Raw genomic sequence first — 97,768 nt, 5'->3', positions numbered from 1 at the left:
GCATGGGATCTATCGTGGGCGTCATCATCGGCGCTTTCGTTCTGATTTTGTTGCCTGAGTACCTGCGGGCCTTTTCCGAGTATCGCATGCTCGTCTTCGGTGCCTCCATGGTGTTGATCATGGTGTTCCGGCCTCAGGGGATAATCAGCGGCGTCAGGAAGCGCTATGAATTCAAGGACCGGGAGCCCGTGGAGGTTGCTGAGTGAACGCGGCCGACCCTGTTCTCGACGTGAAAAACCTCACCATGGATTTTGGGGGACTGCGCGCGCTCGATACCATCGACATCCAGGTTCGAAAGGGCGAGATTGTCGCGCTGATCGGCCCCAACGGAGCGGGAAAGACCACTTTTTTCAACTGTATCACCGGCATGTACCGTCCCACGGGCGGAGTGATGACCGCTATCCCCCCCGGGAAAGAGCCGGTTAAGCTCAACGGGCTCAAACCCAACATCATCACCGAACGGGGACTGGCTCGTACTTTTCAGAACATACGCCTGTTTCAAAAGATGACCGTCCTGGAAAACGTCATGGTGGCCCGCCACTGTCGAACCAGGTCGGGTATACTGGGCGCTATATTCCGGGGACCGGCCACGGTTGCCGAGGAGAAGGACATAGTGGAAACATCCTACAACCTGCTTCTGAAGGTGGGCCTGGAGTCCTTCGTTAACGAACTCGCCAATGAACTTCCCTACGGAGCGCAGCGCCGCCTCGAGATCGCCCGGGCCCTGGCTACGGAACCCTTTCTGCTGCTGCTGGATGAGCCTGCCGCGGGAATGAACATTCGGGAGACCATGGAACTGGATCGACTCATTGCAAAAATCTGCGAAGAAGAAGAGCTTTCAATCCTGCTCATCGAACATGACATGAAGCTGGTCATGAATATTTCGAGCCGGATATATGTGATGGACTACGGGAAGATGATAGTCCAGGGTACACCCGGTGAAGTCACCCGGAACCCCACGGTGATCAAGGCATACCTGGGGGGAGAGTTCGATGCTTGAAATCAGGAACCTGCACACCTTTTACGGCGGCATTCACGCGCTCAAGGGTGTGTCCATGATGCTGGATGAGGGTGAGATCGTTACGCTCATCGGCGCGAACGGTGCGGGAAAATCGACGACCCTCATGTCCGTCAGCGGCATTGTTCCGCCGCGTTTCGGAGAAATATGGTTCATGGGCCAGCCGGTTCACCGAATGAGTCCGGAAAAAATATTTTCGCTGGGCATTGTTCACGTGCCCGAGGGTAGAAGGATATTCCCCGAATTGACGGTCATGGAAAACCTGGACATGGGGGCCTATCTGCGCCGGGACCGATCCGGGATCAAGAAGGATATAGACTATATCTTCTCGCTTTTTCCGCGCCTGGAAGAACGGCGTCACCAGATGGGTGGAACTCTGAGCGGGGGCGAACAGCAGATGCTTGCCATCTCCCGGGGTCTTATGAGCCGTCCCAGACTTCTCCTGCTCGATGAGCCGTCTCTCGGGCTGGCGCCTGTTCTGGTACAGCTTATCTTCGACACTATCGCGACGATCAACCGCGAGAGCAGAACCACCATCTTTCTCGTGGAGCAGAACGCCTATCTGGCATTGCGTGTAGCCCACCGCGGTTACGTGATGGAGAGCGGCGTGATCACCATGGAGGATTCCTCCGGCAACCTCCTGGCCAGCGACCGCATCAAGGCCGCCTACCTGGGCCTGTAAGAATTGTCTTATAAACGTCCTCTGGTCGCTGTGAATGCGCGCGGTTCCCGTCGTCATGTCCGTCCGGTGTATGTCAGGGTACTCCTCACCGAATCATATTCGATCATGCAAAAATCCCCCGATTGAGAACGGTAGCGCATGCCCGGGGAGCATCACCCGGTCCAGCCGGGCGGGTTTCTCTCTTGATTCGGATAAAGAGCCGGAAATCGTTTCCGGCCTTTCTTTCGACACGGAGAGACCTGAAGCTCTGCCGTTATGCTGACATATGATCACATGTTCGTATACGGCCGGGAGCCCCCTGTCAACCCCATCGTTTCGACCGCCTCCTTCCGTCATTTCGACCGGAGGGAGAAATCTTTCACGGTGATGATGGAAAATGCAGGCTTTCTCGTCGCTTCGCTCCTCGAAATGGCGGAATATAAACGCTGGCGGTTTCGGAGGAGGGCTGGGGCGCTTTTTACGAGTTCGTCAGGAGGTTTGAGAGGATGCTTTTTTAAATGATTGTCAGAACGGGGCTTTACGATGTATATACACCTGTACCCTGCCGGGGTGCGGCCACTGCCGGGACCGATGCACACTGCGCGGGGGAACGTATCGGAAAGGAGCATTATGTGATGAAGTATGAGCCACGGGATATGGATTTCGAAAAAAGGGTTCGCGACAGTTTTGACCGTCAAGGCTTCATGAAGCTCCTGGGTTTGAAGATGGTAACCGTTGAGCCCGGTCATGTGGTTGTCGAGATTCCCTTCCGCGAAGAGCTTACGCAGCAGCAGGGAAACATCCACGCCGGAGTGATATCGACAGCACTGGACGTGGCCTGCGGCTACGCCGCCTACACCCTGATGCCGCGGGACTCCGACGTTGTGAGCGTCGAATTCAAAGTGAACATGCTTGCCCCTGCCGTGGGAGAGCGGTTCCTCGCTTCGGCACGGGTGTTGAAGTCGGGGAGAACACTTACGGTCAGCACAGCTGAACTGACGGCCGAAAGGGACGGGCGGACCATCCTCATCGCGGCCATGCAGGCCACCATGATGAGCGTGTCGTGAGGGACAGGATGCCTTTTTTTACAACCAATGACCATGTCGGCATATTCTACGAGGACCGTGGAACAGGTCGGTCCGTCGTACTCATACACGGTCTGACGGCGAATCACAGCCATTTCCGAAAACAGATTCCCGCATTGAGCCGTCATTTCCGGATTATTGCCTGCGACCTTCGAGGACACGGTGATTCGGGCCGTCCCGCCGACGGCATCACGATTCCGCGGCTTGCCCGGGACCTGAACGAACTCATAACCTTCCTGGATCTGGCGGAAGTCACCCTCGTGGGATGGTCACTGGGAGGACAGGTTATCTTCGAGTACATCAAGCAGTTCGGCTGCGGAAATCTCCATAAAATCACCATCGTCGACATGGCGCCCAGACTGTTGAAGTCGGAAGACTGGAACTTCGGGTTGAGGGGGCTGAACGGAAGATTCGGCGATTTTACCCATGAGGATAATCTGTCGCTCATGTCCCTCATGTGCGAGGACTGGGAACAGTACTGCCGCCTGCTCGTCCCCCGGCTCTTCAACAGGACGGACATGGACCGGGGGACTTCCATTTTCGAGGACCCCGGTTACCCCTGGAAGGATGATCTGGACTGGCTTCTCGAAGAGGCCCGGCGCAACAGTCCCCACGTGATTCTCTTCCTGTGGATTTCCATGATGATGCAGGATTATCGGCCCCAACTCGCCGGGATATCTGTCCCCTGTCTGCTGGTCTGGGGAGGGGAGAGCACCTACTACGGAGAGGGGACATACGCCTTTATGAAAAACGCTCTCGTCAGATCGCCGGAAGTGAGGTCCGTTGCCTTCGAAAACTGCGGCCACGCGCTTCATATCCAGAATCCCGAGCGTTTCAACAGAATCCTTATCGACTTTATCACGGCACCCTGATCGATCAGCAGCCGTTGTCAGGGTATATCGGGAGCGTTCAGTCCATGAGAGTCATGACCTTCAATCTTCTGTTCGATAACGGTGAGGAGGGGCCCGCCGCCTGGAACAGGCGTCGTGATCTCGTAGTGGAGATTATCCGCCGGTACCGGCCCCACATCCTGGGCACGCAGGAGGGAAAACAGTGGCAGCTGGCCTTTATCGAGGAGCGGCTGTCTCCCGAGTATATCATGATCGCGCCGGACCGGTTATGGGATGACGACGGCCAGTACCCGACTCTTTTTTTCAGCACCGATGACATGGATCTTGTCGGGGCCGACGAGTTCTGGCTTTCCAGGACACCGCGCGTTCACAAAAGCAAAGACTGGGAAAGCGCTTTTCCACGGATGATGAATTACGGGTGCTTCCGGGACAGGTTGTCCGGCGACGAATTCGTCGCTCTGGTGACACACCTGGACCACGTGAGTGACGAAGCACGGCTGGAGCAGGCGAGAATAATCGGCCGGTGGATGGCGTCCAGAAGCGAACCCTGTATCATCATGGGAGATTTCAATGACGGACCCGGATCCCCCGTCCATAGGGTTCTCTCCGGCGGATACCGTGAAATGGTGGATACCTGGCAGGCCCTTTCGAAGGAGGAAGGCGAAAAGAGCATGACCCGCCACGATTTCCGGGGAAACCCGAAAAAATTCCGGATGGACTGGATTTTTCATTCACCCGAATTTTCGGTTCGGGATGCGGTTATTCTTCGTGACAACCGGGACGGCCTGTACCCGTCGGATCATTATCCCTACCTGGCGACACTGGCTTGGGCGGAACAGGACAGACCCTGACCGGAACCATGGCGGGGGAGACATTCCTCCCAGTCCTGTTGCCGGTTTGCCGATGACTTCGGGCAAGGAACGTCCGGAAAGGATCGAACGGGCGACCACTGTTTCCGGGTTACCTGCACTTGCTGATGGAGTTTTCGCCACAGACCGAGCCGTCGATCCAGGTGGCCCCCGTCAGGTTGGTCTTACGCAGCCACAGTCCGAGGCGCTTGATTCCGCTCAGATCGGCTCCCCGCAGATCCGCCCTGGTCAGGTCGGTTCCACGCATGTTTGCTCCCACCAGGATCGCGTTTTGCATATTGGCCCTGAGCAGGTACGCCATGGCGAGATTTGCGCCGCTCATGTCGGTGTTGCTCAAATCACCGTCGGGCATATCGATCCAACCTAAATCCGTCCCCCGCAGGTTGGCGCCGCTCATGTTCGCTCCGTGCAATTTGGCTCGCATGAACGTGGCGCCGCTCAGGTTCGCCCCGCTGAAGTTTGCCCCGTTCAATTTTGATTCCGTGAGGTCGGCGCCGCTCAGGTCAGCCCCTTGAAAATCGATTCCATCCAGGTTACACCGCACGCATTCGCCGGTCTCCAGGAGTCGTTCCAGGTCTGATTGTGCTTCCGCTCCGCAAAGACTTGAACCGACCAGCAGGAAGCATGCAATCAGGGCTGTTGTGGTGGCGAGAAATTTTGTCACGATGTTCTCCTTCGGCAGTGGTGCCCCCGGTGTGATTCGAACACACGGCACACGGATTAGGAATCCGTTGCTCTATCCTTCTGAGCTACGGGGGCGTTCGCTTTCCTTTTCGCAGACGTGAACGTGAGGGAATGGCATCTATCACTATTTGTACCGGGTGTCAATACAGCGCGGGCCCGTCCCGCGCCGTCCGCCTCATCAGAGATGACACTCTATGACGCAGTCGTCTCGAAAATTGCATATCTTGAGGTATTCCGCGGTGGTTCCCGCCAGGGCCGATTCGGGCATGAGGCCGATCAACTCGGATTCGATGACGGCAACGCCACGATTCTCAGCCTCTTCCCGTACCTTGTCGTAGACGGTGATCAGGGGGGTTATTTCGCAGTCCATCAGGTTCATTGAGACCTGAACGATGGCCCTGCTTGCCAGCGGGATACCTATGGCCTGAACGTGAGGCAGGCCACCGCTTGAATGCCTGATGGTCCGGGCTATGTCGCGGGCGATGGCCAGATCGTTCGTGTCAAGATTAATATTGAAGGCAACCAGCGGTTTTCGGGCGCCGACCGCTGTGGCGCCCCGTGCCGGGTCGAATCGCGGTGGCCCCTCGTCGGGCTGCCAGGCCTGATCGGCAAGACGCAGGCGCACATGCTCATATCCCCCCCGTCGTATTGTGGCAAGCAGCCTCCGTTCAGGGGTACGGGCGGCTTCGCCGTAAAAATAAACGGGTACGTTGTTTCGCCGGGCGAATTCCCGGCCGAAGCGATGGGCTGCGGTGACGGCCTCCTGCATGGACGCATTCAGGAGCGGGATGAAGGGGACCACGTCCACGGAACCGATACGGGGGTGCACGCCGCGGTGCGTCCTCATGTCGATCAATTCCAGGGCTCGTTCTGATGCCGCCAGAACCGCCGAAACCAGAGGATCGGGTTCGCCGATGAGCGTGAGGACGCTCCGGTTGTGGTCAGGATCCAGGCTGAAGTCCGCGATCCTCACCCCCTGCTCCTTCGAGGCGGCGCCGACGATTTCCTCCAGAATTTCCCGGCGGCGGCCTTCACTGAAATTTGGCACACACTCTATGGTGGGCATGGATCACACCTGGTAGATTTTTCGGGAGGGCAATTCGATACAGGTCAGGTTCCCCCCGTAGACGGCGCCCGTATCTATGCCTATTTTATCGTCTTCCAGCAAGGGAGACGCGAAGGGCGTGTGGCCGAAGACAACTGTTTTTCCGAAATCATAGGAGGAGTGTATGAATTCACCTCGGATCCAGAGGAGGTCACTCCGGTCCTGCCCGGCCGGATCCGTTCCCGGTCTCAGGCCGGCATGGGCGAAGATGTAATCGTCCGTTTCATAGAGGGGGAGGAGCGTTTCAAAAAACTCGAGGTGAGGCGGGGGTACATCGATGATCCTGTCGTTCCCGTCGTCGCGGTAGCCGTAGGAGAGGACCGTTGCCGTTCCGCCGTTGCGTAAAAACACGTACTCAGCCTCCTTGTCTTGTCCTTCGATGTAGTTCATCAGCATTTCCTCATGGTTACCCAGGAGGCAGGTTACACGCTTGCAGCGTTGCTTCAGATCGATGATACAATCAACAACCTCTTTGGAATGCATTCCCCGGTCAATGTAGTCACCGATGAAAAGGAGCCGGTCGGCGTCTTTGTCCAGGGGCAGCAGGGCGACGAGTTCCTCCAGCATGGTGATACAGCCGTGTATGTCTCCTATGGCGAAAATCCGTTCCATCATCCGATCTTGTCACGCTGACGTATCTCCCTCGTACCGCGTCACGCCGTGTCGTTCCTCCGGGCGGTGTGCCCTGGTGCCCACTCGAGGAGTTCTCCTCCGGAATGTGCCGGTATACGGCACTAGTGCGGTGCCATGAGGGCGTTGACGAACTCCCCGGCGTTGAAGGGACGAAGATCATCGACACCTTCACCCACCCCGACGAAACGGATGGGCAGTTTTAACTCCTGTGCTATCCTTACAACGATTCCACCCTTGGCTGTTCCGTCGAGCTTCGTCAGAACGAGACCGGAGACACCGATTTCGGCATTGAACATTTTCGCCTGGGCCAAGGCGTTCTGCCCCGTTACAGCGTCGAGAACCAGAAGCGTTTCGTGGGGTGCTTCCGGTATTTCCCGGGCCATGATCCGCTTGATTTTCTTCAGTTCATCCATGAGGTTGGTTTTCGTGTGAAGTCGTCCCGCCGTGTCGATGAGAAGGACATTGACGTTCCGTGCCCGGGCGGCTCGAATGGCGTCGAAGACTACCGCCGAAGGATCGCTGCCTGCGGAGTGCTTGATCAGCGGCGCTTCCGTCCGCCGGCTCCATGCTTCAAGCTGCTCAACGGCGGCGGCCCTGAAGGTGTCTGCGGCGGCGAGCATGATGCTGTATCCATCCTGTTTCAGATAGGAGGCAACCTTCCCGATAGTCGTTGTCTTGCCCGTTCCGTTTACACCAACCACCATGACGGTATAGAGCCCGTCTTTCGGAATGTGCAGGGGATGGTCACTCGGTGCGAGGATTGAAATCATGTAGTCCTGCATGACGCCTGTGAGTACTTCCGGACTGTCCAGTTCCGTTCTCTTTGTCCGGAATTTCATTTCCTCAATCAGTTCGGCGGCAAAGGCGGGTCCCAGATCCGCGGCGATGAGCAGCTCCTCCAGTTCTTCATAGAACTCCTCGGAGATATAGCGCTCTCCCACGACGATATCTTCAAGGCCCCGGACAAAACTCGTCCGCGTTTTTGAAAGGCCTTCTTTCAGCCGTGAAAAAAATCCTGTTTTCCTGGTATTATCCATTGCGATTCCTTCCGGAAGGCGGCGTCAATCCGATGCGGTGCCCACCCGAAAAAAGGCGAATCCCGTCCAGGGGAACGGGAAATCGCGGTTCAACGGGGATTCTTCAGTTCATGCTTACCGATACTATCGTTGATATTCCACTCTTCTGCATGGTAACGCCGATGAGGTTGTCGGCGGTTTCCATGGTACGCTTGTTGTGTGTTATGTATATGACCTGCGACTCGCGGGCGATTTCACCTACCATACCGACAAAGAGAGATACGTTGCTGTCGTCGAGGGGCGCATCGGCTTCATCGAGGACCAGAAACGGTGTGGGACGGTACATGAGAATCGAGAAGATGAGCGCAACGGCGGCGAGAGCCTTCTCCCCGCCTGAAAGCAGAGACAGGTTCTGGGTTTTTTTGCCGGGGATTTGAATTTCGATATCCACACCCGTCTCGAGCATGTCCCGTTCGTCGGTCAGATGGAGCGATCCCTTCCCGCCCGGGAACAGCCGGGGGAAAACCTGCTTGAAACAGGCATTGACCCCTTCGAAGGTTTCAGCGAAGCGCTTTCTCGATATCTGGTTGATGCGGTATATGGTCTTCCGGAGTGTTTCCAGGGAGGTTTCCAGGTCCGAGACCTGGCCCGTCAGGAAATCGTGACGTTCCTTGAGCTCCTCGTATTCGCTGAGAGCAAGGAGGTTCACGTCCCCGAAGTCGTCCAGGCGCGCCCTGTCGTCGGCGAGCCGCTTCTCTATATCCTTCCTGCGTTCCTCTCCCAGGGGTTCGAAGCCCTCCACCATGTCTTGAAGATCCTGCTGATATCGTTCCCGGACACCCGCTTTCAGCGTGTCGCACTGCATGGTTGCCTGGTGCCGTTCCAGGGTCAGACGGTTCAGTTCCCGCACCGTGCCGTCAAGATTGTTCCGGGCCGCCTGGAGCAGGGCTTCCGCTTCCCGACGGGACGTTTCGATTGCACTGTGTCGATCCCTGATTGACGAAAGTTCCCGTTCCGCCTTTTCGAAATCGTCGTACAGGACGGCGAGACGTTCCTGGAAGGCCGACTCCTCACGGAGGGCGGTCCGTATTTTTTCCCGGCACTGTTGCATTTCGTCGACGGCAGCCGTTATTCTTGTTTCGATGTCGTCGACACTGTTCTGAAGGGTTCTCAGGGAGGTGAGGCCCGCCTCTCTTCGCTCTTCCAGAGAGGATAGCCCGATTTTCCTGTCCGTGAGGGCCTGTTGTTCTTTTTTAAGCCGTGTGCTGATGTCCTTCCACTGTTCCTGAAGCCCGGCGATGCGATCCCGGTCACTGGAGATTCGAGCCTCGTTGCGCGTCATCTCATCCTTGCTTTCAATAATACGCCGTCCGGCTTCTGCTTCCTCCCGTTCCATGCTTTCCCTGTTGAAGGTGAGTACCTTCATCTGTTGCTCGACCCAGGAGATTTCACCCTCGATTCTTTCCACATCTTTTTTCTTTTCACTGACGAGGATTTCTTTTTCATGGAAGACCTTTCGAAGCCGTTCCAGTTCTTCTTCAAGGCTGTCGATGCTCGAGACGATTTCAGCCTTGACGGCATGTTCCTCCTTCAGATGTTCCCGCAACCCGTCGGTGTCACGCTGAAGCTCTGAAATTTCTCTCTTGCTGCGCAGAAGTGACGGGTTGCTTCCACGGTCGCTTCCGCCGGTGAGGATGCCTCTTCCACTGATGATGTCCCCCTCGGGTGTGACAAAGGTTCCCGTGAATCCGTTTTTCTTCCAGAGTTGTGTTCCCATGTGAAGGTCCGGGATGAGAAGTATGTCTCCGAAGAGGCGCTGGATGAATTTTTTCATGTCCTCGCTTCGGGCGCTGACTATGTCGGTGAGGCGAAGCACCGGGCCGAGGTGTTCCGGAATATCCTCCGGCGATTCACACTGCCGTCCGTCTTCAAGAGGGATGAAACTTCCCCGCCCCGACCCGCTGTGTTTCAGGTAGTCAATAGCCCTGATGCCGTTTTCGTGGTCTTCGACGAGAATGGACTGAATTTTTTCGCCCAGGACGGCTTCCACGGCCACTTCGTATTCACGGGGAACATCAAGCTGGTCGGCAACGAGACCGTAAATCCGGCCTGCCTGCCAGGAGTCCTTGCGGGATTCCTTGAGAATAAAGCGTGTACCTTCACTACACCAGTCAAAACGCTCCTGGATTTCCTTAAGCGAGCAAAGACGGGATGTCTTCAGGCCAAGCCGTTCCTTGAGGTCCTCGATAGCGTCGTCGACGGCGGCAAGCTCCCGCCGCTTGCCTTCCAGTTCTTCCCGGCCCGCCTGCCCCTGTTCTTTGAAACGATCAATTGCAGCCATTTCCGATGTCAGGTCGGCCTTCAGTCCCGCCGCACGGTGCCGGAGAGAATTGACCGTCCCCTGATGGGTTTTAATTTCCCGGGATTCCCGCTCTTTTTTCCTCTTCAGGGTTTCAAGGTCTTTCTCCAAAGAGACAAGAAGGTTTTTAAGGCGGCCCTGTTCCGTTATTGTATCGAAGTGACGGCTCTTTTCACGTTCCAGGGTTTCGGCGGTTGCCGTCTCTTCCTCCGCGAGGCGTTCTACGATTCCTTGCAGGCGGTTCATGTCTTCGCGGATTTCGTCCATGGATTCTTCCGAGGCGGAGAGGTGTGTCTCAAGGGCTTTTATTTCCTCTGTCACGGATCGTCTTCGGCTTCTCAGGGCCTCTGCGTTGCTGTTGCCGACGGTCCTGCGATGTTCCAGTTCGTTGCGGGTCTTCCTGGAAAAGACAATGCTCTGTTCGAGGGTGGTAATGTCGTTTCGAATGGTGAAGAACCCTTCCTGTGCCGTGGAGGCGGATGTTTCAGCTTCTACAGCACCGGCATGGATCTCTTCGATGGAAGCTTCAAGTACGGTTCGGCGTGTTTCTTCACCCATCCGCTGTTCTTCCAGGAGGTCGATCTTCCCTTTCAAGGCTTCCTCACGGCTTTTCAAGCCCAGGAGAAGATCAAGAGAGAGGGCTAATTGTGATTCCCTGACCGACTGCTTCAATGTCTTGAAGCGCTCCGCTTTTTTTGCCTGTCGTGAAAGGGCGTTGAGCCGGCTTTTAACCTCGGAGACAATATCGTTCAGGCGCAGAAGGTTCTGACGGGTGGCTTCCATTTTCCGGCTTGCCGATTCTTTTCGTGAACGGTACTTGGCTATGCCGGCTGCTTCTTCAATAAATTCGCGGCGATCCTCAGGTTTTGATTCTATGAGTCGAAATACCCGTTCCTGTTCAACGATGGAATAGGTTCGAGAGCCCACTCCGGCGTCCATGAAAAATTCACGGACGTCGAGGAGGCGGCAGGGGACGTTGTTTATGGAATATTCGCTTTCTCCATCACGGTAGAGCTTTCGCGAGACCGTGACTTCGGCAAACTCCGCATAGGAGCCGTTAAATTGTCTGCCGTTGTTTTCAAAGGTTATGGAGACATGGGCCATGCTGACTGGTTTGGCGTCGTCACTCCCGTTAAAGATGACATCTTCCATCTTTTTGCCGCGGAGCGTCGTTATCCGCTGCTCACCCATGACCCACCGCATGGCATCGACGATATTGCTCTTTCCGCAACCGTTGGGCCCCACGATGGCGCTGATACCCGGAGAGAAAAGAAGACTTGTTTTTTCCCGGAATGATTTAAAACCCAGTATTTCTATCTTCTTAAGTCGCATCCCACCCTGTCCGCAGAAGATATCACAGCGTTCTTCCGCGAAAACATATCAGAACGAGCCGGTCGTGTAAAGAAAAAACACAACGGAAGGTAGTATGACACAAAAAGGATACTATATATTGTGGTGCCCCGCCGTGGGACACATCGGTACTCAGCACTTCCTGCAGACCGGTCATTCTCCTTCAGCTATTTCTTTACCACCAGGACGGGACATGAGGCGTTCCTGACCAGGTTGTACGAAACGGAGCCGAGGAGCATGGAAGGGAAACTGTCGGCCTTTCCCCGGGCCCCGATGACGATAAGTGAAACAGCTTCTTCTTTCTGAACGCGTAATATCTCTTTGAAGGGATCTCCCCGATCAACTCGCAGGGTCACCTTCAAACCAAGATCCTGGAGTTCCCTTTCAATCTTGCGCATTTCCTTCAGGGCCTTGGTTTCCATGTCGTTGATGATGTCGGATAGATCCTTCGTGGCAAAGCGCGACAAATCGCTTATGCCCCGGCGGTCGATTACGTGGAGTACGATAACTTCCTCCGTGCCGGCTTCTTTGAGCTTCATGACGAAATCGCGCGCCCGGATCGCTTCGGTCGAAAAATCAGTAGGATACAATATCTTTGTAAACATCACGTCCCTCCTTGGTCGAAATGACCGTTCAGAAATTTATCCTGTATCCCGCTGTCTCTCGCGATGGCCGGTGCGTGAATCAGTACGTCAGCACCATGCCTCCGTCAAACAGGAGGTCACCGCCCACCAGATAATTCCCGTGACGTGACATGCCGAAAACAAAGAGGTTTGCCACATCAACAGGACTCATCATTTCCTTGACGCGGGATTTTCCCATCATGACATCACGAACAACCTCTTCATGGGTGATGCCTCGCTGCTCGGCCTGAGAGGGTATCTGTCCCAGTGCGAGGGGGGTTTTTACAAAGCCGACACTGACCGTAAAGGCTCTTATTTTTCCTTCGCCCTCGGCGGCCGTTGATTGAGACAGGCCGCGAAGCCCGAACTTCGTAATGTTATAAACAGGCTTGTTCAGCGTACAGATATGGGCGTGAACCGAGGCCATGTTTCCGATAGCTCCCATGCCGTCGGAACTCTTTCTGATATGGGGGATGACAAGCTGAGTGAGAAAGAAGGGAGCCCTCAACATGATGGTCTGCATAAGGTCGTACATTTTCATGGGAAAGCGCTCAATGGGGTCGATATGCTGAAGCCCCGCTATGTTGGCCAGGTACTTGATGTCGCCAAGTTCGGCCGCCCTTTCGACACAGGTGACCATGGAGTCATCACTGGTCAAATCAACGGTTACGAAAACAGCTTTTCCTCCCAGCTTTTCAGCGAGAGCCACTGTTTCCTTTCCGCCGGCTTCGTTGATGTCCGCGCAGACCACGGTAAGGTTATTCGCGGCCATGGCAAGCGCTACCGCCCGCCCGATACCGCTGGACGCGCCGGTGACGATGCAGACGTTGCCGCTGACAAAGTATGGGTCGTTGACATATAGTATATCGTTTTTGGTGATGACGGGTTCCCGGAGATCAATGGTGCTCTTTGACATGGTACAATCCTTTCTTCAGTTCATCGGTACGAAACAGAAACCGGCGGCCCGCGGCCCTGATCCGCGGGGAGGCACCCGCGGCGGGTCGGCTTTTCGTTATTTCGCCATTGTGGACCATGTTTTGAGCATGGTCAAGAAGAAAGCTCGAAAGGGTTGAGAAGATCGTAAATGAAGTAAAAAACGACCGATGCGGGATACACCGTAAATGGTGGCGATGCATGGAGCGATAGGAGTTGACAAAACCCGGAATCGCCTGTAGGTAATGACTACAAACAAAGGGGTGGCAGGTTGAGGTGCCTGTCTGAGAACATACCCGTTGAACCTGATCCGGATAATGCCGGCGTAGGGAGGAATAGCGGCAACGAGGCAACCCTTTCTCCCGGCAGAGACGAAAGGGTTTTTTGTATTGACGCGAAAGGGGAAAATCAGGAAGAGTACGTGGTGGGAAATAATGACATGCTCGAGGCAGGGAGGTTCAAATGATGGTTACACCGAGGGATATCCATGCGTCACTTGAAGCCATACGCGGTTCCGCTCCGCTTATACACAACATAACCAACTACGTGGCAATGAACAACACCGCCAACGCCCTTCTGGCTCTTGGCGCCTCGCCGGTGATGATCCATGCCGAGGAGGAAGTGGAGGTTATGGCCGCCATGGCATCGGCACTGGTGATCAATATCGGGACTCTCAGCGAGTCCTGGGTAAGGGGAATGTTCAAGGCTTTCCGCCGTGCCGTTGAGATGGATGTCCCCGTCATTATCGATCCCGCGGGAGCAGGCGCGACGGCCTACCGAACCGGTACGGTCCGTCAGCTTATCAAGGACTACAGGCCGACGATTATCCGGGCAAACGCATCGGAAGTGATGGCCCTCCTCGATGATGGAACGAGAACGAAGGGAGTGGACAGCACAGTCGGATCCGATGAGGCTCTCGAGGCCGCTCAGCGTGTGAGCCGGTACCACGGATGTACCGTCTGCGCGACCGGAGCCATTGATTATGTTGTGAACGGTTCCAGGGTGGTTAAACTCTTCAACGGTCATCCGATGATGACACGGGTAACGGGTTTCGGCTGTACGGCATCGGCTTTGTGCGCGGCCTTCGCCGCTGTGGAAAAGGATTCCCTGGCCGCTGCCGTCAAGGCCATGGCGGTGATGGGCATTGCCGGTGAGATGGCCGCCGCGAAATCGGCCGGCCCCGGTTCACTGCAGATGCATTTTTATGATGTCCTGTACGATCTCGACGAGAGGGATATCGAACATTGCCTCAGGATGGAAGAGCAGTCATGAAAGGCGTGTACCTGGTAACGGACAGGGGGCTTTGCGGCGGCAGGTCTCTGGCGGATGTGGTACTGGAGGCGGTGCGGGGCGGTGTCTCCTGCGTGCAGCTTCGGGAGAAGACGTTTTCAACGAGAGATTTTGTTGCCGAGGCGCTGGCGGTCAGGGAGCTTCTTCGCCCATTTCCTGTACCGCTCATCATTAACGACCGGATCGACGTTGCTCTTGCCGGCGGCGCCGATGGGGTGCATATCGGCGGGGATGACATGCCCTATGATGTTGCCCGCCGGCTCATGGGAGAGCGGGCCATTATCGGGGTATCGGTGGAAACCTGGGACGATGTCGAATATTTTCAGGGCCGTGATGTTTCCTATATCGCCGCGAGTCCCGTGTTCGCGACGCCCACCAAGACAGATACCGGAAGACCCTGGGGACTGGAAGGCCTTCGAGCGATCAAATCTTTCAGTCGCCACCCCCTGGTAGCCATCGGCGGGATCAATGAATCCAACGCCCGTGAGGTGGTTGAAGCTGGAGCCGACAGCCTTGCCGTTGTTTCCGCCGTCTGTGCCGCCGACGATCCTGAAAAGGCGGCCCGCCGCCTCCGGGACATCGTTGATGCAGCCACGGCGAAGTCGTAAAAAAGGCCCCCGCGATTCCGTGCGGGGGCCTGTCCTGCCGGTCTTTTCAGACGGTCATATTTCCGCGTCGCACCGCAGACATCGGGATGCTTCCCTGATGGCCGTTTCGAGAGAGTAGCCGAGTTCCACCTCGGCGAAATTCACGATTCTCTGGGCCGCCTCCAGTTCGGGCATTGCCGCCTGGGGCTGTTCCTCGGAGTCTTCGTCGATCTCGAAGGGAACGTCGATCACTTCCTCTTCCGGGGCCTCCCAGGCTGGTTCTCCGTTCTTTGCCCTGATTGTCTCGTCTATTTCGATAGCCGCACGATGTCCCGCCTGGATGGCGCCGATCACCGTCCAGGGGCCCGTCACGGCATCGCCCCCGGCGAAGAATTTCGGATTGGTGGTTTGAGCTTTCAGGCCTTCGGCTATATCAAAGCAGGACCATCTGTTGACGGAAATGCCGCTTTCATTGGGGACAAAACCTGGATCCGGCTCCTGCCCGATGGCGGATATAATGGAATCCACGGCAAGGGTGAATTCGGAGCCCTCCACCGGAACGGGCCGTCGACGGCCGCTCCGGTCGAAATCACCGGGCATCATGCGCCGGCAGGTAATACCCCGCGCCGTTCCATCCTCGACCATGATGGAAAGAGGCGCTACGAAATACTCGATCTTGATTCCTTCATGTTCGGCGGCGATGATTTCCTCTTCGGCGGCGGGCATATCCTCCCGCGCCCTCCTGTAGAGAATGGTTACATCGGCACCGAGACGGCGCGCAACCCGCGCCGCATCTATGGCGGAGTTTCCTCCACCGATGACGGCAACTCGTTCGCCGAGGGTCTTTTCACCCTCGATCCAGGAATTTTCATTGAGGTTGAAGTTCCTGAGGAATTCAACACCGCCGTAAACTCCGGAAGAATCGTCTCCCGCGATGCCCAGGGGCTGGCTCGTGTGGGCACCGGGGGCGAGGTAGATATAGTCGAAGGAGTCGTTGAGTTCACCGAATGATATGTCCCGGCCTACCCTGGTGTTGCAGATGATGTCAACGCCCAGCGCCCTGATGTCGTCGATTTCACCGTCCATCACGTCCCGGGGAAGCCTGTAGGAGGGAATCCCGTAGCGCATCATGCCTCCGGCTTGAGGAAGCTCTTCATAGACAGTAACCTTGTAGCCCCGGATCGCGAGGTCCCTGGCAGCCGTCAGGCCGGCGGGGCCGGCTCCGACAACGGCGATTTTTTCCCTTCGAGAGACCGGTACGGCGGCGATTGCCGGCTTGAGTCCATTGTCGGTAATGAAGCGCTTGATGAATTTGATGGCAACGGCCTCGTCTGACTGCGCGCGGCGGCACTTGGCCTGGCACTGATGATCACAGACCCGCCCGCAGATGGCCGGGAAGGGGTTTGTCCTCAGAAGGATCTTGTAGGCATCGTCGAAACGGCCCGCCCGGACCAGTGCGAGATAGGACGGAACATCCATGCCGACGGGGCAGGCGTTCTGACAGGGAGACCTGAACAGTGCGGTACAGACTCCCGCGGGACAGCGCTTGTCGCGGATGTGAGCCTCGTATTCGCTTCTGAAATAGCGTATGGTGCTGAGTACCGGATTAGCCGCTGTCTGACCGAGCCCGCAGAGGGAGGAATCCCTTATTATGGCGGCCATTTCTTCGAGCAGTTCTATGTCGCCCTCTTTTCCACGGCCCTCACATATGTTTGTCAGGATTTCAAGCATCCGCTTTGTGCCTTCCCTGCAGGGGACGCATTTTCCGCAGGATTCGTCCTGGCAGAAATCCATGAAGAACCGGGCCATATCGACACTGCACATATCTTCGTTCATGACGATAAGACCGCCGGACCCCATGATGGCGCCCAGTTCGGCAACAGTCTCGAAGTCCACGGGAGCGTTCAGGTGCCGGATCGGGATCATGCCGCCCGAGGGTCCACCGAGTTGAGCGGCCTTGAACTTCTTGCCCTTGGGGATTCCTCCGCCGATATCGTAGACGATGGTTCCCAGCGGTGTTCCCATGGGAACTTCGACAAGGCCCACGTTGTTGACATCACCGGTGAGGGCAAAAACCTTGGTTCCCTTGCTCTTTTCGGTGCCCACGGAGGCAAACCAGGCACTTCCCCTGTCGATGATCTGTCCAATATTGGCGAGAGTCTCCACGTTGTTGAGGATGCTTGGCTTTTTCCAGAGGCCCTCCGCGGCGGGGAAGGGCGGTCGTGGACGGGGCATGCCCCGTTTGCCTTCGATAGACGTCATAAGTGCCGTCTCTTCTCCGCAGACAAAGGCGCCGGCGCCCCGGTAGATTTCAATGTCGAAGGTAAACCCTGTCCCGAGGATGTTCGTGCCCAGGAGACCGTATTCCTTCGCCTGGTTGATGGCGATGGTGAGGCGCTGAATCGCCAGCGGGTACTCGGCCCGGCAATAAATGTACCCCTTGGAGGAACCGATGGCCCTGGCGGCGATCACCATGCCTTCCAGAACGGCGTGGGGGTCCGCTTCGAGAATGCTGCGATCCATGAATGCTCCCGGATCTCCCTCGTCGGCATTGCAGAGCACGTACTTGACGTCGCCCTTCGATTGGGCGGCGAACTTCCACTTGAGTCCCGTGGGGAACCCTGCTCCACCCCGTCCGCGAAGGCCTGAGTCGAGAACTTCCTGTATGACCTCCTCGGGTGTCATGTCCGAGAGCGCTTTTGCCATCCCCGAATATCCATCGCGGGCGATGTATTCGTCGATGACTTCGGGATCGATGAGCCCCTTGTTTCTCAAAACTCTCAGCTTCTGGTGGGCGAAAAAAGGTATGTCATGCATCAGGGGAATGCGCTCTTCCGTGACGGCTTCTTTGTAGAAGAGCCGTTCCAGCGGCCGTCCCTTGAGGAAATGTTCATCCACGAGTTCGGGGATATCGTCCTTCTTGACCAGGACGTACATGATCCCCTCGGGATAAACCACCATGACAGGACCAAGGGCGCAGAATCCGTTGCATCCGGTTTCCACGATCCTGATTTCGTCAGTCAGATTCCGCCTGGTCAGTTCTGCGGCCAGGGCCTGTTTCACTTCGACACTGCCCGTGGTATGGCAGCCGGTACCACCGCATATCAGTATATGAGATCGAAAAACCTTCATCGGCTGTCAACCTCCTCTCGTAAGATCGTTCTGTGGAGGGTCTTCCTCATCATTATCATTATTGTTCTTTCCCCCGGGCAAGGACAAAAGGGGTCTGAATCTCGCCCTGGAGAACGTGCCTCCTGAATATCTGGCGCATTTTGTTTTTGTCCACGAGCTGATAGACGATAGGTTCCTCACCCAGGATTTCTACGGTTATCTCCGGTTCCCGGCTGCACAGTCCCATGCACCCGGAGGTCGTCACCATGACATCGGAAACCTGAGCTTCCTCGATTTCCCGCATGAGGGTGTCCATGACCGTGCGCGCCCCCGCGGCGATTCCGCAGGTTCCCATGTGAACTGTTATTCGCACCCTTCGACCACCTTCCCTGAGAGCGTTTTCGGCCTGAACCCGCTCCTTGATTTTTTTCAGGTCCTCGATTTTGAGTTTTGCCATGACTTTCCCTCACTGGTAGTTTTCCAGGATTTGTTTTATCCTGTCGGGCTTGACCCGGCCGTGTACGTCGTCGTTGACAACCACCACCGGACCGAGACCACAGGCACCGAGACACCGGACCGATTCGTAGGTAAAACGCCTGTCCGGCGTTGTCTCGCCCTCTTTGATAGCGAGCATGCGTTCGATATTTTCAGCAATTTTTTTCCCTCCCCTTACATAACATGCCGTTCCCAGGCAGATGCGGATCGTGTTTCGTCCCCGGGGAGTCATGGTGAACAGTGAATAAAAGGTCACCACGCCGTATACCTGGCTCAAAGGCAGGTTCAGTCCCCCGGCAATCCGCTGCTGAACGGGAACAGGCAGGAACCCGAGAAGTTCCTGCGCTTTTTCCAGGACCGGTATCAGTCCTCCCGGTTGGCTCTTGTGGGCCTCGATCGTCGCGTCGAGTTCCTGAATCTGCTCCTGAGAGAATTCTTCCAGAAGCATATCGTCATTAGATTTCATAGGTGGTCCTCCATGGGCAAAACAATAATGCTTTTCATTGTGAATGTCCGGAGAGTCGCCTTCAAGCTCAGCGAGGTTCTCCAGGATAGTGCTTCGAATGAAGGCCATTACGGCTGTGTGCGTAAGCGGCACATCTTCCAGCGAGCGGCGCAGCTCTCTCGTGTCCAGGGTGTAGCTTCGTCCGTTCTTGCTGTGGCAATATACAAAATCAACTTCGGGATTGCCCATCATCAGCGTCGTTAGGGTCTGTTCCATTCTGCCCAGGGGTTGACGGTCCACATGGTTCAGTCTGAACAGCGCTCTCACCCGGGTTCCCCTGTCGGCCTCGGATGTTATGGAAAAAGAACCGCCGGTCGTCTCGGCGGCCTGAGCCAGGAGGGGCAGCCCGAGCCCCACCCTGCGAACCTCCTTGGTCGTATAAAAAGGATCGAGGGCACGCCTGAGCGATTCCCCGTCCATTCCCGATCCGTCGTCCTGTATGTCTATGATCAGGCTGTCGTCGACGGTTGATTCGGAAATACCGATAGAGACAAGCCGCGATCCCGCCCGGGTCGAGTTTTCCACGATGTCGAGAATGTGCATGGAAAGTTCTTCCATGGGCTACTCCAGAATTGCCCGCCCCTCCCGTCCTTCGAAGGCCAGTTTACATTCGGCTATGCCGGCTTCCTTGAGTAAGAGCGTGGTCGTCGCCCGTCCGATGTCGGCAAGACAGTGAGCGTCGGAGGACGAAATGAAGCTGAAACGCTCCAGTTCGGGGTGCAGGGCCAGGAAGGTTGCGGCGTCCGTACGAAAGGAAAGTTCAAGGGCGTCAAGGTCGATATTGTCCGGTATAAAACCGAGCTGTCCAATGATTCCGAAACTTTCCCGATCCACGTGGGCGGCGATGACCAGCCCCCCGAGGTGGTGAATGGTTTTCGTAATGTCCTCGATGGAGAGGGTCGTGGAACCGATGAGAAGCCGGTTGTTGAATCCTTCAACGTCTCCAGCCTCATTGACGATGGCCTGGCACCCGAAGGCGGCTTCATCGTTTTCGCCGGGCAATGCCTGGTAGACCACACGCTGAAGGGCGGTCAGGGGACCTATAGTATCAAAGAGCGCGATCAGGTGCACTTCCTCACGGCTGGTCACTTCCATGCCGGGAAACACCTTGATATCTTTTCCCCGGGCGGCGTTCATTATGTATTGAACGTTTTCGGAAGCATTATGGTCACAGACACCTATGATGTCGAGCCGTGCCTCCAGGGATCGACTGACGAGGGCCTGGGGGAACATGTCCAGTTCCGCACAGGGGGACAGGCATGAATGAATATGAAAATCACACCGGAACTCCCTCAAGTGCATGACAGACGGCCCTTCTTCGTATCCCTCCGCGGCATTATCCGGATCGTGACGGGATGAACGGGAGCCGCGCCGGGAGGGCGTGTGGTCATTCCTGCTCCCCGGCGATCATGCCGTACAGTCGGCCCGCGATTTCAAAGCCCGGCAGATCCGTTACCAGGATGGGAATGCCTTCCCGGGTCGCTTTTTCCAGGGTTTCCCGGTCAGGTTCCTTGCCGAGCGTCAGAATGATGCCGGCGTGTTCCCGCAGGGATGCCACGGCGACGATATTCTGATGGGATTGGCGGGTTATCCAAAGGTGGCCTTTCTTGCTGTTGGCGATTACATCGCTGAGGAGGTCGCCCACGTAGCCGCCTTCCACGCCCCGGTCAAGCTTTTCGTCGCAGCATCGAACCCCCAGGTTCAGCTTCCGAATCACCTCTGCAAGAGTCATCGGTCATTACCCCTCGCTATTGATACTTTGAGGTGAGTGCCCTCGTTAACCGTTGACGCTATCTCGAACCGGTCTGAACAGCTCTTGATATTGCACAGTCCCATGCCCGCTCCGAATCCCATCTGCCGGATCTGTTCCGTTGCCGTCGAGTATCCGGGCTGCATGGCCAGTTCGATGTCTTCAATGCCCGGCCCCTCATCCCGGACATCGATGTTAATATCGCTGTCCGTCACGACCAGGTTGATTATGCCTTTCCTTGCGTAGGATATGATGTTGAGTTCCGATTCGTACACGGCAATCGCCGTTTTTCTCAACACGTCATCCTGTATTCCAAGGGCCTTGAGAATCTTTTTGATTTCTATCGATGCAATTCCCGCGTTTTCGAAATTTCCTCCTTCCACGGAGAAGGTTTTCCTGACGATGTCTTTCATGATCCGGCGCTACTCATTCCCCCGATTTTTTCGATACAGCCCACGATGCCGTTCGCGTACAGGCGGCCCGATGTTTCAAAAAGAATGTAGCCCGTCGACAGAACCGGGATATCAAGTTCCTGGGCCAGCTTCAGGGTGTCTGCAGGGGGAATTTTGCCGCGTACGATTATCAGGGCTGTAGCGTCGAGAATGCTCGCCGTTCGAACGACCTGCGGTGTCGTTAAACCGGTAAGGATGAGGCTGCCCGACTTGGCAAAGGCGAGAACGTCGCTCATCAGGTCGGCGCTGAAGGCGGTTTTGACATCAAGGGCGAGGTGCCGTTCAGTGCCGACAAGGAGAGTTGCTTCCAGGATATCGACTACTTCACCAAGTTTCAACGGGTACTCCTTTCAGACAACGCAACCCTCAAGAGGCCGGAGTGTCGGGGGGCGCCCCGACCGACCCGTAATCGATGCCCCTTGATGCCGGACGGTACGCCTCCCGTTCCGACAGTGAGAAACGGCTTCTTGCTACCACAGGGCGTGGGGCATGTCAATTCTTTTCATCCCGCCTTTCCTCAAATAGCCAGTGATACAAAAATCTTAGCTTCCTGGATTTTTTGCTTGCTATTATCCTGCATTTTGCCTACATTGTGCTGACTCATGGTCATAATATGACCTTAATTCATTATCCTTGCCGCCGGAGGAAGTCAGGCGCGGCAGACGTTCATGAGAGGGTATCATGGTTGGTCCTGAAAAACGAAGGAACCGGGAGAAGATTCAGCGAAAGAAAGCCATTATCAGATCGGCGAGAAAACTCTTTGCCGATTATGGATTCAAGCCCGTTACCGTGGCGAGTATAGCGAAAAAGGCGGAATTGAGCAAAGGTGCCATATACCTGTATTTCAGCAGCAAGGAAGAAATTTACACGCAGATCCTTCTTACCGATATCGAATCCTTTCACCGGGAAATGTCTCGAATCTTTCAGCCCGACAAGAGTTCGTCTCAGATACTGCACGATTTCGCCGATGCCTACATCAACATATTCCTGGCGCAGAAGGAGCAGTTCAGGACCCTCATGAACTTCATGCTCAGCGCCGAAAGTCTGAACCTGTCAAAAGAAACACGCAAACAGCTGATATGGGAGACCAACAGGACTGTGTCACTTATCGAAAAAATTCTTCAATTCGGCGTTGCTTCAGGGGAACTGAAAATAAACAGGCAGGACATGCGCAAACTGCGTAATGTTCTGTGGGGGCTCCTGAACGGCGTTATTTCCCTTCATCTCTTTGTGGGCGATGAAATCAAGCGTGAGGAGAGGATCCGGGCCGGCGTCAGGGAAGGCATGGAACGGATAATTCAAACGCTGAAAAGCGACGTTCCCACCGTTGAGTAATTTCCGGGAAAAATTGAGAACCGATAGGAGTAATGTGCCGATAACCACTCGGTATCTGTGACGAACGCGTAAAAAGCCGAAAAACGTCCGATAGGGGGCGGCTTTGTAAGGGCACTCTTGGAACAGCGGAATGTCAGTGCCCGCCCCCCAGGTAGGCCCTTCTCACGTCAGGGTTGGCCAGGAGGGCGGCGGACGAGTCCTCCAGGACGATTCTGCCCACCTCGAGGACGTACCCCCTGTCGGCCAGTTTCAGCGCGAGGCGGGCGTTCTGTTCTACCAGAACGATGGTTACACCGGAACGGTTGATTTCCCGAATAACCGCGAAGATGGATTTCACGAGAATCGGGGAAAGCCCCAGGCTCGGCTCGTCCAGAAGCAGAATGTTCGGGTTCGCCATAAGGCCCCGCCCGATGGCGAGCATCTGCTGTTCCCCCCCGCTGAGGGTTCCCGCCAGTTGATCGCTTCGTTTCTCGAGAATGGGGAACATGTCATATACCCAGGCAAGGGTGCGCTCGATCATTTCTCTGTCAACGGCGGTGTAGGCCCCCAGGCGTAGGTTTTCCAGTACCGTCAAAGTACCGAAAGTCCGTCGCCCTTCCGGAACCTGCGCCAGCCCGAGTTTGACGATCTGGTGGGCCCCCAGTTTGTGGAGAGGGGTCTCATCGAGGAACACGCCCCCGCCGGAGGGTTTTACCAGGCCGCTGATGGTCATGAGTGTCGTGGATTTGCCTGCGCCGTTTGCCCCGAGAATGGTGACGATCTCTCCCCGGTTCACATAAAGATTGATTTTGTTCAGAACCTGGACATTGCCGTAACACACGTCCAGGTTTTCAACTCTCAGGAGCATGATCAGAACCCCTCGTTTTCATTGTTATCGGGAGAACCCAGATAGGCGTCTATGACATTCCGGTCGTTCTGTATTTCCTCCGGGTTCCCTTCGGCTATCATGACCCCGTGATCCAGGACCGTTATTTTCTCACAGATTTTCATCACCAGGTTCATGTCATGCTCGATGAGAAGTACCGTGATCCCCCGATCGCGGATCTGTGAAATAGTGCGTACCAGGAGTTGGGTCTCATAGTCGTTCATACCCCCGGCGGGCTCATCGAGGATGAGGAACCGGGGCCTGGTGGCCAGTGCCCGGGCGATTTCGAGAAGCCGCTGGTTCCCGTAGGAAAAATTCCGGGCCGCGCTATCCAGGTGGCGGCGAAGACCCACGAAATCCAGTTCGGCCGCGGCGATTTCGACGGCTTCCCGTTCTTCCCGTCGCTGTCGGGGAAGACGAAGCATGGCTGCGATGATTCCGGAACGCATCCGACAATGGCAGCCTGCCAGAACGTTCTCCAGGGCGCTCATGTTCTGAAAAAGCCGGATTGTCTGGAAAGTCCTGGCGATGCCGAGGGAAACGATCCGGTTGGTGCGCATACCGGCGATATCCTGCCCGTCGAAACGAATCTGTCCGCTGTCGGGGTGATAATTGCCGGTTATCAGGTTGAAGACGGTGGTCTTGCCCGCGCCGTTGGGGCCGATCAATCCCATGATGGATCCGCGCTCCACGTCGAAAGACACGTCGTTGACCGCCGCGACTCCGCCGAATGACTTGGTCAGGTTCGTCAGGCTCAGCAAGTTCGGGCTCTCCATCAGCCGCCTCTTTTCGATCCGGCCGGCGCGTTCAGTGTATAGGTCCGCTGTGTCGGGGGCAGAATACCCCGGGGCCGGAAGATCATCATCAGAACCATGGCCGCGCCGAACACAAGCATCCGTGCAACGGCGAACTCCCTGAAAACCTCGGGTAGGCCGATGATCAGAAATGAGCCGAGCAGTACACCCCGGATACTTCCCGATCCGCCGAGTATGACGATGGTAAACATCACCACCGATTCCCAGAACGTGAACGATTGGGGTGACACGATGGTCATTTTTGCCGCGAAGATGGTGCCGGCCATGCCCGCCCAGAACGCGCCCAGAATGAAGGCGACAAGCTTGTAGTGTGCCGCGTCGATGCCGCTCCCCTCAGCGGCGGTGTCGTCTTCCCGAATATAATTCAGGGCCCGACCGAAACGGGAATTTTCAAGACGGTAAAAGAGAAGAATCGTAGCGGCGGCAAAGGCAAGGATCAGGTAGTAGAAGGCATGGGGGGTGCGTATCACGTGGCCGAAGAAACTCGGCCTGCCGATTCCGAAGATGCCGTTAGCGCCTCCGGTGATGCCGAATACGTTGTTTACCAGGGCAATGCGAACGATCTCCACGATCCCGATGGTCACGATGAGCAGGTAGTCGCCCCGGAGGTGAATGATGGGTCGTGCGACCATGAGCGCGAAAACCCCCGCCGTTACGCCGCTCAACGGCATAAGCCAGAGGACGGGAATGCCGAACCGGGTGTTCAGAATGGCCGTGGTATAGGCCCCGATGGCGAAAAATGCCGCGTGTCCCATGTGAAAGAGACCTGCGTAGCCAAGAATGATGTTCAGGCTCAACGCAAGAACAGCATAGATCCCGATGGAATTGAGAACGTCCACCCAGTAAGAATTCAACCACCAGGGGGCGGCCAGCAGGACCGCCACGATGAGTACGTTGATGGTAATGCCCCTGTTCATACCTTGTCAGCCACCCGTTCTCCCAGAATGCCCGTGGGGCGGACAATCAGGATCAGAATCAGGACCATGAAAGAAATGGCGTCCTTCCATGCCAGAGAGATGTAGGTGGCTCCCAGGGATTCAATGATGCCCAGAAGGATGCCGCCGAGCATGGCTCCGGGTATGTTTCCGATGCCCCCCAGGATGGCCGCGGTAAAGGCCTTCAGGCCGTAACCCCATCCCATGGTGAAATTGATCTGACCATAGTAGAGTCCGACCATCATCCCCGCAGCGCCCCCGAGAGCCGGGCCGATGAGGAAGACATACATGATGACCCGGTTGACATCGATGCCCATGAGCCTGGCCGCTCCCTGGTCGATGGCGGCGGCTCGAATGGCCGTGCCCGTTCTGGTGCGTTGGACGAACAGGTAGAGTCCGGCCATCATGACCACCGAAGCGGCAAAGAGGATAATCCTCATCACCGGTATCGTCAGGCCGAAAATCGAGACCGCCGTGACAGGCAACAGATCATGGGGATAGACACGGAACCGGGCGCCGTAGATAAGCATAATGGCGTTTTGAAAAAAAATGGACGCGCCGAGGGCCGAGACCACGGCCGACAGCCTGGGGGATGTCCGCAGCGGACGGTAGGCCGTCCGCTCCAGAAGTTCCCCTATGACCGCGACCAGGCCCATGACCATGATCGTCAGCACGAGAATTCCGGCCAGGGGGCCCAGGTGATCGGTCAGGCCCAGGGACAGGAGCAGGGTGAATCCCAGATAGGCGCCGATTGTAAAAAGATCACCATGGGCGAAATTGATCAGCTTGAGCACACCGTATACCATGGTGTAGCCCAGGGCTATCAGGGCGTAGATACCCCCCACGGCCAGGCCGTTTGTGAGTTGTTCGAAAAAGAGCTGCATGTGATACTCCCCGGCCGGTACCTGCTTATTGCATGATAAACCTGCCCTCGCCGTCAACCCTGTATACGCGGTACAGTTCGCCGATTCGGTCTCCCTTGTCATCGAAGGCGATGGCTCCGGTCAGTCCCTGAAAATCCTCGAGACCCGTGCGGAGGAATTGGGCTATCTCTTCGGGATCGGTGGACCCGGAGCCTTCGATGGCGGCGATGATTACCTTGAAGGCGTCTCCCGCCAGAACCGCCCAGACCGATGCGGGATCATCCCGGTACTTTGCCCTGTAGGCTGCCATGAATGATGTTGCCTCTACCGAATCGAGATCCTGGGGAACGGGTGGGCTCAGGAACATGAATCCCTCGGCGGCTTCCTTGCCGGCGATGCTTACCAGATCGGGGTTGTTCGTGGCGTCGCCGCCGATGAAGGGGACATCCCAGCCCATGCTCTTTTTCTGGCGCAGAAGCAGTCCTGCTTCAGGGAAATATCCGGTGAAGAGGACCACATCGGGATTGCGGGACCGCAACTGTGAGAGAATGGTGCTGTAGTCACGTTCTCCCGATGTCAGGGCATCGAAAAGAACGATGTTCACGTTGTCGGCCTTGAGGAGCGCGGCGGCTTCGTCTGCAAGCCCACGGGCATAGGTGGTGTTGTCGTGAAGAATGGCGACCCGTTCGTAGCCGAGAGATTTCAAGGTGTCGGCCGCGACGAGACCCTGTTCGTCATCCCTGGGGGATGTGCGGAAAAAGTACCGGAGCCCCTTCTCGCTCAGGCGGATTGCCGTGGAACCCGTCGCAACCTGGACAATCTTGTTTTCGTCGTAGATATTCTGGGTGGCCTCTGTAATGGATGATCCGTACGTACCAATGACCGCCGCGATGTCCCGGGTGGAGAGACGCTGTGCCGCCAGGGCAGCCGTGCGCGGATCACCGCCGTCATCCTCGGCAATGATTTCGACCTTCCGGCCCAGGACGCCTCCGGCGCCGTTCAGTTCGTCAGCCAGCAGGTCGACGATCTGTTTCATGGCCCGGCCTTCACTGGCCCAGGAGCCGGTCAAGGGCGCCATTACGCCGATCCTGATCTGCGCTTCAGCCTGTCCGAAGAACAGGGGAACCGCCATCAAAACCGCCACCACAGATAACACAAATCGTTTTTTCATGTAACTGCCTCCTGTAATGGTTGTGAACTTCTCGTGGTACATGGGAATAACCGGATATCCGGCAGTCCGGTCGCCGACAGTGCAACTCGCAGCCTTATACGGCTGAAACGCCTTAAAATCAACTGTCTTCTGCGGGTATTTTACGACACTATCGCGAGCCGCTGTCGATGGCGCTCGCCGCCATGTCAGTGCTCACTGCATGGGTATGATTTCGTAGGTATCCTGGAACAGACGGTTGTCTGTCTGAAGAATGATTTTTTTGTTGTACCGCTGTTCCAGTCTGTCCAGGAGCTTCTTCCTGCCTTCCGTAAAAAGTCCCGCCACGTCGGGGTTGAGAAGAACGCAGATGGTCCCGCCGGCGCCGCGAACCGCCGCTCGTTTCAGTTCCCTGAGTATTTCATAGTAGATAGTTGTCTTTGACTTGATCACTCCCCGTCCTGAACAGTAGGGGCATGATTCGCACATGATCCGGGAGAGGCTGCGGCGTTGCCGTTGCCGTGTCATCTCTATAAGGCCCAGCTCGGAGATCTTCTGAATGCTCGTTCTACTTCGATCCCTTTCCAGTTCGGCCGCCAGGGCGCTGTAAACAAGTTCCCGGCTTCGTTCGTCTTCCATGTCGATGAAATCGATAATGATAATGCCCCCTATATTACGAACCCGGAGCTGGTGGGCTATCTGCCGTGCCGCTTCCAGGTTTGTTTTCAAAATCGTCTCCTCGAGGGTACGCTTGCCCACATAGCGTCCGGTATTGACATCGATGGAGCACAGGGCCTCCGTTTCTTCGATGACGATGAACCCGCCTGATTTGAGCCACACCTTCTTATCGAAGAGTTTCTCCACGTCTACCTCGATGCCGAAAAAATCGAAAATGGGCTCTTCGTCTTCGTAGAGTTCAAGGCGGCAGGAAAGAGCGGGCATGAACTCCTTCATGTATTCCTCGATTCTGTCATATTCGCTCTTTGAATCGATGATTATGCGATCCATGTCTTCGGTGTAGAAATCCCGTACGGCCCGAAGCACCATGTTCAGTTCCCTGTGTACCAGTCCGGGGACACCCACGAGGGAGCGTTTGTGCTGGATGGTTTCCCACAGCCTTACGAGATGGCGGATATCACGACGGATTTCATCGGCACCCCGGCCTTCGCTTACCGTTCTGGCGATAAAGCCGAAGTCCGGCGGGCGGGCCTCTTCGATGATCAGGCGAAGCCGCTCCCGTTCGGCCTCATCCTTGATTTTTCTCGATACGCCGACTTGGGAGGCGCCCGGCATGGCGACCAGATTTCTGCCGGCCAGAGATATGTAGGTTGTTACCCGGGCCCCTTTGGTTCCCAGGGGTTCCTTCGATGCCTGGACCAGGATTTCCTGCCCTTCGCGCAGGATGTTTTCAATGGACAACACCGGGCTCGAGCCGCCAAGGTCCTTCAGACCGTTTTCGTCCTCCTCGCCCGGCAGCAGGTATGTATCTTCCGGGTTCTCGATTGACGCGTCAGCCACATAGAGAAAGGCCGTCCTGTCGAGGCCGACGTCCACAAAAGCGGCCTGCATGCCCGGCAGAACCCGGGCGACCCGACCCACGTAAATATTGCCCGCGATAGAGTGTTCATCCCAGCGCTCCACGTAGAGATTGACCAGTCTTCTTGCGTCGAGGATGGCGATCCGGGCTTCACAATCGTTGCAGTTGAAAATCATTTCCTTCGTCATGGCCGATTCATCCGCCGATCAGTACGGTTTGTTTTTTCACGACCCGCACGAGGCGAGCCTGGCTGTCGCTCAGTCCGATGACATGGGTCAGGATTTCGATGGGTTTGACGCCGCCCTGCGGTGTGAAGCTGAATATGCCTCGAAGAGTCCCGGTCTCGTCATCATAGACAAGGGTCTGTACGAAGGGGCGAATGTCCCGCTCCCTGGTGCGCTGACCGCTGCTTCGAACAATGACGTGCCGGTCCGCATTGAGGAATCGTCCTATGGCCCGCAATACCGCGGACTTTTTCAGGCCCGTTCGCTCTCCATCGAGATGCATTTCATAGACGAACCCCGCGATCAGTCCCGATAGGGTTTGGTCGGAACCGGTTATGTCCTCCAGGGCCAGGAGCGTCAATCCCGCGGGCAGTGACCGGTTGATGCCCTCCATCAGACGCCCGCGGTTCCAGTGGGGGGGGGTGAACACTCGTATTTCCGCGTATTCATCTTCACTTTCAACTCCCAGGGGCGTGGCGCAGGGGAAGGAAATTTTCGGGTGGGGGTGAAACCCCCGGGAGTATTCAAACCTGATACCGCTTCGTTTAATCGACCTGATGAGAGCCGATGCCGTGTCCAGGTGGGACAGGAACCTCGCCTTGTCTCCTTTTCTGTAGCGCATTCTCAAGTGCCTGTGTCTCCAGACTTCCTCCCGGGGGGTCTTCGGGGTGCCGTGGTCTCGTGACGGGAGGGGATCTTCCAGGGCCATGCGCAGTTCGATGCCTTCGACACAGACCCCGCAATTGGTGCAGCCTGCGGTCCGGCAGTCTTCCGTTGCCTCACCGGTTCTGGATTTTTCGAGCTCCCGGAGAAGAAACTCTTTTTCCACGCCGCAGTCGATGTGGTCCCAGGGAAGGGCAGAAGCGGGATCGGTCCCGGCCAGGTATAGTTCGGGATCGATTCCGGTATCCTTCAGTGCCCGGTCCCAGAGTTCAAAACGGAACCGGTCACTCCAGCCGTCAAAACGGGCACCCAGTCTGTAGGCCCCTTCAATGACATCAGCCACTCTTCCGTCGCCTCGCGCTATGATGCCCTCGAGAAAGCTCATTCGCCGGTCATGCCACTTGAGCTTCAGGTTGCCTCGGCGAAGGATGTCCTTGAAGTATTCCTGGCGTTCCTCCGTTTCACGAATACTGATTTGGCGTTCCCATTGAAAGGGGGTGTGGGGTTTGGGAACAAAGGTGGACAGGCCCACCGTTACCTGGTGTCCCTTGCCCTCAACCCGCAGAACCTTGTTGACCAGCTCCGCGATGCCCTGGAGGTCTTCCAGCTGTTCCGTGGGAAGACCGATCATGAAATAGAGCTTCAGAGACTTCCAGCCTGCCCTGAAGACGCTTCGTGCCGTTTCGAGAAGATTCTCCTCGCTGTTACCCTTGTTGATAACCTGCCGGAGCCTCCGGGTTCCCGCCTCGGGGGCCAGGGTAAAACTGGTTTTGCGAACCCGTCGGATCTGTTCGATCAATGAATCCGCAAGGGTTTCAGTACGCAGAGAGGGCAGGGCGAGTGCCACGCGCTGTTCGATGTTGCGGTCCATGAGTTCCGTCAGAAGCGGGGCAATGCGGGAATAATCTCCCGCACTCAACGCGAGAAGCGAGATCTCGTCATAGCCGGTGGCGGAGAGAATCCTTTCAGCGGATCCGATGATTGTTTCAAGGTTTCGCTCCCGCAGGGGACGCCACACCATCCCGGCCTGGCAGAACCGGCATCCGCGGGTACATCCTCGGGCGATCTCGAGGGTTATCCTGTCGTGAATGGTTTTGATCAATGGTACGACCGGTTTTTCGGGCAGAAAAGCCGCATCCAGGTCAGCCACCACCCGCTTGCGAATCCGGTGGCCCGTTCCATGAACGGAGGGAACATAGAGCCCCTCGATCCCGGCAAGTTTTTCCAGGACGGTTCGGCGGGGCAGTCCTCTTTTTTTCCCCCTTTCCACGGTTTCGGCGATGTCGATTACCATCTCTTCGCCCTCGCCCAGGGCAAAGGCATCGAAAAAGGGCTCCATGGACGCGGGGTTGAAAACACAGGGTCCTCCCGCGATTACCAGGGGATGGTCTTCACGGCGGTTGACGGCTCGAAGGGGCACCCGTCCCAGGTCGAGCATGGAAAGGACGTTGGTCAGGGAAAGTTCGTACTGAAGAGAAAACCCTATGATATCAAAATGATGGAGGGGCGTTGCCGATTCAAGAGATGAAAGTGCCATTCTGCGCGATGCCATGAGAGAGGCCATGTCGGGCCAGGGCGCATAGACCCGTTCAGCCGTCCAGTCCCTGCGGCGGTTCAGGATTCCATAGAGAATCTGGAGTCCCTGATGGGACATACCCACTTCGTAGACATCGGGAAAGGCCAGAGCGAAGGACAGAGAAGCGGTTTTCCCCGCCGTGTTCGCAGCGTTGGTTTCTCCCCCCGTATAGCGGGCAGGTTTCTGCACAAGGGGAAGTATGGACTCGATTTCATGATCAGTCATGGGGCCCCCGTATCAGTCGATCAACCATGTTACGGGTGATACGGGCGGCTTCTCTCAAGGCCTGGAGGTCCGGTTCGTCAAGAGGAATTTCCAGGATTCTTTCTATCCCCGCCGCTCCCAGCAGGACCGGAACGCCGATGTGAATATGCTCGATACCGTACTGGCCTTCCAGGAGTGCTGAAGCCGAGACCATCCGTTTACTGTCCTTCAAGATCGCTTCCACCATCAGGACCGTTGATGCCGAGGGCGCGTGCCAGGCACTGCCGCTCTCGAGGAGATCCACGATTTCGGCTCCTCCCCGCCGCACGCGCGCGACGATGTCGGCGTATTCCCCGGGAGACAGGAACATACGTACCGGCAGGCCCTTAACCGTTGTGTAGCGTTCCACGGGAACCATTGCTTCTCCGTGGCTGCCCAGAACCAGTGCTTCTATGTCACGGGGGGAAACGCCGAGTTTGCGGGAGAGGAAATAGCTGAACCGCGCTTCATCCAGGGTTCCTCCCATACCGAAAACCCGCTGAGGCGGAAATCCCGAGACTGTCCAGGCCAGGTGGGCCATCACGTCAAGGGGGTTTGTGACTACAATGACAACGGCCCCGGCGGCATGGTGCCGGACGTTATCCATGACCGAGCGTGTAATGGCGGCGTTTTTTTTCGCCAGGTCTTCCCTGGTCATTCCCGGCATCCGGGGGAGTCCCGCCGTGACGACGACGATTGACGCACCGCTTATTTCCGAAAAATCATTTGTTCCGATGACCTGCCCCTCAAATCCTGCGACAGAGGCAGCCTGGGACATATCCAGAGCCTTCCCTTGGGGTATTCCCTCGACGATATCGACGAGAACGACATGGGCCAGGTTTTTTTCGATGATGCGCTGACTCACCATGGTTCCCACGAATCCGGCTCCAATGACGGCTACCTTTTGCTTCATGGACATGTCCTTTCCTGAATGTTCAGCGCCTTATCGAACGATAGCGATGAGGCCGTTTTCGAATGTCTGCCAGCTTCGCCCGGACGAAGCGGGCCGGAAAGTCGGGTCGTTCAAGATAGGGAAGGGAATCCTCCATGAAATCATCAAGCAGTTCGGCAAAAACAGATTCCCGGTTTTCTTTTTTCACAAAGGTCCGTTCTTTTTTTATGATAAAGGAGATGTGGGATCCGAAGATTTTCTTCACGAGTCGATACTCGTCATCGTTATCGAAAAAGCCTTCTCGTACTTCCACCGGCAGGACCAGTTCCACTTCAACCTTCGTCGTGTCGGGCGCGATCGGCCGTGACCGGTCCCGAACCTGGAGAACCAGGCCGTTGGCAAGTTCGATTTCTTCAACCACGCTCATATGCCCGTACCCGTTGTAAGTGATATTGCCCGGTTTTAATGGGCGTCGACTGTGCTGTATATACCACAGGAATCCCTGTGGGCAAGTCCATTGTTCATTCGCGGCATCGTTCCCTTTGACGGCGATGAAACCCGCCATATATGAACACTGACGGTTTCGCAAGGCGTACCTCACAGTACGCCTCATCCCTCAGGATGTGTGCACCGTGCCTCAAGGAACTTTGTACAAAGCCGTCCTCTATCGGACATTTTTCGACATTTTGCGAGGACGTCGACATTCTCTGGAGGGAGGGGTGACAGCCATGGGTAAGCCCGTGGCCATACGTGACGGATGTGTCTGACGGAAATCCCGCCGTTACCGCCCGGGGTGCCATCGAAACCGGCCGCAGGGCTACCGCGGTGCGCAGGGTGTTCAAGGATACGAACATCGGGAGACCGTGCGGATTCAGAGAGAAAACGGGATTCCGGTCGATCGATTTTCACCGGGCCCCGCACAAGGTAACTGAGCCGGACGTCATGAGGGGAGCGAGCCTCAGAGAAGATCCTTCTGACTGAGTTCAACGGCGCGGTCGATTTCCTCTTTCAGAGGTGCCGGCAGGCCGGGGATGTCCACATTGAGAAAGCCCCTGACTATGGTTGCCGTCGCTTCGTCTTCCGTCAGCCCCCGGGACATCAGATACAGGATCTCTTCCTGGGCGATCTTTCCCACGGCGGCTTCGTGTGACATGTCCACGCCGTCAACGAGTCCCGTCAGCTCCGGAATGGCGTGAATCATTCCCTGGTTGAGAATCATTCCCCGGCATTCGAGGTGCCCGCGCACACCCGGGACCTCGCCGACCAGGTCGCCGCGAGCCGTGATCTTGCCGCCGTTGGTGATGGCCCGGGACAATATTTCCGCCCGGGCATCCTCAGCCTTGAGCAGCATTCTTCCTCCCACGTCGAGTTCGCTGCCGGGGCTTCCGACGAGAAGGCTGTAGAATCGGGCCACGGCACCCTTGCCGACCAGCGACGTAGTGGGGTACATCTGCAGGGACTTGACGGGTTTCATGCATATGTAGTTATTGAGAAACAGTCCACCTTCCTCGACGATGCCTGCTGAGCGGGGCCTGACGGCCACGTCCTCCGCCCAGTGGTGAATCATGGTGAAGCTCAGGGTGGCATTTTTCCTGACGTAAAATTCCGAGATGCCCACGTGCAGCCCCCGGGAAATATGCGATGCCGTTGCGCAGCCCGTTATGATATGCAGTTCCGAGCCTTCTTCGGCGATGATGATATTGTGGACGTTCTGGCTGAACCCTTCGGTTTCAAGATACATGCAGGCCTGGGCGGGCCAGGTCACCCGGGCGCCGGGAAGAGCCCTGATGAGATAGCCGTTGTGAAGATCCAGGCGGGCCCGGGCGGTATACTTGTCCGCGTCAACGGCAACCAGGTTGAAGTAATAGTCCTGGAGCCACTCCATGTTCTCCAGGGCTTTCCGTATGGGTACGATTTCAAGGCCGTCCTGGTTGGAGATTGAATAGAGTGAGGTTCCGTCTTTCTGAAAGTATGATCCTGAACGCTCTCCCGGCCGGGTATCGATGCCCGCCAGGATCAAACGCCGCTTGTCGGCTTCGGAGAGCTCGGCAATATCGGAGATCGGTACATGAGGGGGCGAGTCGATGGTAAACGCGTCAAGATCGACATCAGGTCCCAGTGCTGCCTTTTTCTCCCGCGCTGAAAGGGCTTTTTCGTCTAAATCACGCATCCGCATCGCACGCACTCCTCGTAACCGACCCTTCTGATCTGGTTGAATATTTCAATGGGGTTGCTCCTGCAGGCGAGGATTCCGTCATAGAGAACCTGTCCCTGGTCCGCCGTTACGTAGTCCAGGATAAAGCCCGTGTGAGTTATGATCAGGCCCATGCGTGACCGGCCCTCTTTCATTTCCTTGACGGTTTTGCCCATCACCGGCAGGTGATCACGCTGCAGAAGCTCGCTGACCGTGTTCCCGATGAGAGCGATGTTTTCCAGGTCAACACCCGATTCCGGTTCGTCGAAGAGTACAAGATCCGGTTTCTGTGCCATGAGCTGTAACAATTCCGATCGCTTGATCTCCCCTCCGGAAAATCCGACATTGATGTCTCTGTCGAGAAATTCCGTGAAATTGAGCCGGGCGGCCAGGGCGTCCACATCGGCTCCGTTGTTCCCGCAGATGGTAACGATATTCCGGGTGGTGAGTCCCTTGATACTGGGCGGTCTCTGGTAGGACATGCCTATGCCCATACGGGCCCGCTCATGGATTGACCGGTGGGTGATGTCCTCACCTTTGAAATATATTCTGCCCGCCGCTACCTTATACTGAGGGTAACCCATGATGGTCATGAGGAGCGAGGTTTTCCCCGAGCCATTGGGACCGAAAAGAATGTGTGTTTCCCCCGGGTGAATTTCGAGATTGATATGCCTGAGCAGTTCCCTGTCGCCCAGGGTGACCTTGAGATCTTCTAACACCAGCATGATACGCTCCTGTACATTCCTCCCCCGTCTGTCTCACTCAGGCGTCCATATCCCGGAACACACCGACGGCCTCCGTGGGGTCGCGCCGTGTCTCTTCAGGTGCCGCCCGAAAGTGATTCCGAGGTATCATGTACTTTTTCCGGGTGGTTCATCGGGGTCGTTCATCCTTGATTTTGCCCAGCTTTTTCCCCATCCAGTCCTTGATTCTATCCATCGTGCCAGGTCTTCGCACCTGCAGTTCCGTTCCGGCTGACCGGTCGGACAGCATGCTTGTGGCGGTTACTGTGTAGATTCCTTCGGGCAGTGGTGGTTCCGTGATAACAATATACTGTTTGTAGCTGCCGTCCTTGGCGTAGGTCCCGCTTATCGTCGCTCGCAGCATACCGGTGATCTTGCCGAGAGCCCCCGCCGTGGTCCGGAAGGTACCATCATCCAGGACGGGTGCGTCGGCGACGGCAAATTCAGGGATTTCATTCCCCGAGAGGGTTACGAAGACTGAATCACCCGGCTCGAAACCCGATCCCTGGAATTCGATTGTCGTGTCCATGAGCTTTGCCACGCCCAGGCGGACCGAGGCGGGATTTACGATGACCTGGGGATCCGGAGTGTAGGGGTCGAGCGTCTGTATATCCCGTGATGTCGTTCCACAACCCGTGAGGATGAGAATTCCTGCCAGGAGAACGAGACCTGCCGGGACCAGCGCCGTGAGGGAACTCTTTCTGTACCTTCGAGTCATGCTGCATTCCTCCTTTGTGAAAAGTCTGCGACGGTTTAAAAACAGGATAATGATCATTAACGGAAAAAAGTGGCGTAAAAAGCCCCCCCGTCTTTTTCGAACGATCCTTCCCGTAATGCCGCGGGTACGCGGGATAATCAGCGACCCGTGAGGCTGATTGAAACACGGCGCCGGCTGTTTGTCAATGACGAACCATGAGTCCTTTTCAGCGGTCAGCGGGTTTTCCCGAAACGCGGAGGAGGCAAGACCCCGGTAAGAACAAGGACACAAAAATAAATGCCTCCGGCAATGATGATCGTGGTTGCGCCTGCCGGAAGATCGGCGCTGTAGCTTATAACCAGGCCGCCGGTGGTGAAGCAGGCCGTCAGGATACCCGACAGGATCATGAGGCTTCCCAGCCGTCGGACGGCGTTCCCCGCTATGGCAACCGGAATGGTCAGGAGGGCTATCACCATGACTATGCCGACCACCGTCACGAGAAGAACCACCGTAAGTGCCGTCATGCAGAGCAGGAGAAGATAGTAGCGTTCCACCGGAACGCCCTGTAGTCGGGCGAATTCCTCATCGAAGCAGACAGCGAGGAACGTCCTGTAAAACACCAGGGTCAGAGCAACGATCACCAGGTCGAGCATGGCTATCAGCCGGAGGTCATTGGCGGAAACCATGAGGATGTTTCCGAAAAGATAACTCATGAGATCCTGGTCATATCCCGGTGTTTTAAATATGAAAAGAATTCCCGCCGACATTCCGATGGCCCACATGGCTCCGATGACAGTGTCTTCCCGCTCCCGCGCATAGAGACTTACGGCCCCGATGATGACAGCCGCCGCGACGGCCGCGGCGATGGCACCGTACAGGGGATTGAACCAGTGCCACCCGTGAACGACCTGGGCGTACCGGGCTGCGCCGAGTCCGCCGAGAACGGAATGGGCGATGCTTCCGGCGATGTAGGTTATGCGGCGGGTAACCACGTAACTTCCAATGATTCCACAGGCGACGCTGGCCAGGAGGCCCGTCAGAAGGGCATGCTGGAGGAAGCGATAGTCTGCGAGGTCGGTAAAGAATTCAAACACGGCAGCCTCGTTCAGAGCTTGTTTCATCGTGGCGGATCATGCGCACGTCGGCGCCGTAGATTTCACTGATGATTTCTCCCGTTATCTCGCTGGTTGGATGAACGACGACACGGCGATTGACGCAGGCGACGGTTTTTACATAATGAGATACGAAACCGACGTCGTGGCTTACAACGACGATGGTCATGACCCTGTTGAGTTCGTCGAGCATGTCGAACAGTGCCTGTTCGGCAACGATGTCGACGCTTGACGTCGGTTCATCGAGAATAAGCAGTTCCGGATTCTTCACCAGGGCCCGGGCGATAAGTACACGCTGGCGCTGGCCCCCCGACAGCTCTGAGAAGGGGCTGTCTTGAAGAGACTCCACGCCCAGCTTGCCGAGGGCCTCCACAATCCGGTCCCGGCTGCTTCTCTGGGAAAAGCCGAGGGACCGGTGCGTACCCAGCAGTCCCATGGATACCACGTCCGTCACGGTGACAGGGAACCGGGGATCCAGGGACGGCGCCTGGGGCATGTACCCGATAGCATGGCGGATGGTAAGCGGAGACCGGCCGAAGACCCTGACGGTTCCTTCCCGGGGGACAAGAAGTCCCAGTATAAGCTTGATGAGCGTTGTCTTTCCTCCGCCGTTGGGGCCGACGATGGAGACAAAATCCCCTTTCTCGATGCTGAGAGTCACCTTCTCAAGAACAGGAACTCCGTTGTAGTCGAAAAAGACATTGCTGATTTCAATGGCGGGATGACTATTCATGTTCTTTTTCCGTGCCTGCGTCTCTGTCGTTTTCGATGCCCCCTGAGGGCGAACGGGGCATGAGGCCCCGCCTGATTATCTGCGCGCTGCGTTCAAGGTTTTCAAGATAATCCTCGGCGAGAGGGTCAAGGGGAACCACGGAGGCCCCGATTTCCCGGGACAAGGTTTCGGCATAGCCCGCGGCGAACCGGGATTGAATGAAAATGACACGGACTCCGTCCTTCGCGGCTTGTTGAATCAATGCGGCCAACTGTCGGGGACCGGGTTCCTTGCCGTCGCTTTCTATGGCAATCTGCCTGAGCCCGTAGGAATCGGCAAAATAGCCGAAAGCCGGGTGATAAACATACATGGCCTCGCCTTCCAGGGGAGCGAGGAGCCGTGAAATGGTTGCGTCAACGCGACTCAGGTCTTCGAGAAATTCGCCAAGATTTGCTCTGAACAGATCTTCATGGGCCGGCCTGGCTTTTACCAGGGCGTCACAGATGGCAGCCGCCTGGATCTTGACCCGTTTCGGGTCAAGCCAGACATGAGGGTCGACATCGCGATCGGAGTGGTCGTGGCCGTCGGCATCGAAGTAAAGCAGGGGGACCCCCTTTCGCGTGTCCACCACCGCCAGATCCGGGAACAGAGGCCCGATTTTTTCAACCAGTTGCCGTTCGAAGGTTACACCTGTACGAAAATAAATCTCCGCCCTGCCGAGGGCGGCCATCTGCTTTGGTGTCGGTTCATAGGTATGGGGAGAGTGGCCCGGGCTGACGAGAGTGCTGACGTTTACCACGGGTTTCCCGATGCGTTCAACGAAACAGACCTGGGGAGGAATACTGACGAACACCTCCAGCCTGTCCGTCCTTGCCTCGGAGGAGCTCCCCAGAACGAATCCGCAGAGAAGAAATAGTATGGATATGAGCCGGTTAAACCCGATCGAACACACTGTAGCCTGTCCTTTCTTCAGTGTTCACGGGAACAGACCAGATAGTTCTCGTTGCAGTGGCTGCACACTTCAACCGAATGTCCGCCGGAAAAAGTTTCCCAGTGGCTGTATTGGCTGGGCGTGAGCATTCCGTTACCACCGCAGAGAGGGCACACACTTCCGAAGGCCTGAACGAGGGCCTTTCGAATGAACTCGGATCGATTGGGAACGTTCCTGAGCAATCTCATCAGGTCTTCATCCACCTTGAAAGTTATGATGCCTTCTTTTTTTTTCATGGACATGTCCTGCCGACAATTTTTTCGAAGATGTACTACAATGTAATACCTCTGTCAACCCCCTGCCGTCCCACCGATCCTCCCGCTGATAACCGGGTCTTTCTCCGGTGGTGCCGGTACTTGCATCCCTCCGGCGGGACCGGAGAACCTTTTTTCTTTACATGGAACAGTATTTTTCCTACACTTCCAACAATTTTGGGTCCGGTCCGTACCTGTCGAACCGGTTTTTTATTCGGTACCGGCCAAGGACTTTCACAAAGGAACACACCATGATTTCTCCCGATATCAGCAAGAAGGATGTATCAGGCGTTACCGAAGATGTGCTGTCATTCCTCGGGCAGGCCCGTTCCATCCCCGGTCTTTCCTCCGGCCCGCTCCGGGAGTGGGAGCAGATCGTCAAGTCCCTGGCGGAACAGCTCGACGATCAGCTTATTCGGGTGGCCGTGGTGGGAGCCATAAAGTCGGGGAAAAGCACCTTTATAAACGCTCTCGTTGGCCGGGACTATCTCAAGAGAGGGGCGGGGGTCATGACCTCCATCATAACGAGGGTTCGAAAAAGCCCCCGCCTGGAAGCGGTCCTGGACATGAAAAGCTGGGATGAGATCAATGACGAAATAAACAAGGCATTGATTCTCTTTCCCGCTTCCAGCGAAAAGACCCGCACTGCACCCTTTGACATCAGGAACGACCGGGAGCGAAACGAACTTGACCAGGACCTGGCCTCTCTCGACAGGACGCAGGTTTTGGGAACGGAGGCCATGGATTCGAAAATCGCCCTGCTCAGGTCCTATGTGAAGGGCTACGACAGGGTCCGGCACATGCTTGCCGAGGAATCGACGGTTCAAAGATTCGAAGGTGAGACCCGATTTGCCCGGCACCGGAATTTTGCGGGAGAAGACTCGTTGGCTGTCTATCTCAAAGACCTCCTTCTCAAGGTTCCCGTCGGCGGATTTCTTGACGACTACACGGAAATAGGGGACTGCCAGGGAGTTGATTCCATCAACCCGCGCCACCTGGCGATGATACAGGAGTATCTGCTCAGGACCAATCTCATCATATACGTGATCAGCAGCAGAACAGGCGTGCGCCGCGCGGACATCAGCTTTCTGTCCCTCATAAGGGAGATGGGGTTTTCCGACACCCTCCTCTTTGTGCTGAATTCCGATTTCACCGAACACACCGACCTGGAGGACCTGGAAAACGTCGCGGGGCGCGTGAAAGAAGAGCTTTCCATCATCGTGGAAGAGCCGGATGTGTTCGTGTTTTCGGCTCTCTTTACTCTTTTCAGAGCCATCGAGCCCGGTCTTCCGGAGAAGGAGGTCCTCCGTCTGGAACAATGGAAAAGGGACGTGGAGATGGCGGCGTTCTCCGACAGGGAACAGGACCGCTTTCTCTCGGTTCTTGAAACCAGGCTTCAGCGGGACCGGGTTTTCTACCTCCTGAAAAACCACATCGATCGCCTGTCCACGGCGGCGGAAAACCTTCGCGAATGGAGCGCTTTTAACAGAAAGGTTCTTTCCGGGGACCTGGATGAAGCCCGGAGGGCCGTTGAATCCCTTCGGGAGACGCATCGCAGGCTCGAGGAACAGAAGGTTGTCATCAAGGACTCCCTTGACGGCCGGTCTGTCAGGATCAAAGCCGTCATCGACGATGACGTGGAGCGGCTCCTGGACCCGCGATTCGGCGAACTTTCACTGGATATGCGGGATTTTTTGGACCGCTACACGGTGGACCTGCGCGGCAGGGTCAAGAACATGCCCGAAGAAGGCTTTTCAGCGCACCTCTATTCCCTCTTTCAAGCGCACCTCTACTCCCTCTTTCAGGAGTTCCGGGAATCCCTCGAACGGTACATCGTGGAAAAAATCAATCCCCGGCTGGTGTCTTTCATCCGGGAGGAGGAAAAAAAGATCGAGGGTATCTTCGATTCCGTCATAGGTCTTCACGATGAGCTGGTGAAGGAGGCCTGTGACCAGCGCGCGGCAATACTCGGGCAGTTCGGCATCAGTTCGGAGGGGGGAGGAGGCCGCTCAATGGCGATAACGCCGGCGGGCATAAAGAAATCAGCCCATCCGGCTATGCCGTCTTTTCTGACCGCTCTCCACTTCGGCGCCGACATGCGGGCCGGTGCTATCGTCAGGTTCGGTGTGTACAGGGGGATCAGGGCCATCAGGAAAATCTTCAGGAGGCAGGGCGGGGAGAGTGTGAACCAGGACGTACTTTCAGCCCTCGGCGACGCCCTGAACCGGATCAAGAAAGAGACCGGTTCGTCTCTTGCCTTCACCATCGGTGATTACAAGGAACGGCTCAAGTTCCACCACCTCTTCCTGTTTACCGATACCATGGCCGGGGAAATCTACGACACGATTGTCGACCGGTTCAGGGTGTTTTCAGTCGACATGTCGGAACTGGCGTCTCTCGCGGAGCAGAATCAGGATCTCAAGGACAGAACCGTCAGGATGGTGGTCGACCTTGAGACACAGGCAGATCGAGCCCTGGAACGCATCCGGCGGATCGAAGAAATGCTGCGGACTGGCTGAAGACATGCCGGGGGAAACCGTCCCTGCCTGTCTCGCGTTACGGTTTACGGCACGAAGAGGTTCGTAGTCGAAAAGTTCGGATCGCTGGTGAGATTGACTCCCAGCCGCCTCAGGCCCGCGTCATCACCCGGTGTGGGTATGTGGGTTATGTGAACCTCACAACCCTCGAGTTCCTTCAGCCTGTCCAGGGCGAGTTGAGCCGCCGAGTTTGCCGAGGCCCCGATACTCAGTGCGATGAGCACTTCATTCACGTCGAGACTCACCGATTCTTCCTTGAGAACCTGCGTCTTGAGTTTCCTGACGGAATCGGTGATCGCCGGGGTCAGCAGTTTGATTTTCGGTGGTATTTCGGCGAGATGTTTGATGGCGTGCAACACCAGGCTCGAGGCGGCATGGAGCAGGGGTGAGTTGTTGCCCGTTACGATTGTTCCGTCCCGCAGTTCCATGGATGCTCCGCAGAAGATGCCCTTGTTGCCCTTGTTCATGTCACGGGCCTGGTTCGCCGCATTCCGGGCGGGTACGACAACCCTCCGGTACTCCGGATGAATGCCGAAAGCATTCATGAACAGCTCGACCCGCTGTACGGTGTCCTTTTCGAGAAACCCCATGACATATTCGCACCGGTAACGGAAGTAACGCCGTACCAGTTCCTGCTTGGCCGCCTCGATGGTGAGGTCCATATCGGTGATGGCAAAGCCGACCCGGTTTACTCCCATGTCCGTGGGAGACCGGTAAAAGGATTGACCACCGGTGATTTTTTCCAGGATCCGCTTGAGTACGGGAAACACATCGACGTCCCGGTTGTAATTGACGGCCTTCATCTCGTAGGCGTCAAGATGGAAGGGATCGATGAGATTGAAATCCTTCAGGTCGGCTGTCGCCGCTTCGTAGGCGACGTTGACGGCATGCTTGAGAGGCAGATTCCAGACAGGGAATGTTTCAAATTTCGCGTATCCCGATTGGATGCCCCGCCGGTAGTCGTGGTAGAGCTGGGAAAGGCAGGTCGCCAGCTTTCCGCTCCCGGGACCGGGGCCGGTGACGATGACCAGGGGTTTCGTAGTCTCTATGTAGCTGTTTGCTCCATAGCCCCGGTCACTGACTATAAGATCGATGTCCGTTGGGTATCCAGCCGTGTGCCGGTGTGTGTAAACCCGGATGCCCCGTCGTTCGAGCTTGTTCTTGAAAACCACGGCGGCTGGCTGATGGTCGAAGCGGGTTATGACAACGCCCAGAATGTCAAGTCCCCAGGACCGTATGGTATCTATCAGCTTGAGCGTGTCCGAGTCGTAGGTAATGCCGAAATCGGCACGGATTTTCTTGCGTTCTATATCGCCCGCGTAGATGCACAGCAGGATGTCCGCCTTGTCTTTCAGCTGCTGGAGCAGCCTCATCTTCACGTTGGGGTCATATCCGGGCAGAACGCGGGCCGCGTGAAAATCATAGAGAAGCTTGCCGCCGAATTCGAGATAGAGCTTGTTGTTGAAGCGTTCAACCCGCTTCAGGATTTCTGCCTGCTGCTCACTGATGTACTTCTCGTTGTCAAATCCCGTTCTGTCCTTCATGCTGTTCCCCGCGTTCTTTCAGTGGTGAGAGTCCCCCGGTTTGCGTGTCCTGTGCCGGGGACGGTCGGATTATACGGGGCAACGTGTTGAAAAGCAACCATTTCGACAGGGCCGGCCCGGAACCGTCGCGGACGGTTTTTTTTGAAGGACATCACATGAAGTTCAGTGGATCAACATCGCATTTTATATCCGATGCCGCCCGCCCGGCCTCCTCGAGGAGGGCCAGTGCCAGATCGCGAAGCATGGTGCCGTCTGTTCCTTTCAGCAGAAGGTGTCGCCTGTAGATTCCCCGGATACGGGAATGAAGCGGTTCCGCCGGACCGAGAAGCGAGAGTCCTCCCTTTCCCCCCAGGGCGTCAATACGGGTCCGGGCGGACGCGGCCAGGGCTCCGGCCAGCTCTGCCGCCCGTTCTTCCCTTTTCGACACGACGCGCAGGTTTACCAGGCGTGAGAAGGGAGGAAAGCGCAGATCGCGCCGCGTGGCGAGTTCGTCATCGTAGAACCCCCGGTAATCATGGCTTCGAGCTCTGACGAGGGCCGCGTTTCCGGGGTTCAGTGTCTGGATCAGAACCAGGCCCGGAGATTCTCCCCGTCCTCCCCGACCGGACACCTGGACCAGGAGCTGGAAGGTTCTTTCGGCGGCCCTGAAATCGGGAATGTTCAGAGAACTGTCGGCGGACACGACACCCACCAGGGTGACATGGGGGAAATCGTGACCCTTGGCGATCATCTGGGTGCCGATCAGTATGTCTATTTCCCGGCGGTCAAGAGCCGAAAGGACGCGTTCATAGACTCCCCGGCCGGAAGCGATATCGCTGTCGAGCCTGGCGATTCGTGCCTGCGGTACCAGGGATGCCACTTCCTGGTACAGCTTTTCCGTTCCCGCCCCGAAGCTGTGGATCCGGGTACCCCGGCAGTTCGGGCACAATGGAGGCGCTTTCACGGCGTAGTCGCAGTAATGACACTTGAGTCTGTTGAGATTCATGTGGTGGGTCATGGTAACGGAGCAGTTGCGACAGGTGAAGACGTGGCCGCAGTCAAGACAGAAGAGGAAGGTGGCGAATCCCCTACGGTTGAGTAGGAGCATCGACTGTTTTCCCGCTGACAGGGTGTCTTCCAAGGCCTTCAACAACGGTTTCGATATCAGGAGATCCTTCCCCCGTCTGACGTCGGGTTCCCTCATGTCGACGATCTGTATCTCGGGGAGACTCCGGTTTTCCACCCTTCTGGGAAGTTCCAGGTAGCGGAAACCCTTGTGCAGGGTGTTGTGATAGGTCTGAATGTCCGGCGTTGCCGAACCCAGAACGACGACGGCTGAACTCATGCCGGCTCTCACGATCGCCAGGTCCCTCGCGTTGTAGGGCATGCGATCGTCCTGTTTGTATGACGTGTCGTGCTCCTCGTCGACGACGATGAGGCGCAGGTTCTTCATGGGAACGAAAACAGCCGACCGGGTACCCAGGAGAATCCTCGCGTCGCCCCGTCTTACCAGGCGCCACTGGTCATACCGTTCTCCATCGGACAGACCGCTGTGGAATACCGCGAGCAGGCCGCTATCGAAACGTTCCCGGACCCGATTGAGCAGTTGGCCCGTGAGACCGATTTCCGGAACCATGAGAAGAGCGCTGCCTCCCGATTCGAGTGCCTTCGCGATGGCTCGCAGGTATATCTCCGTTTTGCCGCTCCCTGTAACTCCGTGGAGCAGAAAGGGAACGTAACTTCCTCCGTCCATGGCGCCGGTAATTGACCCCAGCGCCGCTTCCTGGTCGTCGTTCAGGATGATCTCCTTTGATGATGAACAATACAGCGGGGGAGGGTCGGGGATGCGCCAGGTTTCCCGTTCTTCCCGGACCAGGAGCCCCTTCTTTTCGAGGGCCCGCACCGTGTCGGCGGCCCGGCCGAAGCGGGTCGCGAGGAAGGAGAGGCTGCAGTCCCGCCGCTCCTGGACCAGATTCATGATGGAGCGCTGCCTGTCTGTGAGCTTCACATTCTGCGGCGGATCGGTCACGGGGCGAAGGATGGTTTCGATCTTCTTGCTCGTTCTCGGAACAGACAACCGATCTTCGATGGTGATACATCCCAGACCGGCGAGATCATTCAGGTTCCGGTCCAGTGAAGACCCTTTCATGACTCTCTTCAGGGACCGGATTGCCCTGCCCCGGGGGAATGTCCGCAGCAGGGCCAGGAGAGTCTGCTGTTCGTCCGTCAGAAGGTCCTCACGGGAAGCGGTTTCTTTGGGCACAACGGTGACCCAGCGTTGGCTTTTGACGTCGATTCCGGGAGGCAGCATGCCGCCGAGTGCTTTGCCCAGCGGCCGGAGGTAATACCGGGAAGCCCAGATGTAAAATGAGAGGTCTTTTTCTTCGAAAAGGGGTTCGCTGTCGAGAATGTCCAGGATGTCCCTGAGGTTTTCCCGGGGGGCCTGATCCAGGACTTCAACAATGTATCCCGTGAGCCGGCGGCTTCCGAAAGGTACGAGAACCCGCTTCCCCAGCGAAACCGGAAGCGTCATGTTCTTCGGAACTGAGTAGGTGAATATTCCGCCCGATCCCGAAGGTATGGCTACGTTTACAAACACATCACAGGACCGGACAGGATGATGACACAAAAAAAGGGAAACAGGAATGGATCTGTTGAGACGCCTGTTCAGTCGCCCCGTTGCTTTTCAAGTTCCTCCTGCCGTTTCTTGCAGTCGATACACAGCGTCGTAACCGGTCGTGCCATGAGCCTCTTTTCAGAAATCTTTTTGCCGCAGGAACATATGCCGAAGGTGCCGTTGTCGATTCGTTCAAGGGCTTCCTTCATTTTCTTTATGAGTTTTCTCTCGCGATCGCGAATCCTCAGTTCGAAGTCCCTGTCAGATTCCTGTGCCGCACGGTCCGTGAGGTCGGGAAAGCTTTCCGACGACCCGGTCATGCCCGAGACTGTTTTTCCGGCTTCTCGCAGCAGTTCCTCGATCTTCTGATTGAACAGTGCCCTGAAATACTCCAGTTGCTCGGCTTTCATTGTGACGACGTTCCCATCCTCTTCTCAAGATTGACGTTCCCGTAAAAAATCGAAAAACGTCTGATTCAGTATGGCTTTGTAAAAAACTTCTTGAGGCGCGGCGTGCACATCCCGAGGAATGAGGCGTACGTTGAGGTACGCCGCAGTGACGGAAGAGCGCGCGCGACGCAGCATCCGGACTTTTTACGAAGCCGTCAAGTCAAGATTAAGAAATGTGCGTCCTTATATACAATGACAGACTTTTTGTAAAGCAAAATTATGATTCATGCCGGAGTCGCTCTCTGATGCGGGCGATAATGTCCGTTGTCGAGACTCCTGGAACGGAGGGAATGATAACCACCCGCTCTACGACATCCCGCCCTGCCACATCCTTTTCCCTCCAGTCACCGCCCTTCACGAGAATGTGGGGCTCCAGGTATTCGATAAGGCGCTGGGGCGTATCTTCATGGAAAAGTGTCACAAAGTCCGCCGATTCAAGGGCCGCAACGACGGCAACGCGTTCCTCCTCCGGAACTATGGGACGGCCCGGACCCTTGAGGGAAGCCACCGAGGCGTCGCTGTTGACGGCAATGACCAGCACGTCACCAAGGGCCTTCGCCTCGCGCAGATAGGTGACATGGCCCCGGTGAATCAGATCAAAGCATCCGTTTGTGAAAACAATCCGGCTGCCTCGTTCTTTCAGCCCGTCAAGAGTTTTCTTGAGCTCATCCCGGCAAAGAATCTTTTGCATCACAGTTCCCCCATGGTTCAGGCAATGTCAGGCAGGCTGTCAGGCGCGGGCAAGGGCGAGCACGGCGACTTCCCGGACACCGCTTTTCATCAGTACGTGGGTGCACTCCCTGACAGTGCTGCCCGTGGTATAGACATCATCCACCAGGAGCACCTTTAATCCTTCAAGTTCCGTTCCACCCCTTAGGGCAAACGTTCCTCGCACGTTTTCCCGCCGCCGGTCACGCCCGAGTCCGACCTGGGGATGTCCCGGCGCGATTTTCTGCAAGCTCAGGGCATCCACGGGAACGGCAGAGAACCGGGCGATTCTTCGGGCCAGGACCAGGGACTGGTTGAATCCGCGCTCCTTCAGTTTAGCCGCGTGAAGCGGCACGGGAATGATCCGGTCGTAGTCGGCTATGGACAGGGTGTCATAGCTCCACCGGGCCATCAGGGAGCCCAGGCGTTCTCCGGCGGGCAGATGGTTGCGATACTTGAAAAGGTGGATCGCCTCGAGAAGGGGACCGTTGAAGGCTCCGATGGTTCTGGCCCGGGAATAGGGGGGAGGTTTCCTGATACATTCGCCGCAGAGACGGCTGGTATGGTCCGTACCGGCAAAGGGAGTGCCGCACAGAGGGCAGAGCGGTTCCCCGGTCAGCGTGATGCGTCGGAAACAGCTCCCACAAAAAGGATCGTCCATCGGTTCCTCGCGAAGGAGCTCGCCGCAGGTGACACACAGCGGTGGAAAACACAACGCCGCCAGCGCGGACAGGACCGATCCGCGCCTGTCAGGGGATAGGGTCGGCAACGGAGATGTTCCGGGCCTCTTCGGCAACTTCCATGGATGGAGCATCGGACCACAGCCCTTCTAAATTATAGAATTCCCGGAGGGGCTCATAAAAAATGTGAACCACCAGATCTCCATAGTCCATCAATATCCACTGGCCTGCCCGTTCTCCCTCGATCCCAAGAGGAAGGATATTGTTTTTCTTCAGGCCGTCCCTGATGGCCTCCGCGATAGCCTGAACCTGCCTGTCCGAATTTCCGCTGCAGACGATGAAATAGTCGGCGAATGACGAAAGCTCGGATATCCTTATGATGGTAAGCTTCTGCGGGTTTCTTGCGAGGGCTGCATTAACGCAGAGAATGACTCTCTCCTTTGTATTTTCCGGTGGTCGTGACGTGTCTATGGAGTCCTCCTTGCCCGTTTGCCCTCATCGAAAAGGGTTCCGAACTATGATGGTTTCATGCCGGCCCGGCCCCACGGAAACGAGGACTACTTCAGTATCACTCATTTCCTCGATTCGATCGATAAACTTCCTGACGGTGTGGGGCAGATCCTCCATGCTGCGGGCTGTACGGATGTTCTCCTCCCACCCCGCAAGCTCCTCGTAAACGGGCGTGCATGTCGTGAGAGACTCCACGTCGGAAGGCAGGTAATCGATGAGTTCCCCCGTTTCCAGGCGGTATGCGGTACATATCCTGATGGTATCCAGGCCTGTCAAAACGTCCAGCTTTGTCAGGGCAATCCCTGTGATTCCCGAGAGCCGGACCGACTGGCGCACCATGACCATGTCAAGCCAGCCGCACCGGCGTTTTCTTCCTGTGGTGGCCCCGAACTCCTTGCCTTTCTCCTGGAGTCGTCTGCCTGTTTTGTCATGGAGTTCCGTGACAAAAGGGCCGCTTCCCACACGGGTTGTATAGGCCTTGCAGATTCCTATGACGGCTGTTATGTCCGTGGGACCTACGCCGGAACCCGAGCAGGCATTCCCCGCGACCGTGCTTGACGAGGTGACGAAAGGGTAGGTTCCGTGATCGATATCGAGGTGTGTCCCCTGGGCTCCCTCGAAAAGGATGTGCTTTCCCGCCTTAATTGACCGGTCAAGGAGCATGGCCGTGTTGGTGCAGTAAGACCTCAAGCGGTCGGCATAGCCCATGTATTCATCGTGAATTTTTTTGAAACTGACAGGTTTTTCTCCGCAGTAGTTGAGCAGGTAATGATTTTTCTCCCTGATGTTGTATCTCAGTTTACGACTGAATACCTTTTCGTTCAGAAGATCGCTGACGCGGATTCCGACCCGGGAAACCTTGTCCTCGTAGGCCGGACCGATCCCTCGTCCCGTTGTCCCGATTTTCATGGTTTTCTTTTTCGACTCCCGGGCCAGGTCAAGACGACTGTGGTAGGGCATTATGACGTGGGCCGCGTCACTTATATGCAGCATCGTATTTGCATGGAGGAGACCCCGCTGTGCGAGGAGGTCCATCTCTTCAAGCAGAACTTTCGGGTTGATGACCATGCCGCTTCCAAGGATGCAGGTTTTGTTGGCATGCAGGATACCTGACGGAATCAGATGCAGGATAGTCTGTTGATCATTGACTACCAGCGTGTGTCCCGCATTGTTACCTCCCTGGAAGCGCACAATAACATCGGCCTCCTGGGAATAGAGATCGACGATCTTGCCTTTTCCTTCGTCACCCCATTGGGTTCCGACAATAACGATGCTAGCCATGAAGTTCTCCAGGTCCGAAAGATTTCCCTACATTTCTATACGGGTAACGGAAATCATGTTAGGCAGTTGCTTGAGCTGTACCAGGACCGCGTCATTGGCGGGACTGTCGGTACTCAAAACAACGAGGGCCTTCTGGTCGATCAACTCCCTGCTCAGGTTCAGCCGGGCGATGTTGATCCCGATGTTGCCGAGAGTAAGGCCGATGTTGCCGATAACGCCCGGCTTGTCATAATTGTACAGAAGAATCATGTGTCCTTCGGGCATGACGTCCAGGGTAAATTCGTTGATACGCACAATGCGGGGATCGCGCCGCCCGAAGATAGAGCCTTCCACGAGCGATTCCTCCGCCGTGGTGATGATCCGGGAGGATATCATGGTGGTGTAATCCCTGATCTCGGTACTTTTTGATTCGATTACCCGGATGCCGCGTTCCCCGGCAATGATGGGCGCGTTGATGAAATTCACAGTCTCCTTCAGGATCGGCGTCAGGAACCCCTTCAGGAAGGCTATGGTGACGGGAGCAACATTATATTCAAGGATTTCGCCACTATACTGAATCTCTATTCTTCGGGTACCCCCGGTGAGGGTCTGGGACTGCAGCCTACCCATTTTTTCAGCCAGGATAAGGTGGGGTCGCAGCAGGGCCAGGGCTTCCGCGCTCAGGGAAGGGAAATTGACGGCGTTTCTGATTTCTCCCTTCGTGAGATAGTCAACGACCTGCTGGGCGATGGCAATGGCAACGTTCCGCTGGGCTTCGTCCGTCGACGCGCCCAGGTGAGGGGTGCAGATGACGGACTCGTGCTTCATGAGCTTATAGTTTTTTGAGGGCTCTTCTTCAAAAACGTCCAGGGCGGCCCCGGCGACCTTTCGGGAAACAAGGGCCTGGTAGAGATCTTCTTCAACCACGATTCCGCCTCTGGCACAATTGATAATGTACACGCCGTTTTTCATTTTTTCGAATGCCGCGGCGTTGATGAGGCCTCTCGTGTCATCCGTAAGGGGCGTGTGGACGGAGATAAAATCAGACGCGGCCAGGACCTCGTCAAGCGTGTGCAGGCGGATTCCCGCCTTTTCAGCCGCTTCGGGAGAAATGAAGGGGTCATAGGCGATAACTTGCATTTTCAGGCCCTGGGCCCGGTTTGCGACGATGGAGCCGACCCGTCCGATGCCGATGATTCCCAGTGTCTTGTTGTTTACCTCGGATCCCATGAAGGCATTTTTCTGCCATTTTTCAGATTTCATGGAAATGGTGGCCTGGGGTATTTTCCGGGCAAGGGAAAGCATCATCGCGATGGCGTGTTCCGCCGTCGTTATGGTGTTGCCTCCCGGCGTGTTCATGACCACGATGCCGCGCTTGCTTGCCGCCTCGGCGTCCACGTTGTCGAGGCCGATGCCGGCCCGTCCGATTACGGCAAGTTTGTCCGCGCGGGCAATGACGTCGGCCGTTATCTTCGAAGCGCTGCGTACGGCAAGGCCGTCGTAATCCTTGATGACCGCCTTGAGTTCATCCGGCGTCAGGTTGGTCATCACATCCACTTCTATTCCGGGAGTGTTTCTGAAGATATCTATTCCTTCCGGTGACAGTGTATCGCTGACAAGTACTCTTTTCATGGACATCCTTTCATGCTTTCAGAACAGGTATTGTTTCAAGACAGGTCTTCCTGAGGCCCTCGAGGGCGCGAACCAGGTCGTCGGATTCGACAGTGGGGCCGCACCAGAAACGAAATCCCGGGGGAGCATCCTTGTAGGATCCCGTGTCGTGGGCGATGGACGATGCGCTCAGGGTATTGACGACGGTCTTGATGTGCGCCGCCTGTTCATCCTTCGGCAGTTCCCTGAACCGGGGATGGGTGATGGTGAGGCAGACCGCTGTGTTTGACCTGATTTCCTTTCGTGCCGCCAGGAAATCGATCCACTCCAAGCTCGCTACCCAGTCTTCAACGATCGCGAGGTTTTTCATGCTTCGTTCAATGAGACCGTCAAGACCCGTATCGGATGCCCAGGCCAGGGCGTCCAGGTAGTCTTCAACACAGATCATTGAAGGCGTGTTGATGGTGTTGCCCTCGAAAATGCCGCGGTTGACGGTCCCCTTTTCTTTCATGCGGAATACCTTCGGTATCGGCCAGGGAGGTTCGTGGGATTCGATGCGTTCCACGGCCCGGGGACTGAGTACGAGGACTCCGTGACCTGCTTCGCCGCCCAGGCATTTCTGCCACGAGTAGGTGAGGACATCTGTTTTCGACCAGTCAACGGGCATGGCGAAGACAGCGCTCGTGGCATCACATATGCTGAGCCCGCGACGTGAGTCCGGGATCCAGTCCCAGTGGGGTATCTTGACGCCGCTGGTTGTTCCGTTGGCCACGAAGACAACGTCGTTCGACCAGTCGACGGCATCCAGATCGGGAATCTCGCCGTACTCGGCTTTCCGAATGACGGGATTGAGCTTCAGCTGTCCGGCCACATCCTTTGCCCAGCCCTCACCGAAGCTTTCCCAGACAAGAACCGTTACCGGCAGGGGTCCGAGAAGAGACCACAGAGCGGCCTCGAAGGCCCCCGTGTCGGAACCCGGGAAAATGCCCAGCAAGTAGTCGTCGGGTATCCCGAGAATCCGTTTGCTTTCACTGATTGCCCGGGCAAGTTTCTTTTTGCCCAAGGCGCTTCTGTGCGACCGTCCAACGGCCGCTTCTTTCAGGCACGACAGGTGCCATCCGGGACGCTTGCTGCAGGGTCCGGAACTGAAGTTGGAGCGGTGATTCATTCGATACTCCCTGTCATCATGGAGTCATAAAACAACCTGAAACGTATATCAGCATCGATACCTTTACTCAAGTATTAATGACGATATCGAACAAAGTCGAAAAACGTCCACTGCGGGACGGCTTTGTAAACAGGTCCCCAAGACGCAGCGAACGCGTCCTGAAGAATGCATCGTATTCCGGAGTAGGCGCCCGATGGCGGAGGCCGGAGCGCGACGAAGCATCCGGTTACGATGCCGGAGGTCGTGCCTCCGGTGCCATTTTTTACGAAGCCGTCACCGGTGTGGTTTGTCCAGGCGGGATTGGGGCGGAGAGAGACCTTTCCTGTTGATGTAGCCGATGGCCAGCCCTATGTAATGAAGCCCTGATACTCCCGTGAAGGCTGCCGTGACCCAGAAGAGGACAGACGTGAGGAGCGGCGCCGTGATGTCCGGCATGCTGAGAAGAACCAGCGCCGCCAGAACGGTCGCGATCTGCAGGAACGTGGTGACTTTGCTCACAAGCGTGGGTTTCATGTCAAAGGGAACTGCCATGAGGAACAGTATGACGATGCCGAAAAAAATGATGCAGTCCCTGCTTATGACGATAACCGTGAGCCAGCCCGGGAGTACTCCCAGCAGGGCAAGGACGACAAAGGATGAAATAAGCAGCGCCTTGTCCGCCAGAGGATCGAGGTAGGATCCCAACTCGGTTCTCTGGTCAAGGTGGCGGGCAAGGAAGCCGTCGAGCCCGTCGGTTATGCCCGCCAGGGCAAACACAACCAATGCCGCCGCAAAGAATCCCTGAATCAGGAGAATAATAACGACAGGGACAAGAATGATCCTGAACAGTGTCAGCGTGTTCGGAATATTCATCGCCGGCGTCCTGCCTCAACGTCATGTCCGTGAGGTCCCCATCACCCGATGCTGACGGATCGACGGCGGCACGCTACCGTCTCAACCAGCGCCGGTACCAGGGCCGCGTGTCCGGCAGAGGGGGGTTCAGAGCTTCGGGACCTTCGGGAAAGGTGGACAGAACGGTCTCGACTGCCTTTCTGAGAACTTCGCCGCAGGACATGTAGGCTTTCCCCTCCACCCGCTTTCCCGTAATGCCCACATGCCGTTCCGTGGCCGCATGGCTTCCACGCCAAAGGGTTTCGCCCGTCCCGGCCTTCTTGAGCTCGAATGAAGCGGCGACCCGCGTTGAACCGTACAGGAGAGTCCGCGATACGCTCCATTCCGTGAGAGTCGTATAGAGAAGTGCGTCAACACCGAGGGAAGCTGCCGCCCACTGTGTTGAAACACTTAAGGCATCAGTATTCCCGGCAATGGTCTCAAGCCGTTCATCGACGAAGGAAAGAGGGACCTTCGGATAGCACTTGAAATAAAGCTGCTGGAGGAGTTCCTCCCTCAGCATTTCAGACGCCTGGGCATCACCGACCCTGTCATCTACGGGCATGACGGCAATCAGCCGTATCTCATCTCCTTCATCCGCCGCCGTTGCGGCCGGGGGGAGGGTTTCGTCATGAGAAGCCCGGGACATGCATCCCGCCATAACCATGAGCACGATACCAACCAGGACAGTTGCCATTATTCCATTGACCCTGCGCATGGGCGATTTCACCTCGATTGCTGTCGAATATCGACGTCTATTCTGGAATCGGTTCGTTTGAGAATTGCCATGGTCATGCCGGGGAGGCGGGCCGATGAGAGATCGTCGGCAAAGGCTCGGGCGCCTCCTTCCGCGTGAATCTGGAATTCCACCGTGCCGTATTGGATCGTCCGTTCGTGGACTGCCTTGACCCGGGGCAGCGTATTTGCGAGAAACATCTTCAGCGACGTATATTGAGCATAGTTTTCCACGCCGCCAACGGAAAGGATAAAGAGGGCACTCGGCGACGGATCGGTTCCTCTGGAAGCGCTTCCCGGATCCGGGAGTTGTGATCGAAGGCCGTCAAGATCGGCCAGTATCCCGGCAACCCACACCGTGGCCGACAGTGTTACACCGTAGGAACCTCCGTCGCGGGTTTCGTCGAGAACCCTGTATTCACCGATGTACTGTCGTGAAGAAGCCGAGAGGATGGCATCCATGTCGTCCTGCCTGGTGACTCTCACGTGAAGCGGGACGGCCAGGTCCACTGCCCGGACCACGGCGTTTCCGAGGGCGGAGTCGATGGCTCGATTCCTGGCTTCCGCGTAGTTGCTGCTTTCGATTGATGCCGTTCCTTCCGCCGTAACGGTCATTGTTTCCGGACCGGATGCGGCGAAGGCGTGGGATATGGAGAGCCACATGATGCACATGACGAACGCAACGAGCGGGGAAAGGCGCTTTTGTATCAACAGAGGCCTCCTTATGGCCGCCATTCCGAGGGGGAACCGTCCCCGTCCAGGAACCCCGGGACGCAATGTCCGGCAACGTATCTAAAGATTCCTTTTGAGCTTTTCAATTTCTTCCCTGATGATGGACGCGGCGATGTCGGGAAACAGTTCCCTGGCGAGGCGCTCCGCCGTCGCGACAACAATGCCGCGCAATGCTTCGTTGTCGAGAACAGCCTGTCCCGGTCGCTCGTCATCGATCACATCCACAAGGTCGACAATTTCTTCCGGATCGGTCGGGTTGTCCTGACCGGTGTTCCGGTGAATATCATCGGCACCCGGGTTCTCCGGCGCCTGTGTATCCCTGTCATATTCCTGTTCCATGAAAACCGGTCCCTCTCATTATCCCGTTAACGCGGAAGGTATAGGAATCACTATCACACACGTGACGCTCTCTTCAAGGATTTTCCCTCTCCGGTTCTTTTGAATCCGACGGTACGGGGGAAACTGAAAGAGGCTGTGATTCCCGGGAATCGCAGCCTCCTGAGTACCCTGCCTGTCGACGTGGCCGGTCAGTGCGCCTCTTCCAGCGCGCCGCCGATGTACATCATTGCCAGGAGCGCGAACACAACGGTCTGGATAATGCCTCCGAATACCTTCAATACGTAAATGGGGAGAGGAACAAACAAAGGTGCCATGATCAGGGCGATGATGAGGACCAGCTCTTTTCCGAACATATTTCCGAAAAGACGGAGGGAGAGTGAAAGGGGGCGTGCCAGGTGGCTGATGACTTCTATGGGAAACATGATGGGCGCCATCCACCAGACGGGACCGATAAAGTGCTTTATGTAGGCGAATCCGTGTTCCTTGACGCCCACGACGTGCGTCATGATAAAGACGATAAGCGACAGGGCGACGGTTGTGTTGAGGTTCGATGTGGGTGGTTCAAAACCGGGAACAATGGCTATCAGGTTGGATACCAGGATGAACAGGGCGAGTGTCGCTATGAGGGGGAAGAACTGCTGCCCCTTGGGACCCATGGTGTCGACGAGAAAGCGGTTGATTCCCTCCAGGACGACTTCCATGAAATTCTGCACCTTTCCCGGGAAAAACTGGAGGTTTCGCGTGGCCAGGAAGCCGACGGCGATAAGAACGATCATGACAAACCACGTGTAGGTCACGTGGGCGGGAACGTAGGAGTTTTCAAGAAACAAGAAGGGATGCATGGTAGTTACTTAACCTCCTGGGAAAAATTTTTTTGATTCTCCAGCAGTACAGTGGGAATGATCGTCAGCATCACCATTGAAAGACCGACTACAAGGGCGATCACGTTTACGGACGTCCTGGTGATGACGACAAACAGGACGACTGCCGTGACAACGAGGCGGAGGTAAAATCGCGCGATTACCCGCCGCGGAGCCTTGTCGACGGATCCCTCGAGGGCCCGTTTCGCGTCCCGGTACATCCACTGAAAATTGAGAGAACAGATGGTGCCGCCGATCAGAATGCCGAAAGCCACCGGCAGAGAGGCGAATATGAAACATATCACCGAAACCGCCGCTACAACGATCCAGCTTCGCAGCTCAATCTTTTTCAAAAGAGGGTCTTTTCCTCGGCCTGACATTTTTCGGTTTTTTAACCTCTTTCGCCTGCTCTGATTCACGCTGCTCCTGGGCAAGGAGCCGCTTGAGGAAAATGTAAATGTTTCTGAACCCGGCGATGATCCCGATAATCAGGAAGAATACGGTGAAAACGTTCGTGGTGGTTTGAAACTTGCGGTCAAGGTAGGCTCCGAGCAGGAGGCAGCCGAATATCGAAAGAACCATGACAATGCCGAGACTGCTCGCATGGGCCATCTCCACGATCGTTCTCTTCGTATTCTTTTCCATTAAGACCTTCGTAGCCATTGGCGGTGACTAACACAAACGGACAGGCCTGTCAATAGACGGGACAGGACTAAAAACATCCAGAAAAAATGCCATGGTCACGAGACCATGGCATTTTTCAGTTCAGTGTGAATCCTCTCGGTCGGGTAACCGATTAACGACCGCTCTTGAAGTCGTCTCTCATCAGTTCCCGGGCAATGATCATTCTGCGGATTTCCGATGTTCCCGCGCCGATATCCCACAGTTTCTGATCCAGGAAGTGGCGGGTGATGCCGTACTCGGTACAGTAGCCGTATCCGCCGTGAATCTGAATGGCATCGAGGGCAATCTTGACGCCCATCTCGCCGCAGTACAGAAGCGCCGCCGCGGCCATGCGGTCAAGGTCCGTACCCTTTCCACCGGTTTTGTCGTCCTGCTCGTCGCAGTAAGCGGCCGCACTGTAGGCCATCCACTTGGAGGACAGGTAGCCCGTGTACATATTGGCGATCTTTTCCTGCATAGCCTGGAAGGAAATGATCGGCTTGCCGAACTGGACACGTTCCTTGGCATACTTGAGGCTTATTTCAAGGCAACTTCTCTGGGAGCCCAGGGTGCAGCCCGAGAGGGTGATTCTCTCGGTGCAGAGGCCGCTCGTCAGGACGGCGACGCCCTTGTTGTAGCCACCGATGAGGTTTTCCTCCGGCAGTTCCATGTCTTCAAAGGTAACGAGGCCCGTGGGGGAGGTGCGCATGCCCCACTTCTTGATCTTGTCGCAGGACCAGCCGTTGTCCTTTACCTTGTCGATTTCGCAGAAGAAAGCTGAAATTCCGCGGGGGCCCTTCTCAGGTTCCGTCTTGGCGTAGAAGACCATGAAATCCGCAACGGGAGCATTGGTGATAAAAATTTTGCTGCCGTTGATTATGTATTTGTCGCCGCTTTTTACGGCCGTGGTCGACAGGCTCATGGCATCCGACCCTGAATTGGGCTCGGTGATGCCGAGGCAGCCGATTGCCTCGCCGGTGCAGGACGGGGGCAGGAATTTTTTCTTCTGCTCATCCGTGGCGTTCCGGCGGAAGTTGTCGTAGCACAGGGTCTCGCTGGCGCCGACAGTCATGGAGAGCGCGTTGCTCACGCGAGCGATGTTTTCATAGGCCAGCAGTGTTTCCACATAGCCCATGGCCGCTCCGCCGTATTCCTCCTCGAAAACGATGCCGTTGATGCCCAGGTTTCCCGTTTCCTTGAAGAGCGCGGGGGGCATTTCATCCACTTCGTAGAGATGCTCCATCTGGGGCTCCAACCAAGTCGATGCCCAGCGGTATACACTGTCTTCAAGCATCCTCTGTTCTTCTGTAAAGTTGAAATTTAACGCCATAATACTTCCTCCCTCTCAATGTAGTGTTGGATATTCACGTTGCCGAAAACAATTCGAACCCGTGCCGATACATACGATGGTGCGGAAGAACTGGTACTGACAAGGTCTGGGACACCGTCCTCGGAAGGGTGTGCGCGATTGGAACGGCTGGCCGGTGGTTTTTTCATTGTGCCCGTATAAGTTAAGCGTGACGCTGTTAACAAACCGTTGCCCATCAACGAAATGGTCCATGTATAGTACAATTCCAAAAGGCTGTCAAGTTTTTTTATGGCACATGTGGCGGCTCAGTGATAGGCCGGATTCCGTGTCGCGCCCTATCCGCCGTCACTGCGAGGCACCATAGGCGGGTCTCATGGCCGCGGGACTTTTTACGAAGCCGTCCTCTATCGGACGTTTTCCGATTGTACCGACCTTTGCCTCATTCGGGGGTGAGACTGCCGGCACCCGTTGCCACGATCAAATCGGCCAGAGCTGCCCCGATTCCAGGTACGCGAGTCAGTTCCTCCCGCGGCGCCCGCCGGATAGCCTCGTAACTTTTGAAGTGATTCAACAGGGCGTTCTTCTTTTTCGGACCTATCCCGGGCACACTGTCCAGGGGTGACAGGAAGTTTTCGCGCTCCCTGAGTTTCCGATGGTAGGCCAGGGCGAACCGGTGGGCCTCATCGCGGGCGGCCTGAAGCAGGCGGAGGAGTTCCGGGGATTGGGAAAGGTACAGGGGATTTTTTCGTTCCCGCAGATAGACCCGGTCCTCGTCGGTCCGAACCGTTCCGGGGGACGGCGATTTGGCGCGGCGGGTCTCCTTGGCAAGTCCCAGCACATCGACGTCCCGAATGTCCAGTTCCTTCAGGACTGAGAGGGCCACGCCAAGCTGTCCCCGGCCGCCGTCGATGACAATGAGATCGGGCAGGTTCTTCCCGTCGGCGTAGCGGCGTTTCAGGACCTCGTACATCATGGCGTAATCGTCGGCGCCGTCTACGGTTCTGATCCGATAACGGCGATAGTGGTTTCTGTCGGGTGCCCCGTCGCTGAAAACCACCATGGATCCCACAGCGCCGCGTCCCTGGAGGGTGGAAATATCGAAGCATTCGATCCGGCGCGGTGCGTTGCGCAGATGAAGTTTTTCCGCCAGTTCGGTCAGGAGCCGGTCCAGTGACGCGTTCTTCCTGATATGGGCGGCAAGGGCCTCATCGGCGTTCTTGGCGGCGAGGTCCAGCAGGTCACGCCGGACGCCCCTCTTCGGGACGATGACCGAAACATTCCGGCCCCGCTTTTCCGTGAGCCATTCCGCGATGAGCCTCTCATCGTCAATGGTGGCGGGAATGATGACTTCCTCAGGCAACAGGGCCGTTCCGTCGTAGTATTGTTTCAGCAGGGCGGCCAGAGCTTCCTCCGGGGATGCCTTTGTTCTCACCGGGGGAAATGTCCGCTGATCCGTAAGGACACCCTTCCTTATATTCATCATGTACACGGCCAGGCAGTCTTCCCGGCGGGCCGTTCCGAAGACGTCCCGGTCCTTGAAAGAGGGTGAAACGGCGTACTGTTTTTCCAGGGTCTGCTCCACGGCGTTCAGGCGATCCCTCAACCGGGCGGCTTCCTCGAAATTGAGGGCGCGGGCGGCGGCGTTCATGCGCTGCTGAATCATCTTCAGCAGATTGCTGCGTTTTCCCTCGATGAAGAGGACCGCCTCCCGCAGGGTGGTCCGGTAGTCGTCCCGGCTGATGTATCCCACACAGGGTGCCGAACATCGTTTGATCTGGTACTCTACACAGGGGCGCCGCCTGCTCGCGAACTCCCGGTCCCGGCAGGTACGCAGAGAGAAGAACCGGTTCAATATCCGCAGCGTTTCCTTGACGGCGGTGCTGGAGGCATAGGGGCCGAAATAGCGGGCACCGTCTTTTTTTATACGGCGAACCAGTTCGAACCGGGGGAAGTCCGCTCTCGTGTCGAGGCGGATACTGAAATAATTTTTATCGTCCCGGAGCATAACGTTGTAGCGGGGACGATGTTTCTTGATGAGGGTGTTTTCGAGGATCAGGGCCTCTTTTTCCGTGGCTGTCAGGATATAGTCGATATCCTTCACCCGGGCCATGAGAAAGGGAACCATGGCCCGGTCGATGCCGGTGCCGAAGTATGACCTGATACGGCTTTTCAGGTTCTTGGCTTTGCCGGCGTAGATGACAGTTCCCTCGCGGTCCTTCATGAGATAGACGCCGGGGACTGCCGGAGCGGCGGCCGCCTTTTCACGGACTCGATCAGGAACGTCTGCCACGGCTGTCTCCCCATTCCCAGACACCCAACTCCGTCTGAAGGCCCTTCAGTTTCCTGATTCTGTCCCTGAGCACGGCGGCCCGTTCGAATTCCAGCTTTGCCGAAGCCTCTTTCATCCCCTTCGTCAGCGCGTCGATGGATGCCAGGATTTCCTCTTCCGAGAAAGGCTCGTCTTCATCCCCGGTCACGGGAACCGTCACGTAATCAGCCTCATAGACGGAGGTGAGTATATCACTGATTGACTTTGTTATGGTTTCCGGCGTTATCCCCATTTTACCATTGTATTTTTTCTGAATTGAGCGGCGCCGTTTCGTCTCGTCCAGGCATTTCTGTATCGACAGGGTTATCTGGTCGGCGTACATGATGACCCGACCGTTGACGTTGCGGGCGGCCCGGCCGCTTGTCTGTATGAGGGACTGTTCGGAACGGAGAAAACCCTCCTTGTCGGCATCGAGAATCGCCACGAGAGAAACCTCCGGAATATCGAGTCCTTCCCGTAGAAGGTTGACGCCTACCAGGACATCGTGGACGCCCCGTCGCAGATCCCGTATCAGAGCCACCCGCTCCAGGGTTTTTACATCCGAATGGAGATAGGCTACCTTGACGCCCAGACCCCGATAATAGTCGGTGAGGTGTTCCGCCATGCGTTTGGTCAGGGTGGTTATCAGGACCCGTTCGCCGGCGTCGACCCGGACGTTGATTTCCTCCAGCAGGTCGTCCACCTGGCGGGCGGCGGGTTTGACGACAATCTCCGGGTCCATGAGACCCGTGGGTCTGATGATCTGTTCAACCACATACCCGCCTGCCCGTTCCAGTTCATAGGCGGCAGGCGTGGCGGAAACGCAAATCCATTGTCGTGGGAAAGCCTCGAATTCCTCGAACGTGAGGGGGCGGTTGTCCAGGGCTGAAGGAAGGCGGAAGCCATATTCAACCAGGGTCTGCTTCCTCGAACGGTCGCCCCGGTACATGCCCCGCAGCTGGGGAATGGTCTGGTGACTTTCGTCTATGACGATGAGGGCGTCGTCGGGAAGATATTCCATGAGTGTCGGCGGTGGTTCGCCGGGGGCCCGGCCTGTCAGGTGGCGCGAGTAGTTTTCGATGCCCTGGCAATAGCCCATTTCTTCAAGCATTTCAAGATCGAAACGGGTCCGTTGTTCCAGCCTCCGGGCCTCGAGGGGCTTGTCCAGGGAACGCAGTTCCTCCAGTCGCTCGACGAGTTCATCACTGATGGTTTCGATGGCCCGCTTCAGGTCCTCCGCGGGGAGTACATAGTGGCTTCCGGGGTGGATTGTTACCGTCCGGCGCCGTTCCAGGATCTGTCCCCTGAGGGGGTCGGCAATGGCGATGGTCTCAAGAGTATCGCCGAAGAATTCAAGACGTATGACCCGGTCCTCGGCGTAGGGTGGAAACAGTTCCACCGTGTCGCCCCGTACCCGGAAAGTCCCCCGGTGGAAATCAGTATCGTTACGGTCGTAGTGCAGTTCAACGAGCCGCGTGATCAGAAGGTCCCGATCGACATCGTCACCCTCGGAGAGAAAGGCCCGCATGCCGCTGTAGCTCTCGGGTGAACCGATACCGTAGATGCATGAAACGCTTGCCACGATGATCACGTCTCTCCGATCCAGGAGTGATCGCGTTGCCGAGTGCCGTAGTTTGTCTATCTCATCGTTGATGGACGCGTCCTTTTCTATGTACGTATCAGTACCGGGGAGGTAGGCCTCGGGCTGGTAATAATCGTAGTAGCTGACAAAGTATTCAACGGCGTTCTCCGGGAAAAAACCCTTGAACTCACCGTAGAGCTGGGCGGCGAGGGTCTTGTTGTGGGCGATCACCAGGGTCGGCCGGTTCATTTTTTCGATGACGTTGGCTATGGTGAAGGTCTTTCCGGAACCGGTGACGCCGAGAAGGACCTGGCAGGGAACGTGTGATGCCGCTCCCCGGGCCAGTTCCTCGATGGCCGTCTTCTGGTCTCCCCGGGGCAGAAAGTCGGTTGTCAGTTTGAAGAGGTCCATGGAATGTACGAAGTCGAATCGGTTGTTTACGTAATTAACCGTACTATATCATGATACAAACGTGAAAGCGACCGGGTCTGTGACGAAGGCGGCACAAAGCTTTTACCGGCACCATGGCCGGACACTCGGCCGGCCCGGCCATGCGGGTAATCGGTATCCGACACCGTGGTCCCTGTGCGCTCCAATCATTTTTCTTCGGCTCTCAATCTCGCATCCGGGCATCGGAAACTCGCCCTTCGGGCTCAGACAGTCCGATATGAAGCCGTTCCGCTGCGATGGGATCCTGTTACGAAAAATGCTTGGATGAGCGCTTCAGGACCATGGTGCCGGCGACTTGTTTCGATGAAGCGGCCAGGCAGTCAGGCTGCGGGAACAGAAAAACGGCATGATGCTGTTTCGTCATCGCAGGGCGTACCGTTCCGTGCAGATCTGCAACCGTCCAATATCTTTCATTTCTTGACAGCGAGGGAGGGCCGGTGGTATTCATGCCGTGTCACAGGGGAACGGAAAGGCCCGCCTGAACACGCTGGTGAGGAACCATATGCGACGATGGAATGGTTGGGGTGACCCGTCGATTACCATGGAACTGGCGGAACCGGGGAGAAACCTCCTCGAAGAGGTACTGGGGAAGGGAACCCCGTGGGAGGACTGTTCCCGCCGGTCATTGCTTGAGCGGGTCCCGAAAAGCAAGTTGTCGGAACATGCCCTTGTCGCGACCGATCCGGAAAGCCGCCTCGATCACGCCCACGGACAAAGCCTTCCCGACTGGATTTCTTTAAGAGGAGGCACGCTGGACCGTTTCCCCGATGGAGTCGCCTTTCCCGCCGATCAGGAAGAGATTCAGGAACTTCTTGATTTTTCCACCTACCAGAAAGCGACGGTCATTCCCTATGGAGGCGGGACCAGCGTGCTGGGCCATCTCACGGTGCCGGACACAGGGAGACCGGTGCTCACCGTATCCCTGAAACGTCTCAACCGGTTCATTCATTTCGATCCTTACAGCCTGCTCGCCGGTTTCGAGACAGGAATCATGGGCCCCGACCTGGAGGCCCATCTCCAGTCCCGGGGGTTCACCCTCGGACACTATCCCCAATCCTTCGAGTACTCCTCCCTGGGCGGATGGTTGGCAACGCGATCCAGCGGCCAATACTCCACACGCTACGGGAGGATTGACGAACTCTTCATGGGCGGGACCGTCACAGGACCCGGCGGGGTCCTGACCATCAAGCCCTATCCGGCGTCGGCCGCCGGTCCCGATCTGCGACATCTGCTCCTCGGTTCCGAGGGGCGGATGGGGATAATCACCGAGGCTGTCCTCAGGATATCGCCGTTACCGGAGCGCGACGACATCGTGGGCCTGTTCTTTCCCTCCTGGGACCGGGCTGTGGAGGGCATCAGGAGTCTTTTCTCCGAGCCGTTTCCGCTGTCCATTGTGCGCCTCAGCAATGCCCTTGAAACAGAGGTTAACCTGGCCCTTTCCGGGCAGGATCGGTCGACGGCTTTGTTGAGACGGCTGCTGCGAGTCCGGGGCATCGGCCGGGGAGAGGGTTGCATGTGCCTCGTGGGTTTTACCGGTACGGCCCGTCGCGTCGCCGCGGCCCGCCGGGCGACGGAATCGGTGCTGAAAAAAGAAAAGGCTTTCTTTCTGGGAAAGGTCATGGGCAGGGCCTGGAAGAGAACCAGATTCAGAATCCCCTATCTCAGAAATTCACTCTGGAGCGCCGGATATGCTGTGGAAACGATCGAAACGGCCGCGCCCTGGAAAAGCGTAACAGAACTGATGGTGGCGCTTGAAACGGCCCTTTCGGAAAGCCTCGTTCCATGGAACGAGAGACTGCTGGTTTTTTCACACCTGTCGAGCCCCTATTCCACGGGGTCCAACGTATACACCACCGCTCTGTTCCGCCTCGCCCCGACACCGGAAGAAACCCTGGAACGCTGGAGGCGGGTGAAAGAAGCTGCCGCCGGGGCCATCGTGGCCTGCGGAGGAACCATAAGTCACCAGCACGGTGTAGGTCTTGACCACAAGCCCTGGCTGGAAGGTGAAAAGGGACGCCTGGGGATGGATATCACGGCGGCGGCGTTTTCGTCCATGGATCCCGACGGGCGCATGAATACGACGAAACTGTTGTGATGACATGATCGCGCGATCTCCCGAAACTCGGCTGAAACGGCTGAACCCCGACATCGACGACATTCCCCGGGATTGGGATGTCATCATAGCCGGCGGCGGCATCACCGGAGCGGGCATCCTCCGCGAGACGGTCCGCCTGGGGCTGAGAGCCATTCTCCTGGAACAGTTCGATTTTGCCTGGGGCACGTCGAGCAGGTCGTCGAAGCTCGTCCACGGCGGACTCCGCTATCTTCGTGAAGGCCGGTTTTCTCTGACCAGGGCCTCCGTGGAGGAGCGCCGGCGTCTTCTTCTCGAGGCGCCGGGTCTTGTGGATCCTCTCGGTTTCCTGATACCGGTCTACAAGCGGGGACATCCGGGAAAGACGATTCTGTCCGCGGGGCTGACACTGTATGATCTCATGGGAGCGGGGAAGCGGCATCGTTTTCTGCAAAGTGCGGCCTTTCTGGCCCGGATGCCCCACATCCGACGTGACGGTCTCACGGGGGGGTTCAGTTTCCATGACGCCCGGGTGGATGATGCCCGTCTGGTACTCCGTCTGGTGAACGAGGCCCTGGACGACGGGGCCTGGGCGGCAAACTACACCGCCGTCAGGCACATTCTCCGTGATGTGCGGGGACGGGTCCGGGGGGTGGCCGTGGAAGGAGAAGACGGCCGGTCCCGGGAACTGGCCGGGAGGGTGGTTGTCAACGCCACGGGCTGGTGGGCCGGCACGTTGCACACCACGCCGGACGCAAAGCGTCATCTCCGCCCGCTCAGGGGAAGCCATATCGTCTATCCATCCTGGGTCCTTCCCATAGCCCAGGCCGTCACCTTCGCGCATCCCGCGGATCGTCGCCCGATTTTCGTCATCCCCTGGGAGGGGGTCGTTCTTGTGGGTACCACCGATCTGGATCACGAAGCCGGTTTCAACGAAGAGCCCGCCATATCGCCGGAAGAAGTGTCCTACCTCAGGCAGGGACTGATCGATTGTTTTCCGTCGCTGGCCCTCGGCCTGGACCGGGGGATCGCGACATTCGCCGGCGTCAGACCCGTCGTATCCGAGGGAAACCGCGCCCCATCGGAGGAAAGCCGCGACCATGTTATCTGGAAGGACCGGGGGCTGATAACGGTGACGGGGGGAAAGCTGACCACCTTTCGAAGGATTGCCTGGGACACGTTGAACGAGGTCTTTGAATACCTGCCGGAAGGCACGACTCCTGACCGTGATGTTCCGGTTTTCGAGCCGCCCCCGGACCGGGCGGCGGTCGGTCCTGATCTGCCGGAGGAGACCTGGAAGCGGCTCGCCGGACGATATGGGAAAAGGGCTTTGCTTATGACCGCTGAGGCCTCACCGGATGATGTAAAGTCCGTCGGCGGTACGCCGACACTCTGGGCCGAGGTAATCGAGGGGGCACGCCGTGAGGGGGTGAAACACCTGGATGACTTGCTCCTGCGGCGTGTCCGCCTGGGACTTCTTCTGATCGACGGAGGAATGGGACTCCTCGACGAGGTTCAGCGCCGCTGCGGCCCCGTTCTTCCATGGAGCGGAAAACGCTGGCGGGAAGAACGGAACCGCTACCGTGACATCCTGGAACGCTCCTACGGCCTCCCGGGAAGAAAACCCCTTCCATCGGCGGAGAAAGAGGGAATCCTGAAAAAAACGGTCCGGAGGGCGCGACAGCGCTTCCGGTTGTGAGGAGGACGATGAACGGCAAAGACCTGCTGCTAGCCATAGACAACGGCACCCAGAGCCTGAAGGCCATTCTCTTCGATTCCTCGGGGGGCATAGCGGCCATGGAGTCTGTCCCTTTCGATCCTCCCTATGTGTCGCCCCAGCCCGCCTGGGCGGAGCAGGACCCCGAGGTATACTGGAAGGCCCTGTGCAGGGGCTGCAGGGGGCTCTGGGACAAGAGCGGTATCGACAAGAACCGTGTGGCCGCCGTCTCCCTGACCACCCAGAGGGGCACCGTCATTCCCGTCGACCGCCGGGGCATGCCGCTTCGCCCGTTCATTCACTGGCTGGACCAGCGCAGAACGGAGCAGATGCGTCCCGTGGGAGGCCTCTGGGGACTCGTCTTCTCGATCATCGGCATGTCCGATACCATCGCCTATTTCCAGAGCCAGGCCGAGGCGAACTGGATCATGACCTATCAGCCCGACATATGGAAACGGACCCATAAATACCTTCTGCTTTCAGGATACCTGACCTTTCGTCTGACCGGTACCTTTGTCGACTCAATCGGGTGCCAGGTGGGTTACATTCCCTTTGACTACAAAAATCTTCGATGGGCGCCGTCCTGGGACTGGAAGTGGCGGGTTCTGCCCATGGATCCGTCCCTTCTTCCCGACCTGGTTCCCCAGAGTGAAACGCTGGGCATCATAACCCGCGAAGCGGCCGAAGCAACGGGTATCCCCGGGGGTATTCCCCTGATCGCCGCCGCCGCCGACAAGGCCTGCGAAGTGATCGGCTGCGGGAGTCTCGAGCCCTCCGTGGGCTGTCTCAGTTACGGGACCACGGCTACCATCAACGTGACGAACAGGAACTACATGGAAGCGATTCCCTTCCTTCCAGCCTATCCCTCGGCGATTCCCGCGCACCACACTATGGAAATACAGATATACCGGGGGTTCTGGATGGTCAGCTGGTTCAAGAAGGAATTCGGGTATCCGGAGCTGGCCGAGGCGGCCGACATGGATGTGGAAGCGGAAGTCCTTCTTGACCGTCTGGTTGACCATATTCCTCCGGGTTCCATGGGTCTCATGCTTCAACCCTACTGGTCGCCGGGCCTGAAACTTCCGGGACCGGAAGCCAAGGGTGCCGTCATAGGTTTCGGAGATGTCCACACCCGGGGGCATCTCTACCGGGCGATCCTGGAGGGACTGGCTTACGCGTTGAGGGAAGGTAAGGAGCGGATAGAAAAGAAGACGCGGATCCCCATAACGGCCCTCCGCGTCTCCGGCGGCGGTTCGCGCAGCCGGAACGCCATGCAGACCACGGCGGACATCTTCGGGCTGCCTACCGCCAAGGCAAGCATCTACGAAACGTCGGGCCTGGGTGCCGCCATAAACGCCGCCGTGGGCATCGGCATCCATCGCGATTTCGAGACGGCCATCAGGGAAATGACCCACACCGGCGAGGTCTACGAACCGAACCTGCAGAACCACAGGCTTTACGACCAGCTCTACGCCCAGGTGTATAAAAAAATGTACCGGCAGCTGAGGCCCTTTTACCGGAAGATACGGGAAATCACGGGGTATCCGGGATGAGTGGGTTTCGTTGACTTTGCCGGTCAATCAGGTTATCCTTTGCACTATCATGCGTTCATCATTATTGAGATGCTGAAGGGGCTCCGCCAGATAATTGGACTACCCGGTAACACTCAATCTTGTATTATTGTTTGCCCTCATCGGCACGTCGGCTCTTCTGTCGGGATCCGAGGCCTCTTTCTTTTCTCTGACACATCTTCACCTTCACAAGATGAAAGAAGACGGGCTTCCCTTCACGGGATTCGTCGAGAGGATCCTTGAGCGGCCCCGCAGGCTCCTGGTTACCATCATGGTCTGCAACGAGTCGGCCAATATCATCATTGCGTCCATTGCCACGTCGCTGTCGATTCTTCTGGTGGGGTCGAAAGGAACCTGGGTGGCCATCGCAGGGGCCACGGCGGTCATCATGACATTCTGCGAGACGATCCCAAAGACCCTGGCCCTCACCTATCCCCGCAGGACCGCCGCGGCAGTGGTCCTTCCCCTGACGCTGCTGTCAAAAGTCGTTTTTCCCGTCGTCTGGTTTCTTGAAAAGTTTTCCGATGTCCTGGTCCGGTTTTCATCGGGGGAAACCCTTGGCAGGTCTCCGACAGTCATGGAAGAGGATTTCAAGACCCTCGTCGATGCCGGCCACAGAGAAGGCGCCATCGATGAGGCGGAAAAGGAACTCATCCATCGGGTTTTCGAACTGGCGGAGACAAGCGTCGCCGATATCATGACGCCCCGGGTGGACATGTTCTGTCTGCCCGTAACGATGAACGTCGATACGATGGAGGAGGCAATCCTGGCGCAGCGGCACACCCGTATACCCCTCTACGGCACTGACAGGGACGACATCCTGGGGATCCTGTACACCAGGAATTTTCTGCTCCGGCGGATGAAAGGGAAAAGCTTCAATGTCAGGTGGCTTGCCAGAAAGCCCTACTTCGTCCCCGAAGAACGGCCGGCCCACAGCATGCTGTCGGACTTCAGGGCCAGGAAGATCCAGATGGCCGTCGTAGTCGATGAATACGGCGGCGTTTCCGGGCTGGTGACCTTGACGGACGTGCTCAACAGCCTCTTCGGGAACATCGACCGGGAACGGGCGCTGCGTGAAAAGATGTTTCACCCCATCGATGACCGGACATTCGGGCTTTCGGGCATGTTGATGATCGAGGATTTTAACGAACTCATGGGATCGGAACTTCCGACGGAGGACTTCGATACGGTAGGCGGCTTTGTGCTTCACCTTTTCGGCCAGCTCCCCGCGGCGGGAGAGGAGGTTTCTTTCAAGAACTTCACCTTCACTGCCGATACCATCAGCCAGACCAGGATATCCTGGCTCACCGTCACGGTGAACGAAGAAGGGAATAGCCATGATAGCTGATCTCGCGGGCGCGGGCCTTCCTTTCCTCATCTTTTTCCTGGCCTTGATTGTTCTGGAGGGACTGTTCTCCGGCGGTGAAATTGCCCTTATATCCTGTGACAACTATCGCATCAGACAGAAGGCTGCGTCGGGTTCATCCTCTGCCCGGGTTGCCCTGGGGCTTCTCGAACGGCCTGAACGGTTTTTAGCGACCACGCTCACGGGAACGGCCCTCTGCCAGGTGAGCAACACGGCCATCGTCACCAGCCTCTTCATAACCTTGTGGGGACCCGAAAAAGGCGCCCTTACGGCGAGCTTCGTCATGGTTCTCACGCTCCTGGTCCTCGGGGAGATACTGCCGAAAAGCCTCTTCCAGCATCATGCCGATACCGTGGCGCCGCGAATCGCCTGGTTTATCTGGTTCGCATCCTGGCTTTTCTATCCCGTAGTGCTCGTCCTCGCCGGAATATCACGGGGCGTTCTGTACGTCATTTCAGAAAAGACAGGGCTGAAGTATTCGCACTACATCACCCGGTCCGGGCTCGAGTCGCTCCTCAAGGCGGAAACGGAGTCAACAGACATCACCCCAACGGAGCGGGATATGATTCAGAAAGTCCTTGATTTTTTCGGGTACACTGCCGAGGAGATCATGGTCCCTCTGTCAAACGTCGCCGTGGTATCCCTGCAAACCACGCTGGGAGAAGCGGCCCGCGTCATTGAGGAGCGAAACTACTCCCGCATACCCGTGTACGATAAGGAAGCCTTCAACATCATCGGCATCATCGACGTCTTCGATCTCATGGGCGAGCTGTCGGGAAAGAGCCCCGAAACGCCTTTGGTGGGCGAGGATTCAGTGGAAAATGTCACCATCCGGCGGCAGATACTGTTTGTTCCGGAAACAAAACGGGCCGATGAACTCTTTTTTGAGTTGCAGGAACACAGTGAACACATGGCTGTGGTGGTCGATGAGTATGGCGGTGCCGTCGGCATCGTGACCCCTGAAGATATTCACGAGGAAATCGTCGGTGACATCAACGACAGTGTTCAGACCGACAGGGATCAGTACATACGGACGGTGGGGCGTGGCCGGTATCTGGTTGACGGTTTGATCAAGACGGACTATTTGCAGGAACAGCTTCCCCTGATCATTCCCGAAGGGGACTACGAAACGCTGGGCGGCTTCCTTCTGGCTGTCATGGGGAGGATTCCGAAACGCAGGGAATCCTTTAAAATGGGCGAAGCCCTTTTTGTTATAGAGGAGGCTGACGCCAGGTCGATCAGAAAAATTCTCATCGTTGTGCCCGCCGAAGCCGGGCCTGTGAAAAAGGAGCAGCCATATCCATGACGAAGCGGCGGAATGAGGGGGGGCTCGCGGCCGTTATTCTTGCCGCCGGCAAGGGCACACGCATGAATTCGGAGACGGCCAAGGTGCTTCACCCTCTCTGCGGGAAGCCCATGGTGCTCTTTCCCCTGCGATTGGCCCGGGAACTGGGGGCTGAAAAGATTGTCCTGGTCATCGGCCACCAGGCTGAGGCTGTCAGGGCCGCCGTCAGCGGCGAACCGGTCAGTTTCGCCCGGCAGCGGGAACAGCGTGGAACGGCTCACGCCGTTCTCCAGGCACAGACCGAACTGGATCGTTTCAGCGGAACCATTCTGATCCTCTGCGGAGATGTGCCGCTGCTTCTTCCGCAGACGGTGAAGGGCCTCGTGGAGTACCACCGGGAGAGCGGCGCTCATGTGACCGTGCTGACGGCTCTTCTTCCCGATGCGACGGGGTACGGCCGGGTCATGAGGGATGATACCGGGCGGGTACTCAAAATTGTAGAGGAGCGGGATGCCGGGGAGAAGGAGAAAGAGGTTCGGGAAATAAACACGGGCATATACTGCGTTGAACGTTCTTTTCTGTTCCAGGCCTTGAACTTCATAGGAACCGACAATGTTCAGCGGGAATACTACCTCACCGACATCGTCGAAACGGCCGCGAGGCGGAACCTGGAGGTCCGGGCCCTGATCCTGGAGGATTACCGTGAAGCCATGGGCATCAACACTCCGGAACAGCTTGCGGAGGCAGAGAGGATAATGCGTTCCCGTTTCCCCCGGGGGCTCTGACGACCCTGTTCAGGGCCCTTCGCGGTTCCGGATTTCAGGTTGACTTAGCAGGGTAATGCTGGTAGGTCTGCAATTTTTGGACAAACCATACGAGGAGGTTCTCCATGGAAGATGACAGGTTGGTCATATGGTTTGATGATGTCCGGCTTGACGATATACCCCAGGTCGGTGGGAAAAATGCTTCTCTCGGCGAGATGAGACGTGAACTTGCCCCCAGGGGAGTGAGCATTCCCGACGGCTTTGCCGTAACGGCCCACGCCTATCGGTATCTTCTCGAATCAGCCGGAATTGTGAAAAAGATTGAAGCGCAGCTTGCCGATCTGGATACCCATGATCTCCAGAGTCTGGTCAGAAGGGGCTCAAAAATACGTTCTCTTATTTATAACGCCCCCCTTCCTGAGGACCTGGCCGACGCGATCAGGGAGGCCTACCGGAAGCTCTGCGATGAATACGGCAAGGACACCGATGTGGCCGTCCGCAGCTCTGCCACAGCAGAGGACCTGCCCGACGCGAGCTTCGCCGGTCAGCAGGAAACCTTCTTGAACATACGGGGGGCAGACGCCGTCATCGATGCCTGCAAAAAATGCTTTGCCTCACTATTTACCAACCGGGCAATATCCTACCGTGTCGACAAGAATTTTGACCATATGTCCGTGGCCCTGTCCATCGGTGTTCAAAAGATGGTCCGGTCCGATATCGGGTCATCGGGCGTCATCTTTTCCATCGACACCGAATCGGGTTTCAAGGATGCCATTCTTATCACCGGATCCTGGGGGCTGGGTGAAACCGTCGTGCAGGGAACAGTCAATCCCGACGAGTTCTATGTTTTCAAACCGACCTTGAAGGAGGGGTACAGACCCATCCTTCAGAAAAAGCTCGGCACCAAGGAACTCAAAATGGTCTATGGGAAGAACGAAGGCCAGTCCACGGAGACCGTCCCCGTGCCGCCCGCCGACCGCAGACGGTTCTGTATTACCGAAGACGAGATCATGAGGCTGGCGGAGTGGACCGTCATCATCGAAGACCACTACTCCCGCCAGGCGGGCTACTTCAAGCCCATGGACATCGAGTGGGGCAAGGACGGCACTACGGGGGAACTCTTCATCCTCCAGGCGAGACCGGAAACGGTGCAGTCCCAGAAAGACGCCAACGTACTTGAGACCTATGAGCTGCTTGAGACAAAACCACCCCTTGTAACGGGTACCGCCGTCGGTGCCAGGATCGGTGCCGGTCCCGCGAATGTAATCCACAATGTGAGTGAAATCAGCAACTTCAAGGAAGGCCAAGTTCTTGTCACCGACATGACCGACCCGGACTGGGAGCCCATCATGAAGATCGCTGCCGCCATCGTCACGAACAAAGGAGGCCGTACCTGTCACGCCGCCATCGTGAGCCGCGAGTTGGGCGTTCCCTGTATCGTAGGGACCTCCAACGGGACGGAAAGACTGGAGGGAGTCAAAGAGGTGACCGTCTCCTGCGCCGAGGGTGAAGTCGGTAAAGTCTACGAGGGCATCCTCAAGTACAACATCGAGCGGATCAGTCTCGAGGAACTGAAGCGCCCGAAAACAAAGATAATGCTCAACATCGGCAACCCCGACATGGCCTTCAACTATGCTTCCATTCCCAATGACGGCGTGGGCCTGGCGAGGCTCGAGTTCATCATCAGCAATATCCAGATTCATCCTATGGCGCTCATCGATTTCGACAAGGTGACAGACGCGAAGGTACGCAGACACATCGAAACCCTCACCAGGGGCTACGAAACAAAGAGTGACTTCTTCGTTGACAGACTCGCCCAGGGCGTTGCCAAGATCGCCGCCGCCTATTTCCCCAACGACGTTATCGTCCGGATGAGCGATTTCAAGAGCAACGAATACGCGAATCTCCTGGGGGGCAGTTTTTTCGAAGCCGATGAGGAAAATCCCATGATCGGTTTCCGGGGGGCCTCACGCTACTATGACGATCGCTACCGGGAAGGTTTTGCCCTTGAATGCAAGGCCATGAAGAAAGTGCGCGATGAGATGGGCCTTTCCAACGTTAAACTCATGATCCCCTTCTGCCGGACCGTGGAGGAGGGCAAACGGGTGATCGAGGTCATGAGCCGAAACGGCCTCAAACAGGGAGAAAACGGGCTGGAATTCTACGTGATGGTGGAGATTCCAAGCAACGTCATTCTCATCGAAGAATTCGGCAAGATATTCGACGGATTCTCCATCGGATCCAATGACTTGACCCAACTGACCCTGGGGTTGGACCGGGATTCCTTCCTGGTGGCCCACATATTCGATGAACGCAACGAGGCGGTTCTGGATCTTATCAGAATCGCCATCGCGAAGGCCAGGGCAATGGGCAAAAAAATCGGCATCTGCGGTCAGGCCCCGAGTGACTATCCCGAGTTTGCCCGGTTCCTGGTGGAGTGCGGCATTGACAGCATCTCCCTCAACGCCGACACGATCATAAAAACAACCGTCGACATTCTCGAAACAGAGAAAAAGCTGAAGGTCTCCTGAAGAGAAGTCGCCGGCATGCCCTGACCCGCCCGGGTGCGCCGGCGCGGACGATTCCTACAGGATGATAAAATACTTCGCGTAGCGTTCCTCCAGGTTTGTCGATTCGACGTGAGCGTACTCCTCCTGGAACTCCTTCCAGATCGCGGCAAGGGCCTTCCGCAGGATCGGGTTCCCCGCCTCTCCCCGGGACGACATGTCCTCGAATTCAGACACAAAAGACGTCTCGTAACAGGGCAAGGCATAGGGAGTTCCGGGTTCCCCCTGACGGATACGATCAAGAAATTTTCTGGCTTCATCCAGCGGGATTCCGTACGAGTCGCCCGCGGTACCCGTAAGCTTTCGGGCGAAGAAGGTGATCAGAAGGGTCTGAACGTTCATGCCCGGGGAATGGAGCAGGTTCCGGTCCGGGGGGTGACGCCCGTCGAGACGGCCTGCCAGTTCATCCAGAACGGCCAGATGTTCAAGGTCCGAGCGGCAGGATTCCAGATCCTGATTGCTCGAGAAGTCACGGTACCCTTCCGGACCGGAATAGTACACGGGCCTTTGCGACAGCAGTCCCTTCAGCAGATGTCCGCTGTTCTCCCCCCAGAATGACAGGGGCAGGCCTTCCCGGTGAAACCAGCTTTCTCGAAGCCATTCCCGTGCACTGCGGGCAACCTCCGCCACCATGCCGAACCCGACGCGAAAGAGAGCATGGAGGTGGTGGGACCGGATCGTTTTTTCGGCCGCTTCAGGACTGTCACCCGCGAGGGCATCGAGGGCCAGGTTGATGTACCCGCCCGATTTTACGGCCGCGGCCGTCATCTCATCCAGTTCCCGGCCCCAGGTTCCCTCTGCCGAGAGGATCTGGTTGCACAGACCGGCAAATTCAAGGCGGAGACGGTCCATGTCCGGCCCGGCTGCCACACGATCAAGTGCCGCCAGGAACAGGGGTGCCGGGCCGGCCTGGGCGAGAGGGAGGCCCGGAATAGCGGTATTTTCCTTATCATTGTCGCTATCGGATACGTCTATGGCACCCGGACCGCTCCAGTTCTCGAGGGAAGCCGGATCAAGAGGGACGTACAGTTCAAGTGCTTCCTCGAAGGGGAGAAATCCCTCATCGGCAAGCCGGGCGTTCCTGAGCCGGTATAGCTCCTCCTCGGTCTCCGCCGTTATCAGTCCGCCTGAGCTCGTGATGATCCAGGTAAACAGGTTGATGTCCGCCTGGGCCATTGTGTCAAGGATGGCCCGAAGCGGGGCCCGGGATTCCTCGCTCCGCGGACGCAGGTACACGATGCCGTCAAAGGTGAAAAACCCGTCGGGGATTTCCACGTCCTCATCGTCGGGGGTAAGGATCAGAACGTCCAGCACCTCAGAAAAATACAGGCAGGCCAGGCCGAGGCCGTCGCGGAACAGCCATTCCACGAACCGTTCCGGGTCGGCGTCACCGAAGCGTTCAATCCAGAGCGTCAGGCGATCCCTGTCGAACCGGTCTTTGTCCCACAGATCTATATCAAGGAGATACGACCACTGCGCCTCCGATCCGAGGGCGAGCAGGGAGAGGCTGTCCCGGTCCGCCTTTTTTACAAGGCGGAAATAATCCTGGTTCGACAGGCTGCGAAGGGTTTCCTGTGTTTCCGGGTATTTCAGGAGGAGCCGGGACAGGTCGCGGCCTTCCGCGCAAAAGAGTTCGTAGGGAACCAGGCCGCTGTTTCTTCCACGTTCCGATGAGGGATACTGTGTCCGCGTGTTTTTTGTCCTCGTCACGGTACTCTCCAGGGGGGTGTTCCAGGACAGGTGCCTTCCCGGTCAGTGTGGTGCATTTTTAGCGGAAGAACAGGAAAAGGCAAGAGAAATCCTCCACGCCGGTTCCATTTCCTCTTCCGTGGCGATATGAACGAACAACCCCGGAGGCCGGGATGCCTCCGGGGTGATTGTCTTCTCATGGGCTGTTCCGAAATGGACCAGCCGCCGTCACTCGGTTTTGATGGATATCTTTTTGCCTGCCGTTTCCGCCTCACCCGTCTTGGGGATGCGGATGGACAGGACGCCTTTTTTAAACGACGCTTCCGCCTTGTCCCTGTCAATGGATTCGGGCAAAGGTATTACCCGCTGAAACGAACCGTATCGCCGCTCGCTGTGCCGGTAGCCCTTTCCTTCCTCTTCCTTTTCTTCTTTCTTTTCTCCTTTGATGACAAGAGCCTCATGTGTTATGGAGACATCGATGTCGTTTTCATCCATTCCGGGAAGTTCAGCAGTAATTTCGATTTCCTTGTCCTCTTCCTTCACATCGATGCTGGGAGCGAACCGGCCCCGCCACTCGTCCATGCCATGGCCTGGAAACCTGGGGAAATCAGCGAAAAATGAATCGAACATGTCATTTATGTTCCTTTGCAGGCTCGTGACGGGATTTTCGTCCTCTCGTCGAGCGGGCACACCGAACCGTCCTCTCCCCCACGTTACAAGATCTCGAATAGTCATGGTACCGCCTCCTTTCTCCGTCTGCACTGCCGGGTCACGACCGTAGGCCGGCAAGCTTTCCACGTCGATGCGCGGCCCGTTTGCAGAATGCAATGTGTTGGTATTGTTATTTAAATGCTTTTTCTCTTTGTATAGTACAAACTAATCACTCTTCTTCACTTGTCAAGTTCCCCGGGGAACCGTTCCGGTTGACGGGCCGTGATCACGAAGGCCGGTTTGTTCTGCAGGATGATGCAAGAGAAATGCTGTATCAGAGCGGATCTGTAAGCCGAGTTCTGTTCCCCCGCCGCGTTTCGCCGCAGGGGCGGTGATCATTCATCTGGGACAGCGGTTGCCCGCCGCCTCGAGCGACACTACCCGAGAGCTTCGGACGGGCCGCCCTCAAACGCTCTCCTATTTGGTCTTGCTCCGGATGGGGTTTACCAAGCTTTCCCGGTCACCCGGGAAACTGGTGAGCTCTTACCTCACCTTTTCACCCTTACCCCGGCAGAGGCTTGAAGCCTCCCCTCGAGGCGGTATATTTTCTGTGGCACTTTCCTTAGGGTCGCCCCCAGTCGCCGTTAGCGACCATCCCGCCCTGCGGAGCTCGGACTTTCCTCCGGCCCGCCACGCGGACCAGCGATCACCCGATCTGCTCTGATACGAAATGTAGTATAGCAGTTAACGGGTGCCGGTTCAACGGAAGAACGGTCTTCTTCTGTCGGGCGTTTCCCGACGTTTAACGGGTTCGTCACGCCCTGCCTCAGCGTTCCGGCTGCGGGTCCTCGCAGTATATAATGCGGGAGCAGTGGGGGCAGAGCATGAGTTCTTCCGATTTGATGAGATCATTGAACATCTGGGGCGGTATATTCATGTGACACCCGTCGCACACTTCGTTTCTTACGGCTACAACGACCCTTCCGTTCCTGCGGCCCCTGATGAGATCGAATTTCTTTATAAAGGGCGACGCTATCCGGGACCGAAGCTCGTTCTGTTCACGGTTCTTGTCCTCGAAGCGTGAATCTATGGAGCCGAGTTCCCCATCGATCTGTTTCGTTTCCCGCCGGAAGATGTTCCGCCGCTCTTCCAGGTCGGCAGTCTCTTCGGCCACGATGCCGACCGTCCTGTCTATTTCATCCAGGAGACCGATAATGACGTCTTCTATCATGCCGTTCGCGTCGGTGATGGAGTCTATTTCTTTCAAGGTCGCTTCATATTCCTTGTTTGTTTTAACCTCGAGCAGCCGGCTTTTTGCCTTCTTGATCCGCTGTGCTCCCGCGGCGAGATCCGTTTCTCTGGCTCGATGGTCGCCGCGTAGCGACTCCAGCCGTTCCCGGGCTGATTTCAGACGGTTTTCATGGGCCGCGAGATTCTCCTCAAGTAACTCCCGCTTCCGTGGAAGTTCGTGCTTTCGAACTTCCAGGCCGGCAAGATCCGATTCGATTCTCTGGAGCTCAATCAATAAAGTAATTTGCTCTTTCAACTGACATCCCCCTTTTCCACTGACGGCGCCATAAAAAAATGCACCAGAAACTGGTGCATTTTTCAGCCATATGAAGCGGAGCATTCGCTTCCTGTGACCGTCGTCCTTCTTTCTTCCATTACACGATTCCCGCGGTTAGTTAAATGGTGGGCCCACCTGGGTTCGAACCAGGGACCTACCGGTTATGAGCCGGTGGCTCTTCCAATTGAGCTATGGGCCCCCTTAAAAAACAACTTTCTATATCTGAAAAAAGTGAAAACTACAACCTTGTTTTTTGCCTGTCAAGTTCTTTTATAGGACCGGCCGTTGAAGTCCCGCCGGGGGGTGGTGTTTTGAATTGACGGCGTCCCGGAATCACCCTATAGTGTGTTCAGTCCGATTCCGTCACAACCGACACCGTCCACCCCATTAAAGGAAATCACGACATGAAGAATGTGAAAACAGTGTTTTACTGCCGGGACTGTGGTCACCAATCCCCGAAATGGCTGGGCAAATGTCCATCCTGTGGCGTGTGGAACCGCTTCTTTGAAGAAGAGGAATCGCGGGGAGACGGCGGTGAGGGAGCATTGGCGCGGGCGTTCGGATCCACGCCGATTTCCATTGACGCCATCGAAGCCGACGGGATGGACCGGCTCGCTACCGGGATCGATGAATTCGACCGTGTTCTGGGTGGGGGGCTGGTGAAGGGGTCGGCGGTTCTCATCGGCGGTGATCCCGGAATAGGAAAATCAACGCTCCTCCTGCAGGTACTGCAGAACATCGCCGCCTCCACCGGGTGCAGGGTCCTCTACATATCGGGAGAAGAGTCCTCGCATCAGATACGGATGAGGGGATCCCGCGTGGGCGCTCTGTCACCCAATCTCATGATCCTGGTGGAGGTGTCTCTCGAAGCGATTCTCAGGCAGATCGACGCGGTACAGCCCACCGTCGTGGTTATCGATTCCATACAGACCATGCATTCCCATGCCTGTTACTCGGCGCCGGGCAGCGTGAGCCAGGTGCGAGAGACGTCTGAAAAACTGATAGTCCGATCGAAGACAACGGGGATACCGCTCTTCCTGGTGGGACACGTGACCAAGGACGGTGCCATAGCGGGGCCGAGGGTACTTGAACACATGGTGGACACGGTCCTGTATTTTGAAGGAGACTCGGGACAGGCCTTTCGTATTATCCGGGCCGTGAAGAACCGCTTCGGCCCCACCAACGAGATCGGCGTCTTCGAGATGCGGGAAGAGGGGCTCCTGGAAGTTGCCAACCCCTCGGCGCTGTTTCTTTCCGAACGGCCCGAAGGCGCCGCGGGGTCGGCTGTAACGGCGTGCATGGAGGGAACCAGGCCGATTCTCCTGGAGGTCCAGTCCCTGGTAAGCGAAAACAGCTTCGGCATTCCCCGCAGGACCACCATCGGCGTTGACCACAACCGGGTGTCCCTGCTGGCGGCTGTCCTCGACCGGGTCTGTGGTTTCCGGCTGGTCGGGTACGACATTTTCATCAACGTCGCGGGGGGCGTCAAAGTCACGGAGCCTGCCGTTGATCTGGCCGTCGTTTCGTCCCTCCTCTCGAGTTATCTCAAGCGTCCCCTGGAACCTCGAACCATCGTTTTCGGGGAGGTAGGCCTTACCGGGGAAATCAGGGGAGTGGGCCAGGTTGCCGAACGGGTACGGGAGGCGGGAAGAATGGGGTTCAGCCGCTGTATCCTTCCGAGGAGCGTTTCAGTGATGAGGCCCGCGGACAGGAAGACCGTTACAACGACGGGCCTGGGAACAATCGAGGAACTCCCGGAGCATCTTTTTGAAAAGGCGCCGTGAGATGGGGCCGCTTCGGTCCCTGTCGGCGGCGTCACAGGGCCTTCTTCCTTGACAGAGCGGCCGGGCTTTGGTAGGTGTGTCGGCTACGTGAATGTTCCCGGCACGAAAGGCGCGTTAAATCCATTGCGCGGGACGGCATGCCGTAGTAGTGTTATTCTCATCTTATCAGTCTCGATCGTCAGGGGCTGAAATGACAACAGGCACCATTCGAAGACAACCCGGGAAGGAGAGGCCATGGCTACGAAACTCTCAAAAAGCGCACGACTGGAAAGCATTCTCGAGGAGCAGGTTCTCAGGTGGCAGAAGCAGAGCGATCGAAGGAAAACCAAAGCAACTCCCAAAAAGCCGGTCATAACCGTATCCCGGCAACCGGGAATTCCGATGGAAAAACTGATGGAGAGGCTTGCGGCCGAACTGGAGCTTGATGTTTTCGACAACGAAATCATCCACGCCGTGGCCAAAAGCGTCAAGATGAGCGAGAAAGTCGTTGCCACGCTCGATGAAAAGACCAGAGGCGTTCTCGACAACTGGATACAAGTCCTCAAGTCCACACGGTATCTCCTGCCCGATACCTATATTACGCACCTGACCAAGGTTATCGGGGCCATCGCCGAACAGGGCGGGGCCATTATCATGGGTCGGGGCGCAAACCTCATACTGCCGCCGGAGAAAACCACGAGAATCCGGTTTGTGGCGCCCATGGGAGTCCGGATGGTGCATCTGTCAAAAGACGTCGAGATCTCATCCATTGACGCGGCACAGCGGATGATAGCCAAAAAGGAGGCTGAGCAGCAGGCCTATATCCGCAAGTACTTCGAAGTTGACATTGATGACCCCGTTCATTACGACCTGATAATCAACACGCACTTCATGGCCGATGAAAAAATTATTGAAATGATCAAGGCGGGCGTGAAAACAGTGGAACCGCCGAGGCGCCGCCGCTCAGACCGAAAGCCTGGAGAGTAACAGGAGAAGAGAGCAGGTTTCGACGTGAACCCCGGCGTCATGGAAAGACCAGATCTTCCATGGCCTCGCGAACGCCTGCCATGGCATTGTGCCGGGTCAGATCGAAATGAATGGGTGTTATAGATATGAATCCCTGCCGCACCGCGCAGGCATCCGACTCCATTTCGTCGGTTTCGGGAAGCAGTGTCTCTCCCGCCAGCCAGTAATATATGTTCGATCGAGGATCGAGACGGCGTTCAAACTCCTCCACCAGCCGGGCGGCACCCTGCCGTGTCACGGCGACACCCTTGATCCGGTCCCACGGAAGATTCGGTACGTTCACGTTCAGGGTGACCTTCTTCAAGAACGGTTTCTCCATTACCAGGGGGACCAGTTTTTTCATGAATCGGGCTGCTGTGGAAAAATCGGCGTGGTGGTCCCGCGTGTCGAGCGAGACGGCGATCGAAGGGATTCCCAAGACGGCTGCCTCCGTGGCGGCCGATACGGTACCTGAATACAGGACGTTAATCCCCACATTGGCGCCCACGTTAATGCCCGAAATGACGAGGTCGACGGGATTGTCGGACAGTTCCTTCACACCTATCTTGACGCAGTCCGCCGGAGTTCCCCTGATGGCATATCCGAGAAAGGAACCGCCCTTCCTGGCCCGCCTGACCATGAGCGGTCGGTATATGGTAATGGCATGTCCCACGGCGCTTTGCTCCGTTTCAGGGGCAACGATCAGGCAATCTCCAATGTCGGACAATTCTCTGCAGAGCGTACTGAGGCCTTCGGCATAAACGCCGTCGTCATTGGTTAAAAGAATTCTCATGGTTCCTCCCGGGGGTGTTTTCGGTCGTAACCGTGGGACAGCCCCGATCCCGCTATTGAATCTGTACGATCCGGCCGTCCTGGATCATCAGAATGTAGATGGTTTTCACAGCGTCACCGTTTTTTGAAAAGGATGTTTCTCCGGTAACGCCGGCGTACGTACCCATGCCGAGCAACCAGTCCCTGAGTTCCTGCCTGGACCGGACGCCGTGGTTCAGCAGGGCGTCTGCGATCATATTCGTCGAGTCGTAGGCAAGTGCCTCGATTCCATCGGCTTCCCGCCCGTAGGCCGCGTAAAAACGGTCCAGAAAATCGATTACTTCGAAAGAATGGCTTTCACGGAACAATGCATCTACAAAGATGCTTCCTTCAAGATAATCCGTTTCGCCCTGGAGCAGTTCCGGTACGTTCCATTCGCTCATGCCCAACAGGCGCACGCCGATGACATCATGGAATGCCAGCTGGGGCGCGATCAGCCGGGCCTTGAGGGATGAATCGGGAACAAAGAGGGCATCAAAATCAACTCGGGGGGGCTGATCACCACCTTTCCGCCGTTCTGAACGGACAAGGCGTCTGATGGGGTCGCTGAAATCAGTCTGCTCGTTTTCATAGGGTTCGATGCCTCCGACGGTTCCCCCCTTTTCCGCCACGCAGTACCAGAAACGGAGCATCATCTCCCGGCCGTAGGAATCATCGGGGTAGAGGATGGCAAAGCGACTGACGCCCAGATTGTTCATGGAGTACGTCACCAGCGCCTCGATCTGCAACCCCGTGGTCAGAAAATTTCTGAACACGTAATCGCCTGTGTCGGCGACGCCGTCCTTCTGTGTCAGCGTTATAATAGGAATCCCGAGCCGCTGGGCTTCCCGGGCTGCCGCGACGGCGGGAGAGCTCTCCAGAGGACCTATGACGGCGACGACTCCTTCCGTGACGGCCAGGTCTTCCACCGCCTGCCGCGTCCGGGCGGGATCACCGCCGGAATCCCTGATGAGCAGGCGTATGGGAGTTCTCCGGTCCGGGTCGAAAATTCCCGTCGCCAGGATTACCGCGTCAAGAATCCTGGTCCCGAAGGGAGCGAAGCGTCCCGTCAGCGGGAGGATGCATCCGATGGTGTAATAGTCGACTTTCATCCGTTCAGCCAGGGAACGACGGAGCGCCCGTGCGTCCTCCACCAGGGGGTGTCGTGGATAGTGTTCCAGGAACTCCTTGAGGAGAGCGTCCGCCCGGTGGGGCCGGCCCGTTTCATCATAGAGCCGGGCAAGGCGGAAGAGGGCGTAACCGGAAGGATACTCCCGTCCGGGGAGGTCCGCCCACTGTTGCAGCCGGGCCTGCTCGAAGCGGTCTTCAATGATGGCTTCGATCCTTGTTCGGGCCAGGGTGGATTCGGCCGGGCCCGGATGCCGCTTCAGCAGGGCGACATAGGTTTCAAAAGCTTCGGACCACCTGTTTTCATTCCAGAAGATATCAGCCATGAGCCGGGTGATCTCCGTCACGTTGCGGGGTTCCGTTTCCCGCGACAGAAGGTCGTCAAGAATGGTCATCGCCCGCTCATTCATTCCGTGTTTTCCGTATACCCGGGCCAGTACAACGAGAACGTCCGTCTCGTGGGGCCGGCCTTTGAAGTACCTTCCGGCCGACTCGAGAAGCTGAACGGACTCGGGCAGGCGGTCCAGTGATTCCAGAATCTCGCCCATCCTGAAATGACTCCAGGAGACGACGATGTCCGGGGGGTTCCGGTCCAGAAGCCGGCCAAAGAGGTCCAGGGCTTCATTGAGCCGACCCTCCCTGAAAGCGTCGTCCGCTTCCCTGGTGGCCCGCTGAAACCCGGAAGGGACCTGTTCAAAAGGGATTTCAGCCCGTACGGGGGGAGGAGGTGAGGGCGGCCGGGCAACGGGCAGCAGGGCGCAGGATGTGAGAAAGCCCGTGAGCAACAGCACCGCGAGCAGGCTCGGGGATATGCGGACAGACCTCATGTACATCGGCACTTACTGCCTTTCTATGCCGTCGATGTAGTGTTCGTTCTGCAGGAACCTCACCTCGACGGACTGCTTCGCGGACGCGGCTGTGCCGCATCCGTCGCCCCGGCGACTATGCCGTTCAAGAGGGCGATTAAGAGTCCCAGGATGACCGGCAGCCTGAAGGCATGGATTCTCATTGAGGACCTTGAAAAAAGTCGAAAAACATCCGATAGCGAACGGTTTTATAAAATGTTCCTCGAAGCACGGCGCGTACGTGCTGAGGAATGAGGGGTACTGTGAGGTACGCCGTACGCCCCTGTAAAACTGACATTTTACACAAAGCGGCAGCCAAAGTCGACAAAAACCCCCAAAAAACCCGAAAGCGCGGCGGCACTCCCGGGTTTTTTGATGTCCTGCGGCCCCGTCCACGGAGATCGGGCCGTCCGCTCTTGTCAATCCGTGGCCTTTACGCCGGTTATTTCACCTCTTCGAAATCGGCATCGACGACATCGTCATCGGTCCTGGCCGATTCCTGCTGCGGGCCGCCTCCGGCAGACGCTTCGGGACCGCCGGTCTGGGCTTTCGCCGAAGCCTTCGCGTACATGGCTTCGGCAAGCTTGTGAGAAGCCTGGGTCAGCTCTTCCTGGGCGGCGTTAATAGCGTCGAGATCGTCCTTTTCCAGGGATTTTTTCAGTGTCTCGATGGCCGTCTCGATGCGGGTCCTGTCAGACCCATCGACTTGGTCTCCCATGTCCTTGAGATTCTTCTCGACGCTGTAGATAAGGGCATCCGCCTGGTTTCTCGCCTCGATAAGCTCCTTTTTCTTCCGGTCTTCTTCGGCATGGGCCTCGGCGTCTTTCACCAGCTTTTCGATTTCCTCTTCAGTCAGCCCGCTCGACGAGGTTATCTTGATGCTCTGTTCCTTGCCGGTGCCGAGATCCTTGGCTGAAACGTGCACGATTCCGTTAGCGTCAATGTCAAAGGCTACCTCGATCTGTGGTATTCCGCGGGGTGCCGGGGGAATACCCGTCAGTTCGAACCTGCCCAGGGTCCTGTTATCGGCGGCCATGGGCCGTTCACCCTGGAGAACGTGAATGCTCACGGCCGGCTGGTTGTCGGCGGCCGTGGAGAATACCTGGCTCTTCTTCGTAGGTATGGTGGTGTTCTTTTCAATAAGTTTGGTCATAACGCCACCCAGGGTTTCAATACCCAGTGACAGAGGCGTTACATCCAGCAGGAGGACGTCCTTCACATCCCCCGAGAGTACCCCTGCCTGGATCGCCGCGCCTACGGCCACGACCTCGTCAGGATTGACTCCACGGTGGGGTTCCTTGCCGAAGATCTCCTTGACCTTCTGTTGAACTTTGGGCATCCGGGTCATGCCGCCCACAAGAATGACCTCATCGATTTCCTTGGCGGAGATGCCCGCGTCTTTCAGGGCCGTTCTGCAGGGTCCATCGACGCGGTCCACGAGATCCGCCACGAGCATTTCAAGTTTCGCCCTGCTGATTTTCATGTTCAGATGCTTCGGGCCCGACGCGTCGGCCGTGATGAAGGGCAGATTGATATCCGTTTCGATAGACGATGAAAGTTCCATCTTGGCCTTTTCCGCCGCTTCCTTGATACGCTGAAGGGCCATTTTATCCTTCTTGAGGTCAATGCCCTGGTCCTTCTTGAACTCGTCGGCTATATAATCGATGAGTCGCTGGTCGAAGTCCTCGCCTCCCAGGTGCGTGTCGCCGTTGGTGGACTTTACCTCGAAGACGCCGTCGCCGAGTTCGAGAATCGAAATATCGAAGGTGCCGCCGCCCAAGTCGAAAACGGCGATCTTTTCGTCTTTTTTCTTGTCCAGTCCGTAGGCGAGAGAGGCCGCGGTGGGCTCGTTTATGATCCGAAGCACATTGAGGCCTGCTATCTTGCCGGCGTCCTTCGTCGCCTGTCGCTGGGAGTCATTGAAATAAGCCGGTACCGTAATGACGGCGTCGGTGACCTTTTCTCCCAGGTAGTCCTCGGCGGTCTGCTTCATTTTCGTCAGCACCATGGATGACATTTCCGCCGGGCTGTAATTCTTCCCCCGTACCGTCAACTGGGCGTCTCCGTTGCTCGCTTCGGTGATTTTGAAGGGGCTGATGGTAATGTCATACTGCACTTCTTTCGACGAGAATTTCCTGCCGATGAGTCGTTTGATGGCGTACACCGTATTTTCGGGGTTTGTGATGGCCTGCCGCCGGGCGATTTGCCCCACGAGACGTTCATTGGTGTCGGTAAAGGCCACCACGGACGGCGTTGTCCGGTTCCCTTCCTGGTTGGTGATGACAACGGGGTCCCCGCCCTCCATGACGGCCACGCAGGAATTCGTTGTTCCCAGGTCAATTCCTATTACTTTTCCCATAATCAGTACTCCTCCTTACGCTTCGCGATGCGTTCATGTCTCTCACGTACTATAATAATTACACCCTCCGTCCGGAGAGGATATGTCTCCCATTCCGTGTCACGCTTTGTTCTTCCTTCGGGTAACACGCTCCGGTACTTCACACCGCGGTTTTGCCCCGAAGGATACATTTTCACACAGGCACTAGCCTGTCGACTTTGCCACGGCCACCTTGGATGGCCTCAAGAGGCGCCCTTTGAGCAGGTACCCCTTTTCAAATTCCTCGACCACCAGGTTGTCCCTGGATTTTTCACTGTCCACCCGCATCATGGCTTCATGGAAATTGGGGTCGAATTCCGAGCCCAGTGCCTCGACAGCCTCGACGCCGTGTTTTGCCAGGGTACTCTTCAGCTTTTCCAGTATCATTTTCAGCCCCTCTACGAAGGACTCGAAGTCACCGGCATTGGATGCGTGGTCCAGGGCTCGTTCGAGGCTGTCCACGATGGGCAGGATGTCCTTTATGATTGCTTCATTCCCGTAGGTAAGCAGGGTCTCCCTGTCTTTCCGGACCCGTTTCTTGTAATTGTCGAAATCGGCGGCCAGGCGAAGATACTTGTCATAATGCTCTGCCGCTTCCTTCCGGGCATTCTCGGTGTCCGGTGAAACAGTATCTTCGACGGGCTGCTGCTCCTGATCCGGTCTGTGTTCTTCCGTCCCCTTCGGGGTTTCTATTGTGTCCATCTTCTCGTCGCGGTGTTCCTTATGTCGTTTTTTTCGTGTCACGGCATCGTTCACGGCGGCTTTACAAAAAGTCCGAATGCTTGATTGCGTTCCGGCCTTCGTCACTGCGGCGCACTTCACGGTACGCATCATTCCCTTTTCATCGCCTTATCCGTTGGGGCGCGTGAAGAGCTTGTAATCCACCATTTCACAGATTACGTGGGCGGCCGTTATGTGAATCTCCTGGACCCGTGGAACGCTGGTGGAAGAGACGTTCAGAGAATGCTCAACCATCCTGGCGACAGCGCCGCCGTCCTTTCCGGTGAATCCTACACATACCATGTCCAGACGTCGGGCCATTTCAAAGGCCTTGACAATGTTGGGGGAGACCCCGCTGGTCGAAAACCCCCAGGCAATATCCCCCGCGTGGCCGACGGCCCGTATCTGTTTGGAAAAAACCTCTGAAAAATCATAGTCGTTGGCAATGCTCGTCAGGATTGACGTATCCGTGCTGAGAGCGATCGCCGGCAGGGGAGGTCGCTCGATAAGAAACCTGTTGACGAATTCCGCCGCGATATGTTGCGCGTCCGCGGCGCTTCCCCCGTTCCCGAAGAGCAGGATCTTGTTGCCCTGTTTCAGCGCGCTGGTGATGACCGTCACGATCTTTACGATGCGCTGAAGGTTTTCATTGATAAAAACTTCCTTCTGATGAATACTCTCCCTGAAGCTTCGAATTATGATGTCTTCGATTTCTTCCATGAGATCCGCCCGGTTTGTTTCCTGCGTAATATATTTATCAATTTCACCATGTCAAGAACGGGGCCCCGTAAAATTCCGCCAAGGGGAGATTGGCATGCTTCACGGCGCGCTTCCCGACGGTGGGAAACCTGTATCTTTGAGGGCGGGCACCGGTTCCCCGGAAGGATTTCTTTTCAGTGGTTCCGGTGAAGGGCTGTCACAAAAAAAGAGGTCAAGAAAACGAAGCGTATCGCCTGTCACGCAACTCGGCGATCTTCCCCCGGTTCAGGCTTGAAACCTTTGAATAGTAGCCCGTGATCCTGGTCATGCCTTCCAGGTCGGCGGACCCGCACAGAGGACACGTATCCATGAGGCCCCGTGAGGTGTTTTTGCAGTCGCGGCAGGTTGAAAAATCAGGGGAGAAGGTGATGTGACGGCTTGTGGTGTTCCGGAACACCGCCGCGATAAAGCTCGCCAGCCTGTCGGCCGCCGGCCGGTTCGCGCCGAGCCACAGGTGGGAAAGGGCCTCGCCCCCGATGCAGGGGTGGAGAACTCCCTCCCGGCTGACCTTTTCAAGGGGGTCGACGGAAGCCGTGATGTCGAAACAGGTTGAATTGGTATAATAGACCTCTCCCCGGGCGATATCACCCCGGACGTATCGGCCCGCTTCGGGGGAAAAATATTTCAGGTCCAGCCGCGCGAAGCGGTGGGGGGTACTCTCCGCCGGGGACTGTTCCAGGATGAAGTTCATACCGTACTCCGACGTGAGTCTGCGGGTGATTTCCCGCATGCGCCCGACGACCTTCAACCCGAAGAGACGCGCGTCGTCTGATTCATGAAGATGGCTTCCCCGCTGGCGCTTCACCATTTCGTTGAGTCCCACGATGCCGATGAGCCAGGAGGCCCGGGGCAGAAGCAGGTAAGGCGTTCCGCCATTATCCAGCGTCAACAGCGACAGCGGGCCCTGGTCGCCATGGGAGAGCAGGCGTTCGATGCAATATTTTTTCTGTTCGTGGGCCCGGGCTGCCAGTTCCATTCGTTCTTCGAGGAGAAAAAAAAGCCGCTCCTCGTCACCGCCGGCCTTATAGGCAAGCCGCGGAAGATTTATGGACACGTTTTGAATGGCGCTGTACCGCATGTTCCAGGGATCGTCCCGGTGATTCCCTTCCAGCAGGCCGCATTCGGACAGATTCAGCGTTCCCTGACGGTCGAAGAGGAAAGAGGGGTTTCCCTTTTCGGCGGCCAGGTCAGAGGCCTGCATCAGAAACGCCTCGTGCTCGGGGCTCGAAAAAAAATCTTCCGTCAGATGGACCATGGGCCGTGGAAAGACAAAGGGCCGTCCCGAGGCGTCTCCGCGCAGGTAGACGTCGAAAAGGGACCGCAGGAACCGTCGGCTTTCGCTGTCGTAGTCTCCGTAGCATTTCCCCGTGCCGGTTCCACCGGGACCGATTGCCTCCCGGTCGCGAAGACGGGCGGGAACCTCCCATTGCAGGTGAATGTCCGTGAATATGGTCTGCCCGCCCCGCCCGACCGCCTGCTGGGCGAACTCGTAGACGAGCATCTGGGCAAGCTGCGTTATCGCGGCATCGGACATGCCCTCGAGATAGGGCGCAAAGAGAATGTTGACATCGAGCCAGCCGATGGCCCCGGAGAAATGACCCTGCAGGGCGGCCGCGAATCGTACCATGTGGGCCAGAAGTACTTCGGCATGCCTTGCCGGCGCGGCTGTCGCCAGAGAGTTGGGGAGGTTGAGGCCGAATTTTTTAATGTACTCCAGCGACTGGCACGAACAGTAAGGGCGGTCGATATAGCCCAGGTGATGGAGATGAATGTCGCCTGTCAGGTGGGCATAGCTGACTTCATCGGAAAAAACCTTCATGAGCGCGTATTCGCGCTTTATCCCCTCGGCGAAAATAAGGTTGGTTCCCTCGGGACTGTGGGGGACGTTCGCGTTTTCCTTGTTCTGATAAAGCATCAGACGGTCAACGTCCCAGAAGGGAAAGCCGAGACGGGCGTGCATTTTCGTCGCTCCCTCGAGGCCCCGTTCGAGAAGCCGGGCGTTCACCATTTCTCTGATGAGGGACGTCGTCAGCAATCCCATGGAGGACGAAGTGATCTGCTGTTCCACTTCCCTGCTTATGGATTCCGCCGTGGCAACGTCGACGTTTGTTTCGCGGATGAGAGCTTCGATTATCCTCTGGCGGTTCCAGACGGCGATATCCTCACTGGAGGTTCTGACGAACAGGGTGAGATCTGTGGTTTCACGGGTGTCCATGGTTTCATCCTCGATAAAACGGGGGCTACCGGGGTTAAATATTCGTTGAAAGGACTTCCCCCGAGGATTCGAACATATCTTCGGCGGCCCGGGACAGCGCCTCATCATAACGGTGATCCAGGGAGAAGATCCTGAAATGAACCACACGGGACGGTATGAATCGGTAGATGTCCCGCAGGGGCTCCCAGGAGGTGCTGTCCGTGGAAGGGTTGAAAATGTTGATGCGCTTGTCCCCTTCCACCATGGGATTGATGGGGCGGGGGTCCTGGGTTGCCAGGTCCACCCGGAAACGGATTTTTTTCAATGAATTCGGCAGATGCTCCCTGATTTTTCTTTCATAATCGCGGGCTCCGGGGAACTCGGCGCCCCGTTGCAGCTGTTCGACGGAAAGGTCGGCAAAAAAGGACATCTTCCATTTGACGCGCCGTGTGTAGAGCTTGTTCCACTCCCTACCGAGTCGTTTCTGTGACCGGTCCCCGGAGGACGCCCATTTCCTGGTATCGTGATACAGGCTCCACTCATCGAGTTCCCGATAACGTCCGAAATCGTCAAGGGGGTTGCAGGGAAACAGCATGTCTATGGTGTCCTTGAATATTTCCTGCAGGTGAAGGTCGAGAGCCCGGGTAGTCCGGTGATAGTACACATTGGAATAGAGGTTGAGCCTGGCCTGCAGGAACCGGCTCAGGGCCGAGGTGCCCGCCTGATGCAGCGTCAGCCCCTCGGAGGTAAAGAATGAATAGAAACAGAGCCGGTCTGTATCCACGATGTCCATGGAAAATCCAGACATGTAGGCGTCGCGGCGTACGTAATCCATATTGTCCACTGTATAAACGCCGGAAAACAGCTGGCGCAGGAGATGGAGCCACCGGGGTTCCCTTCCGTCCTTTCCTTGGGGCTTGCGGATCAGGAAGGCCACCTGCCGGGGACTGATCCTTTCTCCTTCGGCGAAGTTTCCCGCAGGACTCCGTTTGATGTTCTTGATTATTCCGCCCAGTTCCTTTTCAATGATGACCTGGCCGAGTATTTCATGGGTGAGGCCGTACTGAGCCAGAAAGTGTTCATCGAAGAAATGACCATAGGGTCCGTGTCCCACGTCATGGAGAAGACCCGCCACCCGGAGCAACTCTTCCACGCAATTGATCGACGGAACATCGGGGCAGATTTCCTGCAGGCTGGGGTACAGGTGGCGGCCGAACTCCCCGGCCCGGTGCATCGTGCCCAGGACATGCTGAAAGCGGGTGTGTTCCGCGGCGGGGAAGACCCACCGGGCGCTCTGAAGCTGGTAGATGCGACGCAGACGCTGCATCCAGGGGGAGTCGATGAGGTCCTTTTCTGTTTTTTCGGGTGTTCTGTCCGGCGTGGGTACCGTGAACCAGATATAGGTATAGATGGGGTCGGCGATAAGCGCTATTCCCTGGTAGGTTCCGGCGGTCAGGTTTGTGCTCTTCATTCTCCTGAAAAAAAATCGACCTCTCTCCCGGCGGTAGTCAGCCGACAGGATGCTCAGATGATACGTGAAAATAGTTTTTCATGATCCTCACCGGAATACAGTGAGTCGGAGCGGGGCACCATCGGAGAGCGGCAACCGTATCGATCGTGCCGGAACCATGCAGCCTGAAACGGTCCGGAATGATACTATGAATGGTGGAGATGAGGGGGGTCGAACCCCTGACCTCGGCATTGCGAACGCCGCGCTCTCCCGACTGAGCTACATCCCCACGCCGGTATCTACATGGGCGGCTATGTATCCCATAAGCCGTTCAGCTGTCAAGGGGTAGTTGGCCGCTTCCGGGTACGTTATCCCTCATCGGGCAGGACTCCCTCGCGGCGCCCCCTGTCCCGGTAGCGGTCCGCCCGTTCATGTTCTCCAAGCCGATCGCAGCAGGCGATGAGAGTAATGTAATAGAAGGGGTTTCCGGGATCGGCGGCAATGGCTTTTTCGAATTCGTCGGCCGCTTCCGTAACATACCCCTCCCGGAGCATCATGTTGGCAAGTCTGTTGTGAAAGCCGGCCCGGGAAGCGGGGTCTGCCCGGCAGGCATCTTCAAAGGCACCCCGTGCCTCGTCGATCTTGCCCTGCTTCAGCATGATTTCTCCAAGGCCGCAGTGATACAGGGGGTTTCCGGGACAGAGTTCAAGTGCCCTGTTCTGTGCTTTCTCCGCCCGCCCGTACTGCTCCGTGTCTTTATATGACATGGCGAGCCGACCGTAAAAGAGTCTGCCGTCTTCGGGTTCCAGGGCAAAGGCGGCGGCGCAGGACGATTCCGCTTCGTCGTATTGTCCGGCGGCCACGGCGGCGCAGGCTCGGTTCATGTGATAGACAGGGGCCTCGGGATCCATCTCGACGAGTCGTGAGAAAATCGCGAGAGCCCGTTCAGCCCTGCCGCTTTTCAGGCAGGCGCTTCCCAGGGTGTCCAGCAGGGCCGTGTCATCGGGGTAGATCGTCGCCGCCCGTTCGCAGAGAAGCACCAGCCGGTCATACTCACCCATTTCCCGGTACATACGAACCAGTTCGTCATAGGCGAATCCTGTGAATACCTTCCGGGCCAGTTCCTTTTCGAGAACCTGCTGAAGGCAGTGAAGAGCTTTTTCCGTATCACCGCTGTCTTTGTGGACCCAGGCTATCGAGAGAAGCAGTGAATCATCGCCGGGATTTGCGGCCAGAAGCTTTTCATATATCTTCAGGGCTTCCTCATGCCTCCCGTCGCCGGCGCAGGAATCGGCATAATCATAGAGCGTGTTGTATTCGGAGGGATCGCCCATGCTCATCTCATCGTCCATCCTTTCCGGTTTGTGCGCAGCCCGTACCGGTCCCGGCGGAAACCTGCAGGTCATTCACCGGACTGTACAGAACCGCCGACATTCCTGCAACCGAATTGTTCAGACAGAAACGACACCCTCGCGAACGGCATACTTGACCAGTTCGGAGATACTGCTTATGTTCAGTTTTTTCATTATGTTCCGACGATGGGCCTCGACGGTTTTGGGACTGATCTCCAGCCGTTTCCCCACACTGCGTGTTGACATTCCTTCGGCCAGGAGCCGGAACACTTCCCGCTCCCGGGCCGTGAGGGACCCGTAGTCATGGGTACGGGAAACCTGCAGTCCGTCCGAAGACCTGCGTACCGCCATGCCGGCGATTTTTGAACTGAGCCAGGTCCGGCCGTCCATGACCGAGCGGATGGCGCGGACCAGTTCCTCGAAGGCGCAGTCCTTGAGCAGATACCCTGAAGCGCCCGCCTCCAGCATACCGGAAACGAAGAGGGGGTGCGAGTACATCGACAGGGCGATGACTTTCAGAAGGGGGTTGTGTTGCCGGATGAGGCGTGTCGCCTCGACACCGTTCATGTCCGGCATGGATATGTCCATTATGACCACGTCCGGGTGGAGTTCCCGCGAGAGCTTGACGGCGTTCTCACCGTTTTCCGCCTCGGCGACGACCATTATGCCCGGTTCATTTTCAATAAGGGTCCGCAGGCCGTCCCGGACTATCTTGTGATCGTCGACCAACAGAATTCGTATGTCCATGGACTGTGTTCTTTCTTGAACGTCACACGCATGGGAACACGGCAGAAACGGTACGCCCCCGACGGGGCATCGACCGGACAGGCTTCGGATCGTTATCGGGTCCGAGCCTGTGCAGGCTTCATTGATAGGGAATGTATGAGGGGCTTTCAATCAGTCATATGCTGGTTTCTTCGATTTACATTGACCGATAAACCGATCGGGAAATGGATGATACGCCCGGATCAGTCGGAGTTCTCCAGGTCATCGGGGTTGTCGAATATGACCATGCGGGCCCGGGTTCCTCCGCCGGGAACGGGTCCGATGAAAAAACGCCCGCCCATGAAGCTCAATCGTTCTCGAATACTGAACAGACCGAACCCTTTGGTCCAGTCCTTGGGGGCCTTGATTACGCTCGGGTCAATGCCCACGCCGTCGTCCTCCACGACGATTTCCGTTTTGCCGGCATACTGCCGCATCGAGACCTGGACGCTTCTTGCCCCGGCGTGCTTGGTGACGTTCATGAGAAGTTCCTGGGTGCATCGGAACAGGACAAAGGCGCGATCCTTGTCCGGGGCGGCACTGTTTTTACCCTTTTTTTTGAAGGTGACCGGGAGGCCGTATTTTTCCTGGTACTGTTCCGCCAGCCATTCCAGAGCGGCCGCGAGCCCCAGAATATAGAGGATCGGCGGGCTCAGATCAAAGGTCAGTGAACGGGTGTCACGGATGAGCTGGTCCACGATAGCCACGATATTTTCCAGGGAAACGGTGATCTTCGACGACCCGGTTTCTTTCTGAAGCCCTTCCAGCTTCATCTTCGCCACTGCCATGGTCTGGCCGATCCGGTCATGAAGTTCCGTGGCGAGCTGCTGGCGCTCACGCTCCTCCGTGCGCGCCAGCTCGGAGGACATGAGACGCATGCGCCTGTAATTTTCAGACAGTTTCCGTTCAGACTCTTTTGCCTCTGTCACGTCCTGACCGACGGCAAGAGTTCCCACCCGCTCTCCGTGGCTTCCGCGAAGCGCTTTGCTGTTCCAGTTGACGATGCGCCTGGACCCATCCCGGGTAATCACCGTGTTGGTCCCCTCCACCCGTGTTTCGCTGATCATGGCCCGGGCGGTGTCTTTCCTGAAGAGACGATCCTTTTCATCGGTGAAAATCTCGGCCCATTCCTTTCCCCTGACTTCGTCAAGAGTATAGCCCAGCAGGTCTTCCGTGTAGGGGTTGAACCGGACAATTCTTCCCCGGGTGTCGAGAACGAGTACCAGTGCCTGGGCGGTCTCTATGAGACTTTCGGCGAAGTCCCGCTCCCGTACGAGGGCCGCCTCGGCTTTTTTCCGTTCCGTCACGTCCTCGAAAACGACCACGGCCTTGCGGATGTTGTCCGGAGCCGCCATTTTGGACGCCGTGAGGGCACAGATGATTTCCTGCCCGTCAGACCGCCGGCACGGAACTTCATCGAGATGCATCTTGCTCAGTTCGGTGTCACCGTAAAATCTGTTCCCCGTCTCCCTGAAATCACTGTATCGGCGGTAGAGAACCTTGCTGCTCTGTCCGATAAGATCCTGAGGTTCCCAACCGAAGACGTCGTGAACGGCATTGTTGGCGAAAATGATCTTTCGGTTTTCCATGCCGATCACGGCATGGGGGATCGTGTCCAGGATCGACGATTCAAGCGCTTCAAGATTCTCGAGTTTTTCCTGGGCTTCCCGGAGTTCCGTCACGTCCATGCCGCTTCCCATGATGGCCGGACGCTTGTTGAAAAGAATGGGCGTTACCGTCCCCATGACGCGGCGGATATCACCGGACTTCGTGACGACTCTGAACTCATAGGGAGATGCCCGTTCACCCCGGAGCATCCGAACCGCCTGGTCCCTGAGGTTTTTCCTGTCGCGAGGATGAACGACGAACATGCCTTTCTTTCCCAGAAGTTCGCTCCTGTCGTATCCCGTGAACTCCTCGAGCAGCGAGTTCACGAAACACAGGCGGCCATCCTGGACAATATATACGCCGGTTTGAATCTTGTCCGAGATTGTTCGGTAGAGATCATCGGCACGGCTCCGCTCCGCCATATCCCGGAAGGAGGCGACTCTGATTACCCTGCCGTCGACAGTAATGTTTTTGCTTCGAACTTCAAAGGGGTGCCCGGATCCGTCCTTGTGAAGGATCAATACCTCGTAAGGACCTTCATAGCCGCTATTCGTGTGGTCGCGAATCAGGTCGCGTAGCCCGGGCGCCACAAGACTCAGAACGTCGGTTCCCGCGAGTTCGTCCGGACTGTAACCGGTCATTTTTGCGAATGACTGCGTGGCGTCGATGATTTTTCCATCGGAATGCACCAGGATTCCATCAAAGGAAACCATGCTGAGCTGCTCCGGATTGCGCCGTCCGGCATTCCGGCCGTCTTTCCGGAGCTTTTCTTTTTCAGCCATGAACAAGCTCTCCTGTTTTGTCCACAGATCGAATGCGGAGGGGAGTGGTCGTAACGATACTTTTATACACAGAGGACGGTGAAATGGCAAGCCGTTCATGCCCTGTAGTTTTTTTGCCTTTATTCTGTCAGAACAAGAGGGTACAATCATCGAACAGGAAGATGCCTTGACGGCGGAACTATCGTTTTGCGACGCGCCGTGCCAAGGTTCGAGATGTGGACGGATAGCTGAAAAGGGAGGTCTTATGTAATGAACACCGTGCAATCTCTCGATGAAATGTTGGCTTTGGCCTACAACCACGTGGGGGTATGTCTCTCGATTTACATGCCCACCCACAGGAAGGGTCCCGACACGCAACAAAACTCGATTCGTTTCAAGAATCTTCTCCGCGAAGCGGAAAACCAGCTCGTGCAGAGCGATCTGAGGCCCTCTGAAATCAGGGAGCTTCTTGCCCCGGCCCAGGAGCTGCTGAATAATGAGCTTTTCTGGCGGAGTCAGCTGGAAGGGTTTGTACTCTTTCTTTCGCCGGACTCTTTCCATTCCTTCAAAACGCCGGTCACCCTCGAGGAACGGGTAGTGGTTTCCGATCGCTTTCACCTGAAGCCCCTCATCGGAATGATGGCCCGTGACACGAATTTCCTGATTCTCGCCATAAGCCAGAGCAATGTCCGCCTGTTTGAATGCACGTGCTGGAAAAACCGGGAAGTGTCGCTCAACGGCATTCCCCAGAGCCTGACGGAGGCGCTGGATCTGGATGATTTCGAAAAACGGCTTCAGCTTCATACGGGTTCGGAGAACACCAAGATGAAGGTGCTCAAGTTTTTTCAACAGGTTGATCGGGGGCTCCAGGATATACTGAGAGACAGGCGGGATCCTCTTATCTTCGCGGGCGTGGAATACCTGTTTCCCATATATCGCGAGGCGAACACCTACCAGTACCTGCTGGCAGGGCTTATACCCGGGAGCCCTGAGGGGCTGACCGGGGATGACCTCCGCCGGATGGCCCTTCCCCTGATCGGTGACATCCTGAAAGCCAAGGAACGGGAATCGCTGGACTTGTACAGAAAAAGCGCCGGGACGGGCCTGGCGTCCCGGGACATTCGCGAGATTGTCCAGGCGGCCTCGCACGGAAGGGTGGGGACGCTTTTTGCCGCCCGGGACATCGAGCAGTGGGGTGTCTATAACAGCGACACCGGCGACGTCGTCCTTTCCGATCCGCCGGCTCCCTCTTCATGGGATCTTGTGGATCACGCGGCGATCAACGCGTTGTTTAACGGCGGGACCGTCTATGTTCTCGATTCCTCCGAAATACCCGGAGGCGGATCCATGGCCGCCGTGTTCAGATACTAGCGCTAGCGCCCTGTCAAAGCCGTCAATTCCGGAGAGGGGAGCGTTTCCTGCACCAATGTCGATTCGGTCTCCTTCTCCGGTTTTGCCGGCGCGTCCATACTCAACGATGCCCGCTTACGGCACGTTAGTTGTATGATGCAGGCCGCCGGAGGCAGGCCGGGGCGCTTTTCAGGAGGACGTCACGGATCAGAACCTGCCGCCCGGGATACCGGGCCATGCAGTCCGGGGGGACTCAAAAGCCTGATACGGTGCTCGTGCCGAACACCTTTCGGAGAAAAACCCGGTTCGCGCCGGGTTCCCCGTTCGGGGGTTGCATTTCCGCTGTTCTTCGTGATATTCACCATCCCTGCCGCTGCCGCATCGGTGGTTGGTGTTTTTCACGCACCCGGAATCAGACGAGATGGAGAAGTGATACTATGGATGCACGGGAGATACCTTTTCAGGACCTGAACGCTCCGGCGTTCATCGAGCAAAAGGTGGCGGAAATCGCCTCCGCCGTCGGGTCTGGAACGGCCGTCAACGCGCTGTCAGGCGGCGTCGATTCGGCGGTGGTCACCATGCTGGCCCATAAAGCCCTGGGGGATCGCCTCAAGTCCTACTTTATCGACAGCGGGCTCATGCGCAAGGATGAGCCGGAGCTGATCCGCCGATGGTTCGCTGAGCTGGGTATTACCGTTGAAATCGTCGATGCCGCCGAGGCATTCTTCGCGGCCCTCAAGGGTAAGACCGATCCGGAGGAGAAGCGCGAGGCTATAACGGAAATATTCTACAAGCATGTTTTCGGGAAGCTCGTCAGGGAAAGCGGGTCCCGACACCTCCTGCAGGGGACAAATTACACCGACGTGGAGGAGACGGTAGCCGGGATCAAGCGACAGCACAACATCCTGGAACAGCTTGGAATAGATCCGGAAGAACGCTATGGCTACAAAGTTCTTGAACCTCTCATCCAGTTGAGAAAACCGGCCATTCGAATCGTCGGGAAGGCAGCGGGCCTCAACCCCCGGATCTATCTCCGCCCCCCCTTTCCGGGGCCGGCTCTGGCGACGCGGATTATCGGCGAGGTTACGCCCGAACGGGTCGCCATGGTAAGAACCGCCACCGGCATACTTGAAAAACAGCTGGCCTCCACCACGGCCTTTCAGTATCTTGCCGTTCTCCATGAAGACCGTGTGACGGGAGTCCGGAACGGAAAACGCGATTACGGCTGCCAGATCGAACTGCGCTGCTGGGAAAGCGAGGACGCCAAAACCGCCTCGCCCACCAGACTTCCCTACGAAATCCTCGAAGAGATTGCCGAGGAGATAACCTCCACGATACCCGGCGTCGTCAGTGTGACCTACAACATCACGAGAAAGCCGCCATCCACCATCGAGGCACTCTGATTCGCAGGATCCGACGGGAAGCCGGCCCTCCGGCTGAACGAACGTTCCCGCGCTCGGGAGACGTCTCCGGAGTCATCGATCCCTTTTTGAAGCCGACATGAGTGCCATGGTCTACACACAGCAAGACAAGGCATCGGCTGCCCG

Annotated in this window: 83 protein-coding genes, 3 tRNA genes, 1 other RNA gene, 3 pseudogenes and 1 riboswitch; of the genes and pseudogenes, 22 read left to right on the top strand and 68 right to left on the bottom strand. The window is 56.8% G+C overall.

From position 1 onward, the window contains the following. The 6 genes from M0Q23_04275 to M0Q23_04250 form a co-directional block, all read left to right on the top strand. Window positions 1–206 (top strand): branched-chain amino acid ABC transporter permease (locus M0Q23_04275; GenBank protein MCK9527856.1); only part of this gene is annotated, 206 nt, incomplete at its 5' end. Window positions 207–244: 38 nt separating this feature from the next. Further along, window positions 245–1,000, top strand: coding sequence for an ABC transporter ATP-binding protein (locus M0Q23_04270; GenBank protein ID MCK9527855.1), 756 nt, complete (start codon window positions 245–247; stop codon window positions 998–1,000). Beyond that, a complete protein-coding gene (locus M0Q23_04265; protein MCK9527854.1) occupies window positions 993–1,700 on the top strand; it encodes an ABC transporter ATP-binding protein in 708 nt (235 codons plus the stop codon). The genes M0Q23_04270 and M0Q23_04265 overlap by 8 nt, the downstream gene beginning before the upstream one ends. Before the next feature lie 614 nt (window positions 1,701–2,314). Then, window positions 2,315–2,746 carry a PaaI family thioesterase gene (locus M0Q23_04260; GenBank protein ID MCK9527853.1) on the top strand — a complete coding sequence of 144 codons (432 nt, stop codon included), beginning with the start codon at window positions 2,315–2,317 and terminating at the stop codon, window positions 2,744–2,746. Window positions 2,747–2,754: 8 nt separating this feature from the next. Next, window positions 2,755–3,636 carry an alpha/beta hydrolase gene (locus tag M0Q23_04255; protein MCK9527852.1) on the top strand — a complete coding sequence of 294 codons (882 nt, stop codon included), beginning with the start codon at window positions 2,755–2,757 and terminating at the stop codon, window positions 3,634–3,636. 44 nt (window positions 3,637–3,680) lie between these two features. Continuing rightward, complete coding sequence (locus M0Q23_04250; GenBank protein ID MCK9527851.1) at window positions 3,681–4,466, top strand: endonuclease/exonuclease/phosphatase family protein; 786 nt, start codon at window positions 3,681–3,683, stop codon at window positions 4,464–4,466. 109 nt (window positions 4,467–4,575) lie between these two features. On the opposite strand, the gene M0Q23_04245 is transcribed toward M0Q23_04250, so the two are convergent. The 9 genes and pseudogenes from M0Q23_04245 to M0Q23_04205 all read right to left on the bottom strand — a co-directional run bounded on the left by M0Q23_04245 (window position 4,576) and on the right by M0Q23_04205 (window position 13,170). Then, a complete protein-coding gene (locus tag M0Q23_04245; protein MCK9527850.1) occupies window positions 4,576–4,836 on the bottom strand; it encodes a pentapeptide repeat-containing protein in 261 nt (86 codons plus the stop codon). A gap of 27 nt (window positions 4,837–4,863) precedes the next feature. Next, window positions 4,864–5,058 (bottom strand): annotated as a pseudogene (locus tag M0Q23_04240) (pentapeptide repeat-containing protein). A gap of 108 nt (window positions 5,059–5,166) precedes the next feature. Continuing rightward, window positions 5,167–5,243: transfer RNA gene (locus M0Q23_04235), tRNA-Arg, on the bottom strand. A 103-nt stretch (window positions 5,244–5,346) separates the two neighbouring features. Next, window positions 5,347–6,234, bottom strand: coding sequence for a glutamate formimidoyltransferase (ftcD, locus tag M0Q23_04230; protein ID MCK9527849.1), 888 nt, complete (start codon window positions 6,232–6,234; stop codon window positions 5,347–5,349). Between the two features lie 3 nt (window positions 6,235–6,237). Further along, window positions 6,238–6,885, bottom strand: a complete 648-nt coding sequence (locus tag M0Q23_04225; protein MCK9527848.1) for a serine/threonine protein phosphatase — start codon at window positions 6,883–6,885, stop codon at window positions 6,238–6,240. Window positions 6,886–7,007: 122 nt separating this feature from the next. Continuing rightward, window positions 7,008–7,943 (bottom strand): signal recognition particle-docking protein FtsY, encoded by a 936-nt coding sequence (gene ftsY / locus M0Q23_04220; GenBank protein MCK9527847.1) that lies wholly within the window; start codon window positions 7,941–7,943, stop codon window positions 7,008–7,010. Window positions 7,944–8,046: 103 nt separating this feature from the next. Next, window positions 8,047–11,613, bottom strand: a complete 3,567-nt coding sequence (gene smc / locus M0Q23_04215) for a chromosome segregation protein SMC (protein MCK9527846.1) — start codon at window positions 11,611–11,613, stop codon at window positions 8,047–8,049. Window positions 11,614–11,798: 185 nt separating this feature from the next. Then, window positions 11,799–12,236 carry a universal stress protein gene (locus M0Q23_04210; GenBank protein MCK9527845.1) on the bottom strand — a complete coding sequence of 146 codons (438 nt, stop codon included), beginning with the start codon at window positions 12,234–12,236 and terminating at the stop codon, window positions 11,799–11,801. 79 nt (window positions 12,237–12,315) lie between these two features. Then, the gene (locus M0Q23_04205; GenBank protein ID MCK9527844.1) at window positions 12,316–13,170 is read right to left on the bottom strand and encodes an SDR family oxidoreductase; all 855 of its coding nucleotides are present in this window, start codon (window positions 13,168–13,170) and stop codon (window positions 12,316–12,318) included. On the opposite strand from M0Q23_04205, the gene M0Q23_04200 reads away from it, so the two are divergent. From M0Q23_04200 to thiE, 3 genes are all read left to right on the top strand, one after another. Beyond that, the gene (locus M0Q23_04200; GenBank protein MCK9527843.1) at window positions 13,169–13,327 is read left to right on the top strand and encodes a hypothetical protein; all 159 of its coding nucleotides are present in this window, start codon (window positions 13,169–13,171) and stop codon (window positions 13,325–13,327) included. The genes M0Q23_04205 and M0Q23_04200 overlap by 2 nt on opposite strands. 109 nt (window positions 13,328–13,436) lie before the next feature. Next, window positions 13,437–13,536, top strand: a riboswitch (TPP riboswitch). A 113-nt stretch (window positions 13,537–13,649) separates the two neighbouring features. Continuing rightward, window positions 13,650–14,459 (top strand): hydroxyethylthiazole kinase, encoded by an 810-nt coding sequence (thiM, locus tag M0Q23_04195; protein MCK9527842.1) that lies wholly within the window; start codon window positions 13,650–13,652, stop codon window positions 14,457–14,459. Continuing rightward, window positions 14,456–15,085: a thiamine phosphate synthase gene (thiE, locus tag M0Q23_04190; protein ID MCK9527841.1), complete on the top strand. Its 630-nt coding sequence runs from the start codon at window positions 14,456–14,458 to the stop codon at window positions 15,083–15,085. Before thiM ends, thiE begins: the two co-directional genes overlap by 4 nt. Window positions 15,086–15,139: 54 nt before the next feature. Here the strand turns inward: thiE and M0Q23_04185 are convergent. The 8 genes and pseudogenes from M0Q23_04185 to M0Q23_04150 all read right to left on the bottom strand — a co-directional run bounded on the left by M0Q23_04185 (window position 15,140) and on the right by M0Q23_04150 (window position 21,715). Then, window positions 15,140–16,300 (bottom strand): annotated as a pseudogene (locus M0Q23_04185) (FAD-dependent oxidoreductase). A 108-nt stretch (window positions 16,301–16,408) separates the two neighbouring features. Then, window positions 16,409–18,196: pseudogene (gene nuoF / locus M0Q23_04180) on the bottom strand (NADH-quinone oxidoreductase subunit NuoF). Between the two features lie 58 nt (window positions 18,197–18,254). Further along, window positions 18,255–18,632, bottom strand: coding sequence for a (2Fe-2S) ferredoxin domain-containing protein (locus M0Q23_04175; GenBank protein ID MCK9527840.1), 378 nt, complete (start codon window positions 18,630–18,632; stop codon window positions 18,255–18,257). A gap of 9 nt (window positions 18,633–18,641) precedes the next feature. After that, a complete protein-coding gene (locus M0Q23_04170; GenBank protein MCK9527839.1) occupies window positions 18,642–19,733 on the bottom strand; it encodes an NAD(P)H-dependent oxidoreductase subunit E in 1,092 nt (363 codons plus the stop codon). A 3-nt stretch (window positions 19,734–19,736) separates the two neighbouring features. Then, window positions 19,737–20,408 (bottom strand): hypothetical protein, encoded by a 672-nt coding sequence (locus tag M0Q23_04165; GenBank protein ID MCK9527838.1) that lies wholly within the window; start codon window positions 20,406–20,408, stop codon window positions 19,737–19,739. A gap of 154 nt (window positions 20,409–20,562) precedes the next feature. Further along, on the bottom strand, window positions 20,563–20,907 hold the full coding sequence (locus M0Q23_04160; GenBank protein MCK9527837.1) for a DRTGG domain-containing protein: 345 nt from the start codon (window positions 20,905–20,907) through the stop codon (window positions 20,563–20,565). Further along, on the bottom strand, window positions 20,904–21,338 hold the full coding sequence (locus tag M0Q23_04155) for an ATP-binding protein (GenBank protein ID MCK9527836.1): 435 nt from the start codon (window positions 21,336–21,338) through the stop codon (window positions 20,904–20,906). Before M0Q23_04155 ends, M0Q23_04160 begins: the two co-directional genes overlap by 4 nt. Next, a complete protein-coding gene (locus M0Q23_04150; GenBank protein MCK9527835.1) occupies window positions 21,335–21,715 on the bottom strand; it encodes a DRTGG domain-containing protein in 381 nt (126 codons plus the stop codon). Before M0Q23_04150 ends, M0Q23_04155 begins: the two co-directional genes overlap by 4 nt. A gap of 343 nt (window positions 21,716–22,058) precedes the next feature. Here M0Q23_04150 and M0Q23_04145 point away from each other — a divergent pair, with 343 nt between their 5' ends. Continuing rightward, complete coding sequence (locus tag M0Q23_04145; GenBank protein MCK9527834.1) at window positions 22,059–22,712, top strand: TetR/AcrR family transcriptional regulator; 654 nt, start codon at window positions 22,059–22,061, stop codon at window positions 22,710–22,712. Between the two features lie 133 nt (window positions 22,713–22,845). Here M0Q23_04145 and M0Q23_04140 read toward each other — a convergent pair whose 3' ends face one another. The 16 genes from M0Q23_04140 to M0Q23_04065 form a co-directional block, all read right to left on the bottom strand. After that, the gene (locus M0Q23_04140; protein ID MCK9527833.1) at window positions 22,846–23,565 is read right to left on the bottom strand and encodes an ABC transporter ATP-binding protein; all 720 of its coding nucleotides are present in this window, start codon (window positions 23,563–23,565) and stop codon (window positions 22,846–22,848) included. Continuing rightward, complete coding sequence (locus M0Q23_04135) at window positions 23,562–24,353, bottom strand: ABC transporter ATP-binding protein (GenBank protein ID MCK9527832.1); 792 nt, start codon at window positions 24,351–24,353, stop codon at window positions 23,562–23,564. The genes M0Q23_04140 and M0Q23_04135 overlap by 4 nt, the downstream gene beginning before the upstream one ends. Next, window positions 24,353–25,309: a branched-chain amino acid ABC transporter permease gene (locus M0Q23_04130; protein ID MCK9527831.1), complete on the bottom strand. Its 957-nt coding sequence runs from the start codon at window positions 25,307–25,309 to the stop codon at window positions 24,353–24,355. The genes M0Q23_04135 and M0Q23_04130 overlap by 1 nt, the downstream gene beginning before the upstream one ends. Beyond that, a complete protein-coding gene (locus tag M0Q23_04125; protein MCK9527830.1) occupies window positions 25,306–26,211 on the bottom strand; it encodes a branched-chain amino acid ABC transporter permease in 906 nt (301 codons plus the stop codon). The genes M0Q23_04130 and M0Q23_04125 overlap by 4 nt, the downstream gene beginning before the upstream one ends. 25 nt (window positions 26,212–26,236) lie before the next feature. Further along, a complete protein-coding gene (locus M0Q23_04120; protein ID MCK9527829.1) occupies window positions 26,237–27,361 on the bottom strand; it encodes a branched-chain amino acid ABC transporter substrate-binding protein in 1,125 nt (374 codons plus the stop codon). A gap of 192 nt (window positions 27,362–27,553) precedes the next feature. Continuing rightward, window positions 27,554–29,062: an Rne/Rng family ribonuclease gene (locus tag M0Q23_04115; GenBank protein ID MCK9527828.1), complete on the bottom strand. Its 1,509-nt coding sequence runs from the start codon at window positions 29,060–29,062 to the stop codon at window positions 27,554–27,556. 7 nt (window positions 29,063–29,069) lie between these two features. Then, the gene (locus M0Q23_04110; protein MCK9527827.1) at window positions 29,070–31,562 is read right to left on the bottom strand and encodes a TIGR03960 family B12-binding radical SAM protein; all 2,493 of its coding nucleotides are present in this window, start codon (window positions 31,560–31,562) and stop codon (window positions 29,070–29,072) included. Next, complete coding sequence (gene mdh, locus M0Q23_04105) at window positions 31,555–32,493, bottom strand: malate dehydrogenase (protein ID MCK9527826.1); 939 nt, start codon at window positions 32,491–32,493, stop codon at window positions 31,555–31,557. The genes M0Q23_04110 and mdh overlap by 8 nt, the downstream gene beginning before the upstream one ends. Window positions 32,494–32,515: 22 nt before the next feature. Next, complete coding sequence (locus tag M0Q23_04100; protein ID MCK9527825.1) at window positions 32,516–32,899, bottom strand: hypothetical protein; 384 nt, start codon at window positions 32,897–32,899, stop codon at window positions 32,516–32,518. A gap of 531 nt (window positions 32,900–33,430) precedes the next feature. Further along, window positions 33,431–34,642 (bottom strand): SufD family Fe-S cluster assembly protein, encoded by a 1,212-nt coding sequence (locus M0Q23_04095; GenBank protein ID MCK9527824.1) that lies wholly within the window; start codon window positions 34,640–34,642, stop codon window positions 33,431–33,433. Next, entirely contained in the window at window positions 34,630–35,391 is a 762-nt protein-coding gene (locus tag M0Q23_04090; protein MCK9527823.1) for an ABC transporter ATP-binding protein, read from the bottom strand. Before M0Q23_04090 ends, M0Q23_04095 begins: the two co-directional genes overlap by 13 nt. Window positions 35,392–35,539: 148 nt before the next feature. Further along, a complete protein-coding gene (locus M0Q23_04085) occupies window positions 35,540–36,127 on the bottom strand; it encodes a hypothetical protein (protein MCK9527822.1) in 588 nt (195 codons plus the stop codon). Between the two features lie 212 nt (window positions 36,128–36,339). After that, window positions 36,340–37,227, bottom strand: coding sequence for a metal ABC transporter permease (locus M0Q23_04080; protein MCK9527821.1), 888 nt, complete (start codon window positions 37,225–37,227; stop codon window positions 36,340–36,342). Beyond that, entirely contained in the window at window positions 37,193–37,951 is a 759-nt protein-coding gene (locus M0Q23_04075; GenBank protein MCK9527820.1) for an ABC transporter ATP-binding protein, read from the bottom strand. Before M0Q23_04075 ends, M0Q23_04080 begins: the two co-directional genes overlap by 35 nt. Beyond that, entirely contained in the window at window positions 37,944–38,882 is a 939-nt protein-coding gene (locus M0Q23_04070) for a zinc ABC transporter substrate-binding protein (GenBank protein ID MCK9527819.1), read from the bottom strand. The genes M0Q23_04075 and M0Q23_04070 overlap by 8 nt, the downstream gene beginning before the upstream one ends. Window positions 38,883–38,899: 17 nt before the next feature. Beyond that, on the bottom strand, window positions 38,900–39,157 hold the full coding sequence (locus M0Q23_04065) for a YgiT-type zinc finger protein (GenBank protein ID MCK9527818.1): 258 nt from the start codon (window positions 39,155–39,157) through the stop codon (window positions 38,900–38,902). Window positions 39,158–39,426: 269 nt separating this feature from the next. Here M0Q23_04065 and M0Q23_04060 point away from each other — a divergent pair, with 269 nt between their 5' ends. Next, the gene (locus M0Q23_04060) at window positions 39,427–41,694 is read left to right on the top strand and encodes a dynamin family protein (protein MCK9527817.1); all 2,268 of its coding nucleotides are present in this window, start codon (window positions 39,427–39,429) and stop codon (window positions 41,692–41,694) included. Window positions 41,695–41,738: 44 nt separating this feature from the next. Here M0Q23_04060 and M0Q23_04055 read toward each other — a convergent pair whose 3' ends face one another. The 19 genes from M0Q23_04055 to uvrB all read right to left on the bottom strand — a co-directional run bounded on the left by M0Q23_04055 (window position 41,739) and on the right by uvrB (window position 62,047). Beyond that, window positions 41,739–43,256: a DUF1846 domain-containing protein gene (locus M0Q23_04055; protein MCK9527816.1), complete on the bottom strand. Its 1,518-nt coding sequence runs from the start codon at window positions 43,254–43,256 to the stop codon at window positions 41,739–41,741. A 151-nt stretch (window positions 43,257–43,407) separates the two neighbouring features. Then, window positions 43,408–45,768 (bottom strand): primosomal protein N', encoded by a 2,361-nt coding sequence (gene priA, locus M0Q23_04050; protein ID MCK9527815.1) that lies wholly within the window; start codon window positions 45,766–45,768, stop codon window positions 43,408–43,410. A 134-nt stretch (window positions 45,769–45,902) separates the two neighbouring features. After that, window positions 45,903–46,262, bottom strand: a complete 360-nt coding sequence (dksA, locus tag M0Q23_04045; protein MCK9527814.1) for an RNA polymerase-binding protein DksA — start codon at window positions 46,260–46,262, stop codon at window positions 45,903–45,905. Window positions 46,263–46,518: 256 nt separating this feature from the next. Then, window positions 46,519–46,992, bottom strand: a complete 474-nt coding sequence (locus M0Q23_04040; GenBank protein ID MCK9527813.1) for an adenylyltransferase/cytidyltransferase family protein — start codon at window positions 46,990–46,992, stop codon at window positions 46,519–46,521. A 39-nt stretch (window positions 46,993–47,031) separates the two neighbouring features. Continuing rightward, on the bottom strand, window positions 47,032–47,670 hold the full coding sequence (locus M0Q23_04035; GenBank protein ID MCK9527812.1) for a ComF family protein: 639 nt from the start codon (window positions 47,668–47,670) through the stop codon (window positions 47,032–47,034). 88 nt (window positions 47,671–47,758) lie between these two features. Beyond that, window positions 47,759–48,061 carry a ribosome silencing factor gene (gene rsfS / locus M0Q23_04030; GenBank protein ID MCK9527811.1) on the bottom strand — a complete coding sequence of 101 codons (303 nt, stop codon included), beginning with the start codon at window positions 48,059–48,061 and terminating at the stop codon, window positions 47,759–47,761. 123 nt (window positions 48,062–48,184) lie between these two features. Next, a complete protein-coding gene (locus M0Q23_04025; protein MCK9527810.1) occupies window positions 48,185–49,480 on the bottom strand; it encodes an adenylosuccinate synthase in 1,296 nt (431 codons plus the stop codon). A gap of 27 nt (window positions 49,481–49,507) precedes the next feature. Continuing rightward, window positions 49,508–51,091: a phosphoglycerate dehydrogenase gene (gene serA, locus M0Q23_04020; protein MCK9527809.1), complete on the bottom strand. Its 1,584-nt coding sequence runs from the start codon at window positions 51,089–51,091 to the stop codon at window positions 49,508–49,510. Window positions 51,092–51,101: 10 nt separating this feature from the next. After that, window positions 51,102–52,238 (bottom strand): phosphoserine transaminase, encoded by a 1,137-nt coding sequence (locus M0Q23_04015; protein ID MCK9527808.1) that lies wholly within the window; start codon window positions 52,236–52,238, stop codon window positions 51,102–51,104. A gap of 273 nt (window positions 52,239–52,511) precedes the next feature. Further along, window positions 52,512–53,090 carry a CDP-alcohol phosphatidyltransferase family protein gene (locus M0Q23_04010; protein MCK9527807.1) on the bottom strand — a complete coding sequence of 193 codons (579 nt, stop codon included), beginning with the start codon at window positions 53,088–53,090 and terminating at the stop codon, window positions 52,512–52,514. A 73-nt stretch (window positions 53,091–53,163) separates the two neighbouring features. Next, window positions 53,164–53,826 (bottom strand): DUF799 family lipoprotein, encoded by a 663-nt coding sequence (locus M0Q23_04005; GenBank protein ID MCK9527806.1) that lies wholly within the window; start codon window positions 53,824–53,826, stop codon window positions 53,164–53,166. Window positions 53,827–53,834: 8 nt separating this feature from the next. Beyond that, complete coding sequence (locus M0Q23_04000) at window positions 53,835–54,554, bottom strand: hypothetical protein (protein MCK9527805.1); 720 nt, start codon at window positions 54,552–54,554, stop codon at window positions 53,835–53,837. Window positions 54,555–54,635: 81 nt separating this feature from the next. Next, on the bottom strand, window positions 54,636–54,914 hold the full coding sequence (locus M0Q23_03995; protein ID MCK9527804.1) for a hypothetical protein: 279 nt from the start codon (window positions 54,912–54,914) through the stop codon (window positions 54,636–54,638). Between the two features lie 188 nt (window positions 54,915–55,102). Further along, complete coding sequence (atpB, locus tag M0Q23_03990) at window positions 55,103–55,756, bottom strand: F0F1 ATP synthase subunit A (protein MCK9527803.1); 654 nt, start codon at window positions 55,754–55,756, stop codon at window positions 55,103–55,105. A gap of 5 nt (window positions 55,757–55,761) precedes the next feature. Continuing rightward, window positions 55,762–56,127: an ATP synthase subunit I gene (locus tag M0Q23_03985; protein MCK9527802.1), complete on the bottom strand. Its 366-nt coding sequence runs from the start codon at window positions 56,125–56,127 to the stop codon at window positions 55,762–55,764. Then, a complete protein-coding gene (locus M0Q23_03980) occupies window positions 56,114–56,419 on the bottom strand; it encodes an AtpZ/AtpI family protein (GenBank protein MCK9527801.1) in 306 nt (101 codons plus the stop codon). Before M0Q23_03980 ends, M0Q23_03985 begins: the two co-directional genes overlap by 14 nt. A 151-nt stretch (window positions 56,420–56,570) precedes the next feature. Next, window positions 56,571–57,767 carry an acyl-CoA dehydrogenase family protein gene (locus tag M0Q23_03975; protein MCK9527800.1) on the bottom strand — a complete coding sequence of 399 codons (1,197 nt, stop codon included), beginning with the start codon at window positions 57,765–57,767 and terminating at the stop codon, window positions 56,571–56,573. A gap of 418 nt (window positions 57,768–58,185) precedes the next feature. After that, the gene (gene uvrC / locus M0Q23_03970; GenBank protein MCK9527799.1) at window positions 58,186–60,036 is read right to left on the bottom strand and encodes an excinuclease ABC subunit UvrC; all 1,851 of its coding nucleotides are present in this window, start codon (window positions 60,034–60,036) and stop codon (window positions 58,186–58,188) included. Beyond that, complete coding sequence (gene uvrB, locus M0Q23_03965) at window positions 60,020–62,047, bottom strand: excinuclease ABC subunit UvrB (GenBank protein MCK9527798.1); 2,028 nt, start codon at window positions 62,045–62,047, stop codon at window positions 60,020–60,022. The genes uvrC and uvrB overlap by 17 nt, the downstream gene beginning before the upstream one ends. Window positions 62,048–62,588: 541 nt before the next feature. Here uvrB and M0Q23_03960 point away from each other — a divergent pair. The 7 genes from M0Q23_03960 (at window position 62,589) to ppsA (ending at window position 73,391) form a co-directional block, all read left to right on the top strand. Then, entirely contained in the window at window positions 62,589–64,181 is a 1,593-nt protein-coding gene (locus M0Q23_03960) for an FAD-binding oxidoreductase (protein ID MCK9527797.1), read from the top strand. 4 nt (window positions 64,182–64,185) lie between these two features. After that, the gene (locus M0Q23_03955) at window positions 64,186–65,856 is read left to right on the top strand and encodes a glycerol-3-phosphate dehydrogenase/oxidase (GenBank protein ID MCK9527796.1); all 1,671 of its coding nucleotides are present in this window, start codon (window positions 64,186–64,188) and stop codon (window positions 65,854–65,856) included. 8 nt (window positions 65,857–65,864) lie between these two features. Then, window positions 65,865–67,427 (top strand): FGGY-family carbohydrate kinase, encoded by a 1,563-nt coding sequence (locus M0Q23_03950; protein MCK9527795.1) that lies wholly within the window; start codon window positions 65,865–65,867, stop codon window positions 67,425–67,427. 94 nt (window positions 67,428–67,521) lie between these two features. Next, window positions 67,522–68,793, top strand: coding sequence for a hemolysin family protein (locus M0Q23_03945; GenBank protein MCK9527794.1), 1,272 nt, complete (start codon window positions 67,522–67,524; stop codon window positions 68,791–68,793). Then, window positions 68,783–70,117 carry a hemolysin family protein gene (locus tag M0Q23_03940; protein ID MCK9527793.1) on the top strand — a complete coding sequence of 445 codons (1,335 nt, stop codon included), beginning with the start codon at window positions 68,783–68,785 and terminating at the stop codon, window positions 70,115–70,117. The genes M0Q23_03945 and M0Q23_03940 overlap by 11 nt, the downstream gene beginning before the upstream one ends. Beyond that, window positions 70,114–70,881 carry an NTP transferase domain-containing protein gene (locus tag M0Q23_03935; GenBank protein ID MCK9527792.1) on the top strand — a complete coding sequence of 256 codons (768 nt, stop codon included), beginning with the start codon at window positions 70,114–70,116 and terminating at the stop codon, window positions 70,879–70,881. Before M0Q23_03940 ends, M0Q23_03935 begins: the two co-directional genes overlap by 4 nt. A gap of 104 nt (window positions 70,882–70,985) precedes the next feature. After that, on the top strand, window positions 70,986–73,391 hold the full coding sequence (gene ppsA / locus M0Q23_03930) for a phosphoenolpyruvate synthase (GenBank protein ID MCK9527791.1): 2,406 nt from the start codon (window positions 70,986–70,988) through the stop codon (window positions 73,389–73,391). Window positions 73,392–73,445: 54 nt separating this feature from the next. Here the strand turns inward: ppsA and M0Q23_03925 are convergent, their stop codons facing one another. The 5 genes from M0Q23_03925 to M0Q23_03905 all read right to left on the bottom strand — a co-directional run bounded on the left by M0Q23_03925 (window position 73,446) and on the right by M0Q23_03905 (window position 77,533). Next, window positions 73,446–75,137, bottom strand: coding sequence for a DUF6178 family protein (locus tag M0Q23_03925; GenBank protein ID MCK9527790.1), 1,692 nt, complete (start codon window positions 75,135–75,137; stop codon window positions 73,446–73,448). A gap of 207 nt (window positions 75,138–75,344) precedes the next feature. Then, a complete protein-coding gene (locus tag M0Q23_03920; protein MCK9527789.1) occupies window positions 75,345–75,851 on the bottom strand; it encodes an Hsp20/alpha crystallin family protein in 507 nt (168 codons plus the stop codon). 248 nt (window positions 75,852–76,099) lie between these two features. Beyond that, window positions 76,100–76,489, bottom strand: an RNA gene (gene rnpB, locus M0Q23_03915) — RNase P RNA component class A. A 104-nt stretch (window positions 76,490–76,593) separates the two neighbouring features. Further along, complete coding sequence (locus M0Q23_03910; GenBank protein MCK9527788.1) at window positions 76,594–77,313, bottom strand: C4-type zinc ribbon domain-containing protein; 720 nt, start codon at window positions 77,311–77,313, stop codon at window positions 76,594–76,596. A gap of 144 nt (window positions 77,314–77,457) precedes the next feature. Next, window positions 77,458–77,533 (bottom strand) — tRNA-Ile (locus M0Q23_03905). A gap of 205 nt (window positions 77,534–77,738) precedes the next feature. Between M0Q23_03905 and radA the strand changes: the two genes are divergently transcribed. Then, a complete protein-coding gene (radA, locus tag M0Q23_03900; GenBank protein ID MCK9527787.1) occupies window positions 77,739–79,118 on the top strand; it encodes a DNA repair protein RadA in 1,380 nt (459 codons plus the stop codon). A 234-nt stretch (window positions 79,119–79,352) separates the two neighbouring features. Beyond that, window positions 79,353–80,084 (top strand): cytidylate kinase-like family protein, encoded by a 732-nt coding sequence (locus tag M0Q23_03895; GenBank protein MCK9527786.1) that lies wholly within the window; start codon window positions 79,353–79,355, stop codon window positions 80,082–80,084. Window positions 80,085–80,121: 37 nt separating this feature from the next. On the opposite strand, the gene surE is transcribed toward M0Q23_03895, so the two are convergent. The 11 genes from surE to M0Q23_03840 form a co-directional block, all read right to left on the bottom strand. Then, entirely contained in the window at window positions 80,122–80,895 is a 774-nt protein-coding gene (gene surE / locus M0Q23_03890) for a 5'/3'-nucleotidase SurE (GenBank protein MCK9527785.1), read from the bottom strand. 52 nt (window positions 80,896–80,947) lie between these two features. Further along, window positions 80,948–82,873 carry a penicillin-binding protein activator gene (locus M0Q23_03885; protein ID MCK9527784.1) on the bottom strand — a complete coding sequence of 642 codons (1,926 nt, stop codon included), beginning with the start codon at window positions 82,871–82,873 and terminating at the stop codon, window positions 80,948–80,950. Between the two features lie 454 nt (window positions 82,874–83,327). Next, a complete protein-coding gene (dnaK, locus tag M0Q23_03880; protein MCK9527783.1) occupies window positions 83,328–85,244 on the bottom strand; it encodes a molecular chaperone DnaK in 1,917 nt (638 codons plus the stop codon). A gap of 183 nt (window positions 85,245–85,427) precedes the next feature. After that, complete coding sequence (grpE, locus tag M0Q23_03875) at window positions 85,428–85,964, bottom strand: nucleotide exchange factor GrpE (GenBank protein ID MCK9527782.1); 537 nt, start codon at window positions 85,962–85,964, stop codon at window positions 85,428–85,430. Window positions 85,965–86,111: 147 nt separating this feature from the next. Continuing rightward, the gene (locus M0Q23_03870; protein MCK9527781.1) at window positions 86,112–86,702 is read right to left on the bottom strand and encodes a D-sedoheptulose 7-phosphate isomerase; all 591 of its coding nucleotides are present in this window, start codon (window positions 86,700–86,702) and stop codon (window positions 86,112–86,114) included. Between the two features lie 211 nt (window positions 86,703–86,913). Next, window positions 86,914–88,956, bottom strand: a complete 2,043-nt coding sequence (nrdD, locus tag M0Q23_03865) for an anaerobic ribonucleoside-triphosphate reductase (GenBank protein MCK9527780.1) — start codon at window positions 88,954–88,956, stop codon at window positions 86,914–86,916. 34 nt (window positions 88,957–88,990) lie between these two features. Next, the gene (locus M0Q23_03860; protein MCK9527779.1) at window positions 88,991–90,406 is read right to left on the bottom strand and encodes an HD domain-containing protein; all 1,416 of its coding nucleotides are present in this window, start codon (window positions 90,404–90,406) and stop codon (window positions 88,991–88,993) included. Window positions 90,407–90,598: 192 nt separating this feature from the next. Further along, a tRNA-Ala gene (locus M0Q23_03855) sits at window positions 90,599–90,674 on the bottom strand. A 79-nt stretch (window positions 90,675–90,753) separates the two neighbouring features. Continuing rightward, window positions 90,754–91,725 carry a tetratricopeptide repeat protein gene (locus M0Q23_03850; protein ID MCK9527778.1) on the bottom strand — a complete coding sequence of 324 codons (972 nt, stop codon included), beginning with the start codon at window positions 91,723–91,725 and terminating at the stop codon, window positions 90,754–90,756. Between the two features lie 111 nt (window positions 91,726–91,836). Continuing rightward, entirely contained in the window at window positions 91,837–92,484 is a 648-nt protein-coding gene (locus M0Q23_03845) for a response regulator transcription factor (GenBank protein ID MCK9527777.1), read from the bottom strand. A gap of 221 nt (window positions 92,485–92,705) precedes the next feature. Continuing rightward, complete coding sequence (locus tag M0Q23_03840) at window positions 92,706–94,892, bottom strand: PAS domain S-box protein (GenBank protein MCK9527776.1); 2,187 nt, start codon at window positions 94,890–94,892, stop codon at window positions 92,706–92,708. A 249-nt stretch (window positions 94,893–95,141) separates the two neighbouring features. On the opposite strand from M0Q23_03840, the gene M0Q23_03835 reads away from it, so the two are divergent. Then, a complete protein-coding gene (locus M0Q23_03835; GenBank protein ID MCK9527775.1) occupies window positions 95,142–96,242 on the top strand; it encodes a hypothetical protein in 1,101 nt (366 codons plus the stop codon). 416 nt (window positions 96,243–96,658) lie between these two features. Then, window positions 96,659–97,624, top strand: a complete 966-nt coding sequence (locus M0Q23_03830; protein ID MCK9527774.1) for an asparagine synthase-related protein — start codon at window positions 96,659–96,661, stop codon at window positions 97,622–97,624. The last annotated feature ends 144 nt before the right edge of the window (window positions 97,625–97,768 follow it).

The sequence above is a fragment of the Syntrophales bacterium genome (genome assembly GCA_023228425.1).
Classification (GTDB): Bacteria; Desulfobacterota; Syntrophia; order Syntrophales; family UBA2210; genus MLS-D.
This window is presented reverse-complemented; position numbering and strand designations above follow the sequence as displayed.

Coding starts and splice junctions, on each gene's coding strand:
- M0Q23_04270 (MCK9527855.1), top strand. CDS start 245: ATGGATTTTGGGGGACTGCGCGCGCTCGATACCATCGACATCCAGGTT.
- M0Q23_04265 (MCK9527854.1), top strand. CDS start 993: ATGCTTGAAATCAGGAACCTGCACACCTTTTACGGCGGCATTCACGCG.
- M0Q23_04260 (MCK9527853.1), top strand. CDS start 2,315: ATGAAGTATGAGCCACGGGATATGGATTTCGAAAAAAGGGTTCGCGAC.
- M0Q23_04255 (MCK9527852.1), top strand. CDS start 2,755: ATGCCTTTTTTTACAACCAATGACCATGTCGGCATATTCTACGAGGAC.
- M0Q23_04250 (MCK9527851.1), top strand. CDS start 3,681: ATGAGAGTCATGACCTTCAATCTTCTGTTCGATAACGGTGAGGAGGGG.
- M0Q23_04245 (MCK9527850.1), bottom strand. CDS start 4,836: ATGCCCGACGGTGATTTGAGCAACACCGACATGAGCGGCGCAAATCTC.
- ftcD (MCK9527849.1), bottom strand. CDS start 6,234: ATGCCCACCATAGAGTGTGTGCCAAATTTCAGTGAAGGCCGCCGCCGG.
- M0Q23_04225 (MCK9527848.1), bottom strand. CDS start 6,885: ATGGAACGGATTTTCGCCATAGGAGACATACACGGCTGTATCACCATG.
- ftsY (MCK9527847.1), bottom strand. CDS start 7,943: ATGGATAATACCAGGAAAACAGGATTTTTTTCACGGCTGAAAGAAGGC.
- smc (MCK9527846.1), bottom strand. CDS start 11,613: ATGCGACTTAAGAAGATAGAAATACTGGGTTTTAAATCATTCCGGGAA.
- M0Q23_04210 (MCK9527845.1), bottom strand. CDS start 12,236: ATGTTTACAAAGATATTGTATCCTACTGATTTTTCGACCGAAGCGATC.
- M0Q23_04200 (MCK9527843.1), top strand. CDS start 13,169: ATGGTACAATCCTTTCTTCAGTTCATCGGTACGAAACAGAAACCGGCG.
- M0Q23_04205 (MCK9527844.1), bottom strand. CDS start 13,170: ATGTCAAAGAGCACCATTGATCTCCGGGAACCCGTCATCACCAAAAAC.
- thiM (MCK9527842.1), top strand. CDS start 13,650: ATGATGGTTACACCGAGGGATATCCATGCGTCACTTGAAGCCATACGC.
- thiE (MCK9527841.1), top strand. CDS start 14,456: ATGAAAGGCGTGTACCTGGTAACGGACAGGGGGCTTTGCGGCGGCAGG.
- M0Q23_04175 (MCK9527840.1), bottom strand. CDS start 18,632: ATGGCAAAACTCAAAATCGAGGACCTGAAAAAAATCAAGGAGCGGGTT.
- M0Q23_04170 (MCK9527839.1), bottom strand. CDS start 19,733: ATGGAAGAACTTTCCATGCACATTCTCGACATCGTGGAAAACTCGACC.
- M0Q23_04165 (MCK9527838.1), bottom strand. CDS start 20,408: ATGTTCCCCCAGGCCCTCGTCAGTCGATCCCTGGAGGCACGGCTCGAC.
- M0Q23_04160 (MCK9527837.1), bottom strand. CDS start 20,907: ATGACTCTTGCAGAGGTGATTCGGAAGCTGAACCTGGGGGTTCGATGC.
- M0Q23_04155 (MCK9527836.1), bottom strand. CDS start 21,338: ATGAAAGACATCGTCAGGAAAACCTTCTCCGTGGAAGGAGGAAATTTC.
- M0Q23_04145 (MCK9527834.1), top strand. CDS start 22,059: ATGGTTGGTCCTGAAAAACGAAGGAACCGGGAGAAGATTCAGCGAAAG.
- M0Q23_04135 (MCK9527832.1), bottom strand. CDS start 24,353: ATGGAGAGCCCGAACTTGCTGAGCCTGACGAACCTGACCAAGTCATTC.
- M0Q23_04130 (MCK9527831.1), bottom strand. CDS start 25,309: ATGAACAGGGGCATTACCATCAACGTACTCATCGTGGCGGTCCTGCTG.
- M0Q23_04125 (MCK9527830.1), bottom strand. CDS start 26,211: ATGCAGCTCTTTTTCGAACAACTCACAAACGGCCTGGCCGTGGGGGGT.
- M0Q23_04120 (MCK9527829.1), bottom strand. CDS start 27,361: ATGAAAAAACGATTTGTGTTATCTGTGGTGGCGGTTTTGATGGCGGTT.
- M0Q23_04115 (MCK9527828.1), bottom strand. CDS start 29,062: ATGACGAAGGAAATGATTTTCAACTGCAACGATTGTGAAGCCCGGATC.
- M0Q23_04110 (MCK9527827.1), bottom strand. CDS start 31,562: ATGACTGATCATGAAATCGAGTCCATACTTCCCCTTGTGCAGAAACCT.
- mdh (MCK9527826.1), bottom strand. CDS start 32,493: ATGAAGCAAAAGGTAGCCGTCATTGGAGCCGGATTCGTGGGAACCATG.
- M0Q23_04100 (MCK9527825.1), bottom strand. CDS start 32,899: ATGAGCGTGGTTGAAGAAATCGAACTTGCCAACGGCCTGGTTCTCCAG.
- M0Q23_04095 (MCK9527824.1), bottom strand. CDS start 34,642: ATGCGTGATTTAGACGAAAAAGCCCTTTCAGCGCGGGAGAAAAAGGCA.
- M0Q23_04090 (MCK9527823.1), bottom strand. CDS start 35,391: ATGCTGGTGTTAGAAGATCTCAAGGTCACCCTGGGCGACAGGGAACTG.
- M0Q23_04085 (MCK9527822.1), bottom strand. CDS start 36,127: ATGACTCGAAGGTACAGAAAGAGTTCCCTCACGGCGCTGGTCCCGGCA.
- M0Q23_04080 (MCK9527821.1), bottom strand. CDS start 37,227: ATGAAACAAGCTCTGAACGAGGCTGCCGTGTTTGAATTCTTTACCGAC.
- M0Q23_04075 (MCK9527820.1), bottom strand. CDS start 37,951: ATGAATAGTCATCCCGCCATTGAAATCAGCAATGTCTTTTTCGACTAC.
- M0Q23_04065 (MCK9527818.1), bottom strand. CDS start 39,157: ATGAAAAAAAAAGAAGGCATCATAACTTTCAAGGTGGATGAAGACCTG.
- M0Q23_04060 (MCK9527817.1), top strand. CDS start 39,427: ATGATTTCTCCCGATATCAGCAAGAAGGATGTATCAGGCGTTACCGAA.
- M0Q23_04055 (MCK9527816.1), bottom strand. CDS start 43,256: ATGAAGGACAGAACGGGATTTGACAACGAGAAGTACATCAGTGAGCAG.
- priA (MCK9527815.1), bottom strand. CDS start 45,768: ATGACGCTTCCGGTTTCGCTGGGGAAGCGGGTTCTCGTACCTTTCGGA.
- dksA (MCK9527814.1), bottom strand. CDS start 46,262: ATGAAAGCCGAGCAACTGGAGTATTTCAGGGCACTGTTCAATCAGAAG.
- M0Q23_04040 (MCK9527813.1), bottom strand. CDS start 46,992: ATGCAAAAGATTCTTTGCCGGGATGAGCTCAAGAAAACTCTTGACGGG.
- M0Q23_04035 (MCK9527812.1), bottom strand. CDS start 47,670: ATGGACGATCCTTTTTGTGGGAGCTGTTTCCGACGCATCACGCTGACC.
- M0Q23_04025 (MCK9527810.1), bottom strand. CDS start 49,480: ATGGCTAGCATCGTTATTGTCGGAACCCAATGGGGTGACGAAGGAAAA.
- serA (MCK9527809.1), bottom strand. CDS start 51,091: ATGAAAAGAGTACTTGTCAGCGATACACTGTCACCGGAAGGAATAGAT.
- M0Q23_04015 (MCK9527808.1), bottom strand. CDS start 52,238: ATGAATCACCGCTCCAACTTCAGTTCCGGACCCTGCAGCAAGCGTCCC.
- M0Q23_04010 (MCK9527807.1), bottom strand. CDS start 53,090: ATGAATATTCCGAACACGCTGACACTGTTCAGGATCATTCTTGTCCCT.
- M0Q23_04005 (MCK9527806.1), bottom strand. CDS start 53,826: ATGCGCAGGGTCAATGGAATAATGGCAACTGTCCTGGTTGGTATCGTG.
- M0Q23_03995 (MCK9527804.1), bottom strand. CDS start 54,914: ATGGAACAGGAATATGACAGGGATACACAGGCGCCGGAGAACCCGGGT.
- atpB (MCK9527803.1), bottom strand. CDS start 55,756: ATGCATCCCTTCTTGTTTCTTGAAAACTCCTACGTTCCCGCCCACGTG.
- M0Q23_03980 (MCK9527801.1), bottom strand. CDS start 56,419: ATGGAAAAGAATACGAAGAGAACGATCGTGGAGATGGCCCATGCGAGC.
- M0Q23_03975 (MCK9527800.1), bottom strand. CDS start 57,767: ATGGCGTTAAATTTCAACTTTACAGAAGAACAGAGGATGCTTGAAGAC.
- uvrB (MCK9527798.1), bottom strand. CDS start 62,047: ATGGACCTCTTCAAACTGACAACCGACTTTCTGCCCCGGGGAGACCAG.
- M0Q23_03960 (MCK9527797.1), top strand. CDS start 62,589: ATGCGACGATGGAATGGTTGGGGTGACCCGTCGATTACCATGGAACTG.
- M0Q23_03955 (MCK9527796.1), top strand. CDS start 64,186: ATGATCGCGCGATCTCCCGAAACTCGGCTGAAACGGCTGAACCCCGAC.
- M0Q23_03950 (MCK9527795.1), top strand. CDS start 65,865: ATGAACGGCAAAGACCTGCTGCTAGCCATAGACAACGGCACCCAGAGC.
- M0Q23_03940 (MCK9527793.1), top strand. CDS start 68,783: ATGATAGCTGATCTCGCGGGCGCGGGCCTTCCTTTCCTCATCTTTTTC.
- M0Q23_03935 (MCK9527792.1), top strand. CDS start 70,114: ATGACGAAGCGGCGGAATGAGGGGGGGCTCGCGGCCGTTATTCTTGCC.
- ppsA (MCK9527791.1), top strand. CDS start 70,986: ATGGAAGATGACAGGTTGGTCATATGGTTTGATGATGTCCGGCTTGAC.
- M0Q23_03920 (MCK9527789.1), bottom strand. CDS start 75,851: ATGACTATTCGAGATCTTGTAACGTGGGGGAGAGGACGGTTCGGTGTG.
- radA (MCK9527787.1), top strand. CDS start 77,739: ATGAAGAATGTGAAAACAGTGTTTTACTGCCGGGACTGTGGTCACCAA.
- M0Q23_03895 (MCK9527786.1), top strand. CDS start 79,353: ATGGCTACGAAACTCTCAAAAAGCGCACGACTGGAAAGCATTCTCGAG.
- surE (MCK9527785.1), bottom strand. CDS start 80,895: ATGAGAATTCTTTTAACCAATGACGACGGCGTTTATGCCGAAGGCCTC.
- M0Q23_03885 (MCK9527784.1), bottom strand. CDS start 82,873: ATGTACATGAGGTCTGTCCGCATATCCCCGAGCCTGCTCGCGGTGCTG.
- dnaK (MCK9527783.1), bottom strand. CDS start 85,244: ATGGGAAAAGTAATAGGAATTGACCTGGGAACAACGAATTCCTGCGTG.
- grpE (MCK9527782.1), bottom strand. CDS start 85,964: ATGGACACAATAGAAACCCCGAAGGGGACGGAAGAACACAGACCGGAT.
- M0Q23_03870 (MCK9527781.1), bottom strand. CDS start 86,702: ATGGAAGAAATCGAAGACATCATAATTCGAAGCTTCAGGGAGAGTATT.
- nrdD (MCK9527780.1), bottom strand. CDS start 88,956: ATGGACACCCGTGAAACCACAGATCTCACCCTGTTCGTCAGAACCTCC.
- M0Q23_03860 (MCK9527779.1), bottom strand. CDS start 90,406: ATGAAGAGCACAAACCTGACCGCCGGAACCTACCAGGGAATAGCGCTT.
- M0Q23_03850 (MCK9527778.1), bottom strand. CDS start 91,725: ATGAGCATGGGCGATCCCTCCGAATACAACACGCTCTATGATTATGCC.
- M0Q23_03845 (MCK9527777.1), bottom strand. CDS start 92,484: ATGGACATACGAATTCTGTTGGTCGACGATCACAAGATAGTCCGGGAC.
- M0Q23_03840 (MCK9527776.1), bottom strand. CDS start 94,892: ATGGCTGAAAAAGAAAAGCTCCGGAAAGACGGCCGGAATGCCGGACGG.
- M0Q23_03835 (MCK9527775.1), top strand. CDS start 95,142: ATGAACACCGTGCAATCTCTCGATGAAATGTTGGCTTTGGCCTACAAC.
- M0Q23_03830 (MCK9527774.1), top strand. CDS start 96,659: ATGGATGCACGGGAGATACCTTTTCAGGACCTGAACGCTCCGGCGTTC.